This window comes from Variovorax sp. OK212 (assembly GCF_900112425.1).
Classification (GTDB): Bacteria; Pseudomonadota; Gammaproteobacteria; order Burkholderiales; family Burkholderiaceae_C; genus Variovorax.
In genome coordinates this window covers 111,371-201,046 of sequence record NZ_FOLP01000013.1, presented here as the reverse complement: position 1 = coordinate 201,046, position 89,676 = coordinate 111,371, and the positions used below count along the sequence as shown (strand labels likewise).

The 89,676-nt window shown below is 69.0% G+C and carries 84 protein-coding genes, 5 tRNA genes and 1 pseudogene (1 of these 90 running past the window's edge); 35 read left to right on the top strand and 55 right to left on the bottom strand.

Features of this window, described 5'->3' with window-relative positions; all coding sequences use genetic code 11:
* Positions 1-284, bottom strand: a pseudogene (locus tag BM004_RS29110) (ABC transporter permease); the annotation flags it as partial.
* A gap of 103 nt (positions 285-387) precedes the next feature.
* On the opposite strand from BM004_RS29110, the gene BM004_RS29105 reads away from it, so the two are divergent.
* Positions 388-663: a YfhL family 4Fe-4S dicluster ferredoxin gene (locus BM004_RS29105; RefSeq protein ID WP_093132499.1), complete on the top strand. Its 276-nt coding sequence runs from the start codon at positions 388-390 to the stop codon at positions 661-663.
* 34 nt (positions 664-697) lie between these two features.
* On the opposite strand, the gene BM004_RS29100 is transcribed toward BM004_RS29105, so the two are convergent.
* The 8 genes from BM004_RS29100 to BM004_RS29065 form a co-directional block, all read right to left on the bottom strand.
* The gene (locus tag BM004_RS29100) at positions 698-1,204 is read right to left on the bottom strand and encodes a hypothetical protein (RefSeq protein ID WP_177206633.1); all 507 of its coding nucleotides are present in this window, start codon (positions 1,202-1,204) and stop codon (positions 698-700) included.
* Between the two features lie 36 nt (positions 1,205-1,240).
* Complete coding sequence (pth, locus tag BM004_RS29095) at positions 1,241-1,873, bottom strand: aminoacyl-tRNA hydrolase (RefSeq protein ID WP_093132503.1); 633 nt, start codon at positions 1,871-1,873, stop codon at positions 1,241-1,243.
* A gap of 80 nt (positions 1,874-1,953) precedes the next feature.
* On the bottom strand, positions 1,954-2,634 hold the full coding sequence (locus BM004_RS29090; protein ID WP_093218666.1) for a 50S ribosomal protein L25/general stress protein Ctc: 681 nt from the start codon (positions 2,632-2,634) through the stop codon (positions 1,954-1,956).
* 95 nt (positions 2,635-2,729) lie between these two features.
* Positions 2,730-3,704, bottom strand: coding sequence for a ribose-phosphate pyrophosphokinase (locus BM004_RS29085; protein ID WP_093132507.1), 975 nt, complete (start codon positions 3,702-3,704; stop codon positions 2,730-2,732).
* Positions 3,705-3,843: 139 nt separating this feature from the next.
* A tRNA-Gln gene (locus BM004_RS29080) sits at positions 3,844-3,920 on the bottom strand.
* A gap of 70 nt (positions 3,921-3,990) precedes the next feature.
* Entirely contained in the window at positions 3,991-4,887 is an 897-nt protein-coding gene (ispE, locus tag BM004_RS29075) for a 4-(cytidine 5'-diphospho)-2-C-methyl-D-erythritol kinase (protein ID WP_093218665.1), read from the bottom strand.
* Entirely contained in the window at positions 4,884-5,420 is a 537-nt protein-coding gene (locus BM004_RS29070) for a lipoprotein insertase outer membrane protein LolB (RefSeq protein WP_256220094.1), read from the bottom strand. Before BM004_RS29070 ends, ispE begins: the two co-directional genes overlap by 4 nt.
* Position 5,421: 1 nt before the next feature.
* Positions 5,422-7,278: a tetratricopeptide repeat protein gene (locus tag BM004_RS29065; RefSeq protein ID WP_093132511.1), complete on the bottom strand. Its 1,857-nt coding sequence runs from the start codon at positions 7,276-7,278 to the stop codon at positions 5,422-5,424.
* 83 nt (positions 7,279-7,361) lie between these two features.
* Here BM004_RS29065 and mutM point away from each other — a divergent pair, with 83 nt between their 5' ends.
* The 3 genes from mutM to mutY all read left to right on the top strand — a co-directional run bounded on the left by mutM (position 7,362) and on the right by mutY (position 11,305).
* On the top strand, positions 7,362-8,174 hold the full coding sequence (gene mutM / locus BM004_RS29060) for a bifunctional DNA-formamidopyrimidine glycosylase/DNA-(apurinic or apyrimidinic site) lyase (RefSeq protein WP_093218663.1): 813 nt from the start codon (positions 7,362-7,364) through the stop codon (positions 8,172-8,174).
* Between the two features lie 100 nt (positions 8,175-8,274).
* Positions 8,275-10,236, top strand: coding sequence for a dynamin family protein (locus tag BM004_RS29055; protein WP_093218662.1), 1,962 nt, complete (start codon positions 8,275-8,277; stop codon positions 10,234-10,236).
* 34 nt (positions 10,237-10,270) lie between these two features.
* Positions 10,271-11,305 (top strand): A/G-specific adenine glycosylase, encoded by a 1,035-nt coding sequence (gene mutY, locus BM004_RS29050; protein WP_093218660.1) that lies wholly within the window; start codon positions 10,271-10,273, stop codon positions 11,303-11,305.
* Positions 11,306-11,332: 27 nt separating this feature from the next.
* On the opposite strand, the gene rapZ is transcribed toward mutY, so the two are convergent.
* Genes rapZ through BM004_RS29035 form a run of 3 tightly spaced genes read right to left on the bottom strand, consistent with a single transcriptional unit; the run spans position 11,333 to position 14,809 of the window.
* Positions 11,333-12,211, bottom strand: coding sequence for an RNase adapter RapZ (gene rapZ / locus BM004_RS29045; RefSeq protein WP_093132519.1), 879 nt, complete (start codon positions 12,209-12,211; stop codon positions 11,333-11,335).
* A complete protein-coding gene (gene recN / locus BM004_RS29040; RefSeq protein WP_093132521.1) occupies positions 12,208-13,890 on the bottom strand; it encodes a DNA repair protein RecN in 1,683 nt (560 codons plus the stop codon). Before recN ends, rapZ begins: the two co-directional genes overlap by 4 nt.
* 1 nt (position 13,891) lies before the next feature.
* Positions 13,892-14,809: an NAD kinase gene (locus tag BM004_RS29035; RefSeq protein WP_093132523.1), complete on the bottom strand. Its 918-nt coding sequence runs from the start codon at positions 14,807-14,809 to the stop codon at positions 13,892-13,894.
* Positions 14,810-14,840: 31 nt separating this feature from the next.
* On the opposite strand from BM004_RS29035, the gene hrcA reads away from it, so the two are divergent.
* The 5 genes from hrcA to greB all read left to right on the top strand — a co-directional run bounded on the left by hrcA (position 14,841) and on the right by greB (position 16,942).
* The gene (gene hrcA / locus BM004_RS29030; RefSeq protein WP_093132541.1) at positions 14,841-15,848 is read left to right on the top strand and encodes a heat-inducible transcriptional repressor HrcA; all 1,008 of its coding nucleotides are present in this window, start codon (positions 14,841-14,843) and stop codon (positions 15,846-15,848) included.
* A gap of 31 nt (positions 15,849-15,879) precedes the next feature.
* A tRNA-Ile gene (locus BM004_RS29025) sits at positions 15,880-15,956 on the top strand.
* Between the two features lie 83 nt (positions 15,957-16,039).
* Positions 16,040-16,116: transfer RNA gene (locus BM004_RS29020), tRNA-Arg, on the top strand.
* Between the two features lie 116 nt (positions 16,117-16,232).
* Positions 16,233-16,309 (top strand) — tRNA-Arg (locus BM004_RS29015).
* Positions 16,310-16,366: 57 nt separating this feature from the next.
* Positions 16,367-16,942, top strand: a complete 576-nt coding sequence (gene greB / locus BM004_RS29010) for a transcription elongation factor GreB (protein ID WP_093132543.1) — start codon at positions 16,367-16,369, stop codon at positions 16,940-16,942.
* A gap of 13 nt (positions 16,943-16,955) precedes the next feature.
* On the opposite strand, the gene BM004_RS29005 is transcribed toward greB, so the two are convergent.
* The 4 genes from BM004_RS29005 to BM004_RS28990 all read right to left on the bottom strand — a co-directional run bounded on the left by BM004_RS29005 (position 16,956) and on the right by BM004_RS28990 (position 21,103).
* Positions 16,956-19,211, bottom strand: coding sequence for a RelA/SpoT family protein (locus BM004_RS29005; protein ID WP_093218659.1), 2,256 nt, complete (start codon positions 19,209-19,211; stop codon positions 16,956-16,958).
* A 93-nt stretch (positions 19,212-19,304) separates the two neighbouring features.
* Positions 19,305-19,508 (bottom strand): DNA-directed RNA polymerase subunit omega, encoded by a 204-nt coding sequence (rpoZ, locus tag BM004_RS29000; protein WP_007835875.1) that lies wholly within the window; start codon positions 19,506-19,508, stop codon positions 19,305-19,307.
* A gap of 39 nt (positions 19,509-19,547) precedes the next feature.
* Positions 19,548-20,168 carry a guanylate kinase gene (gene gmk, locus BM004_RS28995; RefSeq protein ID WP_093132547.1) on the bottom strand — a complete coding sequence of 207 codons (621 nt, stop codon included), beginning with the start codon at positions 20,166-20,168 and terminating at the stop codon, positions 19,548-19,550.
* Positions 20,169-20,179: 11 nt separating this feature from the next.
* Entirely contained in the window at positions 20,180-21,103 is a 924-nt protein-coding gene (locus BM004_RS28990; protein ID WP_093132549.1) for a YicC/YloC family endoribonuclease, read from the bottom strand.
* A gap of 91 nt (positions 21,104-21,194) precedes the next feature.
* Here BM004_RS28990 and BM004_RS28985 point away from each other — a divergent pair, with 91 nt between their 5' ends.
* The 8 genes from BM004_RS28985 (at position 21,195) to BM004_RS28950 (ending at position 26,969) form a co-directional block, all read left to right on the top strand.
* Positions 21,195-22,202 carry a serine/threonine protein kinase gene (locus BM004_RS28985; protein ID WP_093132551.1) on the top strand — a complete coding sequence of 336 codons (1,008 nt, stop codon included), beginning with the start codon at positions 21,195-21,197 and terminating at the stop codon, positions 22,200-22,202.
* A gap of 4 nt (positions 22,203-22,206) precedes the next feature.
* Positions 22,207-23,112 carry a PP2C family protein-serine/threonine phosphatase gene (locus BM004_RS28980; protein ID WP_093132552.1) on the top strand — a complete coding sequence of 302 codons (906 nt, stop codon included), beginning with the start codon at positions 22,207-22,209 and terminating at the stop codon, positions 23,110-23,112.
* 56 nt (positions 23,113-23,168) lie between these two features.
* Positions 23,169-23,900 carry a ribonuclease PH gene (gene rph / locus BM004_RS28975; RefSeq protein ID WP_093218657.1) on the top strand — a complete coding sequence of 244 codons (732 nt, stop codon included), beginning with the start codon at positions 23,169-23,171 and terminating at the stop codon, positions 23,898-23,900.
* A 48-nt stretch (positions 23,901-23,948) separates the two neighbouring features.
* Positions 23,949-24,548 (top strand): RdgB/HAM1 family non-canonical purine NTP pyrophosphatase, encoded by a 600-nt coding sequence (gene rdgB / locus BM004_RS28970; RefSeq protein WP_093132555.1) that lies wholly within the window; start codon positions 23,949-23,951, stop codon positions 24,546-24,548.
* Complete coding sequence (gene hemW / locus BM004_RS28965) at positions 24,548-25,810, top strand: radical SAM family heme chaperone HemW (RefSeq protein ID WP_093218655.1); 1,263 nt, start codon at positions 24,548-24,550, stop codon at positions 25,808-25,810. The genes rdgB and hemW overlap by 1 nt, the downstream gene beginning before the upstream one ends.
* Before the next feature lie 43 nt (positions 25,811-25,853).
* Positions 25,854-25,938 (top strand) — tRNA-Ser (locus BM004_RS28960).
* A gap of 236 nt (positions 25,939-26,174) precedes the next feature.
* Positions 26,175-26,534, top strand: a complete 360-nt coding sequence (locus BM004_RS28955; RefSeq protein WP_143072546.1) for a hypothetical protein — start codon at positions 26,175-26,177, stop codon at positions 26,532-26,534.
* Positions 26,535-26,609: 75 nt separating this feature from the next.
* A complete protein-coding gene (locus tag BM004_RS28950; RefSeq protein WP_093218651.1) occupies positions 26,610-26,969 on the top strand; it encodes a FlxA-like family protein in 360 nt (119 codons plus the stop codon).
* Between the two features lie 38 nt (positions 26,970-27,007).
* Here BM004_RS28950 and BM004_RS28945 read toward each other — a convergent pair whose 3' ends face one another.
* Entirely contained in the window at positions 27,008-27,550 is a 543-nt protein-coding gene (locus tag BM004_RS28945) for a MarR family winged helix-turn-helix transcriptional regulator (RefSeq protein WP_093218649.1), read from the bottom strand.
* Positions 27,551-27,753: 203 nt separating this feature from the next.
* On the opposite strand from BM004_RS28945, the gene BM004_RS28940 reads away from it, so the two are divergent.
* Complete coding sequence (locus tag BM004_RS28940; RefSeq protein ID WP_093132573.1) at positions 27,754-28,740, top strand: tripartite tricarboxylate transporter substrate-binding protein; 987 nt, start codon at positions 27,754-27,756, stop codon at positions 28,738-28,740.
* 200 nt (positions 28,741-28,940) lie between these two features.
* On the opposite strand, the gene BM004_RS28935 is transcribed toward BM004_RS28940, so the two are convergent.
* The 4 genes from BM004_RS28935 to BM004_RS28920 form a co-directional block, all read right to left on the bottom strand.
* A complete protein-coding gene (locus BM004_RS28935; RefSeq protein ID WP_093132575.1) occupies positions 28,941-30,107 on the bottom strand; it encodes a mandelate racemase/muconate lactonizing enzyme family protein in 1,167 nt (388 codons plus the stop codon).
* Positions 30,108-30,152: 45 nt separating this feature from the next.
* Positions 30,153-30,854: an SDR family NAD(P)-dependent oxidoreductase gene (locus BM004_RS28930; protein ID WP_093218647.1), complete on the bottom strand. Its 702-nt coding sequence runs from the start codon at positions 30,852-30,854 to the stop codon at positions 30,153-30,155.
* A complete protein-coding gene (locus BM004_RS28925) occupies positions 30,844-31,812 on the bottom strand; it encodes a Bug family tripartite tricarboxylate transporter substrate binding protein (RefSeq protein ID WP_093218645.1) in 969 nt (322 codons plus the stop codon). Before BM004_RS28925 ends, BM004_RS28930 begins: the two co-directional genes overlap by 11 nt.
* A gap of 64 nt (positions 31,813-31,876) precedes the next feature.
* A complete protein-coding gene (locus BM004_RS28920) occupies positions 31,877-32,815 on the bottom strand; it encodes a dihydrodipicolinate synthase family protein (protein WP_093218643.1) in 939 nt (312 codons plus the stop codon).
* Between the two features lie 107 nt (positions 32,816-32,922).
* Between BM004_RS28920 and BM004_RS28915 the strand changes: the two genes are divergently transcribed.
* The gene (locus tag BM004_RS28915) at positions 32,923-33,864 is read left to right on the top strand and encodes a LysR family transcriptional regulator (protein WP_093218641.1); all 942 of its coding nucleotides are present in this window, start codon (positions 32,923-32,925) and stop codon (positions 33,862-33,864) included.
* Between the two features lie 33 nt (positions 33,865-33,897).
* Here the strand turns inward: BM004_RS28915 and BM004_RS28910 are convergent, their stop codons facing one another.
* The 4 genes from BM004_RS28910 to BM004_RS28895 all read right to left on the bottom strand — a co-directional run bounded on the left by BM004_RS28910 (position 33,898) and on the right by BM004_RS28895 (position 39,003).
* A complete protein-coding gene (locus BM004_RS28910) occupies positions 33,898-36,282 on the bottom strand; it encodes an LPS-assembly protein LptD (protein ID WP_093218639.1) in 2,385 nt (794 codons plus the stop codon).
* 110 nt (positions 36,283-36,392) lie between these two features.
* Positions 36,393-37,082 (bottom strand): response regulator transcription factor, encoded by a 690-nt coding sequence (locus tag BM004_RS28905; protein ID WP_093218637.1) that lies wholly within the window; start codon positions 37,080-37,082, stop codon positions 36,393-36,395.
* 4 nt (positions 37,083-37,086) lie between these two features.
* Positions 37,087-37,872, bottom strand: a complete 786-nt coding sequence (locus BM004_RS28900) for a nuclease-related domain-containing protein (RefSeq protein ID WP_093218636.1) — start codon at positions 37,870-37,872, stop codon at positions 37,087-37,089.
* A gap of 18 nt (positions 37,873-37,890) precedes the next feature.
* Positions 37,891-39,003: a hypothetical protein gene (locus BM004_RS28895; RefSeq protein WP_143072545.1), complete on the bottom strand. Its 1,113-nt coding sequence runs from the start codon at positions 39,001-39,003 to the stop codon at positions 37,891-37,893.
* A gap of 231 nt (positions 39,004-39,234) precedes the next feature.
* Here BM004_RS28895 and BM004_RS28890 point away from each other — a divergent pair, with 231 nt between their 5' ends.
* Entirely contained in the window at positions 39,235-40,392 is a 1,158-nt protein-coding gene (locus tag BM004_RS28890) for a porin (protein WP_093218556.1), read from the top strand.
* 144 nt (positions 40,393-40,536) lie between these two features.
* On the top strand, positions 40,537-42,699 hold the full coding sequence (pilQ, locus tag BM004_RS28885; protein WP_093218632.1) for a type IV pilus secretin PilQ: 2,163 nt from the start codon (positions 40,537-40,539) through the stop codon (positions 42,697-42,699).
* Between the two features lie 90 nt (positions 42,700-42,789).
* Here the strand turns inward: pilQ and BM004_RS28880 are convergent, their stop codons facing one another.
* From BM004_RS28880 to BM004_RS28845, 8 genes are all read right to left on the bottom strand, one after another.
* The gene (locus tag BM004_RS28880) at positions 42,790-42,972 is read right to left on the bottom strand and encodes a hypothetical protein (protein ID WP_093218630.1); all 183 of its coding nucleotides are present in this window, start codon (positions 42,970-42,972) and stop codon (positions 42,790-42,792) included.
* Between the two features lie 168 nt (positions 42,973-43,140).
* Positions 43,141-46,923: a pilus assembly protein gene (locus BM004_RS28875; protein WP_093218626.1), complete on the bottom strand. Its 3,783-nt coding sequence runs from the start codon at positions 46,921-46,923 to the stop codon at positions 43,141-43,143.
* A gap of 5 nt (positions 46,924-46,928) precedes the next feature.
* Positions 46,929-47,588: a pilus assembly PilX family protein gene (locus tag BM004_RS28870; RefSeq protein WP_093218623.1), complete on the bottom strand. Its 660-nt coding sequence runs from the start codon at positions 47,586-47,588 to the stop codon at positions 46,929-46,931.
* The gene (locus BM004_RS28865; RefSeq protein WP_177238193.1) at positions 47,585-48,784 is read right to left on the bottom strand and encodes a PilW family protein; all 1,200 of its coding nucleotides are present in this window, start codon (positions 48,782-48,784) and stop codon (positions 47,585-47,587) included. The genes BM004_RS28870 and BM004_RS28865 overlap by 4 nt, the downstream gene beginning before the upstream one ends.
* A gap of 14 nt (positions 48,785-48,798) precedes the next feature.
* On the bottom strand, positions 48,799-49,224 hold the full coding sequence (locus tag BM004_RS28860; protein ID WP_093218621.1) for a type IV pilus modification PilV family protein: 426 nt from the start codon (positions 49,222-49,224) through the stop codon (positions 48,799-48,801).
* A 2-nt stretch (positions 49,225-49,226) separates the two neighbouring features.
* A complete protein-coding gene (locus tag BM004_RS28855) occupies positions 49,227-49,826 on the bottom strand; it encodes a GspH/FimT family pseudopilin (RefSeq protein WP_256220093.1) in 600 nt (199 codons plus the stop codon).
* Between the two features lie 11 nt (positions 49,827-49,837).
* Positions 49,838-50,308, bottom strand: a complete 471-nt coding sequence (locus BM004_RS28850) for a type IV pilin protein (RefSeq protein ID WP_093218620.1) — start codon at positions 50,306-50,308, stop codon at positions 49,838-49,840.
* Between the two features lie 93 nt (positions 50,309-50,401).
* Positions 50,402-52,690: an ATP-binding protein gene (locus BM004_RS28845; protein ID WP_093218619.1), complete on the bottom strand. Its 2,289-nt coding sequence runs from the start codon at positions 52,688-52,690 to the stop codon at positions 50,402-50,404.
* Between the two features lie 194 nt (positions 52,691-52,884).
* On the opposite strand from BM004_RS28845, the gene BM004_RS28840 reads away from it, so the two are divergent.
* Together BM004_RS28840 and BM004_RS28835 are read left to right on the top strand one after the other, a co-directional pair.
* A complete protein-coding gene (locus tag BM004_RS28840; protein ID WP_093218617.1) occupies positions 52,885-53,679 on the top strand; it encodes a response regulator in 795 nt (264 codons plus the stop codon).
* A 111-nt stretch (positions 53,680-53,790) separates the two neighbouring features.
* Positions 53,791-53,985 (top strand): hypothetical protein, encoded by a 195-nt coding sequence (locus BM004_RS28835; protein WP_093218616.1) that lies wholly within the window; start codon positions 53,791-53,793, stop codon positions 53,983-53,985.
* 36 nt (positions 53,986-54,021) lie between these two features.
* Here BM004_RS28835 and BM004_RS28830 read toward each other — a convergent pair whose 3' ends face one another.
* The 4 genes from BM004_RS28830 to BM004_RS28815 form a co-directional block, all read right to left on the bottom strand.
* A complete protein-coding gene (locus BM004_RS28830) occupies positions 54,022-54,330 on the bottom strand; it encodes a hypothetical protein (RefSeq protein ID WP_143072544.1) in 309 nt (102 codons plus the stop codon).
* 159 nt (positions 54,331-54,489) lie between these two features.
* Entirely contained in the window at positions 54,490-54,930 is a 441-nt protein-coding gene (locus BM004_RS28825; RefSeq protein WP_143072543.1) for a hypothetical protein, read from the bottom strand.
* A gap of 9 nt (positions 54,931-54,939) precedes the next feature.
* Complete coding sequence (locus tag BM004_RS28820) at positions 54,940-57,033, bottom strand: TonB-dependent siderophore receptor (RefSeq protein WP_371270938.1); 2,094 nt, start codon at positions 57,031-57,033, stop codon at positions 54,940-54,942.
* 247 nt (positions 57,034-57,280) lie between these two features.
* On the bottom strand, positions 57,281-57,553 hold the full coding sequence (locus tag BM004_RS28815) for a hypothetical protein (protein ID WP_093135867.1): 273 nt from the start codon (positions 57,551-57,553) through the stop codon (positions 57,281-57,283).
* Between the two features lie 29 nt (positions 57,554-57,582).
* Between BM004_RS28815 and BM004_RS41580 the strand changes: the two genes are divergently transcribed.
* Positions 57,583-57,738, top strand: coding sequence for a hypothetical protein (locus BM004_RS41580; RefSeq protein WP_177206631.1), 156 nt, complete (start codon positions 57,583-57,585; stop codon positions 57,736-57,738).
* Here BM004_RS41580 and tam read toward each other — a convergent pair.
* Positions 57,719-58,489 (bottom strand): trans-aconitate 2-methyltransferase, encoded by a 771-nt coding sequence (gene tam, locus BM004_RS28810; protein WP_093218613.1) that lies wholly within the window; start codon positions 58,487-58,489, stop codon positions 57,719-57,721. The genes BM004_RS41580 and tam overlap by 20 nt on opposite strands.
* A gap of 103 nt (positions 58,490-58,592) precedes the next feature.
* On the opposite strand from tam, the gene BM004_RS28805 reads away from it, so the two are divergent.
* A complete protein-coding gene (locus tag BM004_RS28805) occupies positions 58,593-59,543 on the top strand; it encodes a LysR family transcriptional regulator (protein ID WP_093218612.1) in 951 nt (316 codons plus the stop codon).
* Here the strand turns inward: BM004_RS28805 and BM004_RS28800 are convergent, their stop codons facing one another.
* From BM004_RS28800 to BM004_RS28755, 10 genes are all read right to left on the bottom strand, one after another.
* Entirely contained in the window at positions 59,544-60,974 is a 1,431-nt protein-coding gene (locus BM004_RS28800) for an amidase (RefSeq protein ID WP_093218689.1), read from the bottom strand.
* Positions 60,975-60,997: 23 nt separating this feature from the next.
* Positions 60,998-62,002, bottom strand: coding sequence for a Bug family tripartite tricarboxylate transporter substrate binding protein (locus BM004_RS28795; RefSeq protein WP_093218611.1), 1,005 nt, complete (start codon positions 62,000-62,002; stop codon positions 60,998-61,000).
* Positions 62,003-62,083: 81 nt separating this feature from the next.
* The gene (locus BM004_RS28790; protein WP_093218609.1) at positions 62,084-63,460 is read right to left on the bottom strand and encodes an amidase; all 1,377 of its coding nucleotides are present in this window, start codon (positions 63,458-63,460) and stop codon (positions 62,084-62,086) included.
* Between the two features lie 39 nt (positions 63,461-63,499).
* Positions 63,500-64,252, bottom strand: coding sequence for an SDR family NAD(P)-dependent oxidoreductase (locus BM004_RS28785; protein ID WP_093218607.1), 753 nt, complete (start codon positions 64,250-64,252; stop codon positions 63,500-63,502).
* Positions 64,253-64,263: 11 nt separating this feature from the next.
* A complete protein-coding gene (locus tag BM004_RS28780) occupies positions 64,264-65,025 on the bottom strand; it encodes an SDR family NAD(P)-dependent oxidoreductase (protein WP_093218606.1) in 762 nt (253 codons plus the stop codon).
* Positions 65,022-65,852, bottom strand: a complete 831-nt coding sequence (locus BM004_RS28775; protein WP_093218605.1) for a polysaccharide deacetylase family protein — start codon at positions 65,850-65,852, stop codon at positions 65,022-65,024. The genes BM004_RS28780 and BM004_RS28775 overlap by 4 nt, the downstream gene beginning before the upstream one ends.
* Positions 65,853-65,914: 62 nt before the next feature.
* Entirely contained in the window at positions 65,915-66,706 is a 792-nt protein-coding gene (locus BM004_RS28770) for an ABC transporter permease (RefSeq protein ID WP_093135890.1), read from the bottom strand.
* Positions 66,703-67,554, bottom strand: a complete 852-nt coding sequence (locus tag BM004_RS28765) for an ABC transporter permease (protein WP_093218604.1) — start codon at positions 67,552-67,554, stop codon at positions 66,703-66,705. Before BM004_RS28765 ends, BM004_RS28770 begins: the two co-directional genes overlap by 4 nt.
* On the bottom strand, positions 67,551-68,657 hold the full coding sequence (locus BM004_RS28760; protein ID WP_093218603.1) for an ABC transporter ATP-binding protein: 1,107 nt from the start codon (positions 68,655-68,657) through the stop codon (positions 67,551-67,553). Before BM004_RS28760 ends, BM004_RS28765 begins: the two co-directional genes overlap by 4 nt.
* A 59-nt stretch (positions 68,658-68,716) precedes the next feature.
* The gene (locus BM004_RS28755; protein WP_093218602.1) at positions 68,717-69,742 is read right to left on the bottom strand and encodes an ABC transporter substrate-binding protein; all 1,026 of its coding nucleotides are present in this window, start codon (positions 69,740-69,742) and stop codon (positions 68,717-68,719) included.
* Positions 69,743-69,913: 171 nt separating this feature from the next.
* Between BM004_RS28755 and BM004_RS28750 the strand changes: the two genes are divergently transcribed.
* Positions 69,914-70,576, top strand: coding sequence for a MarR family winged helix-turn-helix transcriptional regulator (locus BM004_RS28750; protein ID WP_093135899.1), 663 nt, complete (start codon positions 69,914-69,916; stop codon positions 70,574-70,576).
* A gap of 103 nt (positions 70,577-70,679) precedes the next feature.
* On the opposite strand, the gene BM004_RS28745 is transcribed toward BM004_RS28750, so the two are convergent.
* The gene (locus tag BM004_RS28745; protein ID WP_093218601.1) at positions 70,680-71,534 is read right to left on the bottom strand and encodes an alpha/beta fold hydrolase; all 855 of its coding nucleotides are present in this window, start codon (positions 71,532-71,534) and stop codon (positions 70,680-70,682) included.
* A gap of 161 nt (positions 71,535-71,695) precedes the next feature.
* Between BM004_RS28745 and BM004_RS28740 the strand changes: the two genes are divergently transcribed.
* The 8 genes from BM004_RS28740 to BM004_RS28705 all read left to right on the top strand — a co-directional run bounded on the left by BM004_RS28740 (position 71,696) and on the right by BM004_RS28705 (position 79,890).
* Positions 71,696-72,598, top strand: a complete 903-nt coding sequence (locus tag BM004_RS28740; protein WP_093218600.1) for a DMT family transporter — start codon at positions 71,696-71,698, stop codon at positions 72,596-72,598.
* Between the two features lie 46 nt (positions 72,599-72,644).
* Complete coding sequence (locus tag BM004_RS28735) at positions 72,645-73,151, top strand: sigma-70 family RNA polymerase sigma factor (RefSeq protein WP_093135907.1); 507 nt, start codon at positions 72,645-72,647, stop codon at positions 73,149-73,151.
* Positions 73,152-73,169: 18 nt separating this feature from the next.
* Complete coding sequence (locus BM004_RS28730) at positions 73,170-74,210, top strand: FecR domain-containing protein (RefSeq protein WP_218152740.1); 1,041 nt, start codon at positions 73,170-73,172, stop codon at positions 74,208-74,210.
* Between the two features lie 70 nt (positions 74,211-74,280).
* The gene (fhuE, locus tag BM004_RS28725; protein WP_093218598.1) at positions 74,281-76,767 is read left to right on the top strand and encodes a ferric-rhodotorulic acid/ferric-coprogen receptor FhuE; all 2,487 of its coding nucleotides are present in this window, start codon (positions 74,281-74,283) and stop codon (positions 76,765-76,767) included.
* 130 nt (positions 76,768-76,897) lie between these two features.
* The gene (locus tag BM004_RS28720; RefSeq protein WP_093218591.1) at positions 76,898-77,194 is read left to right on the top strand and encodes a DUF3649 domain-containing protein; all 297 of its coding nucleotides are present in this window, start codon (positions 76,898-76,900) and stop codon (positions 77,192-77,194) included.
* 2 nt (positions 77,195-77,196) lie between these two features.
* A complete protein-coding gene (locus tag BM004_RS28715; RefSeq protein ID WP_093218590.1) occupies positions 77,197-78,834 on the top strand; it encodes a PepSY-associated TM helix domain-containing protein in 1,638 nt (545 codons plus the stop codon).
* Complete coding sequence (locus BM004_RS28710; RefSeq protein ID WP_093218586.1) at positions 78,831-79,193, top strand: DUF3325 domain-containing protein; 363 nt, start codon at positions 78,831-78,833, stop codon at positions 79,191-79,193. Before BM004_RS28715 ends, BM004_RS28710 begins: the two co-directional genes overlap by 4 nt.
* A 55-nt stretch (positions 79,194-79,248) precedes the next feature.
* Positions 79,249-79,890, top strand: a complete 642-nt coding sequence (locus tag BM004_RS28705) for a hypothetical protein (protein ID WP_093218584.1) — start codon at positions 79,249-79,251, stop codon at positions 79,888-79,890.
* Between the two features lie 30 nt (positions 79,891-79,920).
* On the opposite strand, the gene BM004_RS28700 is transcribed toward BM004_RS28705, so the two are convergent.
* The 6 genes from BM004_RS28700 to yccS all read right to left on the bottom strand — a co-directional run bounded on the left by BM004_RS28700 (position 79,921) and on the right by yccS (position 88,676).
* Entirely contained in the window at positions 79,921-83,058 is a 3,138-nt protein-coding gene (locus tag BM004_RS28700) for an efflux RND transporter permease subunit (protein WP_093218583.1), read from the bottom strand.
* A 10-nt stretch (positions 83,059-83,068) separates the two neighbouring features.
* The gene (locus BM004_RS28695; RefSeq protein ID WP_093218582.1) at positions 83,069-84,217 is read right to left on the bottom strand and encodes an efflux RND transporter periplasmic adaptor subunit; all 1,149 of its coding nucleotides are present in this window, start codon (positions 84,215-84,217) and stop codon (positions 83,069-83,071) included.
* A 269-nt stretch (positions 84,218-84,486) separates the two neighbouring features.
* Entirely contained in the window at positions 84,487-85,026 is a 540-nt protein-coding gene (locus BM004_RS28690) for an Rrf2 family transcriptional regulator (protein WP_093135929.1), read from the bottom strand.
* Positions 85,027-85,047: 21 nt separating this feature from the next.
* A complete protein-coding gene (locus tag BM004_RS28685; RefSeq protein ID WP_093135931.1) occupies positions 85,048-85,746 on the bottom strand; it encodes a Bax inhibitor-1/YccA family protein in 699 nt (232 codons plus the stop codon).
* A 189-nt stretch (positions 85,747-85,935) separates the two neighbouring features.
* The gene (locus tag BM004_RS28680) at positions 85,936-86,301 is read right to left on the bottom strand and encodes a hypothetical protein (RefSeq protein WP_093218580.1); all 366 of its coding nucleotides are present in this window, start codon (positions 86,299-86,301) and stop codon (positions 85,936-85,938) included.
* A gap of 128 nt (positions 86,302-86,429) precedes the next feature.
* Complete coding sequence (yccS, locus tag BM004_RS28675) at positions 86,430-88,676, bottom strand: YccS family putative transporter (protein WP_093218687.1); 2,247 nt, start codon at positions 88,674-88,676, stop codon at positions 86,430-86,432.
* 124 nt (positions 88,677-88,800) lie between these two features.
* On the opposite strand from yccS, the gene BM004_RS28670 reads away from it, so the two are divergent.
* Positions 88,801-89,676, top strand: the 5' portion of a protein-coding gene (locus BM004_RS28670; protein WP_093135934.1) for an acyl-CoA dehydrogenase family protein. Its footprint extends 342 nt past the window's final position; only the first 876 of its 1,218 coding nucleotides appear in the window; its start codon is at positions 88,801-88,803; its stop codon lies beyond the right edge, outside the window.

Sequence of the window (89,676 nt, the reverse complement as noted above, 5' to 3'; positions counted from 1 at the left end):
AGGCGCTCCAGGATCAGGTCGAGCACCGGCGAGCTGTAGGCGTAGCTGTCGCCGAGGTTGCCGGTGAGCAGGCCGCCGATCCAGTGCCAGTAGCGCGTCCACGCCGGCAGGTCGAGGCCGAGCTTGGTGGCCAGGGCCGCGACAGCCTCGGGCGATGCGTCGGGGCCCATGAGCATCTGCGCGGCGTTGCCGGGCAGGATCTCGAGGACGAGGAAGACGATGACCGAGGCGCCGATCAAGGTGCCGATCAGCGTGGCAAGGCGCTTTAGTAGGAACAGACTCATGGGGCGGGGCGCAGCATAACTGACTCGTGCAACAAGTGTGCCGTGAATGTGGCCTTTGTCATTCACGGGCTGCCCGTGTGTCCGGCCCCGCGATAATCGGGGGATGGCCCTCATGATCACCGACGAATGCATCAACTGCGATGTCTGCGAGCCCGAGTGCCCGAACGATGCGATCTACATGGGCGAGGCGTTCTACGAGATCGACCCGCACAAGTGCACCGAATGCGTGGGCCACTTCGATGAGCCGCAGTGCGTGCAGATCTGCCCGGTGGCGTGCATTCCGCTGAACCCCGAACACGTGGAAAGCCGCGAGACGCTCATGCAGAAGTACGAGCGTCTCACGGCGATCAAGGTGACGACGGCTTCGACCGGCGCCTAGTTCGCGTTCTTTGCGCTCCTGGCGCTCTTCGCATTCACTCGGCCGACTTCCGCTTCTTTTTCTTGCGCTCCGGCGCGTCGCCCCCGGCCGCCTTCGCGCCCGGGCCGCCGCTGAAACTCATGCTGGACTTGCGCGGCTCGCTGGCCGCCTTGCGTGCGCGCTCCCGCTCCTTCTGCTCCGACATGGCGAGCCGCCGCTCGGCCATTGCGGCGCTCCTGCCTTCCCGCGCGGCCCGCTGGTCGCGGTCGTGGGCGGCCTTTTCCTGGGTCAGCCTCGTGCGCTCCAGATGGTCGGCGTGGGTTTGCGCGCTGCGGGTTCCGGCGTCGGCCGCCCGGCGGTCCTGGTCGCTGCGCTGGTCTTCCACCTTCACCGTCTTGCCGCCGTCGCAGGGCCGGTCGGCATAGGTATTGCCACAGCGCCAGGTTTGCGCGGCACTTTGGGCTGACACGCCCATGGACCAGGCGCATGCCGCTATCAAAAATATAGCGATTCGGCTTCTTCTCCCCGCCGCCGTGCTTCCTGTTCTCTTCTTCTTGCTCATTTTTATTTCTCTCCCTCCCTGCACTCCGGTGGCCGGCTAGGTGGCGGCAGGCGTGCCCCCTTCGCCGGGCTCCCGCCGCGGCGGTTTGGGCCGGGGCGGTTTGCTCGTGTGAATCAGCAGCGTCGCCTTCTCCATCTCGCCCGCGATCAGCGCGGGCACCGCGTGGAGGGTGCGCACGATGGCGTCGTCGATGGCTTCACGTTGTTCCTTGAGCGGCTTCTTCAGCACCCAGTTGACGACCTCCGACTTCACGCCGGGGTGCCCGATGCCCAGGCGCAGGCGCCAGTAGTCGCCGGTGCCCAGTTGCGCATGGATGTCGCGCAGGCCGTTGTGGCCCGCATGGCTGCCGCCGAACTTGAGCTTGACCTGGCCCGGCACCACGTCGAGCTCGTCGTGCACCACGAGGATTTCCTCGGGCGCGATCTTGAAGAAGCGGGCGAGGGCGCCGACCGACTTGCCCGACAGGTTCATGAAGGTCTGTGGCTCCAGCAGCCAGATGCTCTGGCCGCCGATGCTGGTGCGCGCCGCGAGGCCGTGGTAGCTCCGCTCGGGCACGAGGTTGAGCTTCCAGTCGCGCGCGAGGGCGTCGATCCACCAGAAGCCCGCGTTGTGGCGCGTGGCTTCGTACTCAGGGCCCGGGTTTCCGAGGCCGACGAACAGCTTGATCATGGTCGTGGATTATCCCGTCCGCCAAAAGCAGAAGGCCCGCACGGGGCGGGCCTTCATACCGACAGACGCGAGGAAGTTGATTACTTCTTGGCGGTCTTGGCAGCGGGGGTCTTGGCGGCGGGAGCAGCCTTGCCACCCTTGCCTGCGGGAGCTGCTGCATCTGCAGCGGCTGCGCCTTCGGCGGGAGCTTCGACTTCTTCGGCGGCCGGAGCGACGGCCGAAGCCAGCACCGGGTTCACCTTGCCGTGGCTGACCCACTTCACGCCGCGGGGCAGCTTGATGTCTTTCAGCGTGACGGTGCCGTTCTTCTTCAGACCCGACAGGTCCACTTCGATGAACTCAGGCAGTTCTGCGGGCAGGCAGTTCACTTCCAGTTCGGTCGTGACGTGGTTGACCAGGTTTTGCTCGAGCTTGACGGCATCGGACTCTTCCTCGCCCTTGAAGTGCAGCGGCACCTTCATGGTCATGCGGGTCTTGGCATCGACGCGTTGGAAGTCGATGTGTTGCACCAGCTGGCGGAACGGGTGGTATTGCACGTCGCGCAGCAGAACCTTGCTGACGCTGCCGTCCATTTCCATTTCGAGCACGGTTGCGTGGAAGGCTTCCTTCTTCAGGGCGTGCCACAGCGCGTTGTGATCGATTTCGATCAGTTGCGGCTGGGTGTCGCCACCGTAGACGATGCCAGGGGTCTTGCCCGAGATGCGGAGACGGCGGCTCGCACCCGTGCCCTGCTTTGCGCGCTCAAAAGCGACGAATTTCATAACTAGCTCCTGTAAGAGTCCACCGCGACCAGTGCGACTCCGGTTCAACAAGGGCGCCGGTCCGGAATGGGAGGGGCGCCCGCTTTTTGCTCAGATCAGAACAGGTTGTCCTGGTCCGAGAACAAACTCATCACCGACTCGCCCTTGGCAATGCGCTGGATCGTTTCGGCGATCAGCGGTGCCACGGAGAGCTGGCGGATCTTTCCGCAGCCCAGGGCCGCGTCGGAAAGGGGAATGGTGTTGGTCACGACCACTTCGTCGAGGGCCGAGCCCTGCGTGATGCGCTCGATGGCCGGGCCCGAGAAGATCGGGTGCGTGCAATAGGCGTAGACGCTCTTGGCGCCGCGTTCCTTCAGCACTTCGGCCGCTTTGACCAGCGTGCCGGCCGTGTCGATCATGTCGTCCATGATCACGCAGTTGCGCCCGTCGATCTCGCCGATCACGTTCATGACTTCGCTGACGTTGGCCTTCGGGCGGCGCTTGTCGATGATGGCGAGGTCGCAGTTCAGTTGCTTGGCCAGTGCACGGGCACGGACCACGCCGCCGACGTCGGGCGAGACCACGATCAGGTCTTCGTAGTTCTTGGCGCGCAGGTCGCCCAGCAGCACGGGCGAGGCGTAGATGTTGTCGACGGGAATGTCGAAGAACCCCTGGATCTGGTCGGCGTGCAGGTCCATCGTGAGCACGCGCTCGACACCGACGGTTTCCAGCAGGTTGGCCACGACCTTGGCCGAGATCGGCACGCGGCTCGAGCGCGGGCGGCGGTCCTGGCGGGCATAGCCGAAATAGGGGATCACGGCGCTGATGCGTTCGGCCGAGGCGCGCTTGAGCGCATCGACCATGATCAGCAGTTCCATCAGGTTTTCGTTGGTCGGCGCGCAGGTCGACTGCACCACGAACACATCGCGCGCCCGGACGTTCTGGTTGATCTCGACGGTGACTTCACCGTCGGAGAAGCGACCGACGCGAGCGGCACCCAGCGAAGTGCCGAGGTTGTGCGCGATTTCTGCAGCAAGGCCAGGATTGGCGTTGCCGGTGAAAACCATGAAGTCAGGGTGATTAGCCTGCATGAGCGCGTCCCGGCAGTGCAAGTTGGCTTAGGAAGCCGCCAAAGGTTTGTGATGCATGGCGACCGGTAGGCCGCCGATTATTGCAGCGGGTGGGCTGCAAATGAAGACTGCGGCCGTTGGGCCGCAGTCTTTGAAGATTTGGCAGGGGAGAAAGGATTCGAACCTTTGCATGCTGGAATCAAAATCCAGTGCCTTAACCAGCTTGGCGACTCCCCTACACGGGTCGATGGTTTTCACCACCAACCGATATATGTCGCATCGAATCGAATGAACGATCCGATCATCTTCAGGTTGCCCAACCGCACAGCGGATGAACTTCCAGGTTGCTGCATTGACGAACCTGCCAGCCCTTGGGGGCCTTCAGCAGTTCCGCTTCCTGCGGCGCTTGCGGCAACTTCGCGAATACCGAACTTCCGGAGCCGGTCATTCGGGCCTTCAATCCTTGGGCGCCGAGCCATTCGATGGCGTCGGTGACCGCGGGACAAAGTCGCTGTGCAACCGGCTGCAGGTCGTTGTGACCGAAGTCGAAAACCGAAGCACTCAGAACCGAGTTTTTCAGGTTTGTCGCTTCGAGCGATTCGCTCTCTGCAGCAAAGCCTGTGATTATAGCAACAGGAGTTGAACGTTCAAGATCTGTTGCTGAAAAAATTAATCGGGTATCGAGTCCTTCGGGAGGTTTGACCACCGCGAAGTGCGCGGGAAGGAGTGTAACCGGAGTCAGTTGCTCTCCGACGCCCTCGACCCACGCATTGCGGCCGCCCAGAAAAAAAGGCACGTCGGCGCCCAGCTTCAGCCCGATATGGGCAAGGCGCGAAAGCGGCAGGTTCAGACCCCACAGGCGGTTCAGCGCGAGCAGGCAGGTGGCCGCGTCCGAGGAGCCGCCGCCCATGCCCGCCTGTGCCGGCACGTGCTTGGCCACGCCGATGTGCGCGCCCTGGCCGGGCGCGGCGAAGATCTGCAGGGCGCGCGCGGCGCGCAGGACGAGGTCGTCGGGCGGCAATTCCGTCGTGAGGTCTTCACGGCTCAGCTGGCCATCGCGGCGCAGCTCGACGTGCAGCGTGTCGCACCAGTCGATCAGCATGAACACCGACTGCAACAGGTGGTAGCCGTCGTCGCGCCGGCCGGTGATGTGAAGGAAGAGGTTGAGCTTGGCCGGCGCGGGAAGGTCGTAGATCGCCTTCATGACCGTTCGAACACGATGCGCAGGTCCGCGCGCGGGCTTGGCGATTCGCGCACGGCCTGCAGGCGGCCGTTGGCGAGTTGCCCCAGGTCGGGCTTCCAGCCGGGCACCGGGTCGTTGCGGCCCGCGAGCCAGCCGAACAGCGCGCCGACCGGAATCACCGCGCCCGTGGCCGCTTCGATCAGCGCATCGACCGAATCGAAGCGCCGCGTGCGGCTGCCGTCCTTCAGCAGCGCTTCGCCGGGCGCCCAATGCAGTTGCGCGAGCGTGCTGCCGATCGGTGTCGTCAGCGTGAGGTCGCCGGCTTCGGCCGAGCCGCGGAGTTCGAACAGCGCCGCGAAGGTCTGCACCGGTTCGCTCTCGATGCGCAGCGACATGCGCCCGCTCCAGCTGTCCGAGCGCGTGGGTGCCGAGGAGCCGCCCGACAGCTGGGCGCAGCCCGCCATCAGGAGAATGGCCGCGCCGCCCGCCGCGAGCAGGGTGCGGCGGCCGCGCTCGACGGAGGTGGCTGGCGCCGATGCGCTCACTTGCACCACGTCAGGGCTTCACCCGCAGGCGCTTGAGGGTTTCCTGCAGCGTCTCGTTCTCGGCGTCGCTCAGCAGCGCTTCCTTCCAGATCGTGACCGCGCGGTCCTTCTGGCCGGTCGCCCACAGCACTTCGCCGTAATGCGCGCCGATTTCCGGATCAGGACGCGTCTTGTACGCGGCCTCGAGGATGCGGATCGCCTCGTCGGTGTTGCCGAGCCGGAACTCGACCCAGCCCAGGCTGTCGGCGATGAATGGATCGTCCGGCGCCAGTTGCACGGCCTTCTTGATCAGCGTGTGCGCTTCGTCGAGGCGGATCTTGCGATCGGCGAACGAATAGCCGAGCGCGTTGTAGGCGTTCTGGCTCTCGGGCTTCAGCTCGATCAGGCGGCGCAGCAGCCGCTCCATGTCGTCCAGGCGGTTGAGCTTCTCGGCGACCATGGCCTGGTCGTAGACGAGGTCGCTGTCCTCGGGCGATGCCACGGAGGCCTGGGCCAGCATGTCGTAGGCGGCCTGGTACTGCTTGGCGTCGCGCAGCAGCTGCACTTCGGCGAGGAACTTCTGCTTCTTGTCTTCCGCGGTGCGCTCGGGCAGGGCGCGAATCACTTCGCGTGCCTGCGGCAGCTTGCCCTGGCGGGCCAGCAGCGCGGCGCGGCGGGTCTGCGCGGCCACGATCTCCTCGGCGCCGCCGTCGATGCGCGAGAGCCAGCGCTCGGCGCCCGCGTAGTCCTTGCGCCGCTCCGCCAGCTGCGACAGCGCGAAGTACGCCTGCGACACGCCGCGCTTGCGGTCGGAGGCGTCGGTGTCCTTGTTGCTCGGGCTGTTCGACAGCTCGATGAAGCGCTTGATCGAGGTCTCGGCGGCGGCGTCCTGCTTGGCCTGCATCTGCAGGCTGCCGAGCAGCAGCCACGGCTCGGCGAGCTCGGGGCGCGACGAGGTGACGGCCTGCAGCTGCGTGGTGGCGTCGCTGTAGCGGCGGTTCTCGACCAGCACGCGGCCGTAGGCGATGCGCAGGTCGGGCGCGGCCTTGGGGTTGTTGCTCAGGTAGCGCGTGACGATCGGCTCGGCAAGCGGCTGGCCGGGATCGATCATCTCCAGCGCCAGCACGGCCGGCGCATCGGAGGCCGGGTCGATCTCCTGGCCCTTGCGGGCGGCTTCCAGCGCGCCGGACGCATCGCCCGCGTTGAGGCGCAGGCGCCCGACGGTGGCCCAGGCCAGCCCGCCGGTGGCCGGGTTCTTGAGTTCGTCGGACAGTGCCTGCTCGACCACCGAGGCCGCGAGCTTCTTGTCGGTGGCGCGCGAGTAGTTGCGCGCAATCACGGCCATCAATAGCGGACGCTCGATCTGCGAGGTGGCCGCCACTTCGGCGCGCAGCGGCTCGACGGTTTCGCTGATGCGGTTCAGCGCGATGAGGATCTGCAGCTCGATGCGCCGCGCTTCGCGCGACGCCGGCAGCGTTTCCTGCCAGGCCCGTGCCGCGGCAAGCGCCGCGTCGCCGGAGCGCGATTGCAGTGCGATCTCGACCGCGCGCTGGAACAGCTTGCCGTCGCGCAGGCGGCGCGCCGCGTCGAGCACGAGCGCATAGCCGGAGCCGGGGTCGCCGGAGCGGGTCGTCAACTCGCCCATCAGGATTTCGTAGAACAGGTCGGCCGTGAGCGCGGACGGTTCCACAACCACGGCTTCGGCAGCCGGCTTGGCCGCGGCCACCACGCGGGGCCTTGCCGGCGGCTTCGCCGGCGCGGAGCGCTCGATGACCGGCGCGGGGCTGGCGGGGGCTGCGGGATCGGACGTTTGTGCGTGGACCGCACAAGCCATCAAGGCGAGAGACGCGGCCGCCGCAAGGCGGTGTCGGCGGGGCGAAAAGTTCATCTGGCCATAATAATCCAGGCTTTTGAACGAGCACCGCGTGGGGCTTCGTCGCCGCAGGCGTTTGCCGGAGATTTACTTTTTTCATGCCCGAACTACCCGAAGTCGAAGTCACCCGGCGCGGTTTTGCCGACCGCATCGCCGGTGCGCGCATCGACGCGGTGCGCATCGGCAAGCCTTTGCGCTGGGCGCTCATGGTGGTGCCCGAGGCGTTGGTCGGACGCCGGGTGCTCCAGGTGCGCCGCCGCGGCAAGTACCTGCTGATCGACCTGGATCACGGCATCCTGCTGCTGCACCTGGGCATGTCGGGCAGCCTGCGTTTCGACGCGGCGCTGCCACCCGCCGGCACGCACGATCACTTCGACCTGGTGACCGACCGCGGCACGCTGCGGCTGAACGATCCGCGCCGCTTCGGTGCCGTGGTCTACGTCGAGCACGAAGACGCCCCGTGGGCCGTCAAGCTGCTCGGCGGCCTGGGCATGGAGCCGCTGGGCGACGCGTTCGACCTCGATGCCTTCCATGCCGGCCTGAAGAAGCGCAAGACGGCCGTCAAGCAGGTGCTGCTGGCGGGCGACGTGGTGGTGGGCGTGGGCAATATCTATGCGTCCGAGGCGCTGTTCCAGGCGGGCATCCGGCCGACGCTGTCGGCGGCGCGCATCAGCCGTCCGCGCGCGGCCAGGCTGCATGCGGCGGTGCGCGAGATCCTGGCGCGGGCGGTGGAGAAGGGCGGCAGCACGCTGCGCGATTTCTCCAACGTGGACGGCCAGAACGGGTATTTCCAGCTCGAGGCGACCGTCTACGGCAGGGCCGGCGAGCCATGTCGGGTTTGCGCAACGCCGATCCGGCTGCTGCGCCAAGGGCAGCGCTCCACCTATTACTGTCCCAATTGCCAGAAGTAAGCATGACCGAGGCCTGCGAAGACCGTGATGGAATGCACAAGAAACGGTTGCTGAACGCTTCCCGATGCTATATTTGTAAGCTCTTTCTTACATATCTCCCTTGAGCCGCTCCTTCAACCAACAACTCGATCAGCACGGTGCGTGGCGGAGCAACTTCGCGCGCCGGCTGCAGTGGCTGTCCCGCTGGCTGAGCGAGAACGAGCTGCTCGACCAGGCGGTGGCCGAGCGGCTGCGCGGGCTCGAGACGCAGATCCGCACCAGCAAGGTCATGGTCGCCTTCGTGGCGGAGTTCTCGCGCGGCAAGTCGGAGCTGATCAACGCCATCTTCTTCGCCAGCTACGGGCGCCGCATCATGCCGGCGAGCGCGGGCCGCACGACGATGTGCCCGACGGAGCTGGGCTACGACCCCGCGCAGGCGCCCAAGCTGCGCCTGCTGCCGATCGAGACCCGCCTGGAGCCGCATTCGCTCGTGCACTGGCGCGACAAGCCGACGCGCTGGACCGAGATCGCCATCGACGTGGGCAACGCCGAGCAACTCGCGCTGGCCATGGGCAAGGTGGCCGAGGTGCGCTGGGTCAGCAAGGAAGAAGCGCGCACGCTGGGCTTCTGGAACGACGAGACACCCGACGACAACCCGGTGCAGGACGCCGAAGGCCGCGTCGAAATCCCGCGCTGGCGCCATGCGGTGCTGAACATGCCGCATCCGCTGCTGGAGCAGGGGCTGGTGATTCTCGACACGCCAGGCCTGAACGCGATCGGCGCGGAGCCCGAGCTCACGGTGAGCCTGATCCCGCAGGCGCATGCGGTGGTCTTCATCCTGGGCGCGGAGACCGGCGTCACGCGCTCCGACCTGTCGATCTGGCGCGAACACCTGATCACCGAGGACGAAGGCAGCGACACGCGCTTCGTGGTGCTCAACAAGATCGACACGATGTGGGACACGCTGAGCACGCCCGCGCACATCGAACAGCAGATCGAACGCCAGCGCGAAGGCGCGGCCCGCCTGCTCGAAGTGCCGCTTGCGCAGGTGCTGCCGGTGTCCGCCCAGAAGGGGCTGCAGGCCAAGATCCAGCACGACGCGCAGCTGCTGCAGGCCAGCCGCCTGCCGGCGCTCGAAACGCTGCTGGCCGAAGGTGTGCTCGGCAAGCGCGAGACCATGCTGCGCCTGGCGGTGGATGCGGGCATGACCGCGCTGCGCGCTGAAGCCGAACGCATCCTGAAGGTGCGCCAGCGCGACCTGTCGGAGCAGGCGCTCGAGCTGCAGGGACTGCGCGGCAAGAACGTCTCGGTGATCCGCCACATGCGTGCGCGCATCGACCAGGAACACGCCGAATTCGAAGGCAGCAACACGCGCATCCTGGCGCTGCGCTCGGTGCAGGGCAAGCTGCTGCGCGAGGTGTACGCCGTGCTCGGGCGCACCGCGCTGAAGGCCGACATGGTGCGGCTGTCGGCCGCGCTGAAGCGCCCCGGCGTCAAGCTCAACGTGCGCAAGGTGTACGGCGAGACTTTCGATTCGCTGCGCAACAACCTGCGCGAAGTGCAGGCGACCACGGCCGAGATCCAGTCGATGCTGCACGCCACCTTCCGCCAGCTCAACGCCGAGCAGGGCTTCACGCTGCAGGCGCCGGCCGAGCCCGACCTCACGGGCTTCGAGCAGGAGCTCAGCCAGATCGAGCGCAGCCACGTCCACTACCTGGGCGTGGGCAACCTGCTGAAGCTCGCGCAGGCCGACTTCTGCGACAAGCTGGTTCGTGCGCTGGCCAGCCGGCTGCGCCTCGTCAACGAGGCTGCGATGACCGAGGTCGAGCGCTGGAGCAAGGGTGCCAGCGCGCAGATCGATGCGCAGCTCAAGGAGCGCCGCCGCAACTTCAGCAAGCGCATCGAGGCGATCGAGCGCATCCAGAGCGCGGCGGGCAACCTCGATGAACGGCTGCTCGAACTCGCTGCGCAGGAACGCGACCTGGCCGAGCTGCACGTGCGGCTGCGCGAGTTCACGTCGCTGATCGCGCAGCCGGGCAAGCCGCCTGCCACGGCGACCGTCGGCGAGCTGCGTGCGGCCTGAGTCTTCCGCCTCCACGGCGGCTGCGACATTGCAATTGCCCCCCGATTTCGCCGCGCAGGTCGTGGCCTGGCAGCGCAGCCACGGCCGCAGCCAACTGCCGTGGCAGAACACCCGCGACCCGTACCGCGTGTGGCTGTCGGAGGTGATGCTGCAGCAGACGCAGGTCTCGACGGTGCTTGGCTATTTCGCGCGTTTTCTCGAACGCTTTCCCGACGTGAAGGCACTGGCCGCCGGCACCGAAGACGAAGTGTTCGGCCTCTGGAGCGGCTTGGGCTACTACAGCCGCGCGCGTAACATGCACCGCTGCGCGCAGGACGTCGTCGCGCGTTTCGGCGGCGAGTTTCCGCGCACCGCCGCCGAGCTCGTCACCTTGCCCGGCATCGGCCGTTCGACCTCCGCCGCCATTGCCGCGTTCTGCTTCGGCGAGCGCGTGGCGATCCTCGACGGCAACGTGAAGCGCGTGCTGACGCGCGTGCTGGGCTTTGCGGGCGACATGTCGTCGACCGCGCAGGAGCGCGCGCTGTGGGACCTTGCAACACAGCTGCTGCCGCCCGCCGAACAGCGCGAGGCGATCGCGCACTACACGCAGGGGCTGATGGACCTGGGCGCCACCGTGTGCCTGCCGCGCAAGCCCAGCTGCATGATCTGCCCGGTCAACACGCCCTGCGTGGCGCGGCGCGAAGGCGCGCCCGAGCGCTATCCGGTGAAGACCCGCAAGCTCAAGCGCAGCGCCCAGTCGCTCTGGGTGCTGCTGGCGCGCGATGCGCAGGACCGCGTGTGGCTGGAGAAGCGGCCGGCCAAGGGCATCTGGGCCGGGCTGTATTGCCTGCCCGTGTTCGAAAGCCGCGACGAGCTTCTGGCCGTCTTGCCCGCGGCCGCGCAGCGCGGCGTGAAAGACCTGCCGGCCTTCACCCACGTGCTGACCCACAAGGACCTGCACCTGCACCCCGTGCTGCTGCAAGGCAGCCAGCCGCAGGGCGAGGGTGCGCGTTGGGTCGAGGCGCAAGAATGGGCCCGGCTGGGCCTGCCTGCGCCGATGCGCAAGCTGCTGGAGAGCGGCGAGACCTGATGAACAGCTGACCGGCTGTTCGGCAGATCAGCTAGCGTCGAGCTCGCGGTGCCGCTTCAGCGCACCCCAGCGGGCGCCGAACGAGCGCGCCAGCTGCTCGACCAGGAACACCGAGCGGTGCTGCCCGCCGGTGCAGCCGATGGCCACCGTGACGTAGCTGCGGTGGTCGCGCGCCAGTGCGTCGAGCCAGTGCGACAGGAACTGCTCGATGTCGTCGTACATGCGCGCCACGTCGTCGTGCTCGCGCAGCCATTCGATCACCGGCTCGTCGCGGCCCGTGAGCGGGCGCAGCGCCGGCACGTAGTGCGGGTTGGGCAGCATGCGCACGTCGAACACGTAGTCCGCGTCCAGCGGCACGCCGCGCTTGAAGGCGAACGATTCGAACACCAGCGTCAGCGCGCTCTGCGGTGCCGAGATCAGCGACTTGATGTAGCTCTGCAGCTGCGCCGGCCGGATCAGGCTGGTGTCGATCACGTCGGCGCCGTCGCGCAGGTCGGCCAGCAGCTCGCGCTCGAGTTCGATGGCCTGCATCAGCACGCGGTGCTGCTCGGGCACGTCGGTGCGGCCTTCCTGGCGCGACAGCGGGTGGCGGCGGCGGGTTTCCGAATACCGGCGCAGCAGCGCGTCGGTGGTCGCGTCGAGGAACAGCGAGCGCAACGAGATGCCGCCGTCGCGCCGCAGCGCTTCGAGCTGCTGGGGAACGATCGGCAGCGACACGCCGCTGCGCACGTCCATGGCGATGGCGACGCGCGGCGTTTCCTGCTCGTGCTGCAGCGCGATGAACGGCGTGAGCAGCTCGGGCGGCAGGTTGTCGACGCAGTAGTAGCCCGCGTCTTCCAGCGCATGCAGGGCGACCGACTTGCCGGAGCCCGACATGCCCGTGATGAGCACGAGGTCGAGGTTCATGGCGCGATCGCCGAGGCCTGGTGCCCCAGCATTTCCCGTGCGTGCGCGAGCGAGGTCTGCGAGACCTTCTCGCCGCCGAGCATGCGGGCGATTTCCTTGGCGCGGTGGTCGTCGTCGAGGCGCGACACGCCGCTCTCGGTGCGCGGGCCTTCCTTGCCGGCCGCCGCCGTCTGGCGCTTGGCGACCACGAGATGGTGGTCGGCGCAGGCCGCAACCTGGGGCAGGTGGGTCACGGCGAGCACCTGCCGGTCGCGCCCGAGCTGCTTCATGAGGCGGCCGACCGTCTCGGCCACCGCACCGCCGACGCCGGCGTCGACCTCGTCGAAGATCAGCGTCTGCGCGGCGCCGAGCTGGCTGGTGGTGACGGCAATGGCCAATGCAATGCGCGACAGTTCGCCGCCCGAGGCCACCTTGCCGATGGCGCGCGGCGTGCTGCCGGTGTGGCCGGCCACGAGGAAGGCCACGTCTTCGAGGCCTGCGCGGCCGGGCTGTGCCAGCGGCTGCAGCTCGACCTCGAAGCGCCCGCCCTGCATGCCGAGGCCCTGCATGGCGTCGGTCACGGCCTGACCCAGGCGCGGCGCCGCCTGCTTGCGGGCCTTGCCGAGCGACTTGGCTTCCTTCATGTAGACCTGCTGGGCGGCCTGCTCGGCACGCTCGAGGCCGTCGAGATCGCTTTGCGCATCGAGCGCCTGCAGTTCGGCCTGCCAGCCGGCCAGCAGCGCCGGCAGGTCGGCCGGCGTGCGCTTGTAGCGGCGCGCGAGCGACATCCACAGCCCCATGCGTTCGTCCAGGTCTGCCAGGCCGCGTGGGTCGGCGTCGGTATCGCGCAGGTAGCCGTGCAGCGAATGGGCCGCGTCGGAGGCCTGTGCCACGCAGGAGGCGAGCACCTCGCCCAGGTTGCGGAACTCGGGCTCGATGTGTTCGCAGTTCTGCAGCAGCGTGGCCGCGCGCGTGAGGGCGGCGAGCGCGCCGTTGTCGTCGTCTTCCAGTGCCTGGCTGGCGCCCTGGGCCGCGTCGATCAGCGCCTGTGCGTTGGAGATGCGTGAATGGTTGGTCGACAGCTCTTCCCACTCGTCCACGCCCGGTGCGAGCTTGGCGACTTCGGAGATCTGCCACTGTAGCCGTTCGCGCTCGCGTTGCAGCGAGTCTTGCGCCGAGCGCGCATGTTCGAGCGCGGAAAGCGCTTGGCGCCAGCCTTGCCAGGCGGCGTCGAGCGCGTCGGTGCGCACGCCGGCGTAGGCGTCGAGCAGGCCGCGCACGGCTTCGGGCCGCGTCAGGCTCTGCCAGGCGTGCTGGCCGTGGATGTCGAGCAGGCGGTCGCCAAGCTCGCGCAACTGCGTGGCCGTGGCCGGGCTGCCGTTGATCCAGCCGCGGCTGCGGCCCTGCAGGTCGACGGTGCGGCGCAGCAGCAGGGCGTCGCCGGCTTCGAAACCGCCGTCGTCGAGCCACGCGGCCAGCGCCGGGTCGGCGTCGAACTCGGCGCTCACGTCGAGCCGTTCGGCGCCTTCGCGCACCGCGCCGGCATCGGCCCGGTTGCCGAGCGCCAGCTGCAGCGCGTCGATCAGGATGGATTTGCCCGCGCCGGTTTCACCGGTCAATACCGTGAAGCCGCCGGACAGGTCGAGTTCGAGTGATCGCACGATCACGAAGTCGCGCAGTGCGATGCGTCGCAGCGCCATGTCAGGAGCCCCCTTCGTTCCAATGAAGTTTCTTGCGCAATGTGTCGAAGTAGCTCCAGCCGCGCGGGTGCAGGAAGCGCACGCGGAAGTCGGAGCGGCGCACCACCACGCGATCGCCGATCGCGAGCGAGGCCAGCGACTGCATGTCGAAATTGGCGCTGGCGTCGCGCCCGCCGACCAGCTCGATGACGATCTCGTCGGCATCGGGCAGCAGCACCGGGCGGTTCGAGAGCGTGTGCGGCGCGATCGGCACCAGCACCCAGCCCGGCACCGCCGGATGAAGCAGCGGCCCGCCGGCCGACAGCGCGTAGGCGGTCGAGCCGGTGGGCGTGGCGATGATCAGGCCGTCGGCGCGCTGGTTGGCCACGAAGTGGCGGCCCACGGAGACGCGCAACTCGACCATGCCCGAGGTGGCGCCGCGGTTGACGACCACGTCGTTCATCGCGAGCGCGTCGAACACGCAGGCACCGTCGCGCATGACCTGCGCATGCATCAGGCTGCGGTGGTCTTCCTCGTATTCGCCGGCCAGCATGGGAATCAGCGTGGCCTGGTAGTTGTCCAGCGGGATGTCGGTGATGAAGCCGAGGCGGCCGCGGTTGATGCCGATCAGCGGAATGCCGTAGCTGGCGAGCTGCCGGCCGATGCCGAGCATGGTGCCGTCGCCGCCGACCACCAGGCCGAGGTCGCAGCGCTGGCCGATTTCCTCGACCGACAGCGCTTCATAGCGCGGATGGGCGGGAGCGCCTTCGTCTTCCTCTTCTTCCTTGCAGGTCGAGCGTTCGACGAAAACCGTGCAGCCTTGCGATTCCAGGAAGGCGCCGATGCCCTCCATCACGCCGTCGCGCGCATCCGCCTGCGCTCGGGCGCCGGAAGCCTGGTATTTGCCGATCAGGGCGACGTGGCGAAAGCGAGAGGTCATATCTCACAAATTACAACACTAAAATCTTGCAATGCTGGACGACCGTGCCAAGTTGCTGCTCAAGACGCTCGTCGAGCGCTACATCGCCGACGGGCAACCCGTCGGCTCGCGCACGCTCTCGCGTTCGGCGGGGCTCGACCTGTCGCCCGCGACCATCCGCAACGTCATGTCCGACCTCGAGGCGCTGGGGCTGATCGCCAGTCCGCACACCTCGGCCGGACGCATCCCGACGCACCGCGGCTACCGCCTTTTCGTGGACACCATGCTGACCGCGCAGCGCGAGCAGATGAGCGCGCCGAGCCTCGCGCCCGACCAGCCGCAGAAGGTGATCGCCAATGCGGCGCACCTGCTGTCGAACATGTCGCAGTTCGTGGGCGTGGTGATGGCGCCGCGGCGCGCGTCGGTGTTCAAGCAGATCGAGTTCCTGCGGCTGTCCGAGAAGCGGCTGCTGGTGATCATCGTGTCGCCCGACGGCGATGTGCAGAACCGGGTGATCTTTCCGGAGGCCGAGTACTCGCAGTCGCAGCTGGTCGAGGCCTCGAACTACATCAATGCGAACTATGCGGGCCTGACGATCGAGCAGGTGCGCGACAAGCTCCAGTCCGAAATCGAGAAGCTGCGCGGCGAAATCGCCACGCTGATGCAGGCGGCGGTGCAGGTCAGCTCCGAAGTGCTGACCGAGGCGCAGGAAGACGACGTGGTGATCTCCGGGGAGCGCAACCTGCTCGCAGTGAGCGACTTCTCCAGCGACATGGGACAACTGCGCCGCGCCTTCGAACTCTTCGAGCAGAAGGCGCAGCTGATGCGGCTGCTCGATGTCTCGAGCAAGGCCGAGGGCGTGCGCATCTTCATCGGCGGTGAGAGCCAGGTGGTGCCGTTCGAGGAGCTCTCCATCGTCAGCGCCAACTACGAGGTCGATGGGCAGGTCGTGGGCACGCTCGGCGTGATCGGGCCGACGCGCATGCCTTACGAGCGGATGATCCAGATCGTCGACATCACGTCGCGCCTGGTGAGCAACGCGCTGAGCCATCGCAAGTAGGCGGCCGCGGCGAATAGAATCCGTGCCGCGTGGGCCGTTAGCTCAGTTGGTTAGAGCAGCGGACTCATAATCCGTTGGTCGATGGTTCAAGCCCATCACGGCCTACCACTGCCTCTTGTTGTCGTCATCCGGCAATGTTTGTGCATCACTTCGATGGATGAGTCAAAAAACGGGCTATAATCGAAGGCTCAGCGGCTGTAGCTCAGTTGGATAGAGTACTTGGCTACGAACCAAGGGGTCGTGGGTTCAATTCCTGCCAGCCGCACCAACTATGAATAAGCCCGAAAGATTCGTCTTTCGGGCTTTTTCCTTTTCAGGCTTTCACGTCGATCGGCCTGATGATTCCAGAAAGACCGAGAAAATCGGGCTATAATTGCAAGCTGTGCGGCTGTAGCTCAGTTGGATAGAGTACTTGGCTACGAACCAAGGGGTCGTGGGTTCAATTCCTGCCAGCCGCACCACTACATAAAAAGCCCGCAACGAAAGTTGCGGGCTTTTTTCTTTTTGGAGGAGTTTGCGTGAGCAAGGCATTCACCAAGGAATCAGACACCGACGGAGATGACGACGGCGCCGATGGCGGGTTGCCGCCGTTGCCCGCCGGCGGCAAGAACTACATCACCCCCGAGGGTTACGCGCGCCTGCGCGACGAGCTGCTGCACCTGATGGACGAGGAGCGGCCGAAGATCGTCGAGACCGTGCACTGGGCCGCCAAGAACGGCGACCGCTCCGAAAACGGCGACTACCTCTACGGCAAGAAGCGGCTGCGCGAAATCGATCGCCGCATCCGCTTCCTCACCAAGCGGCTCGAGATCGCGGAGATCACCGATCCTTCCGTGCATCACGGCCGGGACCAGGTCTTCTTCGGCGCCACGGTGCTTTACGCCGACGAATCGGGCGACGAACGCTCGGTCACCATCCTCGGCATCGACGAGGCGGAGAGCGCGAAGTCGCAGGTCAGCTGGATCTCGCCGATCGCGCGGGCCTTGCTCAAGGCGCGCGAAGGTGATGTGGTGAAGCTCGTGACGCCGGGCGGCGCGCACGAGGTCGAGATTCTGTCGGTGAGCTACCCCGCGCCAGGCCCGGCCGCGGCGTAGTCCTCGGGCTGCGTCAGGGCGCTGGAACCGTCCGGGAGGCGGTCAGCACCGATGACGTTCGCCGCGCGGCGCGCAGCACGGCATCGAGGTGCGTGCGGTCGCGCACGGCGATCACGAAGCGCAGGTCGGTCGAGTCCTGCGGTGTTTCGTCGGCCATTTCCACATGCGTGATGTCGGCCTCTGCGTCGGCCAATGTGGCGGCGACGCGTGCCAGCACGCCCTTGTCGTTGCGCACGGTGATGACCACGCCGGTTTCGAAAGGCCGCGTCGGCTCGTCCGCCCATTCGACCGCGAAGAAGCGCTCGCTGTCCTTGTGGCGCAGCCGCTGGCCGACGCCGCAATCTTCCGTGTGCACCACCAGGCCTTCCCCATGCCCGAGGTAGCCGACGATCTGGTCGCCGGGAATCGGGCGGCAGCACAGCGCGAACCGCACCGACGAGTTCTCGCTGCCGTCGAGCGTGACCGCGCCCTGCGACACGGTTTCGTGCGAGATGAAGCGCTCGCGGCTCAGCAGCAACGCGTCGGGGCGTTCGCCCAACTCCGACAGCATCGACACGAGCCGCTTCGCCACGATGCTGGCGATGCGCTTGCCCAGGCCGATGTCGGTCAGCAGCTCGGAGCGCGTGCGGTTGCCGGTGAAGCGCAACAGCTTTTCCCAAAGCGGCTGATGCTCCTCGTCGTTCTCGGGCAGCTTGCTCAGGCCTTCGGCGCGCAGCGCCTGCGCCAGCAGCTTTTCGCCCAGGCCTTCGGACTCGGCATGCGCCAGGGTCTTGAGGTAATGGCGGATCTTGGAGCGTGCCCGGCCGGTTCGAACGAACCCGAGCCAGGCCGGGTTGGGTGTGGACACCGGCGCAGTGATCACCTCGACCACGTCGCCGTTCTTGAGTTCGGTGCGCAGCGGCACCTGGTCGCCGTTGATGCGGGCGGCCGAAGTGTGGTCGCCGATGTTGCTGTGAATGGCGTACGCAAAGTCGACCACCGTGGCGCCGCGCGGCAGCGCCATGATCTGGCTCTTCGGCGTGAAGACGTACACCGCATCCGGGAACAGGTCGACCTTGACGTGGTCCCAGAACTCCGCGGCGTCGCGTGTCTCATCCTGGATGTCGAGCAGCGACTGCAGCCACTTGGTGCCCAGCCGGTCGTTGCCGGCCGCATTCTGCTCGGCCGCCTTGTACAGCCAGTGCGCCGCCACGCCGGATTCGGCCACCACGTGCATCGCCTCGGTCCGCAGCTGGAACTCCACGCTCACGCCGGCCGGGCCCACCAGGGTGGTGTGCAGCGACTGGTAGCCGTTGAGCTTGGCAATGGCGATGTGGTCCTTGAACTTGCCCGGCAGCGGCTTGTACATCTGGTGCAGGATGCCGAGCCCGGTGTAGCAGGCGATCACGTTCGGCACGATCAGCCGGAAACCGTAGATGTCGGTGACCTGGGCGAAGCTCAGGTGCTTTTCTTCCATCTTGCGGTAGATGGAGTACAGCGTCTTTTCGCGTCCCGCGATGCGCAGCGTCATGCTAGCGGCCGAGAACGCGGTCTCGACCTCTTTCTGCACCTTCTGGATCAGGTCGCGCCGGCGGCCGCGCGCCTTGGCCACGGCCTTCGACAGCGTGGCGTAGCGCCAAGGCTTCAGATGCCGGAACGACAGTTCCTGCAGTTCGCGATAGGTCTGGTTCAGTCCGAGCCGGTGTGCGATGGGCGCATAGATGTCGAGCGTCTCGCGCGAGATGCGGGCCCACTTTTCGCGCGGCGCATCGGCCAGCGTGCGCATGTTGTGCGTGCGGTCCGCCAGCTTGACCAGGATGACGCGCACGTCGCGCGCCATGGCCAGCAGCATCTTGCGGAACGACTCGGCCTGGTTCTCTTCGCGGGTGTTGAACTGCAGCTTGTCGAGCTTGGTGAGCCCGTCGACCAGTTCGGCGACCGGGGCACCGAAGCGCTCGATGAGTTCGGGCTTGGTGACGCCGCAGTCCTCGATAGCGTCGTGGAGCAGGGCGGCCATCAGCGCCTGCGCGTCGAGCTTCCACTCGGCGCATTGCGCAGCCACCGCGATCGGATGCGTGATGTACGGCTCGCCGCTGTTGCGCAGCTGGCCGAGGTGGGCCTCGTCGGCGAAACGGTACGCGCGGCGCACCTGTTCGGTGTCTTCGGCGCTCAGGTAATCGAGGCGCGCCGTCAACGCAGCGAAGCTGGCGGCGGCCGCATTCAGCGCCGCCGGGCTGGGCTTGGGCGCGCCTTTGGGGGCGTGGGACTGAGATTTGGCTACCGCGCTCATGTCTATCACTTTAGCGTGACCGCTGTATGGACGCGTCCGGACATAAAAAAAGCACCGCTTTGCGGTGCCTTTTCGTTGCAGGGCTGCGTCAGATCAGCCCGGCACCTTCTTGAGCATTTCGAGGCCGATCTTGCCTTCGGCGATTTCGCGCAGGGCGGTCACGGCGGGCTTGTTCTTGCTCTCGATCTTCGGCGCATGACCTTGGCTCAGCATGCGCGCACGGTACGTGGCGGCCAGGACGAGCTGGAAACGGTTCGGGATGTTGACGAGACAATCTTCGACGGTGATGCGGGCCATGATGAGAATCTTTCTGTCGGTGAGCGGTGAACTCGGATATCAGGGGATGTTCAGTGCGGCAAATGTGTCGGCACGCGCACGGCGTTGCGCGGAATACCGGAGCCGCTGAGCGTGGACGATCACCTTCAGATCGAAAAGCGCGCGCTCAAATACCTCGTTGATTATAACGAAGTCGAATTCCCCCGCCCGGGCCATCTCTTCGGCGGCGTTCTTCAGGCGCAGTTCGATCACCGAGGCGCTGTCTTCGCCGCGCCGCTCGAGCCGCGAGCGCAGCTCTTCCCAGCTCGGCGGCAGGATGAAGATCATCACCGCGTTGGCGAAGGTCTTGCGGATCTGCAGCGCGCCCTGGAAGTCGATTTCGAGAATCACGTCCGCCCCCTGGGCGATGCGCTCTTCGACGGCCCGCTTCGACGTGCCGTAGCGGTGCCCGTGCACATGGGCCCATTCCACGAAGCCGTCGGCCGCGATCATGGCGTCGAACTCCGACGGCGAGGCGAAGAAGTACTCGCGGCCGTGCTTTTCCTGGCCGCGCGGCGACCGGGTCGTGTGCGACACCGAAGGCTGCACAGCCGAATCGAGCTCCATCAGCGCCTTGACCAGGCTCGATTTGCCGGCGCCGCTGGGCGCCGCCACCACGAAGATATTGCCGGGGTAGTCCATTCTTTCGCTCGTCATTCGATGTTCTGCACCTGCTCGCGCATCTGCTCGATCAGGACCTTCATGTCCACGCCGATGCGCGTGAGCTCTAGCGCCGCCGACTTCGAGCCCAGGGTGTTGGCCTCGCGGTGCAGTTCCTGGATCAGGAAATCGAGGCGCTTGCCGATCTCGCCGCCCTTCTTGAGCAGCCGCTCGATCTCGTCCAGATGCGAGTTCAGCCGGGTCAGTTCCTCGGCCACGTCGATGCGAATGGCAAAGGCGGTGGCTTCGGTCAGGGCACGGTCCTGGGCGGCCTCGGGCAGGGTGCCGCCGGTGCCGGCGGTCAGGCCCATGGCCTCCTGCCAGCGCTCCAGGAAGCGGGTGCGCTGCTGCTCGACCAGCTGGGGGACCAGCGGGCCGGCCTGCTGCACCAGGGTGCGCAGCTGGGCCAGGTGGGCCTCGAGCATCTTGGCCAGCCGGGCGCCTTCGCGCTGGCGGGCAGACATCAGGCCGTCGAGCGCCTTGCCGGCAACCTCGAGCAGGTCGGCGCTCCAGTCGCCGCGGGCGGCGCTGTCGCCGCCGGCCAGGCGCAGCACATCGGCCACGCTCAGCTCGCGGGCGCTGGGCAACCAGGCCTTGATGCTGTCCTGCACCCCGTTGAGCCGCTGGAGCAGCTTGACGGAGGGCTCGACAACGCCGGCCTGCGCCGTGGTCTCGATGGCCGCCCTGACTTCGACCTTGCCCCGTTTGAGCTTGCCCGTGAGCAGCTCGCGCAGGGCGGTTTCATGCTGGCGGAGTTCTTCCGGCAGCTTGAAGGTCAGGTCGAGGAAGCGGCTGTTGACCGAGCGGATTTCGACCCCGAGTCGACCTGCGGCGGCAGGCCGTGCCTCGGCTTCGGAGTGGCTGCCTGCGGACCCGTTCTGGCCGCTGGCGTAGCCGGTCATGCTGTAAACTGGCATTGCGCCTCACTGTGGTTTTGCTTGCATGCACCGAGGCGTCGGCACGGCGTTCGCTTGCCGCACCATCGCCTTCGGGCGAAACTCCCGGATTATGTCAAAGGTCAAGCCTACGCCCCTGTTGCCCGATACGGTCATCGGCGGATACCGCGTCATACGCCGGCTTTCAGCGGGTGGTTTCGGCGTCGTGTATCTCGCCATCGACTCCAATGGGCAGCAAGTTGCCATCAAGGAATATCTGCCCTCGTCGCTCGCCACGCGCGGGCCGGGCGAGCTCGCACCGCAGGTGCCGCCCGAGAAGCTGTCGCTCTACCGGCTCGGCCTGAAGAGCTTCTTCGAGGAAGGCCGCTCGCTCGCGCAGATCTCGCACGCCTCGGTGGTCAGCGTGCTCAATTTCTTTCGCGAGAACGAGACCGTCTACATGGTCATGAACTACCTGGAGGGCGCGACCCTGCAGGATTTCGTGGTCACGGCGCGCGACCTCAAGAAGCAGAAGGTGTTCCGCGAATCGACCATCCGCTCGTTGTTCGACGAAATCCTTCGCGGCCTGCGCATCGTCCACCAGTACAAGATGCTGCACCTGGACATCAAGCCGGCCAACATCTTCGTCACCGACGACGACCGCGCCGTGCTGATCGACTTCGGCGCCGCGCGCGAAGTGCTCAGCAAGGAAGGCATCTTCATCCGCCCGATGTACACCCCCGGCTTTGCCGCCCCCGAGATGTACCGGCGCGATTCGTCCATGGGCCCGTGGACCGACATCTACGCCATCGGCGCCTGCATCTACGCCTGCATGCAGGGCTACCCGCCCAACGACGCGCCGCGGCGCATCGAGAAAGACCGGCTCAGCCTGTCGCTGTCGCGCCTGCGCGGCGTGTACTCCGACAACCTCATCGAAGTGGTCGAGTGGTGCATGTCGCTCGACCCGCTGTCGCGCCCGCAATCGGTCTTCGCGCTGCAGAAGGAGCTCAGCCGCGAGGGCGAGCGGCGCTACACCAAGCTCACGGTGGGCGAGAAAGTGCGCCTGTCGTTCGACAACATCCGCTCTTTCGACAAGAAGAGCCTGCCCAAGGCTGCTGCGCCCACCACGCGCCCTGCATGACATCATGAAATTCTCCGTCTTCCAGGTCAGCCGCAAGGGCGGTCGTGTCAAGAACGAAGACCGCATGGGCTATTGCTACACGCGGGAGTCGGGCCTGTTCGTGCTGGCCGACGGCATGGGCGGACACCCGGAAGGCGAAGTGGCGGCGCAGCTCGCGCTGCAGACCATCGCCGCGCTCTACCAGCGCGAGGCGCGCCCGACCGTGAAGGACGTGAAGGCGTTCCTGGCCGAATCGGCCATGGCCGCGCACCAGCAGATCATGCGGTACGCCAGCCACAAGGCCATGCTCGACACGCCGCGCACCACCGTCGTCGCGGCCGTGCTGCAGAACGCCACCGCAACCTGGATGCACTGCGGCGACTCGCGCCTGTACGTCGTGCGCGACGGCCGCCTGCTGGTGCGCACGCGCGACCACTCGCACGCCGAGCGCCCCAAGCCCACCGGCTCCGACGCGCCCGTCAACCGCAACCTGCTGCTGACCTGCCTGGGCTCGCCCACCACCCCGCTGTTCGACGTGGCGCCCCCGCTCACGCTGCAGCGCGGCGACCGCATCATGCTGTGCTCCGACGGCGTCTGGGGCGTGCTCGACGACGAGCTCATCGTCCACACGCTGTCCTCCGGCAAGCCCGTGTCCGACGCCGCGCCCGACCTCGCCGAGATGGCGCTGCGCAAGGGCGGCGCCCACAGCGACAACGTCACGCTCATCGCGCTCGAATGGGAAATGCCCGACAGCGCCGACGACCGCAGCGGCGTGTCCACCGAAACCATCGAAGACGGCGTGTTCGCCTCGACCATCCAGGCCGGCATGCCCTCCGACAGCGAGATCGACGACCTCGACGAAGACGCCATCGAGCGCTCCATTGCCGAAATCAACGAAGCCATTCGCCGCTCCGCCGCCCGCAAGACCTGAGCCTCACCGGGCTTGAGCGCGCGGCTTTTACTTTTTCCTTTTCCGGTTCCCAAACAATGACCGTTTTCACACGAAGCGGCGGCCGTGCCGCCGACCAGCTGCGCCCCGTGCGCATCACCCGCGGCTTCACCATCCACGCCGAGGGCTCGGTGCTCATCGAATTCGGCGACACGCGCGTGCTGTGCACTGCCTCCGTCGAAGAGAAGGTGCCGCCGCACAAGAAAGGCAGCGGCGAAGGCTGGGTCACGGCCGAATACGGCATGCTGCCGCGCGCCACCCACACCCGCAGCAGCCGCGAAGCCGCCAAGGGCAAGCAGACCGGCCGCACGCAGGAAATCCAGCGCCTCATCGGCCGCTCGATGCGCGCCGTGTTCGACCTGGCCGCCCTGGGCGAACGCACCATCCACCTCGACTGCGACGTGCTCCAGGCCGACGGCGGCACGCGCACCGCGGCCATCACCGGCGCCTTCGTGGCCGCGCAGGACGCCGTCAACAAGCTGCTCGCCGCCGGCACGCTGAAGGCCTCGCCCATCAAGGGCCACGTGGCCGCCATCTCGGTGGGCATCGTCGACGGCACGCCGCTGCTCGACCTCGAATACATCGAAGACTCGGCCTGCGACACCGACATGAACGTCGTCATGACCGGCGCCGGCCATTTCGTCGAAGTGCAGGGCACGGCCGAAGGCGTGGCCTTCACGCGCGAGGAAATGAACATCCTGCTCGGCCTGGCCGAAAAGGGCATCGGCGAACTCGTGACCCTGCAGCAGCAGGCGCTGCTATCGAACTAATAGCTACTGGCGCACGTCGAACGTGCGTCACAGCCACTTTGACTGTTTATGAAACTGGTTCTGGCCTCCAACAACGCGGGCAAGCTCGCCGAACTCCAGCAGCTGTTTGCCGGGCTGTCCGTCACCCTGGTGCCGCAGTCGGCGCTGGGCGTGGGCGAGGCTGAAGAACCCTTTCGCACCTTCGTGGAAAACGCGCTGGCCAAGGCGCGCCACGCCAGCGCCGCCACCGGCCTGCCGGCCATTGCCGACGATGCCGGCCTGTGCGTCGATGCCTTCGGCGGCCTGCCGGGCGTCGACACCGCCTTCTACGCCACGCAATTCGGCTACGCCAAGGGCGACGCCAACAACGTGAAGGCGCTGCTCGAGCAGCTCGACGGCGTGGTCAACCGCCGCGCCGCGCTCGTGAGCACGCTGGTGGCGCTGCGCAGCCACGACGACCCCGAGCCGCTCATTGCCGTGGGCCGCGTGGTCGGCGAGATCGCGGCCGAACCCGTCGGCGACAACGGCTTCGGCTTCGACCCCGTCATGTACCTGCCGGACTTCGGCAAGACCTTTGCGCAACTGACGAGCGAAGTGAAGAACGCCAACAGCCACCGCGGCCGCGCCGCGCAGGCCATGCTGGCGCTGATGCGCGAACGCTGGCTGTAATGGCAACCGTCTTCCCGATCCAGCCGGCGCAGCCCACGGGCGCGCCGCAGGCCAACGACGTGCTGCACTGGATGCGGCCCGGCCCGCTGCAGCTGTCCGCGCTGCCGCCGCTGTCGCTGTACATCCACCTGCCGTGGTGCCTGCGCAAGTGCCCGTACTGCGACTTCAACTCGCACGAATGGCGCGCCGCCAGCGAGGCCGACATCGACGGCATTCCCGAGCAGGCCTACATCGATTCGCTGATTGCCGACCTCGACGCCGCGCTGCCGCTCATCTGGGGCCGCAGCGTGCACACCATCTTCATCGGCGGCGGCACGCCCAGCCTGTTCTCGCCGCAAGCCATCGACCGCCTGCTGGGCGACGTGCGCGCGCGCCTGAAGCTCACGCCCGACTGCGAGATCACCCTCGAGGCCAACCCTGGCACCTTCGAGCGCAACCGCTTCCGTGCCTACCGCGCGGCGGGCGTCACGCGGCTGTCGGTGGGCGTGCAGAGCTTCAACGACGAGCACCTGAAGGCCCTGGGCCGCGTGCACGACCGCGCGCAGGCCATCGCCGCGCTCGAAGAGGCCGCGCACGCGTTCGACACCTTCAACCTCGACCTGATGTACGCGCTGCCGGGCCAGACCATGGAAGGCCTCGACGCCGACCTGACCCAGGCCCTGGCGCTTGCGCCGCCGCACATCTCGATCTATCACCTGACCATCGAGCCCAACACCTGGTTCGCCAAGTTCCCGCCCGTGCTGCCCGAGGACGACATCGCCTACGCCATGCTCGACCGCATCACCGAGCGCACCGGCGTTGCCGGCATGTCGCGCTACGAGGTGTCGGCCTATGCGCGCGAGGGGCACCAGTGTGCGCACAACCTCAACTACTGGCAGTTCGGCGACTACCTGGGCATTGGCGCCGGCGCGCACAGCAAGCTGAGCTTTGCGCACCGCATCGTGCGCCAGGTGCGCTATCGCGAGCCGCGCCTGTACATGGACAACGCGCGCGCGGGCGCCGCCGTGTCGCAGAGCGACGAAGTGGCGCTGGCCGACCTGCCGTTCGAATTCATGCTCAACGCGTTGCGGCTGAAGCAGGGCTTCACGCTGCCGCAGTTCAGCGAACGCACCGGGCTGGCCATGACGTCGATCCAGCGCGGGCTCGAAGAAGCCGAGCGCAAGGGGCTCGTGGCGCGCGACCTGTTTCGCGTGTGGCCGACCGAGCGCGGGCTGGATTTTTTGAGTGACTTGCAGGCGATGTTCTTGCCTGACGGGGACTGAGGGCGAATGAGGTTGTCGCCGGCGGCTTAGAATCGCCGGCTCCGGAGAGTTGGGTGAGTGGTTTAAACCAGCAGTCTTGAAAACTGCCGACGTGAAAGCGTCCGTGAGTTCGAATCTCACACTCTCCGCACCCCAGCGTCCCGCAATGGTTCGCGAAGTCTCGAAACCTTCCCTTTTTCTCTGTGCGCACCGGAGCAACGATTCCAGCGGCGTCATGCCGTCTCGCACAAAGGCTTTGTTTTTGCTGGCCGGCGAGCAGATCCGCCGACGCACCTGTCCAGGGTGATCGATCGGGCAGTTCGGCCTCACGGCGGTAGGGCTCAGTCAGCAGCCGACGCAGAAGCGGTTCGTTACGATGCCGCCCATGAAGCGCCTCGCCTGCGCCACCACGTTCATTCTTGTCGCCTTTGGCACCGCCGGCTGGTGGTTCTACTGGCCCATCCACCAGGTGCAGACCCAGGTGAAGCGCGGCCTGAACGATCCCGACTCGGCGCAGTTCAGCAACGTCACCTTTTCCCGCTCGACCAAGGCCGGCTGTGGCCTCGTCAACGCAAGAAATCGGATGGGCGGTGACGTGGGTGCCACGGCCTTCGTTCTCACGCCCGCGGGCGATGTGTCGTTCGAACCGCGCGAAGGGGTGAGTCTCAGCCTTGAAGACAAGCTCGCGTCTCTGAAGGAGCAGCTTGCGTTTTTCGAGCTCGCAGCGAAGCACTGCCTCAACTAGCAGAGCGCGCCACCCCTTCACTTTTCCTCCCCCCTGCCGATAGTCCTCTATCCACCACACAACAAGAGGATTCACATGCTGACTGCCATCGGTGCTTCGAGCACCTCCGCGAGCGGAAGCGGCACGGCCGCGGAGGTCGCGAAGATCACGCGCCAGATCACCGCGACGCAAAAGCAGATCACGGCCACGCAGAAGACGCTGGTCGAAACGCCCGAGGGCGATGCGCGCAAGGCGGTCGAGCAGCAGCTGCAATCGCTCACGACCCAGCTCGCCATGCTGCAGGCACAGCTGAAGGCCGTGCAGGCCGCGGCCCTGCAGAAAAGCGCGGAGGCCAAGGAGGTCAAGGCGGTGGAACAGGGCGCTTCGCCCTCGAACGCCTTCCGCACCAACGCCAACGGCGTGCCCATCGGCGGCACGCTGAACGTCGAGGCCTGAGCCCGGCGCGGCCTTGCCGCGTCAGCGTCGTCGGCGCCTCAGCTGCGTTCGGGCCACCGGTGCCGGGTACCGCCCGAGCGCCGGTCGGCCTTCTCGGCGATCGCGCCCTGCGCGATCAGTTCGTCCCCGCGCTGCTCCAGGTGGCGCAGGCACTGCAGAAGAATGTCCAGGTGCGCCGGCTCGATGCCTTCGAGCAGGCCGGTGTTCAGCCCCGCAATGCGCGGAAACAGCTGGCCGAAGAGCTGCAGGCCCGAGTCGCTCAGGCGCACGTGCACCTCGCGCCGGTCCTCGGCGTCCTGGCGCCGTTCCACCAGCTTCTTCTCGACCAGGCTGCGCAGCCCGCGCGAAGTGCGCACGCGGTCGAGGTTGAGGTGCGTGGCCAGCGTGGACGACGTCATCTCGCCCTCCTGCGCGAGCGTGGCGATCATTCCCCACTCGCGGCGCGTGATGCCGAAACCTCCTTCGACCAGTCGCGTCGCCATGCCGCTGCCCGCGCGCATGGCGCGCGCAAGGCGGTAAAGAAGCAGGTCGGTCAGTGCGCTTGGCGCGCGCAACGCGGCGGCGTCGGGGAAGGCTTGCATACGGATGGATTAATGAAGGCGGCGAATGTGGTCGGTTCGCCTCGGCGCACAAGTGATGGATTAGATCAACTGTTTGCTGCGTACGTATAACTCCGTCACAAATTTGCACGAACAGCAACAACTTGGCGGTGGTCGATTCTCGCCGCGAAGACGCCGCGCAACTCGCGCGTGCCCACCCACTACAACTGCCCGCAGGAGACTCCATGCCCGCATTCTTTTCACGGCGAAAGCTCATGGCATGGGGCGTTGCCCTGTCCGCCTGCGCACCGCTGATGCACACCGCCCACGCGCAGACGCCCGCGCTCGACGGACCGCTGGCCCTCGTGGTCGGCTACGCGCCCGGCGGCAGCACCGACCGCATGGCGCGCCTGATCGCCGAACGCCTCGCCCCCAAGCTCGGCGTGAAGGTGACGGTCGAAAACCGCCCCGGTGAAGGCGGCCGGCTCGCGGCCAAGGAAGTGAAGCGCACGCCCGCGGGCCAGAACGCGCTGATGCTGGGCAACCCCGCCGTGATGGTGGTGGCGCCGCTGGTGTTCAAGGACGCGGGCTACGACCCCGACAAGGACTTCGTGCCCGTCTCGCAGGTCAGCAGCTACGACTTCGCGCTGGCCGTGGGCACCAAGCTGCAGCTCGACCGCGCGATGTTCCTCGTGGGCCGGCTCTGGGCGCACCCGGAAGAGGCCGTGTTCGGCGTGCCCGCCACCGGCAGCCTGCCTCACTTCTTCGGCCTGATGGTGGGCGACGCACTGAGCGTGCAGCCGCAGATCAAGGGCTACGGCGGCTCGGCGCCGCTGACGGCCGACCTGATCGGCGGCAACCTGCCGATCGCCATCGACACGCTCGATTCGGTCTATCCGCAGCACGTGGCCGGCAAGATCCGCATCCTGGCGGTGTCGGGCAAGAAGCGCGCGAGCTTCGCGCCCAACATCCCGACCTTCCGCGAAGCCGGCATGAAGATCGATGCCGACGGCTGGAACACCTTCTTCGCGCCCAGCACCATGGCACCCGCGAAGGTGCAGCTGCTGTCCAGCGCGATCCACGACGTCATGAAGGACCCGGGCCTGCAGAAGGCGGCCGACGCGCTCTACATCACGCCGGTGGTCAGCACCGCGGCCGAAACCGCGCAGATGCTCAAGACCTACCGCCAGCAATGGGAGCCGGTGGTGCGCCGCTCGGGCTTCCAGCCATAGCTCAGACTCGCCCCCAGGCTCCAGGCTCCAGGCTCCAGGCTTCGCGCGCTTCGCGTCGCTTCTCCAACCCCCGCTGGGGGCAACACCGGCGGCCCGGCAAAGCCGGTTCCGCGGTGTTCCTGGCCTTTGCCGTGCCGGTTTCATGCGCCGCGCCTCTAGCGTCTAGCGAAGCACGGTGGGCGCATCGAGGTTTTCCTGCCTCAGCCGGCAAGCGCCCGCATCTCCGAAATGAGATCGGCCTTGCCCTCGAAGCCGATGCCCGGCAGCGGCGGCAGCGTGACGTAGCCGTTGTCGACCTTCACGCCGTCGGGGAAGCCGCCGTAGGGCTGGAACAGGTCGGGGTAGCTCTCGTTGCCGCCCAGGCCCAGGCCCGCCGCAATGGCCAGCGACATCTGGTGGCCGCCGTGCGGAATGCAGCGCGAGGGCGACCAGCCGTTCTCCTTCAGCATGTCGAGCGTGCGCAGGTATTCCACCAGGCCGTAGCTCAGCGCGCAGTCGAACTGCAGCCAGTCGCGGTCGGGCCGCATGCCGCCGTGGCGGATGAGGTTGCGCGCGTCCTGCATCGAGAACAGGTTCTCGCCCGTGGCCATGGAGCCGGCGTACACCTCGCCCAGCTTCGCCTGCAGTTCGTAGTCGAGCGGGTCGCCGGCTTCCTCGTACCAGAACAGCGGGTACTGCGACAGCGCGCGGCCGTAGTCGACGGCCGTCTGCAGGTCGAAGCGGCCGTTGGCGTCCACCGCCAGCTGCTGGCCCGGACCGAGGATCTTCAGCACCGACTCGATGCGCTCGCAGTCCTCGGCCAGCGTGGCGCCGCCGATCTTCATCTTCACCACCGAGTAGCCGCGCTCCAGGTAGCTGGTCATCTCGCGCTGCAGGCCTTCCACGCCCTTGCCGGGGTAGTAGTAGCCGCCCGCGGCGTACACGAACACGCGCGGGTTCGGCGTGCCGGTGCCGTAGCGCTCGGCCAGCAGCTGGTACAGCGGTTGGCCCGCGATCTTGGCGGTGGCGTCCCACACGGCCATGTCGATGGTCCCCACGGCCACCGAGCGCTCGCCGTGGCCGCCGGGCTTCTCGTTGATCATCATGCGCGCCCAGATCTTGTGGGGGTCGAGGTTCTCGCCCGTCTCGTCGAGCAGCGACGCGGGCTCGGCCTCGAGCAGGCGCGGCAGGAAGCGCTCGCGGATCAGCCCGCCCTGGCCGTAGCGGCCGTTGGAGTTGAAGCCGTAGCCGATGACCGGCTTGCCGTCGCGGATCACGTCGGTGACCACGGCCACCAGGCTCAGGGTCATCTTCGAGAAGTCGATGTAGGCGTTGCGGATGTCCGACTTGATGGGACGCGTGGACTCGAGGATGTTGACGATTTTCATGGTCGGATTCAGGTGGAAAGGAAAAGGGGAAAAGCGTTCAGCGGTTCAGCGGTTCAGCGACGAGCCGCCGCAGATGGCGACGTCCTGCCCCGTGATGGCCGCGGCCGGCGGCGACAGCAGGAAGCCCACGAGCGCGGCAATTTCCTCGGGCTGGATCAGCCGGCCGATGGGCGGCAGGCGCGGTGCGCTGCCCGCGCGCGCCGGGTCCCGCAGCATCGAGGTCTGCGTGGCGCCCGGCGACACCACGTTGACGGTCACGCCCTGGGCCGCCACCTCGGCCGCCCAGCTGCGCGCGAGCGCGATCAGCGCGGCCTTGGTCGCGGCGTACTGGCCGCGCCCGGGCAGGCCCTGCGCGACGCGGCTGCCGACGAACACCACGCGCCCGTGGCCGCGCGCGGCCATGGCGGGCACGAGCGCGTCGGCCAGCCGCGTGGCGGCATCCACATGCAGGCGCCACATCAGCGCGCCGCCCGCATGGTCGAGCGCGCCCAGCGGGCCCACGCGCAGCACGCCGGCCGCATGCACCAGCGCCTGCGCGTCCTGCAGGCCGGCTGCCGCGCGCGCGATGGCATCGGCATCGCACAGGTCCACCGCCACATGCGCGAAGGCTTCGTGGGCCAGCGTGGGCGCGGCCAGGTCGAGCCCGCTCACGCGCCAGCCTTGCGCGAGCAGCCGCGACGCGATGGCGCGGCCGATGCCGCCGCTGCTGCCGGTCACCACGGCATGCGGGGCGGACTCATTCGACATGGATGTTGCCCTCCACGATGATCTTGCGCGAGCGCTCCATGTCGGCCTGCTGGAACTTGACGAACTCGTCCACGCTGCCCGGCGTGAGCAGCAGGCCCTGCGCGTTCAGCGTCTCGCGCATGTCGGTGCCCAGTGCCTTGTTGACCTCGGCGTTCAGCCGCTGCGTGACGGCCGGCGGCAGCTTCGCCGGACCCCACAGGCCGTACCAGCTGTAGAACTCGTAGCCCGGAATGCTCTCGGCCACCGTGGGCACGTTCGGCAGGCTGGTGGCGCGCGCGGCCGAGGTGACCGCGATCACCTTCACCATGCCGCTCTTGTGGTACTGCAGCGACCCGAGGATGGGGTCGATGAAGCCGTCGATCTGCCCGCCGATCAGGTCCTGGAACGCGGGCGCCGTGCCCTTGTACGGCACGATCAGGTAGTCCAGCCCGCCGCCCGCGCGCTTGAGCAGCTCGGTCGACAGGTGGCCCGCCGAGCCGATGGAGCCCACCGCGAAGGTCATCTTGCCGGGGTGCGCCTTGGCATATGCGATGAGCGACTTCACGTCGGTCACCGGCAGGTTCTTGTTCACCGCCACCGACAGCGGCGCCTTGGCCACCAGCGCCACCGGCGTGAAGTCTTTCACCACGTCGTACGGCACCGACTTCATGGTCATCGGCGCGGTGGTGAAGGTGGAGGCGTTGAACAGCAGCGTGTAGCCGTCGGCGGGCGCCTTCGACACCACGTCGGCGCCGATGATGCCGTTGCCGCCGGCGCGGTTCTCCACGATGAAGGTCTGGCCCGTCTGCTCGCCGAGCTTCTGCGCCAGCAGGCGGCCGATGGTGTCGAGCGTGCCGCCGGGCGGAAACGGAATCACCATGCGCACCGGCCGGCTGGGCCAGGTCTGGGCGAAGCCGGTGGACGCCGCGGCCAGCGCAAGGGCGGCCAGCGTGGCCCGCAGGAAATGGATGCGTTGCATGTCTCTTGTCTCCTTGTGTTTTTTTGGGCGGCGCCGCTGGGGTGTGCAGCGCCGCCCCGTGGGCTCAGCGCTTCGACAGCCCGGCCTGCTCGACCGCGGCGCGCAGCGCGTCCATCTCGCGCGCGTTCGGCGCCTCGGTCGGCGGGCGCACGGTGGCGTTGTCGAGCACGCCGGCCAGGAACATGCCGCCCTTCATGCGCGCATGCGCCTCGCCGGTCGGCTCGCCGCCGCCGTACACCGCGTCCTTCAGCGGCGTGATGAGGGCCTGCACCGCCATCGCCTTCTTCAGGTCGCCGGCCTTCACGGCGTTCCACAGGTCGATGATCAGTTGCGGAATGAAGGTGGCGAAGCCGACCAGCGCGCCGTCCACGCCCTGCACCATCGAGGCCAGCAGGTACTCGTCGTGGCAGGTCAGGATGGCCTTGGACGCGTCGGCCTCGCGGATCGCCTGGATGTCGCGGGCGTACTTGTTCATGTCGCGCTGGCCGACCTTGAAGGCCTGCAGGTAGGGCAGGCGGGCCAGTTCGGCCAGCAGCTGTGACGAGTACGAGGCGCGCGTCCATGCGGGGTACACGTGGCAGACCAGGTCGAGCTCGGGCGCGGCGCGGTGGATGGCCTCGAAGTACTGCAGCGCATGGCCGGGCGTGAAGCCGAAGCGCAGCCAGTGGTGCGGCGGCATCACGTCCAGCGCCACGGCGCCCGCGGCCTGCGCGGCGCGGGCGTGCTCGGCGGCTTCGGCCAGGCCTTCGCAGACGATCGACGAGATCACCGGCATGCGCCCGCGCAGCTCGTCGGCCACGATGCGCGTCACCTCGGCGCGCTCCGACGGCGTGAGCGAGAACACCTCGCCGGTGTGGCCGTTGGTCATGACGGCCACCACGCCGTCATGGCCGGCGAGCCAGGAGGCCAGCTTGCGCAGGGCCGGCTCGTCGATGCGGTGGTCGGGCGTGAAGGGGCAGGAAATGGCGGGAATGATCCCGCGATAATTCGCGATGGAAGGCATGCTGTGTCTCCGTTGTGGTTCAAGGTGCAGGAATGGGTGCATCTTTTGCCGCCGGGGCCGAGCCGTCCAATACTCGAATCGCATACAACTATTCAACCGCGCTGCGCATGGGCCCTGGCAACCGACCGCTCGACCTGGAATGGCTGGAAGATTTCCTGGCCCTGGCCGAGAGCGGCAATTTCTCGCGCGCCGCGCAGGCCCGCTCCATCGCCCAGCCCGCGTTCAGCCGGCACATCCGCTCGCTCGAGGAGTGGGTGGGCGTCGACCTGTTCGACCGCAGCGCCCACCCCACCGCGCTGACCGCGGCCGGCAAGCGCTTCCAGCCGCTGCTGCAGGAGGTGCTGGCCGGCCTGGAGGCCGCGCGCATCAAGGCCCGCGCCGCGCACGACCTCGACGCCGCCAGCCTGAGCTTCGCGGCCACGCACGTGCTGTCGCTGACCTTCTTTCCGCGCTGGCTGGGCAGCGTGGAGGCCCGGCTGAGCACGGGCCCGATCCAGACCGTGTCCGACAGCTCGTACGCCTGCGAAGACCTGATGCTGCAGCGCCGCGTGCAGTTCGTGCTGTGCCACGGCCATGCGGGCGCGCCGGGCCGTCTCGACGAGGCGCAGTACCCGGTGCGGCGCCTGAGCGAAGACGTGCTGGTGCCGGTGTCCGCGGCCGGCGCCGGTGGCGCGCCGCTGCATGCGCTCGGCACGGCCGCGGCACCCGCCGTGCTGGCCTACAGCGAGGCCTCGGGGCTGGGGCGGATCATGCGCGCCATCCAGGACAAGGACAGCGAGTTCGGCAAGGACTTCGCCGCGTCGCTGCCGGTCGTCTTCACGGCCCACCATGCCGCGCTGCTGCGCACCATGGCGCTAGAAGGCCGCGGCCTCGCGTGGCTGCCGATGAGCCTGGTGGCCGACGACCTGCGCAGCGGCGCGCTGGTGGACGCCGGCGCGGGCGGCTGGCGCGTGCCGGTGGACATCCGCCTCTATCGCCAGCAGGCCCGGATGGCGCCGGTGGCCGAGGCGCTGTGGGCGCTGGTCAGCGAAGATGCTGACCAGCGCTGATCAGCCCTGACCGGCGTTGACCGGCGCTGGTCCTCAGTCGTAGTTGGTGAACCGGCTCGGCGAGGCCGTCGGCTGGTTCAACGGCTGGTAGCCCTGGATGTTCTGCAGCAGCGTGCTCGTCGGGTTCGAGCCGATGTTGCCGAAGCCGTTGAACTGGAGCTGGAACATCAGCCGCGTGTCGGGCGTGGCGCGGCCCGACACCAGCCGCTCCAGCACGATGCGCCCGACCCAGCAGCAGGCGTTGTACTCCGCGCCGATCAGGCTGTCGGACATCGCGCGGTCGTGCAGGCTGTAGCTCAGCCGGCCCACCGCATACCAGCGCCCCGGGTCGTTGGGCGACTTGCCGCCGAACACCCCGCGCGTGAGTTCGCTCAGCGGCCACTGCCAGTTGAAGTCGACCGTTTCGGTGCCGTCGTTCGCGGTGGTGCTGCTGTCCGCCTGGTAGCGCAAGGCCGCAGTGAGCGTGTGGTAGCGCTCGGGCGTGTAGCGCAGCGTGAGCGCGTCGCGCGTGGTCTTGCCGCTGTCCATGTTGTATTGCGCCAGGCCGTCGACGCTCCACTTCGGGCTCCAGTGCACCTGCCCGCCGAAGATGAAGTCGCCCGAGCGGTCGGTCACGGCGGTGCCGCCGGGCAGCGTCACGTTCTGGTCGCTGAAGCGAAAGCGCTGCGCGATGCCGAAGCGCGCCGACTCGGCGCCCGTCACGGGGTCGATCAGCCGCGTCGTCACGCCGGTGGTCAGCGTGTTCGTGTCCGACACGCGGTCGTTGCCCGAGAACGCGTTCTCGGTGTAGAGCGTGGCAAAGCTCACGTCGTTGGCGGCCGAGTCGTACACCGGCAGCTGGCTCTGGTCGCGGTAGGGCGTGTGCACGTAGAAGGCGCGCGGCTCCAGCGTCTGGCGCCAGGCGCGGCCGAACAGGCTGGCGTCGCGCTCGAACACCAGGCCGCTGTCCAGGCTCACGGTCGGCACCGCGCTGGTGACGCTGGTGCGCCCGTCGGCCAGCGGCGACGCGAGCTGGTAGGAGGCGGTGTGCAGCAGCAGCTTGGGAATGACGTAGCCGCCCGGCGAAGCCCACGGCCGGCTGATCTGCAGGTTGCCCACCAGCCGCTCGCCGTCGGGCTGCTTGACGCCGTTGAGCGTGGGCGCGTAGGCCGAGTCGACCTGGAAGCGCGTGTAGTCCAGCGTGCCCGACACGTCGAAGCCGTGCCAGTCGTAGGTGTTGTAGTTGGCCGTGACCTGCGGCACGCGGTTGTACGACGGCGTGATCGGCGAGGCCGCGTACTGCAGCGTCTGGTAGGACAGCGTGCGCGCCTGCCCGCTCCAGTCGCCCTTGGTCCAGTTGAGGTCGGCCTCGTTGGAGAGCTGGCGAGAGGTCATCGTGGGCGTGTGCGAGAAGTCGCGCCAGTAGTCGTCGTCGCTCACGCGGTTGATGTTGAACGCGGTGGTGAGCGAGTCGAGCCCGAAGGGCTTGGGGTCGAGCTGCTGGCTGTGCGAGGCCCACAGGCCCCAGCGGCTGCGCTCGCGCAGCGCGTCGCTGGGCATGGTGTCGACGCGCACCTGGCCGCTGTAGCCCTTCTCGAGGTAGCGGAACTCGGTGCCCAGGTTCACGCCGCGGTTGCTCATGATCTCCGGGTACAGCGTGGCGTCGCGGTTGGGCGCGATGTTCCAGTAGTAGGGCTGCAGGTACTCGAAGCCGTTGGTGCTGTCGAAGCCGAACACCGGCGGCAGCAGGCCGCTCTGGCGCGCGTTGGTGAGCGGAAAGCTCACCGACGGCAGCGCGGGCGTGGTCAGTCCCAGGAAGCTGATCTGCGCGTCGGTGGCGGTGGCCAGGTTGGTGCCGGTGTCGGTGGTCATGGTCACGGCGCTGAGCATCCACGCGGGCACCCAGCCGGCGTAGTTCTCGCGCAGGCAGGTGGTGTAGGTGACGTGCCGCGCCACCGACACCTGCGGGTCGACGAAGTCGATGCGCTCGGCCTCGCCGTGCGCGCCGGTGGCCAGCAGCGTGTAGCGCACGTGGGTGAAGAAGCCCTCGAAGCTCTCGAGCTTCAGGTGCAGCTCGGGCCCTTCGTACACGTTGCCGGCCTGGTTCAGGTGCACGCTGCCGGTGGCCGTGGCGAGGTCGCCCGGCGGCTGGTACTCGAGCCGGTCGGCGGTGATGCGCGTGTCGCCGCGCCGCAGCGACGCATCGCCCTCGACCACCACCTCGAGGTCGGGCCGGCCGGAGAGCTTGCTGCCGTCGACCAGGCTGGGCCGCGTGCCGCGCTCGGCGGGAGCGATGGCCTCGGGCAGCTGCGGCGAGCGTTGCAGCACCAGCGGCGCCTCGACCCAGGCTTCCTGCGCGGGCGCGGTGCGCGCATGCAGCAGCAGCCACAGCGACAGCGCGATCGACGGCAGCGGCCAACCGCGCCAGCGTGATTTCATGAGAGGGAGGTTTCCAGGAGGGGACCGACGGACCGGTGGATCGGCAAGGGTCGACTGTGGGCGACTGTGGGCGACAGTGAGCGGCGGTGAGCGGCAGTGAGCGGCGCGGATCAGGATTCCTGCCGGGCCTGCGATTCCCACGCAAAGCCGACGCCGTACACGGAGCGGATCCAGTCGTGCGCCGCCGAGACGGTGGCGAGCTTCTTGCGCAGGTTCTTGATGTGCGTGTCGACCGCGCGCTCGTTCACGTCCAGCGCTTCCGGAAACGCCGCCTCCAGCAGCTTCGATCGCGTGAGCACGCGCCCCGGCTCCTGCGACAGCGCGCGCAGCAGCAGCGACTCGCGGCGCGTGAGCGGCAGGTGGTGCCCGTCGAGCACCGCGCAGCCGCGCACCGCGCCGAAGGTGACCGGCGCCTGCGGGCGCGCCACGCGCGTGCGCTGCGCATAGCGGCGCAGCACCACCTGGATGCGCACCGCCACTTCCTTCGGCGAGCAGGGCTTGCACACGTAGTCGTCCGCGCCCAGCTCGAAGCCGCGCAACCGGTCGGCCTCGCCGGCACGCGCGGTCAGCATGATGATCGGGTGGTCGCTGCGCGCGCGGATCTTCTCGAGGATCTGCAGGCCGCTGACGTGCGGCAGCTCCACGTCGAGCAGCGTGAGCGCCGGCGGCGCGGTGAGGATGCGTTGCAGCGCCACCGCGCCGTCGTCGATGCGCTCGATCTCGTGGCCGGCGCGCCGCAGCTCGTCATGCAATGCCGGCGCGGCCTCGCGCTCTTCCTCCACCAACAGGATCCGGCTCATCGGCTCATTGCAGCTTCAGCAGGCCCGGGTGCGTCGGCCTGGCCTGCGCATGGGCACGCGCCGGCATCGGTGCGCCGCGCTCGCTGCGGTCCCGGCTGTTGCGCAGGTGGTCGTCCACCGTGAGCTCGCCCTGGAGGCCGGACAGCAGCTGCAGCGTGCGGTCGATGGCCGCGTCGTCGAGCATCGGGTAGCCCTGTTCGGTGCGGCCGTTGTTGCGCGCCACGCGCGCGATGTAGGGCAGGTCCTGCGGCGTGATCACGACGGTGGGCATCACGCCTTCGAGCTCGACGCCCTCGAACGGCAGCAGCACGAAGTACTGCACGCGCAGGTCGGACGGCAACAGGCTGCGCAGGTGCGTGGTCTTGCGGCCGCATTGCCAGGCGGGGTCTTTCACCTCGCGTGCCAGCGAATTCCCGCGCTGGCGCAGGAACCAGCGCGGCACCGTGTGCGCCGATGTCTTGCGGTACACCACCGCGTTGCGCCAGCCCTTCACCTCGAACAGGTACACGCCGGCTTCGCACACCAGCGCCACGTCGAAGCGGGCCGTGGGCACGGCGCTGCCGTCGTACATCGGGATCACCAGGTCCTTGAGCACGTGCATGCGGCCGAAGGCGGGCTGGAAGGCGGCGGCGAGCTGCTGGATGCCCAGCGCGGTGGCCGTGGTGTTCGCCTGCTCGCTGTCGATGGCGCACACGCGGCGCGCGAGCGCGCCGGTGTCCGGCTTCGGGTGTCCCTGGCCGGGCAGCGTGAGCACGGGGCGGACGGGGACTTTGTGCAAGGCAGTGGTCATGTAAGGCTCCTTCGAGCTTCAAGGATTGCGCAACTTTCGGGAGACTTTGTGCAGAAACGGCAACGGCGTGTTCGATGAGTTCGCCACCGCATCGACGGAGGTGTCGTTGCCGATGCTTCCCATGAAGACGACCCACGCCAGCGCGAGCTCGCCGTTGGCCGCCGCCAGCACGTGCAGGTCGAGCAGCAGGCCCTGGAAGTCTTCCATCAGCTGCACTTCGGAAATCTGCGCGCGGTCGCGGCGCGACTTCGACTGTTCGAATTCGGCGCGCGCGTTCATCACGCGCGCATACGCGATGTTGGCGATCTCGCTCTGCGCCTGCAGGCGCTGCAGCGCGGTGGCGACCTGGTCGCGCGCCTGCGCCACGGCCTGCGCGTAGAGCGGCTTGCCGGGCATGTCGATGGCCTGCTGCTCGCCGGCCGCATCGGCCGCATCGGTTGCAGCGGCCGCATCGATCACGCCGGCGGGCATGGCCTCGGAGTCCGCGTCGTACAGCGCCGCGGCCAGGTGGATGTCGCTGCGGTTCGACAGCACCGCCATCGGCAGCTCGCGCGGCACGTCGGCGGCGAAGCGGGGCAAGGACTTGTCCTGCAGCGCATCGGCCAGCAGCTCGTTCATGGCCGCTTCGCTCATGTGGCATTGCGCGGCAAGGTAGCCGATGTAGCTCGCGCGCTGTGCCTTCAGCTTGCCGATGTTGGCGCTCGCGGCGGCCCGCCGCGCGGCGAGCTGCTTTGCGAAGTCGTCGTGCGGCAGCGTGCTGCCTTGCAGGAGGGCGGTTTGCCGCTGCACCGCGGCGCGCGTGTTCTCCAGGTAGAGGAGCTCGAGCGTCTTCACCTTGAGCGCGATGTAGGCGGCGGCCACGCCCGACCCGGCGCTGCCTTGCGATGCGGCCATCAGCCGGTTCATCGCAACGTCCTCGAAGCCGGACCACCAGGGCTGCGTGTTCGATGCGTGGGCATTCGCGCCTGTCTGCGATGGCGTGTGCGATGGCGTCTGTGCACGCGCCTTGTAGTCCACGAACATGCCCGCCGCCAGCACCGACGTGGAGTGAACCATCGCCATGCTCGTGCTGGCGCATGCGATGGCCAACGCACCGCACATCGCCGCCATCAGTGTTCTCGAACGCTTCACCTTGGAGTCTCCAGCTTCGTCATGCCCGGATCTTTTCAGCTGAATTGGGAGAAATTTGAAGGACCGATGAATGGGGCTTCTGCATGCGATGCGAACGCGTTTGACGTGCGCGCACAACAGTCGATGGCGCAGAAAACGGATCTACCAAATTCCTCCAGATTTGGACGAAACCATGCGTACAGCCGGTCGATACCGAGCGGCCGCATCAGACCTGAAACTGGAGAAACCTGAATGAAGAAAACCCTCACGGCATTCGCTGCCCTGGCCGTCTGCGGCCTGGCTTCTGCCCAATCGTCCGTCACGCTGTTCGGTGTCGTCGACGCCGGCGTGACCTACCAGTCGGCCACCTCGCGCGACGCGACCACGGGCGCGTCGATCAAGCAAAGCAAGACGAGCCTGAGCAACTCCGGCTACAACTCCAGCCGCATCGGCTTTCGCGGCACCGAAGACTTGGGCGGCGGCCTGGCTGCGAGCTTCTGGCTCGAAGCCCCCATCACCAACGACGACGGCGCCACCGGCATCAGCACCTTCAGCCGCCGCTCCACCGTGAGCCTGTCGGGCAACTTCGGCGAACTGCGCCTGGGCCGCGACTACACCGCCACCTTCTGGAACGACACCGTGTTCGACCCGTTCGGCACCAACGGTTCGGGCTCCAGCGTGATCAATACCGTCAGCGGCAGCACCGGCCTGAACAACGCCAACTACGTGCGCGCCAGCAACGCGGTGGGCTACTTCCTGCCGCCGAACCTGGGCGGCTTCTACGGCCAGCTGCAGTACAGCTTCCACGAGAACACCAGCACCGACGCGACCAGCACCACGGCGGCCACCAGCAGCAGCGCGGGCCGCTACGTCGGCGGGCGCTTCGGCTACGCCAACGGCCCACTGGACGTGGCGCTGGCCGTGGGCCAGAACGTGGCGGCGGACACCACCACGCTGGAGCGCAAGGTGCAGACCATCAACCTCGGTGCGTCGTACGACTTCGGCCCGGTCAAGCTGTTCGGTGAACTGTCGAACGTGAAGAACAAGTTCAACACGGCGCTGAGCAACACGCACGACAGCTACAACGGCTACCTGTTCGGCGCAACGGTGCCGGTGGGCGCGGGCCTGATCCGTGCGTCGTACTCGGTGGTTCGCTACAACGAAGGCGCGGCCGGCATCACGGGCGAAGACCCGCGCGCGCAGAAGCTGGCCATCGGCTACGTGCACAACCTGTCCAAGCGCACGGCGCTGTACGCCACGGTGGCGCGCGTGAACAACCGCAACGACGCCAACTACACGGGCAGCCTGGTGTCGGCCAGCACCACCGGCTACGGCAGCGCGGGCGTGGGCTACACCGGCCTGCCGCGCTCGTCCACGGGCTACGACTTCGGCATTCGCCACGCGTTCTGACGAAGTGATGCGGCAGCGCGGCTGAGGGGCCGCGCTGCTTGCTGGCCCCGGCACCGTGCCTTGCGCGGTGCCGGGGTTCGCGCTGCGCTCATGAGGGGGCTCGAAGCAGCGAGGAGGTGAAGCCGCAGTTTCAAGGCAGGTGAAATGAACCAACAGACATTCGCGGTCCCGCGCTGGTTGCGCGCGGCCGCTTTCCGGGCAGCGTTCCTGCTCGCAGCCGTCGGGCCGCTCGCGGCCGCACACGCACAGACACCGGCACAGGTACCCGCACAGAACCGCATCGAGTCGGTCACGGGCACGGTGCAATCGGGCACCGAGGTGCTGCGCATCGATTTCTCCGAACCGCTGGCCGCCGCGCCCGGCGGCTTCGTCGTCCAGTCGCCCGCGCGCATCGCGCTCGACTTTCCCGGCACGACCAGCAACCTGGGCCGTGCCGCCATCGAAATGAACCAGGGCAACCTGCGCTCGGTGAACGTCGTGCAGGCGGGCGAGCGCACGCGGCTCGTGCTGAACCTGAAGCAGGCCGCCGCCTACCGCACCGAGATGCGCGGCAAGTCGCTGCTGGTGTCGCTGCAGCCCGCGCCGGGCGCGCCGCTCGCGGCGGCCCAGCCGTCGGAGTTCGCGGAGAACCGCAACCGCGACGTGCTGCCGCTGCGCGACGTCGACTTCCGCCTGGGCACCGACGGCGCCGGCCGCGTGATCGTCGCGCTGCCCAACGACCAGGTGGGTGTGGACATCCGCCAGCAGGGCAAGGGGCTCGTGGTGGAGTTCACCAAGTCGTCGCTGCCCGAGGGCCTGAACCGCCGGCTCGACGTGTCCGACTTCGGCACGCCCGTGCAGACGGTGTCCATGCAGCAGGCCGGCGACCGCGTGCGCATGCTGATCGAGCCGCGCGGCGACTGGGAGCACAGCGCCTACCAGAGCAACAGCCAGTTCGTGGTGGAGCTTCGCCCGCGCAAGGACAACCCCGGCAAGCTCACGCCGGGCGTGGGCTACAACGGCGAGAAGCTGTCGCTCAACTTCCAGAACATCGAGATCCGCTCGCTGCTGCAGGTGATCGCGGACTTCACCAACTTCAACATCGTCACCTCCGACTCGGTCAGCGGCACGCTCACGCTGCGGCTGAAGGACGTGCCGTGGGACCAGGCGCTGGACATCATCCTGGAGGCGAAGAACCTCGGCATGCGCAAGAGCGGCAGCGTGCTGCGCATCGCGCCGGAGGACGAGCTCAACGCCAAGGAAAAGCTCAGGTACGAGGCGCAGGCCGCGCTGCAGGGGCTGGAGCAGCTGCGCACGCAGTCGTTCCAGCTCAACTACGCGAAGGCGGCCACGGTGGCCGCGGGCCTCACCGGCAGCGGTGCCGGTTCGGGCGGTGGCGGTGGCGGATCGGGCGGCAGCACCACGCGCCTGTTGAGCGCGCGCGGCAGCGTGCTGGCCGAGGTGCGCACCAACCAGCTGTTCGTGACCGACATTCCCTCGCGCCTCACGCAGGTGGCCGAGCTGCTCCAGAAGCTCGACGTGCCGGTGCGGCAGGTGCTGATCGAGGCGCGCTTCGTCGAGGCCAGCGACACCTTCAGCAAGTCGCTGGGCGCCAAGCTGGGCGGCGGCTTCGTCAACAGCAACTCGGCGGTGGGCGTGACGCCCAGCGTGAGCTCGTCGACCAGCGGCGGCGTCACCACCGTCACCGGCAGCAACACCTACTCGAACACCAGCTTCGTGAACCTGCCGGCCACCAGCACCACCGGCGACGCGGTGGGCACCTTCGCACTGTCGCTGTTCAACTCCGGCCTGACGAAGATGCTCAACCTCGAGATCTCCGCGCTGGAGGCCGACGGCAAGGGCAAGGTGGTGTCGAGCCCGCGCGTGGTGACGGCCGACCAGACCAAGGCGCTGATCGAGCAGGGCACCGAGCTGCCCTACCAGGTGGCGACCTCGAGCGGCGCCACCTCCATCGCGTTTCGCAAGGCCAACCTCAAGCTCGAGGTGACGCCGCAGATCACGCCCGAGGGCAACATCATCCTGTCGCTGGACGTCAACAAGGACACGGTGGGCCAGTCGACCACCGCGGGCTACGCCATCAACACCAAGCACATCCAGACCGAGGTGCTGGTGGAGAACGGCGGCACGGTGGTCATCGGCGGCGTGTTCGAGCTGACGGACACGAGCTCCGAGTCGCGCGTGCCGGTGCTGGGCGAACTGCCGGTGGTGGGCGCGGTGTTCCGCACGCGCAGCCGGGTCAACAACAAGACCGAGATGCTGATCTTCATCAGCCCGAAGATGATCGGCGACCGCAACGCGGCGCGCTGAGCGCGGGCCGCGCGGGCGGTCATCCGGGGTCTTCACCAAAGCCGGCGGGTCTCGCCGGCTTTTTGTCGTGTGCGTTTCTTGCTGCCGGTCTCAGCGCGCCGCGCGACCTTCATGGCTCTCCTCGATCCAGTGCGTGCCCGGGCCATGCGCGCGGTTGCCCGCGTCCACCGCGGCCTGAAAGGCATTGCGCACGGCAGGCGAGTCGGGCTCCCAGAGCCAGTGGCCTTCGGCGACGCCGCTCAGCAGGCCGGTGCGGGGCAGGCGCCAGCGCACCCGGATCCGGAGGCGTGGAGCGGATGAAGGCGGCGAAGGAGATGTGGGCGGTGTGGGCGATCTGGGCGACGCGGGCGATGAAGGCGCGAACATGCCGCGCAGTCTGCGCGGCGATCGGGGAGAAACCTGGGCGGCGCGGCGCGCGGCGCAGGCCGCGTTGCCGCGCGCTTACTGCACCACCGGCACTTCGCGCCAGTTCAACAGCCGCAGGCTGAGGCTGGAAGACAGCGACACCTTCAGGTTGTCCACCGTGCCGGTGCTGGAGCCCACCGACAGCGTGGTGCCGCCGCTGGTGCTGCTGGTGAAGCGCAGGTCGGTCACCGCGTAGGCCTTGGCGATGTAGGCGGCACTGTCCTGCAGCGCCGACTGCCCGGTGCCGAAGTTGATCGCATAGACCCGGCTGGTGCCCGAGGGGCTGCACGCATCGGTCGTGGTGAGCGTCGAGGCGAAGGCGACCACGCCGCTGGTGGTGGTCGGGTTGGTGATCATTCGCCACGCGATCGCGCTGCCGCTGTCGGTGCCCAGGTCCACGTACCAGCCCATCGAGCTGCTGGCGAAGCTCGCGCCGGTGGTGAGGTCGGTCAGCGCCGTGAGGTTGCCGCGCGCGAGCGGAAAGCCCACGCCCGCGGGCAGCGAGGCCGCTGTGTTGAAGGCCGATGCGCTGCCATCGATCAGCGCGTAGAAGCCCTGGCCCAGCGACGTGCTCACGTCGCTCGACGCCAGCAGCCGCCCCGTGCCCAGCATCACGTAGCGCTTCTTCGTGCCCGGCTGGATCTCGATCAGCGGCTGCGTGGTGACCGGTTGCGCGTTGCCGCTGGCGTCCGTGAGGCTGGCCAGCAGCAGCGGCGCGCTGTAGGCCGCGGTGCCGGTGAGGTCGAAGCGCCAGACCTGGCCGTCGAGGTCACCGGCGTAGATGGCGTCGGCGGTGCCGTCGGTGAAGTCGCGCACGTAGGCCGCGGCATGCGCCAGGCCCGGTGCGCTGCTGCCGGTCTTGAGCTTCTCGAGCAGCGCGCCGGTCTTGGGGTTCACGAGGTAGATGTAGCCGTAGCCGTCGCTGTTGTCGTAGCCCGAGGTCAGCACCGCCACCCAGCCGTACCTGGCGGTCTTGACCACCGTCGGCTCGCCGTAGCTGTAGCCCATGGTGGCGTCGGTGAACTCCCACAGCACCTTGGCCGCCACGACCGATTCGGAGCCCATGCCCGCGGGGTCGGTCACGTCGATCGCGTAGTAGCTCTTGCCGCCCTTGCCCAGGCCGCCGATCAGCACGCTGCGCCAGTCGGAGGTGGCGGCGGAACTGGTGGTGAGCGAGCCGCCCGCGTAGTTGAAGTCGATGTCGAAGGCCAGCGGCGTGGCGTCCACGAAGTAGCGGTGGCTGTAGCCCGGGTTGCCCAGGGCCGTGAGGCCGTCGGAGGCCGCGGTGTTGGGCGTGCCGCTCGGCCCCTGGAACAGCGCGCCGGGCACATAGGAAAAAATCTCGGTGCCGGCGTCGGTGCCGGTGAGCGATCCGTTGAACGCATGCAGCATGCCGTCGTTGGCGCCCACGTACACCACGGTCGGCCGGCTCGCCCAGGTGCTCTTGAAGGCCGCGTAGCCGGGGTTGATCGAGTCGGAATAGGTGAGGCTGGGCGCGGCCACCGGCGTCACCTTGGAGCCGACGATGTCGCCCAGCAGCACGGCGCGCGCGCGGTAGGCCTGGCTGCTGCCGCTGGCGGTGGAACCGGCTTCCTGGGTCGGGTCGCCGCGCAGGTAGTTGAGGTAGTCCGATGCGTCGCTGCCGCGGTAGGAGGTGACCAGCGCGGCCTTCTGGCTGGTCGTGAGGTTCGCGTAGCGAAACGGCTGGCCGCTGCTGCCGTTCCAGGTCGCGATGCGCCGCGCCGTGTTCCAGCCCGTGCCGGCGAGCTGCGCGGCCAGCTTGGCGGTGGAGGTCCACATCACGGTGGCGGTGGTGCTCAGGTCGGTGCCGATGGTCACGCTGCTGGCGGTCAGCACGCCGGTCCAGGTCTTGGAGGCGTACTGCGCGGCATAGGAGGCGCTGCCCGAATCGCTCACCTGCGCGGACGACAGCGACAGCGAGGTGGTGTACGCGCTCACGGCCGAGGCGATGGACGAGAAGGCCTTGGTGAGGCCCGCGACCATCTGGCTCGCGTTGCCCGCCAGGAAGTAGTTGTCGGGCCGCAGCGCGGTGGTGCTGCCCATGGTGATGGTGTCGCCGGCCGTGTTCCACCAGCTCTGCGTGAGCGCGGTCTTCGTTTGCGCGGGGTCGTAGCCGGTGGGCACCGTGAAGCCGCCGTACTTGGCCGCAAGCCAGTAGGGGTTGCTGGCGGCGGCCGTCTGGTACTCCATCACGTCCATCCAGTAGGTCGAGACGGTCTGCGTGCCGCTCAGGTCGGCGCGGATGTCGTTGGTGTGCGCGCCGTAGGCCAGGCCCGCGATGTAGTAGGTGGCGTACGAGCTGTTCCACCAGGCGTCGGTCTTCGAGCTCAGGCCTTCGAGCGTGAGCAGGTTGTTGGTGTAGGTGCGCGCGTTGTTCAGCGTGTCGCTGCTCACGGCGGCGGGCTTGGCACGGGTGCCGGTGAGGTAGCCGCCGCCCACGTTGTAGTCGTAGTGGGTGTTGGTGTCGCCGATGCCCAGGATGAAGTTCTTCTGGCACGCGTAGGCGATGGGGTCGCTCCAGCTGGTGACGGCCGGGAAGCCGTCGAGCAGCGTGGTGCGCGTGGCGGACGAAGACGTGGTGGCCGGCGTGATGTAGCTGGTCCACGTCGACACGTTGCCCAGGTTCTGGAAGTAGCGCAGCGCCGCGTAGTAGAGCTCGCTGACGTTGTCGTCCGTCATGTACGAGGAGGCGGTGGTGCCGAACTTGTTGAGGTAGTTCATCACGCCGCTGTTGCCGATGGTGATGCCGCTGGTGCTGGTGGTGGCGCTGGCGGTGGCGCTGTCGGGGTTGGTCACCATGACGCCGGTGCTCGCGCTCCACTCGGCCTTGGTGTTGCCGGTGACGGCGCTCGACAGCGGCGACGGGTAGGTCGGCCCGATGAAGCCCATGGGCGCGCGCAGCACCGCGCCCTGCACGGTGGCGCCGTCGCCGTTCAGGTACGAGAAGGCGCCGTAGCGGATCTTGTTGGCGTAGCTCTGCATCAGCCCTTCGGGCTTGTACTGGCCGTTGGGGTACAGCACGCAGTTCGACTCCACGCCGCCGGCCGAGGTGCCGGGGTCGCAGACCTTCACTCGCACATAGACGCGGTAGGTGCTCGCGGCGGTGTTCGAGGTGGAGGCGTTCACCCAGTCGGTGCCCGCCACGCTGGTGTTGCTGTAGCTGGTGCCGGTGCCGCTGAACACCATGGTGTTGCCGCGCTTCCAGATACTGGTGTTGAAGCTGCTCCAGCCCAGCGGCGTGGCCGAGGAGATCAGCGCGCTCGCGAAGTTGTGGCCGGTGGACGTGGCCTGGCCGGTGCCGCGCAGCGGGAAGTTGGTCTGCGAGCCCTGGCTGGAACCCCAGGCCTTTTCCAGGATGGTCTGGCTCTCCGTGTCGACGTTGCGGTAGCCCCCGGTGAGCGCCCAGCGGAACGGGTCGATGGTCTGCATCGTCGCCCAGTTCATGAAGTTGCCGCTCCACTTGCCCGAGCAGGTGTGCAGGTTGCTGCCTGTGGACAGGCCCGCGGGCTGGAAGTAGCTGCTGGCCGGCGTGGTGCTGTTCAGCGTGTACGTGTAGCACTTCAGCGGATCGAAGTAGCCGAGGTAGGTCGAGCTGTCGGCGTAGTTGCCGAGGTTGGCCACGCTGATGGCGGTGGGGTATTCCACCGACAGCGTGAGCGCGAGGTTGCCGGGCACGTCGGCGCTGGCGAACACGGGCTGGTCGGCCAGCGACACGGCCAGCGACGCGGCCGGCGAGGGTTGCGCGGCCAGCAACAAGGTTGCGGTCAGCGCGAAGGAAGCGGCGCGGAAGCGGTTCATCTGGGTTACTCGGGCCGGGTGAACGAGGTTTGAAGGAACACCTGCGTGGCGCGCGCGCCGGTCACGCGCACGCTCAGGCGGTAGACCGGCGAGATGCCGGAGGCCGGCCGCTGGCTCGCGGGCAGCTGGCTGCTGCCGCCGGTGACGGTGTTGCTCGACGGTGCGTAGACGCAGGTGCCGGTGGTCGCGGTGCCGGCGGCGCGGCACAGGCGGTCGATGACGTAGCGGATGCTGATGTCCGCCGTGGCGCCCGCCAGGTCCGCCGCGCCCGGGCTGAAGGCGGCGCCGGTGAAGTCGGCGCCGCTGGGCGTGCTGCCGCCGGCCAGCAGCACCAGCGGGATGCCCTGCGTGTCGGCCACCAGCTCCACCGCGCTGTAGTTGGCTGCGGGCACGCTGGCCGCGGAGAGCGTCGCGGTCTTCAGGGTGCCGCTCTTGAAGGCCGACAGCACGTTGGACGCGGCCTGCTCGCCCTGGCTCGCGAGGTCGCGCCGGAACGCGAGGTTGCCGGCACCGGCCAGCGAGGTGTGCATCGACCGCACGAGCGCCACGCCGCCGATCAGCAGGATGACCAGCACGATGAGGCAGAACAGCAGCACGACGCCGCGCTGGCGCCGGGCACCGGCGGCTGGGGCGGTGGCCGTGGCTTGAAGAAAGGCAGGTGTCATGACGTCGGCAGCAGCAGCACGTTGCGAAGAGGGACCGTGGTTTCGACCACGCGATGGCGAAAGTGCTGTTCGTCGGTGCTGAAGCTCACCGTCTGGCGCAGCGACGCGGCGAGGTCGTTGAACAGCGTGAGCGAGGCCGGCGAGGGCAGCTCGCCGTTGGCGTTCGCCTTCTCGTAGCCGGCGCTGCGCAGCACCAGCGCGATGCGCACGGCGACCACCTGGCGCGCGGTGGCCGGCGTGGCCATCAGCGTGGCGATGTCGTAGCCGGCCGCGCCCGGGTCCACCCAGGTGTCGAGCACGCCGTCTGCGTTGGTGTCCAGGCCGTAGAGCGCATGCATCTCGGCCACGCCGTCGGCAATGGCCTGCGAGGCGTCGGTGGCGTTGCCCATCAGCAGGTCGTAGCTGTAGAGCGTGTGGTTGCTGCCCACGCCGAACATCTGGAACTGCGTGTTGCCCGCGCCGACATTGCCCAGCGGCGTGAAGTAGGCCGTGCCGCTCGCGGCCAGCGTGCCCAGGGTGGTGGCCTTGCCCGACGCCGTGTAGTAGGTGCTGCCCAGCGGCAGCGCGTCGTTGCCGGTGGTGTCGGCGAAGGCCGAGCCGGCGTGCACCTGCTCCAGCAGGCAGTCGGTGGTGCCGTTGGCGCTCACCAGGCCGAGGTCGCCTTCGGCCAGGCCCACGGTGCTGTCCAGCCGAAGGATCTCGGCCGACTTTCCGGCCGAGAGAATCAGCCGAGGCACGTCGCCCGACGCGGCGGTACCGCCCATGACCACCAGCACGTCGGAGCCCGCGTCCGACTGGTTCTTGCCGATCAGCACCGGTGCCACGCGCAGGTTGGCGCTGCCGCTCGCGCCGCCGAGGAAGCTGCTCGCAAAGGGCGCCGGGAACGCGCTGCCGCGCGGCAGGTTGGGGCTGGCCGGCAGCGTGGCGTTGAGCCGGCAGCCGAAGGCGCCCGCCAGGCTCCACGACTGCGTGAAGCCCGAGCCCGCGGCGCGCACCGCGCGGTCGAGCACGTAGGCGGCGTAGGCGCCGGTCTGACTCATGTCGTTGGTGGCGGTGGTGGTGCGCTTGTTCGACTCGCTGAAGATCAGCAGGTTGGTCACGGCCAGCGTCACCACCAGGCCGATGACGATCGCCACCATCAGCTCGATGAGGGTGACGCCGCGCTGCATGCGGTTCGCACGGTTCATGCGTTGCATGCGTTGCACGTGCTTCATGGCAGCACCACCCGCGTGACGAGCCGGCTGCCGGCGTTGGCCGCCGAGGCTTCGCGCGTCACGGCGCGCCAGGCGATCGCGATGTCGGCCGCGTTGGCCGCGCCCGCGCTGTTGGTGGCGCCCGAGACGGCCGTCACGGTCAGCGTGGCGTTGGGCAGGCCGCCGTTGGCCAGGTCGCTCACGCGCGCCTGCCAGGCCGCGGTGTCGACGGTGATGGCGTTCTTCAGCCACATGGTGCTGGCGATCTCGTTGGCCAGCAGCGCGGCGCGGTTGCGGTCTTCGGCGTCGACCGACACGGTGACCGCGCGCGTCAGCAGGCCGGCCATGCCGAGCAGGCCGAAGGAGAAGAGCAGCAGCGACACCAGCACTTCGATGAGCGCGATGCCCGACTGCGGCGGTGAGGGTTGGTGTGCGGCTTTCATGGTCAGCTCGGGCAGCCGTCGGGTGTGCTCGACGACTGCGCCTTGGCCGGGTCGCACAGGTGCACCTGCCCGCCCAGGCTCACGACCACGCGCAGCGGTCGGTCGGCCGAGGTCATCGATACGTCGTAGGTGGGCGCCGCGCTGAGGCTGCAGGTGGCGCCCGTGACGCCGGTGGCGCTGTTGGCCACCAGCCGGCCCAGCGGGTTGAAGCAGATCGCCGCGGGCCCGCCGATGCGCACGCCGCTGCCCGCGTTGGTCAGCACGCCGGCCTCGACGAAGGTGGCCACGCCGGCGGTGTCGAGCGTGGAAGAGGCGACGAAGTTGATCGACCAGTTGCCGCCGTTGGCCGCGGCCGTGAGGCTCGTCTTGGGCGCGCTGTCATTGGTCAGCGAGAACACGGCGGTGCGGCTGCGGCGCACGGCCTCGGCCTGCGCCTGGCGCAGGCCGTTCTGCAGCGCGTCGCTCACGGTGCGAACGCGGGTGTTGGCGATCCACGCGAATACCGAGGGCATCGCCAGCGCCATCAGCACGGCCATCACCGCCAGCGTCACCGCGAGTTCGATCAGCGTGAACCCGCGAGGCGCGCGCGCCGCTTTCCGCACGGGCGCGGCCTTCAGCACGACCCGCGCCTCGAGACCCAGTCGCTGGCGCAGGTGGTCCAGCCCGAGCCCACGGCCACGGTGGCGCGGTTGTTGGCCTGGTCGACCGTGAAGACGAAGCCCGCGGTGCCGCCGCTGCCCGTGGCCACCAGCGTGTAGGTGGTGGCGGTGAGCGCCCCGTAGGTGCCGTCGCACGACAGCGTGAAGGTGCCCGACATGCGCAGCGTGGAGGCCACCATGCACGGCGAGGTGTAGCTGCCCGTGGACAGGTAGGTGCGGTTGTCCTGGAAGTAGCGCTCCATGTTCGCGCGCATGACCGACAGCCCGTTGCTGGCGTCCACGATGCGCCCGCGCAGCACGTAGTCGCGGTACGACGGGTAGGCGATGGCGGCCAGGATGGCGACGATGGCGACGGTCACCATGAGTTCGATCAATGTGAAGCCGCGCGCCCGCGATGGGCGCGGCTTCGTCTGCAGCCGTGGCATGGGGGTTCTTCTCCTCGTGTGCGGGCGGCGATCAGCCGCTGCCCGAGCGCGGAGTCGAACACGCAAGGTGGGAGGAATCTGGCAGAGGCGTTGTCAGGTGTGCGCGGCGGGCGACATCGACGCGGGCATCGACATCGACATCGATGCCGGCGGCGCAGGCCGCCTGTCCTGCGCGTCGAGCGCCAGCGGCACGCGCACCTGCGCCAGCAGCCCGTGCGGGCCCGACTTGAGCACCACGTCGCCGCCGTGCGCGCGCGCGATCGAGCGGCACACGGCCAGGCCCAGGCCGCTGCCCGCCGCGCGCGAGGTGCGGGCCTGCGCCGTGCGGTAGAACGGTTTGAACACGCGCTCGAGCTCGTCCGCGGGCAGGCCCGGGCCGCGGTCGCTGATCTCGACCACGGCGTCGTGCCCGTCGGTGAACAGGCGCACGCGGGCCTGGTTGCCGTACTTGACGGCGTTCTCCACCAGGTTGTCGAGCACGCGGCGCATGCCGATCGCGTCGAGCTCCACCTGCGCATGCTCGGTGCGCTGCAGCTGCACGTCCTTGCCGACGAAGACGGCCTGCTCGACCACGTCTTCCACCAGGCTCGCCAGGTCCATGCGCTCTCGCGCGCTCACCACCGAGGCGTCGCGGATGAAGTCGAGCACCGAGCCGATCATGTGCTCCATCTCCTCGACGTCGCCGAGCATGCCGGCGCGCACGTCGTCGGGCACGTCCTCGATGCGAAAGCGCAGCCGCGTGAGCGGCGTGCGCAGGTCGTGGCTGATGGCGCCGATCATCACCGTGCGGTCGTCCACGAAGCTGCGCAGCCGCGCCTGCATGCGGTTGAAGGCCTGGGCGGCGCGGCCGATCTCGGCGGGGCCTTCGAGCGCGAGCACCGGCGCCGCGGGGTCGCGCCCCAGTTGGTCGGCCGCGCGCGCGAAGCCGGCGATGGGCCGCACGAGCCGGCGCGAGAACAGCCAGCCCGCGGGGATGACGATGGCCGCCGCAATCAGGAACCACAGCAGCACGCGCCGCTGCCATGCGTTGGGAAACGATTCGGGAATGGGCTGCACCACCGCCCAGCTGCCTTCGCGCGTGTAGACGGCGGCGATGAAGTCGCCTTCGACGAACGGCGCCGGCGCCAGGCCGAAGAGGCCGCGCGCGGCGGGGCGCTCGGCCACGGTGTCGGTGTCGGTGTCGTCGGGTGCCGGTGCGCGCGGCTGGCGTGGCGCTTCGGCGGTGCGCGGCGGTGCGGGCGCGGGTGTTTCAGGGGCTGCGCGTGGAACGGGTTCGGCGCGCTTCGAAGGCGGCTCTGGCGTGCGCATGGCCGGTGCCTCTGTTGCGGCGGGCGCCTTGCGGGACGCGGGCTTCTCGGTGACCGGCGGCGGGACCGGTGCCGGCTCGGGCAACCGCACGGGCGGCGAGGACGCGAACGGGGAGGGGATCGCGGGCTGGCCTTGCATCGCGGGCGGCTGGCCCATGGGGGAAGGGCCTGCCGGTTGTGCCGCGGTGCCGGGTGCTGTCGCGGCGGGTGCCCCAAGTGTTCCGGGTGTGCCGGGTGCGCCGGGTGCAATGACTGCACTGGGCGCGATCGATGTGGCCGGCGCACCCGTCGACGCGGCGGGCGTCTGCGCGGCCAGTCCGGGTGACTGCGTTGCACCTGCGGTCGCCGAAGGTTGCGTCGCGGGCGCCGACGGGCTCGCCGTTGCGTTGCCCGCGGCGGGTGCGCCCGTGCCGCCCGGCTGCTGTGGCTGTGACTGTTGCGGCGACTGTTGCTGTGGCGATCCGGCGATGCTGCCGCCGCTGCCACGTCCCGCGCCGAAGCCGCCGTTCAGGTTGCCGATGCCACCGGGGAACCCGCTGCCCGGCGCGGCCAGCCCTCCGGGCGCTCCAGGCCCCCCGAACCCGCCAGGAGACGAAGGCATCGCGGGCATGCCGCCGGCCTGCACCCGGATGAAGCCGCCTTCATGGAACGCACCGGACGCATGGCGCACCATGGCGCGCGTGTCGCCGTCCGTCGATGCGACCGCACCCGCGGTGCCCGCGAACGGCAGCGGGGTGAAGAAGTACAGCCGCACCTCGCTCTCGTCGCGCGCGAGCAGCTGTGCCAGGTCGCGCCGCGAGCGTTCGGAGGTGAGCCAGCCCTGGCCCTTGGGCTCGGGCGCGCGGGCCTGCAGCGAGCGTTGCAGCAGGCCGGCATTGCGGCCCTCGGCGGCCTGGCCCGAGAGCACGCGCGCGATGTCGCCCAGTTGCCACTGGCGCTGCGGCTCGGGCGGCAGCAGCATGGTGAGCGCGAGCGTCACGCCCTGCGCCACCACCAGGCCGGCGAGCAGCAGGGCCATGATCTGCAGCGCCAGCGGCGGGCCCGGCCAGCGGCGCGCGTTGCCTTGGGGAGTCATGGCGCGATGCTGGCACGGACGGCAGGCGATGTCACGCCGGGGCGGCTGCGGGTCTGCGTGTCCATCTGGGTGCTACGTTCGGGCTGTGCGCGCGAGTGTGTGAAGCGGATGTTGCGGCCGGATTTCAGCGCATTGCAATTCATTGCATCGCCCGAGCGCCCTCGGGGTCTTCGGACCGGCGAGGGGCCCGGCCTATGATCCGCTACCCGATCCGCCGCAACGTGAACCTGTCCACCCGCATCCTCATCGTCGACGACGACGCCGGCATCCGCAGCCTGGTGGCGTCCTTCCTGGAGAAGCACGGCTTCCAGGTCGACGCGGCCGGCCATCCCGCCGAGATGCGCGAGCGGCTCGCGCAGGCCGACTACGCGCTCATCGTGCTCGACGTGATGATGCCCGGCGAAGACGGGCTGAGCGCGCTGCGCGAGCTGCAGCGCGTGGGCGGGCCGCCGGTGATCATGCTGTCGGCCGTGGGCACCGACATCGACCGCATCGTGGGCCTGGAGATCGGCGCGGAAGACTACCTGGCCAAGCCCTGCAACCCGCGCGAGCTGCTGGCGCGCATCCGCACGGTGCTGCGCCGCACGGCCCATGCGCCCGCCGCTGCCGGCGCCGTCGCCGTCGCAACCCCCGCTCCCGCGGCAACGGCCGGGGCCGATGCCGCGGTGCTGTACTTCGCGGGCTGGCGCATCGACCTGGAGACCCGGCTGCTGCACGACCCGCAGGACCAGCCCGTGGACCTGTCCGACGGCGAGTTCCGCCTGCTGCGCGCGCTGGTGCAGCACCCGCGCCGCGTGCTCACGCGCGACCAGCTCGTGCAGTACGCCATGGGCGCGGAAAGCGATTCGTACGACCGCGCGATCGACGTGCAGGTCAGCCGCCTGCGCCGCAAGCTGGCCTCGGGAGAGGCGCGTGCCGACCTGATCCGCACGGTGCGCAACGAGGGCTACATGTTCGTGCCCGCCGTCACGCGCACGCGCGACGCCTGAGCCCGGCACCGCGTCCGGCCGGCGCGGCAAAGAAGCCGCAACACGCTGAAATTCGCGGGCAATGCGCCGGCGGCAAGCTCGAGGTCCTGAATTCATCACCTCGAACGACCCATGACACCCTTCGACTGGCTGTGGGACTGGCGCACCCTGATCGCGCTGGCCTTGGGCGACGCCGTGCTGCTCGCGATGTTCTTCGCGTGGGACGCGAAGCACCTGGCGTTTCTCACCGTGCTGACGCGGCAGCAGCGCACCGGCGCTGAAGAGCGCGGCGCATTCCCGCGCGGGATGCCCGGCTCCGGGACCTGAGCTTTCCTTTTTTTTCCTGTTCGTTCAACGGCGCTGTCAGAGCGCCGTTTTCGCATGCGCGAAACGGTTGGCCTTGCGCTTGTGCCTGCAACCGCCGGCACGCCGTGCGGCGGGCGCCGCACCGGCGCTCGCGTCGGTGAGGGCCGCGAGCGTCGACAGGCTGTAGTTGCCCGCGTTGGCGCTTTCATGCGCGTCGCAGGTGTCGCTGCCGGCCACGAACACACCGAGCGCCAGCGCGCAGAAGGCCAGCACGCCCGCGATGCGCGGCAGCCACGAGGTCACGGGCTTGCGCGTGCCCGCGCGGGCGAAGGGGGAGGCCGGCGAATGGTTCCATCGAGCTTGCATGGTGAGCCCCGGCCGTTGGCCTTGTGCGGTGGCCGTGGCGAGCAGGCCGTTGAAGCGAAGCGCTTGCGAGGCGCCGTGTGTGTGGCGATGCCAGGGGCTTTTCATGGCCACGATGGTGAACTTCAAAACGGGAGGAAATTTGGACGAAGACCGTGGTCTTCAACGGTTGATGCGATGCGTGCCGCGCGGCCAGCCGTCGCCGAGCAGCAACCCCAGTCCGGTGGCGCGCAACGCGGCCGAGAGGGGGTCGACGAAGAAGCCGCCGACGTAGGTCTGCGAGGTGGGGAAGGGGTCGGCGGGCGGCACCACGGGCACCACGGGCACCACGGGCGCCGGCGGCGGACGCGGTGCGGGCCGTGCCGCGTTCGCTTCCATGGTGTCGGGCACCGTGATCCAGGCGCCGGGCGGGTCCGCCGCGAGGCTCATGTATTCGGCCCCTTCGAACTCGTAGACCAGCGCGTACTTGCCGCCGGGCAGCCAGGTGCTCGACACCACGCGCGCCTGCGCGGCGGCGTTCGCCATGCCGCAGGAAAGGCACAGGCACAACGCGCCTGCGGCCAGGCGCATCCGGCGAGTCTGGCGCAGCAGCGGGGTGGTCACGGCGCGCGCCTAGAAGTCCAGCTTCGCGCTCAGGCTGAAGGTGCGCGGGTCGCCGGGCTTGATGTAGTTGTCGTACTGGTACTCCCAGTAGCGCCGGTTGGCCACGTTGTTGATGGCCGCGCGGAAGGTGGTGGCATGGCCGCCGAGGCGCGTGGTGTAGCTCGCGCCGATGTTGGCGACCGTGTAGCCGGGCAGGCCGAGCTGGTTCGACGCGTTGAGCATCGTGCCGCCCGTGTACTTCATGTCGGCCGACAACCGGAGGCCGGGCACCTGCAGCACGTCGTACAACACCTGCGCGGTGGCCACCATCTTCGGTGCGCCGGCCACGCGGTTGCCCACGTAGCTGCTGCCGCGCCGGTAGGAGGAGTCGAGCAGCATCAGGTTGCCGCCCACCTGCCATTGCGAGCCCAGCCGCGTGGACGCGCCCAGCTCCAGCCCCTGGTAGATCGACTGGCCGTCCTGCACCAGCACGTTGGCGCTGTTGGCGTACTCGGCGCCGCGCTCGATGCGGAACAGCGCGGCCGTGGCGCTCCAGCGGTCGCGCTCGGTCTTCAGGCCCAGCTCGTACTGGCGGCTCTTCAGCGGGTCGAGCAGGGCGCCGTCGTTCGCATAGAGGTTGCTCACGGTGCTGCCGGGTTCCAGCGACTCGACGTAGCTGGTGTACAGCGTGGTGTCGGGCGCGGGCTTGAACATCAGCGCGAGCGTGGGCGTGACCACGCCGTTCTTGCGGTAGGTGGCGCTCTGCACGCCGGTGGTGTCGTAGCTGTTCTGCTCGTAGTCGGTGCTGCGCAGGCCGGCCAGCACCGACCACTTCTCGGACAGCTTCAGGGTGTCGCTCGCGAACATCGCGCGCTGCGTGATGTCGCTCGGGCGGTAGCGCGTGAAGGCCGTGGCGCTCTCGTAGCCGTTGGTGTTCTGGCCGAAGATGCTGCCGGAGCCGATGCGCTCGTAGATGCTGTTGGCGCTGTAGTCGTTCACCTGCTTCTGCCACGACGCGCCCAGCGTCACCTGGTGCTCGAAGGCGCCGGTGCGCAGCTTGCCGGTGGCCATGGCCTGCCACTGGTTGAAGCGGTGGCCCTCGGTGCCGTCGTAGCGGTAGTCGTCGTAGCCGCCGCTCGCGTCCTGCAGGGAGGCGATGCTTTCGTTGCGGCTGCGCGTGGCGCTGCTGTGGCTGTAGCCGGTGCTCAGTGTCCAGTCGGGCGACAGCTGGTACTGCAGGCCGGTGGAGAACAGCCTGAAGTCGGTGGCCAGGTGCTGCCCTGCGCCCACCAGGTTCGCGTTGTCCGCGCTGATGGTCGAGGGCAGGCGGGTGCCCGTGTAGCCGCCGGTGTAGATCGACGGCGTCTGGCCCGTGGCCATGCGCTTCTGGTCGAGCGAGTCGAAGGTCCAGGTGAGCTTGTCGGTGAGCCTGGCATCGAGCCCGAGCGAGACCGAATTGCGGCGGATGTTGCCGTCGTTGTAGGTCTTGCCTTCCTCGTGCGTGGCGTTGAGCCGGTAGCCGAAGCGGTCGTCCGCGCCGAAGCGCCCGCCCAGGTCGACGTGCTCGCTCCACACGCCGGCCGTCTTGTAGCCGACCTCGATGCTGCGCACCGGCGTGTCGGTCGGCTTCCTGGTCACGTAGTTGACGATACCGCCCGGCGTGCCGAAGCCGTACATGAAGCCCGACGAACCCTTGAGCAGCTCGATCTGCTCGAACTGTTCGTAGGGCAGCGTGATGGCGTAGCTGAGAAAGGGCTGGCCGTTGATGCGGTAGCCGTTCTGCCAGTCCAGCGGCAGGCCGCGCACCGAGATGTAGCTGGCCCAGCTGCTGTAGGCGCCGCTGTTGTCGGAGACCGAGGCGTCGAGCGCGAACACGTCGCCGAGCTTCGTGACCTGGCGCTCGGCCATGTCCTCGCTGCGCACCACGGTCGTGGAGAAGGGCGTGTCGAGTTGCGAGCGTGCGCCCAGCGCGCCGCTGCTCACCTTGGCGTCGAGGTGCTGCGGCGTCTCGGCGGGCGTGTCGGCCGTGACGGTGACGGTCGGCAGCGAACTGCCGCTGGCCGCGGTGTCCTGGGTTTGCGCCTGCGCGCGGCCGCCCTGGGTGGCGACCCAGAGCACCAGCAGCGTGGCGCGCGCGGGCGGGCCGAAGGCGCTGCGGCGGAAGGAAACCGGCGAGGCAGCGGCGGCGACGCGGGTGATGGGGGTGGCGGTGTCCGGGCGGTCCGCACGGTTCAGGCGGTTGGAGGGGTTCGGATTCAACACAGACTCACTCTGAAGATAAGAATGGCTCTCATCTTCAAGGTGGATCTCGTAGAAATTTTGGACGCCGGCCCGTGACCCTGTGCGGTTTTTATGTGCTCAGTGGCCGTGCTCAGTGGCCGTTCCCCGGCGACGGCGCCAGGCCGCGCTGCTTCAGGAAGTCGTAGAGGCTGACCGCGAGCACCTGCGCAATGGGAATCGGCAACGTGAGCCGCAGCGCCGGCACACGGTTGACGGGGCAGCGCTCGGAGCTGTGGTCGACGCGGCTGGCATCCAGGGTGATGTGGACGCAGCCCGCGTTGACCCAATAGCCCGAAACTTCGTCCGCGAACACCTGCGGGGCGTGCAGGTCGTCGACGTAGGTGGCTTTGGGAGGCTGGGACATGGTGGGGCTCTGGAAATGCAGGGGCCCCGATGATCGGCACCAATCTGGTAGAAAAAATCAGCAAACCGGGCAAGGCATTCGATGCGCAGGCCCATGCATCCCCCGCACCCGTCCCCGGTTCGTCGCACTTCGAGGTCGACCGCGGCCGCGATGCGACGGCGCCGTTCAGCGCGTCGCGACGATGAACAGCCGCGGAAACGGCAGCAGCACGCTGCCGTCCGCCAGCGCCGGGTAGGCCCCGGCAATCGCTTCCTGGTAGCGCGCCAGGAAGCCGGCCTGCTGCGCCGCATCGAGCAGCGCCAGGTACGGCCGCAGCGCCGAGCCCTTGAACCACTCGACCACCGCCGCCGCACCGCCCGCCAGCGGGTGGTGGTACGTGGTGCGCCACACGTCGACGCGGCTGCTGTGCGGGCGCAGCATGGTGTAGTAGTCGACGGCGTCGTGCCGCGCCGGGTGCCGCACCTCGCCGATGCGGTCGGCCCAGGGGCCTTGCGCCGCCACCTCGCGTGCCAGCCGGTGCGCGGGCTCCTGCAGGTTGTCGGGCGTCTGGACGGCCAGGTGGCCGCCGGGTGCGAGCTGGTTCACGAGTCGCGGGTACAGCGTGGCGTGGTCCGGCAGCCATTGCAGCGACGCATTCGCGAGGATCACGTCCATCGGCTGCGCGGCCTGCCAGGTCGCGATGTCGGCCACGTCGAAAGGAGTCTCGGGCATGCGCTTCTTCGCGGCTTCGATCATGTCGTCGGAGCTGTCGATGCCGCTCACCTGCGCATCCGGAAAGCGCTGCGCCAGCACCTCGGTGGAGTTGCCGGGGCCGCAGCCCAGGTCGATGGCGAAGCGCACTGGGCGCTGTGTGGCCGGCACGGCCGCGACCAGGTCGCGAACCGGTCGTGTGCGTTCTTCTTCGAAGGCCGAGTATTGCTTGGCGGACCAGGTCATCGTGGATTCCTTGGGGGGTGTTTCTTGCTGTGGTGGCCGCAGTTTGCCGAGCACGAGCGCCTTCGTAAAATGAATTTATTCTGGCCATTGATTCATAAATCTGATGAAGATCGACATCCTCGGAATCCAGGCCTTCGTGGCCATTGCCGACGAGGGCAGCTTCCAGGCCGCGGCCGGTGCGCTCAACGTCACGCAGACCGCCATCACGCAGCGGCTGCGCAAGCTCGAGGAATTCCTGGGCGTGGCGCTGGTGGAGCGCACCACGCGTTCGGTGGCGCTCACCACCATCGGCCGCGACTTCGTGCCGCGCGCGCGGCGCCTGCTGGTGGAGCTGGCCGATTCGCTGCTGGAGATCCGCGAGACCGGCAAGGCCGAGCGCGGCGACGTGTCGATGGCCTGCGTGCCGACCGCGGGCGTGCAGTTTCTGCCGCGCATCATGCAGGCCTACTCGGCGAAGCATCCGCACAACCGCATCAAGATCCTCGACCACTCGTCCTCCGCGGTGGCGCATGCGGTGCTGCACCGCGAGGTGGAGTTCGGCATCGGCATGGCCGGCGCGCACTCGCCCGAGCTCACGAGCGTGCCGCTGATCGAGGACGAGTACGTGCTGGTCTGCCACGCCTCGCATCCGCTGGCCGGCCGCCGGCGCGTGGCCTGGCGGCAGTTGCAGGCGCATCCGCTGATCTTCGCGGGCCAGGCCAGCGAGAACCGTCCGCTGCTCGACGTGGCCCTGGGCGCCGCCGCCGCGAGCCTGCAGCCTTTCTACGAAGTGCAGCGCAGCTCGACGGCGGTCGGGTTGGTGGCCGAGCGCGTGGCGGCCGCGGTGGTGCCGCGGCTGGCGTTGCAGAAGGGCGCATACCCGGCGCTGAAGACCGTCGAGCTCGTCGAGCCGCGCGTGTCGCGCACGCTGGTGCTCATGACGCGGCGCACCGCGCGGCTCTCGCCAGCGGCGCAGGCGCTGTACGACCTGATCGCGGCGCAGGCCTCGCACCAGTCTGGCCAATCAGGCCAATCGCGCCAATCACGCGAAGCACGCGAAGCACCCCGGCGCTGATCAGAGCCCGGGCCGCCGCGCGCTGAAGTTCGCCGCCGCCTCGAACTGGCTCGCCACCTGCAGCAGCTCGGCATCGCCCTGGAAGCGGCCGACCAGCTGCAGGCCGAGCGGCATCGCGTCGCGGCCGAAGCCGGCGGGCACGCTCACGGCCGGGTGCCCTGTCATGTTGAACAGCATGGTCCACGGGTACCAGTGCGCGCGCACGTTGTCGAACTGCTGGCCGTCGATGTCGATGGGGCCGAACAGGTCCTGCGCGAGCGGCAGGGCCGAGCGCGTGAGCGTGGGCATCGCCAGCACGTCGGCCTTCTCGAACAGGCCCTGCACCCGCTTGAACAAGGCGGAGCGCGCGAACATCGCTTCCTGGTACTCGACGCCGCTCACGCTGGCCGCGGACGCGATCTGCCGCTTGAAGGTGTCGCTGAAGCTGTCGGGGTTCTTCTCGACCAGCGGTGCGAAGCGCGCGCGCCACACCGTGTGGTTGATGGCGCGCCAGATGGGCTCGACGTCGAAGCCGCTGCTGGCGTCGAAGGGCTCCAGCGTGGCGCCCAGCGCCGCGAGCGTCTGCAGCGCGGCGGAGAAGCTCTCCGTGACGTCCCTCGACACCGGCCGGCCCGGCGGCGAGAGGCAGTACAGCACGCGCTTGCCGCGCAGGTCGCCCTGGGGCCTGGCCTGCTCGACGTAGTCGTGCGCGCGCAGACCGAGCGACCACGGATCGGCGGCAGAAGGCCCGGCCATCACCTGCAGCATCAGCGCGGTGTCGGCCACGGTGCGCGTCATCGGCGTCACGTAGGTCTGGTTGCCGAACAGGTCCTGCGCCTGGCTGTGCGGGATCACGCCGTTCGATTGCTTCAGGCCCACCACGCCGTTGCAGGCGGCCGGAATGCGCGTGGAGCCGCCGCCGTCGGTGGCGATGGCCAGCGGCGCAATGCCCGCCGCGGTGGCGGCTGCCGCGCCGCCGCTGGAGCCGCCGCTGGTGCGCGACAGGTCCCACGGGTTGCGCGTGCTGCCGAAGAGCGGCGAGTGGGTCATCGGGCCCGAGCCGAACTCGGGCGTGGTCGTCTTGCCGATCAGGATGGCGCCTTCGGCGCGCAGCCGCGCCACGCTCACGGCGTCCTCGGCGGGCACGTTGTCGCGGTGCACGACCGCGCCGAAGGTGGTGGCCACGCCTTCGGTGTTGACCAGGTCCTTCACCGTGAAGGGAATGCCGTGCAGCTTGCCCAGCGGGCGGCCCGCGGCCATGTCGGCCTCGGCGCGGCGCGCCTCGGCCAGCGCGCGTTCGGGCGTCAGCGTGATGAAGCAGTTCAGCACCGGCTGCAGGCGCTCGGCGCGCGCGAGCACGGCCGTCACCAGTTCGACGGGCGAGAGCTGGCGCGAGCGCATCAGGCCGATGAGCTCGGTCGCGGGTGTGAAGAAGAGCGATTCGTCGGACATGGGGGCCTTGCCTTCTCGCGCGTTCATTCGTCCACCACGATGCCGGCCGCCTTGACGATCGGCTCCCAGTTCCTGCGCTCGCGTTGCGCGCGCTGCGCCAGCTCGGCGCGGCCTTGCGCATGCGCCACGAGACCGGCAGCCTCCAGGCTGCGCGCGAGCTCGGGCTTGGCGGCGGCGGCGAGGAAGCTGCGCTCCAGCGCGGCCAATGCGGCGGGCGGCGTGCCGGCGGGCGCGTACACGGCGTACCAGCTCGTGGCCGCCACGAATTCGGGGAAGCCCTGTTCCTTCGCGGTTGGCACGTCGGGCAAGGCCGGCAGCCGCTTGTCGCCGCTCATGCCGAGGAACTTGATCTTGCCGCCCTTGTAGAGCGGCATCATGCTGGCCGCGGCGTCCCAGCCCATCGACAGTTCGCCGCCGACCACGTCGATGAGCATCGGCGACGCGCCGCGGTAGGCCACGGGCGTGACCTCGAAGCCCTGCGCCTTGGCCAGCGCGAAGGCGCCCAGGTGGCCCGAACTGCCGATGGTCGCGAGGCCGAGCGTGGCCTTGGTCGGGTTCTTCTTCGCCCACTCGACGTACTGCTTCATGCTGCTGTACGGCTGCGAGGCGCCGGTGACGACGGCGGTCGGAATCTCCACCAGCAGCGCGACCGGTGTCAGGTCTTTCTCGGCGTCGTAGCCGGGGGTCTTGTAGGTCAGCGGCAGGATGGTGAGCAGCGGCGAGGGCGCGAGATACAGCGTGAGCCCGTCGGCCTTCGACTTCTTCACCACGTCCCACGCGAGCCGGGCCGAGGCGCCGGGCTTGTTGTCGACCAGGATGCTGCCGAAGCCCGCGTCCTTGAGTTGCTCGGCGTACAGGCGCGCCACGGTGTCGGCCGCGCCGCCGGCCGCGTAGCCCACGACGATCTTCAGGTTGCCGCCCGCGAGGCCCGGCGGCAGATCGGCCGCGGCGGCGTGGACGGCATGGACGGCCTGGAGTGCGGTCAGCGTGAAAGCTGCGGCAAGGGTGTGGCGGGCGAACGGACGCATGGATAAAAACCTCGTGAATCTCGTGGGGAAGAGAAGAAAGATCAGTCGAGCAAGATCAGCCGAGAAGATCAGCCGAGAAGATCAGCGGAGCGTGTGCTCGACCAGCCGCGCAATGGCCAGCAGGTAGTCGTCGTCGTACCAGCGGCCCGCCAGCTGCAGCCCGATGGGCAGGCCTTTCGCGCTCTTGCCGCAGGGCATCGAGAGCGCGGGATGGCCGGTGAGGTTCATCGGGTAGGTGTACGGGTACCAGGCGCCGCGGATGGTGCCCGCGGGCTTGCCGCCGATCTCGACCTCGCCGCTCACGTCCATGTCGATGGGCAGCGGCGGCGCCGAGACGGTGGGCGACACCAGCACGTCGAAGCGACCGAACAGCGCCTGCAGCTCGGCGAAGCAGCGGGTCTTGGCGAAGGTGGCCTCGTGCAGGTCGACCGCGCTGTGGCCGCGGCCCTTGCGCACGGCGTCGATCAGCGTGGCGTCGAGCCGGTCGCCGAAGCGCTCCAGGTTGGCGCCGACGCGCGCGGCCAGCATCGACTGCAGCACCACGAGGAAATGGCGCTCGAGCGAAACGAAATCGAGCTGCACCGTCTCGACGACGGCGCCTTCGCGTTCCATGGCGCGCACGGCGGCGGTGGTGAAGACCTCGACCTCGGGGTCGACGGGGTTGCCGGCGGTGGGCAGCCACGCCACGCGCAAGCCGCGAAGCGAAGCCGGCACGGCGCGTTGCGGCATCGGCCCGCCCAGTCCGTACGGATCGCGCGCGTCGAAGCCCTTGATGGCATCGAACAGCAGTTGCGTGTCGGCCACGTCGCGCGCCATCGGGCCGGTGAACGAGTTGGCCGAGTAGAGGTCGGGCGCCTGCAGGTGGGGCACCACGCCCAGCGTGGCCTTGAGCCCGACGATGCCGCAGCACGACGCCGGAATGCGGATGGAGCCGCCGCCGTCGGTGCCCAGCGCGAGCGAACCCAGGCCCGCCGCCACCGCCACGGCCGCGCCGCTGCTCGACGCACCGGGCGTGTAGCGCGCGTCGATCGGGTTGAGCGTGCGGCCGAAGAGGGGCGCGGTCGCCACCTGTTTGTGGCCGAACTCGGGCGTGGTCGTCTTGCCGATGAGGATCGCGCCCGCGGCCTTGGCGCGCGCCACGGCCACCGCATCGCTCGTCGGCACGAAGTCTTCGTAGATGGCCGAGCCCATGGTGGTGCGCACGCCGGCCGTCAGCGTGAGGTCTTTCACCGAGTACGGCACGCCATGCAGCGGGCCGAGCGCCTCGCCGGCCATCACGGCGGCTTCGGCGCGGCGCGCGGCGTCTAGCGCCTGTTCGCCCGTGACGGTGATGAAGGCATTGAGCTCGCGCCGCGCCTCGATGCGGGCGAGCGCCGCTTGCACGGCTTCCACCGGGGAGGCTTCCTTGCGGCGGATCAGTGCGGCGAGCTCGCGTGCGCTGTGGTCCATCAGGTCCATGGTCGGGTCCTTGAAAGGAGAAGGAGAGAGGCAGGCGCTTCAGAGCATCCAGCGGCCGCCGTCGATCAGCAGCGTCTGGCCGGTGATGAAGCGCGCCTCGTCGCTGGCCAGGAAGCGCACCGTGGCGGCCACGTCTTCGGGCGCGCCGATGAAGCCGGCGGGCGTGTCCGCGACGATCTTTTGCAGCACCTCGGGGCGAAGCTTGTCGTGCGCGCGCGTGCGGATGGCGCCGGGGCACACCGCATTCACCGTGACGCCGTGCGGTGCGAGCTCGCGCGCCAGCGAGCGCGTGAAGCCGATGACGCCCATCTTGGCGGCGGCGTAGTCCGCCAGGCCCACGTCGCCGGCAAAGGCCGCGTCGGTGCTCATGTTGACGATGCGCCCGAAGCCGCGCGCCTTCATGCCGGGCGCGATGCGGCGCGACGCGCGCATGGCGGTCAGCAGCGACACCTCGAGCACGAAGCGCCACACGGCCTCGTCGGATTCGGTGAACAGGCTGCCGCGTTCGCGCGCGCTCTGGCCCACGTTGTTGAACAGGATGTCGACCGGGCCCATCTGGTCTTCCACGCGGTCGAAGAAGGCGTGGACCACGGCGGCATCGGTGCAGTCGCCCGGCATGCACAGGCACCGCGCGGCGGCGGCGGGCCGTGCGGCGAGCTGCTGCGCGAGCGGTGCGCAGTCGAGGTCGAGCACGGCCACGCGCGCGCCCTGCCCGAGAAAGTCGAGCACCGTGGCGGCGCCGATGCCCTGGCCGCCCCCGGTGACGACGGCAACGCGTTGGTCGAAGCCCATGGCGGTGTCCTTCAGTGGAAGGTGCGCCCGCCGTCGACGGCGAGCGCGGTGCCGGTGATGTAGCTGGCACCGGGGCCGCTCAGGTAGAGCACGGCCTCGGCCACCTCTTCGGGCGCGGCGACGCGGCCCAGTGCGTAGCGCTGGCGGATCTCGCCCAGCGTGCGCTCCGGGTCGTCGCTGTGTTCATAACTGGTGCGAAACAGCGGCGTGTCGATGGCGCCGGGGCACACCGCGTTCACACGGATGCCGTCTGCCGCCGCCTCGATCGACAGCGCCTTGCCGAACATGATCACGGCCGCCTTGGTGGCGCAGTACGCGGTGCGGTTGGGCAGCGGCCGCAGCCCCGCGCCCGACGAGATGTTGACGATGCTGCCGCCGCCGGCCGCGCGCAGGTGCGGCATGGCGGCGCGGCACATCAGCATCGGCCCCGTGAGGTTGACGGCCAGCGTGTGGGCCCATTCGGCGTCGTCGGTTTGCTCGAGCGGCTTGAGCGAATCGACGCCCGCCGAATTGACCAGCGCGTCGAGGCCGCCGAGCCACTCGGCGGCGTGGTTCACCGCGGCCTTCACGGCCGCTGCGTCGGTGACGTCGCACACCAGCGGCAGCGCCGCGTCGCCCAGCACACCCGCGCTGTACTGCAGCCGCTTCGCGTCGCGGTCGAGCAGCACGACGCGCGCGCCGCGCTCCACCGCCAGTCGCGCCACCGCGAAGCCGATGCCGCTGGCGCCGCCGCTCACCACGAAGCGCAGGGCCGTCGAAGGCGCGGTGGTCATGCCGCCACGGCCGAGGCCGCCTTCAGGCGCGGGCGCATGTCGTCGGAGATGCGGTCGCAGCGGTCGATCCACACGTTGGAGTGGGCCAGCGCGTGTTCGATGAGCCCTTCGAGCACCTTGAGCCGCGAGGGCTGGCCGATGATCTGCGGGTGCATGCCGACCATCATCATGCGGTCTTCGGCGTAGAGCACGTCGAACTCGCTGGTCCATGCCTCGAGCGCGGCCGACGGCGCCTGCAGCGTGCGCCCGGGCAGGGTGATCGAGTACTGGAAGAAGGGCGCGTCGTCGAGCACCCAGCGAAACGGCAGCTCGACGATGTCGGTGCGCTGGCCGCCGATCTCCAGCAGATAGGGCGAGTCGTCGTCGAAGAAGTTCGACGAGTAGTCGAAGCCGTATTCCTTGAGCAGGTCGAGCGTGATGCTGCTGAACTCCGCCGCCGGCGAACGCCAGCCACGCGGCCGCGTGCCGGCCAGGCGCGTGAGCGCTTCCATGCCGCGGTCCATCTCGTCGCGCTCTTCGGCGGGGCTCAGGTTGACGATCCAGCGGTGGCTGTAGCTGTGGTGCGCCACCTCGTGGCCCTTGTCTACCACCTCGCGCACCAGGTCCGGGTGCTTGTCGGCCACTTCGCCGGGAATGAAGAAGGTGGCGCTGATGCCGTAGCGCGCCAGCAGCGCGAGGATGCGCGGCATGCCGACCTTCCAGCCGTAGGCGCCCTGCGACATGAGAATGGGGCGCTGCGCGTTGGCCGGGTCGCGGCCGGTCCACATGGTTTCCGCGTCGAGGTCGAAGGTCAGCATGAGCGGGAAGCCTTTGCTCGTGGTCGGCATCAGAGAACTCCTTGGCGAATGAGGTGGCGAAGAGGTAGCGAAGAGGTGGGGCCCGCGGCGGATCAGACGTGCTTGTGGAAGCCCGTCCATCGCTCGGCCAGCAGCAGCACGACGCCGGTGGTCACGATGAGCAAGGTGGAGACGGCGGCCACGCTCGGGTCCACGCCCTGCTCGACCGAGGTGAAGATCTTCACGGGCAGCGTGGTCTGGCTGGCCGACAGCAGGAACACCGACACCGGCACGTTGTCCAGCGAGGTGATGAAGGCGAAGAGGCCGCCCGCCACGAGGCCGGGCTTCACCAGCGGCAGCGTGACCAGGCGAAAGCTCGTGAAGCCGCCCGCGCCCAGCACGCGCGCCGCGTCTTCGAGCGACTCGTCGACCGCCGACAGGCTGCCCAGGCTGGCGCGCACCACGTAGGGCACGGTGATGACCACGTGCGCCAGCCACAGGCCCAGCGAGTTGCCGCGCAGGCCGGTCATGGTGTAGTACTGCAGCAGCGCCACGCCGAGCACCACCGAAGGCAGGATCAGCGGCGCCATGAAGAGCGAAGTGAGCGCGCCCGCGCCGGGCACCATGCGGCGATGGATCGCATAGGCCGCGATCAGGCCCAGCACCAGCGCGGCGGCGGTCGATGCGGCGGCGAGCCACAGGCTGGTCCAGGCGGCGCTCAGGTACTCGGGGTCGCGCAGCACCACCTCGAACCAGTGCAAGGTCAGGCCCTTCGGCGGGATCGTGAGGTAGGCCGTCTTGCTGAAGGCCGCCAGCACCACCACCAGCACCGGAATCTGCAGGAACACCACCACCGCGATGGCCGTGGCCGCGAGGAACGGCGTCTTCTTGCCGTCGGTGCTCATGCGTTGCCTCCCCAGCGCTTGAGCACGCGGCTCGACAGCCCGATGACCAGCAGCGTGAGCGCGGTGAGCGCGAAGGACATGGCCGCACCGGCGGGCCAGTCGAGCGTCTGCAGGAAGTCGTCGTAGATCAGCGTGGCCATCACCTTGTAGGTGGGGCCGCCCAGCATGCGCGGCGTGACCAGCGCGCTGATGGTCAGCACGAACACCAGGATGGAGCCCGACAGGATGCCCGGCGCGCTCATCGGCAGCGTGATCGACCAGAACACGCGCAGCCGGCTCGCGGCCAGCGTGTACGCGGCGGCCTGCACGTCCTTGGAGATCGCCTGGATGGCCGGCACCAGCATCAGCACCATGAACGGCAGGAAGATGTGCGACATGCCGACCAGCAGGCCGAACAGGTTGAACATCATCTTGATGGGCCGCTCGATCAGGCCGATGTCCATCAGCAGGTTGTTCACCAGGCCGCGGTTGGCCAGCAGCGCGATCCAGCCGAAGGAGCGCACGACCAGGTTCAGCAGCATCGGGAAGATGACCAGCATGGTGAGCGTGAGCCGCATCTTCGGACCCGCGTTGGCGATGTAGCAAGCCAGCGGGTAGCCCATGAGCAGGCAGATGGCCGTGACGCCGAAGCCCAGCACCAGCGTGCGAACCACCACCTCGCGGTAGTACTCGTCGGTGACGATGCTGGTGTAGTTGGCGAGCGTCCAGTCGGCGGAGATGCCGGTGCCGGGCTCGTAGGGGTGCAGGCTCAGCGGCACCATCAGCAGCACTGGCGCCGCGAAGGCCAGCAGCAGGAGCAGCAACAGCGGCGACGCCAGCAGCGCGCCGGTCATCTTGCGCGGGGTCATGCGCTTGCCTGCCGCGCGGAAGGGGTCACGTAGATGTGCTGCGGCTCGACCGTCACGCGCACCGGCGCATCGACCTCGAGGCCTGCGTGCGGGCCGTTGGTGAGGGCCTCGGCAATGAGCTCGGTGCCGCCGAAGGCCAGCAGGTACTGCACGCGCGAGCCGACGAAGGAGCGCATGGCGACGCGGCCCGCGAGCGTGGCGGCGCGGGGCGTCATTGCGTCGGCGAAGCGGATGTCTTCCTGGCGGACCACGACGTCGACGGCCGCGCCGTGCGCCATGCCTTCGGCGCCGGTGGCGGTCAGCACGGGGCCGTTGTTCAGGTGGACCGCCGCCGCGCCTTCGGGCGAACGCACCACGCGGCCCGCGAGGCGGTTGGGCCGGCCGATGAAGCTTGCGACGAAGCCGGTGGCGGGGCGGTGGTAGATGGCTTCGGGCGTGTCGAACTGCTGCACCACGCCGTGCGCGAGCACGCACACGCGGTCGGACATCGACATGGCCTCGCCCTGGTCGTGCGTGACGAACAGCGTGGTGATGCCGACCTCGCGCTGCAGGCGCTTGAGCTCGATCTGCATCTCGTCGCGCAGCGAGGCGTCGAGGTTGGACAGCGGCTCGTCGAACAGCAGGATGCTGGGACGCGGCGCGATGGAGCGTGCCACCGCCACGCGCTGCTGCTGGCCGCCCGAGAGCTGGCGCGGCATGCGCTCGCCGAGCGTGGACAGTCGCACGCTGGCCAGCGCCTGGTCGACGCGCTGCTTCAGGTCGTTGCCCTGCACGCCCTGGCGGCGCAGGCCGAAGGCGACGTTCTCGAACACGCTCATGTGCGGGAACAGCGCGTACGACTGGAACACGAGGCCGATGTTGCGCTTGTTGGTGGGCAGCGCCGTCACGTCGCGGCCGTCCACGAAGATGTGGCCGCTGGTCGGCTCGATCAGGCCGGCCACCATGCGCAGCACGGTGGTCTTGCCGCAACCCGAGGGGCCGAGCAGCGAGATGAATTCACCGTCGTGCACCGACAGCGAGACCGACTGCGCGGCGACATGACCGGGCTGGCCGGACGGGCCGGGGTAGCGTTTCTCGAGACGGTCGAGCGTGAGTGCCGGCATGTCGTCGGTCCTGGAGGTTGCGGTGCGGGGGTGGAGCGCGGCGGGTGGCTGGCGCCGGGTCAGCGGGCCACTTCGCGCTGCCAGCGCTTGGTCCAGTCGGGCAGCGACCTGGCGACGGCTTCGGGCTCGGGCAGCCAGAGGTTGTCGAAGGTCTCCTTGTAGGGAACGATCTTCGCGGCCTTGTCGCTGAGCTTGACCTGCGTGTTGACGGGGCCGGCGTACTTGCGCTCGGCGAAGCAGGTCTGGCCTTCCCTGGACAGCACCTCGTCGATGTACTTGAGCGCGAGCGCCGGTGACTTCGCGCCCTTCGGGATCACCAGCGCCGGCAGGATGCCCACCGCGCCTTCCTTCGGATAGACGATGGCCAGCGGCAGGCCCTTGTCGATGGCGGAGCCGGCGCGGTCGGGGTACCACACGGCCGCGGCGATCTCCTGGCGTTCGAACAGCGAGACGATCTGGTCGGCCTGCGTGTACAGCGTGACGGACGACTTGGCGATCGGCTTGATGGCCGCGAAGCCCGCGTCCATGTTGGCGAGCGTGCCGCCCTTCATGCGGTTGAGCGCCATCAGGAACTGCGAACCCGAGGTGCCGCTGATGTCGCCGATGGCGAGCTTGCCGTCGTACTCGGGCTTGGCGAGGTCGGCCCACGAGGTGGGCGGCGTCTTGACCTGCCGGGTGTCGTAGACGATGACGGTGGCGCCGGTCATGAACACGACGTACTGGCCGTCCTTGTCGAGCGCGCGCGGCGACACCTCCGATGTGTGCGTGAGCTTGCTCTTGTCGATGGTCTCGAGCAGCTTCTCGTTCTTGAGCTGCGCGGCCAGCGAGTTGTCGATGTAGACCACGTCGAAGTCCGACTTGCCGCCGGTCGCTCGGATCGAGGCCGCGAACTGCGAGGAGCTGCCGAGCTTGAGCGCCACCTTGGCCCCGGTCTTCTTCTCGAACGATGCGATGTGGCAGGTCTTGGAGTCTTCGGCGAAGGAGCCGCCGAAGATGCCGACCACCAGCTCCTCGGCCTGCGCGGCGCCCGACAGCAGCGCGGCAACGAGGCCCGAAACGAGACAGCGCGAGAACATGGTTTTCATGAAGAGCTCCTGTGGGGAAAACCCGGAACAAAGGGCCGGGTGGCTGCGTTGGAATTCACTTTATCTTTCGTAAAAGATAAATGCAAGGCATTTAAGATAGGGACCAACCCGCGCCGCGGCGCTGCACCACAATGGCGGCGCAAAGGCCTCCTCTTTGATGGAAAGCACGTCATGCCGCACAAGAAAGAAGCATCGAACCGGCGTTCGCCCCAAGGCGATGCGAAGAAACGCGGCGACGTTGCCGAGTCCGTGTTGCCGCTCGAAGACGCGCCGGCAGAGGTGGGCGCCGACCTGGTCGAGCGCGGCATCCAGCAATGGAAACGCGAGCGGCCCGACATCGACAGCAGCGGCAAGGCCGTGGTCGGCCGGCTGCTGCGGCTCGAGGAAGTGGTGCTGCGCACGCTCAACCAGGTGCTGGAGCCGTTCGGCATGAAGTACCAGGAGTACGCCGTGCTCGCCACCTTGCGCGTGGCGGGGGCGCCCTACCGGCTCTCGCCTTCGCGCCTGCAGAGCACGCTGCTGTTCACTTCGGGCGGTTTGTCGAACCTGCTGAAGCGGCTCGAGAAGGAAGGCTGGGTCAAGCGCTCGATCGATCCGAACGACGGGCGCGGCGTGCTGGTCAAGCTCACGGCCAAGGGCATCCGCCTGGCCGACGAAGCGATGCCGCGCCACGCGGCGGCCGAGCTGCACCTGCTGCGCATGTTCGACGCGTCGCAGCGCGACGTGCTTTCAGGCCTGCTGAGCCAGATGATGACGGGCAACGCGCCCGAGACCGGCCCCGAGCCCGGCGCACGCCATGCGAGCCGGGTGGCCGAGCCGCCAGCCGAAGAGTGAGCGCGATATAGCGATATGGCGATATAGCGATACGGCGATACGGCGACAAAGCGCCACGGCGATCAGGGTCGCCTGTGGCCCCGAGGCTCCGGCGCCGTTCCTCTCATCGCTGGCAGTCCTGCACGAAGGCATCGAGCAGCAGCTCGAACGCCGCGCGCTGTTCCCACTGCAGCGCATGCCCCGCGTTGTCGACCACCTGCACCTCGCCGCGCCACAGCGTGGGCATCGACGGCGCCATCGCCTGCAGGTAGGGCAGGCCGACGATCTGTTCCTGGGCGCCATGAAGAATGGCCAGCGGGCGCGTCAGGGCCGCGACGATGCCGGGCTCGTCGCGGTAGCCCACGCCGCCGATGCTCGCGCCCAGCGATGCGCGCGCATGGCCGTCGGTGCGCACGGCGTCTTCCATCAGGAAGGCGGGGCCGTGCGTGCCGGGCACGAGGAAGTCGGCCACGTATTCACGTGCCTGTTCTTCGTTCCAGTCCTTCTCGAAGCCGAGTCCGAGCTTGAGGAACGCGCCGTCGAGCTCGGCCGGCAGCGGGAAGGGCAGCGGCGGCGTGCCGAAGATCATGAAGCCCGCGGCCTGCGGCAGGTGCGCGCTGGCCTCCAGCGCGGCGTGGCCGCCAAGGCTCCAGCCGACGACCACGGCCTTGTGCAGCGACAGCTGCTCCACCACCTGGCGGATCGCATCGGCGTAGCCGGGGATGCTGTAGGTTGCGGCGCGTTCGGCTTCGCCCGCATCGCTCGACTGGCCGTGGCCCGGCAGGTCGACGGCGACGATGCGGTACTTGCGCCCGAGCTCGCCTTCCAGCGTCTGCTGCCATACGCGAGACGACGACGAGTTGCCGTGCACCAGCAGGATGGCGGGGCCCTGGCCCGCGCTTTCGCGCACGGCGATGCGCTGGGCGCCGAGGCTCAGTGTGCGGGTCGATACGGTCGATGCGGTCGGGTGGTCTGCCATGGAAGGTCTTTCGTTTCCCGGATGCGGGAGGTGGATGGAATCCTATAGGACCGTGTCTTTTACGCCGCGCCACAGCGGCGGGCGTCCGGCGATTCGCGCCTTGCTGGCACCGCACTCCCGTGGCACCCTCGCGGGCTACCCGTCCTTCGAACACCGACCCCATGCAGAAGCAGTTTCGCGGCGCGCTGGAGATGAGCGCGGCCATGGCCATTTCCGGCACCATCGGCTGGTTTGCCGTGCGCTTCGGCCAGCCGCTGGTCGACCTGCTGTTCTGGCGCTGCGTGTTCGGCGCGGCCACGCTGCTCATCGTGTGCCTCGCGCTCGGGCTGCTGAGGCGCGGGCTGCCGCTTCGCAGCCTCGCGCTCGCGGCGCTCGGCGGCGTGGCGCTGGTCACCAACTGGCTGCTGATCTTCGCGGCCTTTCCGCGCGCCTCGATCTCGATCGCCACGGCGGTCTACAACACGCAGCCCTTCATGCTGGTGGTGCTGGGCGCGCTGCTGCTGTCCGAACGCATGACGGCCACGAAGGTGGGCTGGCTGTGCATCGCCTTCGCCGGCGTGGTGCTGGTGGCGCAGGCCAAGGGCGGCGGCGCGGCCGGGGGCTCGTCGTACGGCGTAGGCGTGCTGATGGCATTGGGCGCGGCCTTCTGCTACGCGGTGGCCGCGATCATCGCGAAAAAGCTCGACGGCATTGCGCCGCACCTCATCGCGCTGATCCAGGTGTGCGTGGGCATCGTCATGCTGGCGCCGTTCGCGCACCTGCGGCCGCTGCCCACCGACGCGGGCACGTGGGTCACGCACGCGATCATGGGCGTGGTCTACACGGGGCTGGTGTTCGTGCTGCTGTACGGCGCGCTGCAGAAGCTCTCGACGCCGGTGGCGGGCGCGCTGTCGTTCATCTATCCGCTGGTGGCCATCGGCGTCGACTACGTCGCCTTCGGCCAGCGGCTGGGCGCGCTGCAACTGCTGGGCGCGGCGGCGATCCTGATCGCGGCGGCCGGCATGACCTTCGGATGGGCCTTGCCCGGCGTGCCGCGGCGGTCGGACGCCATGCCTCTAAAATGAGAACAATTCTTATTTAAGACGGCATGGCCGTCGCGCAACGTCCGCCATGGCCGCCGATTCCGTTCTTCACCATCCGCACATCCACACCCTCTACAGCGACCACCACGGCTGGCTGCAGGGCTGGCTGCGCAAGAAGCTGGGCAACTCGTTCGACGCGGCGGACCTGGCGCAGGACACCTTCGCGCGGCTGCTCACCGCGCGCAACCCCGAGGTCATTGCGCAGCCGCGCGCCTACCTCACGAGCGTGGCCAAGAACATCCTCGTGAACTGGTACCAGCGCCAGGCATTGGAGCGCGCCTACCTCGAGGCGCTGGCCGTCATGCCCGAGCCCGAGGCGCCGTCGCCCGAGCAGCGCCTGGTCATCCTGCAGACGCTGCACGAGATCGACGCCATGCTCGACGCGCTCAAGCCGCCCGCGCGGCGCGCGTTCCTGCTGTCGCAGATCGAGGGCTGGAAGTACGAGGACATCGCGCGTGAACTCGGCGTGTCGCTGGTCACGGTCAAGCGCTACATGCAGCAGGGCTTTCGCGGCTGCCTGGCATTGATGGAGTGAATGTGGAATGAGTGCGGAATGAGTGCGACGACATCCATGGGCGGCACCGCGCCGACGGCCGCGCTCGCGCCTCGCGTGCTCGACGAGGCCGCCGAGTGGCTCATGCGGCTGAGCGACAGCGCCGTGACCGACGACAACCGCCGCGCCTGCGAGCGCTGGCGCCAGAGCCACCCCGACCATGCCCGCGCGTGGGCGCGCGCCGAGCTGCTGATGAACAAGCTCGGCGGCCTGCCGTCGGCGCTGGCGATGCCATCGCTCGCGCGGCCCGCGCCGTCGGTACGCAACGGGGGGCGCCGCGCCGCCGTCGGCCGCCTGGCCGCGCTGCTCGCGGCCGTGCCCGCCGGCTGGCTGGGCTGGCAAGGGTGGCAAGAGGCCAGCGAGCGCGGCTGGACCGCCGACCACCGCACCGCCACCGGCGAACGCCGCGAGCTGCGCCTGGCCGACGGCACCCGCCTCACGCTCGGCACCGCGAGCGCGATCGACGTGCGCTTCGACGCCGCGCAGCGCCTGGTGGTGCTGCGCGCCGGCGAGATCCTGGTCACCACCGCGCCCGACACCGCGGCCACGCACCGGCCGTTTCGCGTCGCGACCGGCAGCGGCGTCATGGAGGCGCTGGGCACCCGCTTCAGCGTGCGCGCAGGGGAGGGCCGCACCGATGTCACGCACATCGCGGTGCTCGAAGGCGCGGTGCGCATCGCGCCGCGCTCGGCCGCATCGCGGGTGCTGCCGGCGGGGCAGCAGGCGAGCTTCACGGCCGGCGGCATCGGCGCCTTCACGCGGGCCGACGAAGCCGACGTGGCCTGGGCGCAAGGCATGCTGCTGGCCGACGGCATGCGCCTGGCCGACTTCGCGGCCGAGCTGTCGCGCTACCGGCCCGGTGCGCTGCACTGCGCCGGCGCCATTGCCGGCCTGCGCATCTCGGGCGCGTTCCCGGTCGACGACACCGACCGCGTGCTGCGCATGCTGGTGTCGACCTACCCGGTGGACGCGGTGAGCCGCCTGCGCGGCTACTGGATCACGCTGGTGCCGGGCGGCAGAAATATTTCCGGCAAGGGGTGAGACTTTTTTTCGTTTCGGCTGGCAAGGAAGGTGAAGAACTCACCGTTGCCCAACCGAAAGGCCTGTTTCCATGTCCGCACCCCGCCCCAGCGTCCAGCGCCCGCACGCCGAACGCCGCCTGAACACTGCCATTCGCCATGCCTTGCTGGTGCTCGCCTTCGGCGGGCTGGCCGGTGCGGGTGCGTCCGCCTCCGCTGCCGATGTTGCCGATGCGGCCGATGTGGCCGACGTGGCTGTTTCCGCGCCCCGCGCCTATGACATTCCCGCCGGACCGCTCGGCCGCACGCTGGCCACCTTCGCCACCGCCAACGGCATGGCGCTGTCGTTCGACCCCGCGCTGACGCAGGGCCGCAGCAGCCCCCCCGTGTCGGGCCGCTACACCGCGCGCGAAGCCATCGACCGGCTGCTCGCCGGCAGCGGGCTGCAGCTGGTGGCCCGCACCGACGGCAACTACACGCTGGTCCGCCGCGATGCGACGAACACCGGCGCAGCGGGCGTCGACACGCTCGCGGCCGTCACGGTCACGGCCGAGGCCGACCGCAGCGGCACCACCGAAGGCACCGGCGCGTACACCACGCGCGCCACGGCCGCGGCCACGGGGCTGGCGCTGTCGCCGCGCGACACGCCGCAGTCGGTCACGGTGGTCACGCGCCAGCAGATCGACGACCAGAACCTGCTGTCGCTGGGCCAGGCCATGCAGAGCGTTCCGGGCGTGTTCGCCGTGAGCTCCGACAGCGACCGCACCGACCTCTACGCGCGCGGCTTCTACATCGACAACTACCAGTACGACGGCGTGCCCACCACCGTCACCACCGACTTCTTCGGTGCCTCCACCAACGACCCGGTGCTGTACGACCGCATCGAGGTCGTGCGCGGTTCCACCGGGCTGCTCACGGGCGCGGGCAACCCGTCGGCCTCGGTGAACCTGGTGCGCAAGCACGCCGACAGCAAGGTGTTCGCCGGCAGCGCGTCGCTGGCGCTGGGTTCGTGGAACCTGCGCCGCGCCACGGTCGACCTGTCGACGCCGGTCACTGCGGACGGCCGCGTGCGCGCGCGCGTCATCGGCATGACGGAAGACCGCGACTCGTTCATCGACATGTACCACGGCCGCAAGCACGTGCTGTACGGCGTGGTCGACGCCGACCTCACGCCCGACACCACGCTGAGCGTGGGCATCGACTCGCAGGCCAACCGGCCCACCTCGTCGACCTGGGGCGGCCTGCCGCTGACCTTCAGCGACGGCGGCGCCACGAACTGGGAGAGCTCCAAGACCATCGGCACGCCGTGGACCCACTGGGACACCACCAGCACCACGGGCTTCGCGAACCTCACGCACCGCTTCGACAACGGCTGGAAGCTCAAGGCCAACGCCTCGCACCGCGAGAGCAGGCAGAACGCCAAGCTGCTGTACCTCTACGGCGGCCTCGACCGCCCGACCGGCACGGGGCTGGGCTCGCTGCCCGGCTACTTCGAGCACGAGTTCCGCCAGAACAGCCTCGACCTGCAGGCGACCGGGCCCTTCGAGCTGCTGGGCCGCAAGCACGAGCTGGTGGTGGGCATCACCAACAGCCAGTCGCGCTACGTGGAGGCCAACCATGCGCGCACCAGCGCGCTGCCCGCAACCGGCAATTTCTACGAATGGAATGGTTCCTACGCCGAGCCGACCTGGGGCGCGCTGAACGTCTCGGGCATCACCAAGACGCGCCAGACCGGCTACTACGGCGCCGCGCGGCTGTCGCTGGCCGACTCGCTCAAGCTCATCGTGGGCGGCCGCCAGAACAGCTGGCGCTCGACCCGCCTCACGGCCGACGACCGCACCACGCGCCGCCACGAGGTGTTCACGCCCTACGCGGGGCTGGTGTACGACCTGAGCGAAAACTACTCCCTGTACGCGAGCTACACCGACATCTTCCAGCCGCAGAACTACCGCGACGCGAGCGGCGCCTACCTCGACCCCGTGACCGGCAAGAGCTACGAGGTCGGCATCAAGGGCGAGCACCTGAACGGCAAGCTCAACACCTCCATTGCCGTCTTCCGCGCCGAACAGGAGAACGTGGCGCAGCGCGACGGCTCCAGGCTCGTGCCCAACTCCACCGAAGGGGCCTACTACGGCGCGCGCGGCGTGACCAGCAAGGGCGTCGAGCTGCAGGTGTCGGGCGAGCTGGCCGAGGGCTGGCAGATGAGCGCGGGCATTGCGCGCACGCTGGGCCGCGAAGGCAACGGCGATCGCATCAACCCCGCCATGCCGACCACGCAGGCCACGCTGTTCACCACCTACCGGCTGCAGGGCAGCTGGCAGCAGCTCACCATCGGCGGCGGCGTGAACTGGCAAAACCGCGTGTACCACCCATACAGCGTGGGCGACGTCGACCTGCGCTACACGCAGGGCTCGCGCGCGGTCGTGAGCCTGATGGCGCGCTACGCGTTCTCGCCGAAGCTGTCGCTGCAGCTGAACATCGAGAACCTCTTCAACAAGAAGTACTACAGCAACATCGACGGGCAGGCCTTCTTCGGCACGCCGCGCAATGCGGTGGCGACGCTGAACTACAAGTTCTGACAAAAAAGGGGCGAAAGCGGCGTGGGAAAGGGCGAATTTCAGCGCCCGGCATGACCCTTTTTCCGTTCTCGTTGGTCATGTAGGGGAGGGGTGCGTTTTTGCGCCCCATTTTTCGCTTTTATCCCCCCCGATGAACTCCCGTCCTTCCTCCCTGCCCGCGGGCTTGCTGCTGCCGGGCCGTGTCCTGGCCGCCGTCTTGGGCGGCTACGCGCTGGCCGCCGCCGTGGCCGTCTTCCTTGCCGCCGTGCTGCCGGCCGGCCGCGCGGAGGCCGCCGTCGGCGGCATGCAGCTGGGCTTCGTGGTCTACCCCGCGGCGGTGATCTGGGCTTTCTCGCCTGTGTCGCTGCTGCGCGCGTGGGTCGGGCTGCTGCTGCCGGCCGTGGCGCTCGGCGGGTTGGGCTGGGCCTTGCGCGGGGCGGGCGGCTGACGATGGCAACGACAGAAAAGAAAACGAAGGCCACGGCCGAAGGACAGGGCGGCTTCCGCCAGGCGCAGGCCTGGCTTCACACCTGGTGTGGACTGTGGTTCTCGTGGCTGCTGTTCGCGGTGTTCCTCACCGGCACGCTCGCGGTGTTCGACGACCCGATCACCCACTGGATGACGCCGGAGCACCATGCCGAGGAGGAGGCCGCCGCGGCGCTGGCCGCAAGGGGCGTGCCCGCGGCCGACCGCGCGCAGCGACTGGCCTGGGGCATGGCCTACATGGCCGAGCACCACCCCCGCGCGCAGATGTGGGAGCTGTGGCCGTCCGATGCCAACGGCGGAGGCGAGCTCAAGGTGTACTGGTTCGACGCCAACAACCAGTACGCTTCGGCCGCGCTCGACCCGTCCAGCGGCAAGCCCTTGGCGCCAGCCGCCGGCCACGCGGTGCGCGCCACGCTGGGCGGCCATCATTTCGTCGACTTCCACTACGAGCTGCATGCCGGCACGGTCGGCCTGTGGATCGTCGGCATCGCCGCCATGGCGATGCTGGTGGCGCTGGTGTCGGGCGTGATCACGCACAAGCGCATCTTCAAGGACTTCTTCACCTTTCGCCCGAAGAAAGGCCAGCGCAGCTGGCTCGACGCGCACAACGCGGTGGCGGTGCTCACGCTGCCCTTTCAATTCATGATCGCCTACACCGGCATCGTGATTTCGGGCACCACCTTCATGCCGGCCGGCAAGATCCTCCACTACGGCACGGGCAATGCCGCGCAGGTGCAGTTCGCGTCGGAGCTGAGCGACGGCGTGAAGCCGGCGCGCACCGGCCGCGCCATGGACGTGCCTGCGCTGGAACCTTTCGCCGCGCGCGGCCAGGCGCTCATGGGGCAGGCGGTGCGGGCCGTGGTCATCGACCATCCGGGCGACGCGGGCGCGCGCATCGGCGTGTACGGCTGGAACAGCGAGGACGAGTCGATGCGCCGCCTCAGCGGCACCACCGGCATGGCGATGTTCTCCGCCGCCACCGGCGAGGTGCAGCGCGTGCGCATGCCGGGCGCCGCGGACGGCGGCACCGCCATGCTCGCGCAGTCGGCCATGAGCGGGCTGCACATGGTCACTTACGGCGGCTGGGGCATGAAGTGGCTGTACTTTCTGTGCGGGCTCGCGGGCACCGCGATGATGGGTTCGGGCGCGGTGCTGTTCATCGTCAAGCGGCGGCACAAGCACCTGGGCGAATTCGGCGCTGCGACGGCGCGCGTCTACCGGCTGGTGGAAGCGCTGAACGTCGCCGCCATCGCGGGGCTGGCCGTGGCCTGCGTGGGCTACCTGTGGGCCAACCGGCTGCTGCCGGTGGCGCTCGAGCATCGCGCGGACCGGGAGCTGCATGTCTTCTTCGCGCTGTGGGCGCTGGCGTTGCTGCACGCCTTCATGCGTTCACCGGCACGGGCCTGGCGTGAGCAGCTGGGCGCACTGGCCGCGCTGTGCCTGCTGCTGCCGGTGCTCAACGTGCTGACCACCGGCGACCACCTGCCGGCGCAGCTGCTGCGCGGCGATTGGGAGAGCGCGGGTGTCGAGTTCGGTACGCTGGCCTTCGGGCTCGCGGCCCTCGGTGCGCTGCGCCATCTGCCGAAGAGGGCCGTCAGATGACGGCGGCGTGTGCAGCCTGGCTCGGCGTTGCGCTGGCCTATGCGGGCATGGCGGCGTTGAGCCTTGCCATGGACCGCCACTGTGAACAACTCACCGGCCTGCGCGAGGTGCCGGTGCGCCTGCGCATGTCGTTGCGCCTCGCCGGCACTGCGCTGCTGGCGGCGGCCCTCGTGCCTTGCGTGATGGCCTGGGGCGCCAGCGTGGGAACGGTCGCGTGGCTGGGCCTGTTGTCGGCCGGCGCGTTGCCGGTCGCGCTGCTGTTACCGTACCGCCCGCGCGGCGCGGCAGGGCTCGCGGTCTTGTCCGCCGTGGCGGGTTGCGCGGGGCTCGCTCTGGCGTTCGCCGGCCTGCCGCGCTGAGCGGCAGCCGTCTTTCATTTCATTCATCTCAACGATCTTCGATCCGTCGCCGCACATGCTTTGTTCTCTTCGCCTCCGCTCGCTGTCCTTCGCTGCCGCCTGCCTTGCCGCCGCCGGTGGCGCCCAGGCCGATTACCTCTGGCTGTCGCGTGACGGCGCCAATGCGGGCTCGGCCGTCGCGCGCGTGGGCGAGCTCGACAAGGCGTCGCTGCCGATGGCCAGCGTCGCCGCGCCACGCGCCTTCCTGGCCGACGGCAAGGACCTGCCGCTGGCCAGCGAGGCCGATCGCTCGGTGATTCCCGCGGTGGCCGGCACCGACCTGCGCGCCGTGGCCAGCCGCCCCGGCACGGAGGGCGACAAGGCCACGCTGACGCAGTTCCAGGCACGCTTCGGCCGCAACGAGACCCAGGCGGTGAACGACCTCGAGCTGGTGCCCACCGAGCCCGACGGCAACACCTTCAAGCTGGTGTGGAAGGGCAATGCCGTGCCCGCCACGCAGGTCAACGTCGACACCTCGGAAGGCTGGCGCCGCGTGCTCAAGCCCGCGAAGGACGGCACCGTGTCGCTGGCCACGCCGTTCCCCGGCCTCTACGTGCTGGAGGTGACGGCCCGCGTCAACGGTGCGGTGACCGTCGACGGGAAGAAGTACGACGAAGTGCGCCACACGGCGACGCTGAGCTTCGAAGTGCCGCGCTGAGACCGAGGCCCCGCGGCCCCGCGGTGCCATTCAGCCTCGCGCGGCGGGCAGCTGCGCCTGCGGCCGTCGCCCACCCCAGCGCGTGGCCAGCCGCTTCACCCCCAGGTAGAACAGCGGCACGAAGAAGATCCCCAGCGCCGTCGCGGCCAGCACGCCGCCGAACACGCCGGTGCCGATGGCCACCTGGCTGGCCGAGCCCGCGCCGGTGGCCAGCGCCAGCGGCACCACGCCGGCCAGGAAGGCCAGCGAGGTCATCAGGATGGGCCGCAGCCGCAGGCGCGCGCCTTCTGTCACTGCGTCCAGCAGCGGCACGCCGCGGCGCAGCGCGGCCTCGGCGAACTCGATGATCAGGATCGCGTTCTTCGCCGACAGTCCGATGGTCGCGAGCAGGCCCACCTGGAAGTAGATGTCGTTCGACAGCCCGCGCAGCGCCGCGGCAATCACCGCGCCCAGCACGCCCAGCGGAATCACCAGCATCACCGAGAACGGCACCGACCAGCTCTCGTACAGCGCGGCCAGGCACAGGAACACCACCAGGATCGACAGCGCGAACAGCAGCGGCGCCTGGCCGCCCGACAGGCGCTCCTGGTAAGACAGCCCGCTCCACGCATAGCCCGTGCCGCTCTGCTTCTTCGCAATGGTCTCGATCGCCGACATGGCCGTGCCCGAGCTCACGCCGTGCGCGGCCGTGCCCTGGATCTGCACCGCGGGCACGCCGTTGTACCGCTCCAGCTGCGAGGCGCCCTGCGACCAGCGCGTGCTGGCGAAGGCCGAGAACGGTGTCATGGCGCCGGTGCTGCCGCGCACCGACCATTGCCGCATGTCGTCGGGCGCGGCGCGGTAGGGCGCGTCGGCCTGCACGTACACGCGCTTCACGCGGCCGCGGTCGATGAAGTCGTTCACGTAGCTGCCGCCCCAGGCAATGCCCAGCGTGGTGTTCACGTCGTCCAGCGACAGCCGCAATGCGGAGGCCTTCACCTGGTCGATGTCGATCTGCAGCTGCGGCGTGTTGGCGATGCTGTTGGCGCGCACGGACTGCAGGCGCGCGTCCTTGTTGGCGTCGCGCACCAGCGCCTCGCGTGTGCGCACCAGCTTGTCGGCGCCCATGCCGGAGGTGTCCTGCAGCCAGAACTCGAAACCGTTGGACTGGCCCAGGCCTTCGATGGGCGGCGGCACCATGCCGTAGACCTCGGCGTCGCGCTGCTGCTTCGAGAGGGCCGCGCTCGCGCGCTCGACGATGGCCTGCGCGCGCTTCGATGGGTCCTTGCGCTCGGACCAGTCCTTCAGCGAGACAAAGGCCATGCCGGTGTTCTGCCCCGAGCCGCTGTAGCTCCAGCCCGACAGCGTGAAGATGGTGTCGGTGGTGTCGCGCTCGGTCTCCAGAAAGTGCTTTTCCACGGCCAGGTTCACCGCGTCGGTGCGGGCTTGCGTGGCGCCCGCCGGCAGCGTGACCTGCACCATCACGCTGCCCTGGTCTTCCTCGGGCAGGAAGCCGCCGGGCAGGCCCAGGTACAGCAGGCCCATGCCCGCGACGATGGCCAGGTACACGGCCGTGAAGCGCAGCGGTTTGCGCAGCATGCGGCCCAGCAGGCCCGCGTAGCGGTCCTGCGCGGCGTCGAAGCGGCGGTTGAAGGCGCCGAGAAAACCGCGCGTGCGCGGCGGCACGCCCGGCTTCAGGAAGCGCGCGCACAGCGCCGGAATCAGCACGATGGCCACCACCACCGACAGCGCCATCGACGCAATGATGGTCACCGAGAACTGCCGGTAGATCACGCCCACCGAGCCGCCGAAGAAGGTCATCGGCAGGAACACCGCCGACACCACCACCGCAATGCCGACCAGCGCGCCGGTGATTTCCTTCATCGACTTGATGGTGGCGGCCTTCGCGTCGAGCCCCTCTTCGTGCATGACGCGCTCGACGTTCTCCACCACCACGATGGCGTCGTCCACCAGCAGGCCGATGGCCAGCACCATGGCGAACAGCGTGAGCACGTTGATCGAATAACCGAAGGCCGCGAGCACGCCGAAGGTGCCCAGCAGCACCACCGGCACGGTGATGGCCGGGATCACCGTGGCGCGCCAGTTCTGCAGGAACAGGAACATCACGACCACCACCAGCGCAATGGCCTCCAGCAGCGTCTGCACGACCGACTTGATGGAGATCTTCACGAAACGCGTGGTGTCTTCCGCGTAGGCCACGCGCAGGCCGGCCGGCAGCGAAGGCTCCATCTCGGCAATGCGCGCCTTCACCGCGTTGGCGGTGGTCAGCGCATTGGCGCCCGGCGCCAGCATGATGGCCGCGCCGGCGGCGGGGTGGCCGTTCAGGCGCGTGGCCTCGGCATACGACTCGCTGCCCATCTCCACGCGCGCCACGTCGCCCAGGCGCACCACGGCGCCGTCGGCCTGCGTCTTGAGGACGATGTCGCGGAACTGCTCGGGCGTCTGCAGCCGCGACAGCGCGGTCACGGTGGCGGTGAGCTGCTGCCTGGCGGGCGAGGGCCGCGCGCCGATCTCGCCGACCGACACCTGCGTGTTCTGCGCGGCAATGGCGGCGGTCACGTCCGAGGGCATCAGCTGGTAGCTCGCCAGGCGGTGCGGGTCGAGCCATACGCGCATGGCGTACGCCGCGCCAAAGGCCTGCACCGAGCCCACGCCGTCGACCCGGCTCACCGGGTCGCGCAGGTTGCTGGCCATCCAGTCGGCCACGTCGGTGTCGGTGCGGCGGTCGGTCTGGTCGTAGAGCGCCACGATCAGCAGGAAGTTGTTCTGCGACTTGGCCACCGTCACGCCCTGCTGCTGCACTGCCTGCGGCAGGCGGCTCGCGGCCTGGCTGACCTTGTTCTGCACCTGCACCTGGGCGGTGTCGGGGTCGATGCCCTGGCGGAAGGTGACGCTGATCTCGGCGTAGCCGGCCGAGCTGCTCGTCGACTTGAAGTACATCAGGCCGTCGATGCCCTTCAGTTGCTGCTCCAGCACCTGCGTGACGCTGGTCTCCACCGACTGCGCCGAGGCGCCCGGGTAGTTGGCGGACACGACCACGGTGGGCGGCGCGATGTCCGGGTACTGCGACACCGGCAGCGTGCGAATGGCCACGCCGCCGGCCAGCATGATGAGGATGGCAATGACCCAGGCGAAGACGGGCCGCTGGATGAAGAAGTTGGCGATCACCGGGCGGGCCTCAGTCTGCGGAGGCGTTGGGGGCGCTCACCGTCGCCGTCACCGCCACCGGCTTGACCTTCTCGCCCGGGTGCGCGCGCTGCAGGCCGTCGACCACCAGGCGATCGCCGTCGCGCAGGCCACGGGTCACGACCCATTGGTCGTCCACCGCGCTGCGCACTTCGAGCGCGCGCAGCTCGACCTTGTCGTCGGCGCCGACCACCAGCGCGGTGGGCTCGCCCTTCTCGTTGCGCGCCACCCCGCGCTGCGGTGCCAGGACGGCCTGGCGCTCCACGCCGGCCTCGACCTGCGCGCGCACATACATGCCGGGCAGCAGCAGGCCCTGCGGGTTGGGAAACTCCGCGCGCAGCGTGACCGAGCCGGTGGCGGCATCGACCCCCACCTCGGTGAACTTCAGCGTGCCCGCGTGCGGGTAGGGCAGGCCGTCTTCCAGGCGCAGGCCCACGCGCGTGCTCGCGGGGGCCATGTCGCCCGCGAGAAAGCGGCGCTTGAGCCGCGTGAGCTCCAGGCTCGACTGCACCACGTCCACGTAGATCGGGTCGATGCGCTGGATGGTCGCCAGCGCCGCGGCCTGGCCCGGCGCCACCAGCGCGCCTTCGGTCACGCTGGAGCGGCCGATGCGGCCCGCGATGGGCGCGGTGATGCGCGTGAATTCGAGGTTGATGCGCGCCGCCTTCACCACCGCCTGCGCGGCCTTCACACCGGCCTGGGCCTGCACCAGCGCGGCCTGGGCCTCTTCATGCTCCTGCTGGCTCACGGCGTTGGCCTTGACCAGTTCGCCGAAGCGCTCGGCCTTGCCGCGCAGGCTCGCGATGCCGGCCTGCGAGGTGGCGAGCGTGGCCTGTGCCTGCTCGTGCGCGGCCTCGAACGGGCCGGGCTCGATCTCGTACAGCACCTGGCCCGCGCGCACCGTGCTGCCTTCTTCGAACAGGCGCTTGCGCACGATGCCGTTGACCTGCGGCCGCACCTCCGACACGCGGAAGGCGGCCGTGCGGCCCGATAGCTCGGTGTGCACCGGCACGTCGCTCGCGCGCAGCGCCAGCACGCCCACCTCGGGCGGTGCGGCGGCGGCGGTGTCGGGGGCCTGCTTGGCGCCGCAGGCGGCGAGCACGAACAGGGAAACGGGGAGGAGCGAAAGCTTGAGAGTCATGGCTGTCCGAAGGCAGGCGCGCCGTGATGGCATGTCACCTGATGCACCTTGGTGGTGCATTCTGCCGTGGGTGTTGCAACGCAACATGAAGAATTCCTGTGGCGCCGAAGGGGAAAGCACCGGCCGCGCGGCAACGAAAAAGCCCATGCAGGCACGGGTTCACGGCCACGTCGTCGCGTGGCTGCAGACCCGGCCGCATGGGCTGGCGGGTGGCGCGGGCGGTGCGCTGGCCGGCGTCGTGAAACGACGCGGCAGCGCCGCCGCCGTACCTAGCTGGCGCCTTGCTGGTGGCGCCGGCCGAGCGCGAACACCGAGTTCGGCGCGTCGACGATGAACGGCTTGCGCACCGGCGCGCCGGCCGCGGCGCGGCGCGGCTCGGGCCGCGTGGCGGCCTGCACGCCCTTGGCCTTCTGCTCGTCGACCAGGCTCTGCAGCGAGATCGACTTCAGGAACTCGACCGCGCGCAGGTTCACGGTGGCCCACAGGTCGTCGATCTGGCAGCGGCCGGTGTCGCCCGGCTCGCCGGCGTCGCGGCGGCGCGCGTCGGTGTCGTGCTCCTCGATCGACAGCACGATGTCGGCCACGGAAATGTCGCCCGCCTTGCGGCTGAGCGAGTAGCCGCCGCCCGGGCCGCGGGTCGATTCGACCAGGTCGGCGCGGCGCAGCTTGCCGAACAGCAGTTCGAGGTACGACAGCGACACGCGCTGGCGCAGGCTGATCGAGGCCAGCGTGACGGGGCCCGAACGGCCATGCAGGGCGATGTCGATCATCGCGGTGACCGCGAAGCGGCCTTTGGTGGTGAGTCGCATGGAAATATTCCTTCGTGGGGATTACTCGTCGCGGCCGCCGGCAAGGCCCAGCAGGGCCAGCAGCGACTGGAAGACGTTGTAGATGCTGAGGTACACGCCCAGCGTGGCGGAGATGTAGTTGGTCTCCAGGCCGTCCTTCACGCGCTTCAGGTCATGAAGGATGAAGGCAGAGAAGATGCCGATGGCCGCGACCGACAGCGTCATCATCAGCGCGCTCGACTGGATGAAGAAGTTGGCGATGCCCGCCACCAGCAGCAGGATGGCGCCGATGAACAGCCACTTGCCCATGGCCGACAGGTCGCGCTTGATGACCGACGACAGCGTGGCCATGCCGAAGAAGATCGCGCCGGTGCCGGCGAACGCCGTCATCACCAGGCTGGCGCCGTTGGCCAGGCCGAGCACGGTGCCCACCAGGCGCGACAGCATCAGGCCCATGAAGAAGGTGAAGGCCAGCAGCACCGGCACGCCGGCGGCCGATTCCTTGGTCTTCTCGATGGCGTACATGAAGCCGAAGGCGCCGCCGAGGAAGACCATGAGGCCGATGCCGGGCGACATGGCGCGCGAGAAGCCGGTCGCCACGCCGATCCAGGCGCCCAGCACGGTGGGCACCATCGACAGCGCGAGCAGCCAGTAGGTGTTGCGCAGGACGCGGTTGCGTTCCTCGACCGAGGCGAGCGGTGCCTCGAAACTGGGGTGGTAAGCGGTAGGGCTGTTGTTCATTGTGATGTTTCCTTGAGGGTTGGCCGGTGCCGCACGGGACGGATTGACGCGTTCAGATCGCGAAGGGCGCCCGAAACGGCCCGGAAAAAAGAGGTGTCGTCGTGCCGATGCGGGATGCGGCCGGATGGCCGGTGCCCGGATCGGAAAGGCGGGAGCCGTGGCGGCTCCCGGTCGCGCAGGCGCTGAGACCTACGCGACGCGCGCGGCGCGAGGAGGGCGCTTGGGCCGCTCGAGGAACGGCGAGACCGTGGTGGTCAGGCCGAGTTTGGGCGGCTGCTCGGTGAAGCGCAGCAGCGCGGGCGCGCCGTTGCGCGCGTCGACCAGCTCGGCATGTTCGGAGCCGGCTTCATCGACGGAAAGGGAGTCGTCGGAGGCGGAATCGGAGGCCGAAGCCTCGGATTCATGGGGTGCCGAGGCGTCGGAGAGTGCGACGCTGGCCACCAGGACATCGGTGGCCTGCACGGTCTGCATGGCCTGCACATCGCCGTGGTGGGCCGCATGGCCGCCACCGATCATGCTGTGTGCAAGCACGGCAAAGCCGTAGCACGACAACATGAGGGCAAGGACAGTAGCGGTAAACCAGCGGGACATGTAGGGTTAATTTTAGCCGGTACGGGCCGGTCCGTCCGGCACGCGCCCCAACAACCTTTTTCTGCCGACCGGATCGTGCGCGCAGATCCCGCTCAGGCCGGCGCGGTCGGGGTGTCGCCGGCGGCGGGCTGCAGCCACTCGCGTGCGTGGGTGCGCAACGCGTCGATCTGCAGCCATATCAGACCGAGTTCGGTATGAAAAGTTCGCGCCTGCGCGTCGCCGTCGCCGCCCATGCCGTTGCCGGCCACCGCCTGCAGCAGGGCGGCGCGGGCGGCCGATTCGGCGGCGAGGTCGCCCGCGTCGGCCACCACACCCTTCTCCAGCCCCGCCGCCAGGCCTTCCAGCGCGGCAATCGCGCCCTCGGCCGCCGTGCGCAGCACGGCCATCTGTGCCGAGTCGGGCAGCGCCGAGCGGTGCGCGCCCAGTGCCGAGAGGTAGCTCAGCAGCGTGTGCGAACGGATCAGGAAGCGCAGCGCCACGCCCGCGCGCGGGCGCACATAGCCCGGCTCGCGGAACATGTCCGACACCGCGGTGGACAGCGCCGCGTCGGCGTTGTGGTCGTTGCGCCGCGCCAGCCGATAGTCGAGGTGGTCGCGCGCGCCGCTGCGGTATTGCTCCACGATCTGCCGCAGGTAGCCCGCGTGACCGCGCATGGCCGTCGCGGCCAGTTCGTTGATGCGCCGCGCTTGCCAGTGCGGCAGCACCAGCAGCACGGCCAGCCCGGCGATGGCGCTGCCGATGGCGGTGTCGACCAGCCGCGGCACCAGCAGCACGCCGCTGTCGCCGACCTGGTTGAAGCACATCAGCACCAGCAGCGTCATCGACGCGGTGGCCAGCAGGTAGCGCGTGGTGCGCGTGGCGAAGAACAGCACGCCGGCCGCCACCGCGATGACCGACTGCACCAGCGGCTGCGGAAACAGCTGCAGCAGCGCCCAGCCCGCCACCACGCCGAGCGCGGTGCCGGCGATGCGCTGGCCCATGCGCGCGATGGTTTCGCCGTAGCTCTGCTGGCACACGAACAGCGTGGTCAGCAGGATCCAGTAGCCCTGCGCCGGATGAATCGCCTGCATCACGCCGTAGCCCGCCACCAGCGCGATCGACAGCCGCAGCGCATGCCGGAACAGCGGCGAGCGCACCGTGAACTGGCGCCGCACGCGCTCCACCGCGTCGCGCCACGAGCGCGGCGAGCGGTCGAACAGGCCCATCTCCGTGCGCCCGGCGCGTGCCGACGGCTGGCTCGCGCCCACCAGTTGCCCGTCGAGCAGCGCCAGGTTGCGCGCCAGCGCCTCGACCGAGGCGAGCAGCAGCAGCCGCTCGGGCGTGGTGGCCCGCGCGCGCTCGTGCGCGATGGCGCTGCGCAGGTCGGCCAGCGCCTGCACGGTCTCCGTGCCCGCGTCGAAGGGCTCGCGCCGCGCGATCGAATCGGCCAACCGCTGGCAGGCCAGGCCCTGCAGGCCGAGCACGCGCTGGCAGCGGTACAGCAAGTCGCTGTGGAAGAAGGCGTCGGCCAGCGCGTTGTAGTCGTCGTGCGAGGAGCTGGCGCGCTCGTGCACGTCCTGCGCGATCAGGTAGAGGCCGCGGTAGCGCGAGATGCGGCCCGTGGGCGCCCGTGCGCCGATGCGCCGGAAGATGCTTTCCTTGGCCGCGTTCAGCTCCGTCACCACCTCGGCGTTGAGCTGCGCCAGCGCGAGCCGCTTGCGCTCGATGTCGATGCCGCGCAGCGGCTCGAACAGCGAGGCCTTGTAGCGCACGAAGTTGCCCAGCACCGTGAACAGCGTCACCAGCCGCGCCTGCACCGGCTGCGCCGGGAAGACGGCGCACCACAGCACCGAGAACACGCCGTACCACGCGGCGCCCGCCACCAGCAGCAGCGGCTCGCGGCCGCGCGCCGCTGCACTCCCCTGGACGCCGTGGGCGCCGTGGGCGCTCATGTTCTCGATGCCCAGCGTGGCATACATCGCGAGGATCAGCGTCGCATAGGCGATGGCCTTGTAGCGCGCCTCGACCGCGCCCAGCATCGTGAGCGCGAAGGCCGCGAGCGCCAGCCCCGCGATGAACAGCAGCGGCACGCCGAAAGCCGCCTCCACCGTGAACGCGATGGCCGCGAAGCACGCGAGCGTGACCGCCTGCGCGCGCAGCCGGCCGCGCCAGCTGTCATCGGTCTCGGCGAGCGCGCTGGCAATGGCGCCGAGGAACAGCGGAATCACCGCGTCGGGGTGGTCGGTGGCGCTGCACAGCGCCATCAGGCTGCCGAGCGTGAGAAGAATGCGCACGGGTTGCGCGCGGGAAGCGAAGGACCGCAGCCGCTGGCGCAGCGCGTCGGGAGACAGGGGAAGCATGGCGCGATCTTGCACGATGCGTGCCACGGCCGGAAGAAAAGCGCCTGTCGCGCGAACGACCGTCGCCGAACGCATCGCGACGTATCTTCGACAGCACATTGGAAGCAGAAGGACGAGACACAGCATGCATTTCGAATTCACACCCAAGGTGATCGCGCTGCGCGACGAGTTGCTCAAGTTCATGGACGAACACGTCTATCCGAACGAGAAGCGCCGCGAGGAAGAGCTGGCCGCCAACGCGCGCGCCGGCCGCCCCTACGCCGAGCTGCCGATGATGGCCGGCCTGAAGGCCAAGGCGCGCGAGCGCGGCCTGTGGAACCTGTTCCTGCCCGAGGCCGAGCACGGCCCCGGCCTCACCAACGTCGAGTACGCGCCGCTGTGCGAGATCATGGGCCGGCGCTACTGGTGCGCCGAAATCTTCAACTGCTCCGCGCCCGACACCGGCAACATGGAAGTGCTTGCGCGCTACGGCACCAAGGCGCAGCAGGAGCGCTGGCTCACGCCGCTGCTGGCGGGCGAGATCCGCTCCTCCTTCGCCATGACCGAGCCCGAGGTGGCGTCCAGCGACGCCACCAACATCCGCTGCAGCATCCGCCGCGAGGGCAACGAGTACGTCATCAACGGTCGCAAGTGGTACATCACCGGCGCGATGCACGAGCGCTGCGAGATCTTCATTCTCATGGGCAAGACCGACCCCGACAACGCCGACCGCCACAAGCAGCAGTCGATGGTGCTGGTGCCCAAGAACACGCCCGGCGTGACCATCGTGCGCGACATGCAGCTGCTGGGCATGTACGACCCGCCGTTCGGCCACCCCGAGATCGTGTTCGACAACGTGCGCGTGCCGGTCGAGAACATCCTGCTGGGCGAAGGCCGTGGCTTCGAGATTGCGCAGGGCCGCCTCGGCCCGGGGCGCATCCACCACTGCATGCGCGCCATCGGCATGGCCGAGTCGGCACTGGAAATGATGTGCCAGCGCCTGGTGTCTCGCACCGCGTTC

Bases quoted from the DNA above. Each gene is read 5' to 3' on its own strand.
- BM004_RS28865 (WP_177238193.1), bottom strand. From the start codon at position 48,784: ATGCAACGCATGAACCGTGCGAACCGCATGCAGCGCGGCGTCACCCTC.
- BM004_RS28730 (WP_218152740.1), top strand. From the start codon at position 73,170: ATGAGTGCGACGACATCCATGGGCGGCACCGCGCCGACGGCCGCGCTC.
- BM004_RS29065 (WP_093132511.1), bottom strand. From the start codon at position 7,278: ATGAACTTTTCGCCCCGCCGACACCGCCTTGCGGCGGCCGCGTCTCTC.
- BM004_RS28710 (WP_093218586.1), top strand. From the start codon at position 78,831: ATGACGGCGGCGTGTGCAGCCTGGCTCGGCGTTGCGCTGGCCTATGCG.
- fhuE (WP_093218598.1), top strand. From the start codon at position 74,281: ATGTCCGCACCCCGCCCCAGCGTCCAGCGCCCGCACGCCGAACGCCGC.
- BM004_RS28990 (WP_093132549.1), bottom strand. From the start codon at position 21,103: ATGCCAGTTTACAGCATGACCGGCTACGCCAGCGGCCAGAACGGGTCC.
- BM004_RS28740 (WP_093218600.1), top strand. From the start codon at position 71,696: ATGCAGAAGCAGTTTCGCGGCGCGCTGGAGATGAGCGCGGCCATGGCC.
- BM004_RS29105 (WP_093132499.1), top strand. From the start codon at position 388: ATGGCCCTCATGATCACCGACGAATGCATCAACTGCGATGTCTGCGAG.
- BM004_RS28805 (WP_093218612.1), top strand. From the start codon at position 58,593: ATGAAGATCGACATCCTCGGAATCCAGGCCTTCGTGGCCATTGCCGAC.
- BM004_RS28860 (WP_093218621.1), bottom strand. From the start codon at position 49,224: ATGAAAGCCGCACACCAACCCTCACCGCCGCAGTCGGGCATCGCGCTC.
- BM004_RS28840 (WP_093218617.1), top strand. From the start codon at position 52,885: ATGATCCGCTACCCGATCCGCCGCAACGTGAACCTGTCCACCCGCATC.
- tam (WP_093218613.1), bottom strand. From the start codon at position 58,489: ATGACCTGGTCCGCCAAGCAATACTCGGCCTTCGAAGAAGAACGCACA.
- BM004_RS28950 (WP_093218651.1), top strand. From the start codon at position 26,610: ATGCTGACTGCCATCGGTGCTTCGAGCACCTCCGCGAGCGGAAGCGGC.
- BM004_RS28745 (WP_093218601.1), bottom strand. From the start codon at position 71,534: ATGGCAGACCACCCGACCGCATCGACCGTATCGACCCGCACACTGAGC.
- gmk (WP_093132547.1), bottom strand. From the start codon at position 20,168: ATGGACTACCCCGGCAATATCTTCGTGGTGGCGGCGCCCAGCGGCGCC.
- BM004_RS28775 (WP_093218605.1), bottom strand. From the start codon at position 65,852: ATGCCGACCACGAGCAAAGGCTTCCCGCTCATGCTGACCTTCGACCTC.
- BM004_RS28770 (WP_093135890.1), bottom strand. From the start codon at position 66,706: ATGAGCACCGACGGCAAGAAGACGCCGTTCCTCGCGGCCACGGCCATC.
- BM004_RS28905 (WP_093218637.1), bottom strand. From the start codon at position 37,082: ATGAGCCGGATCCTGTTGGTGGAGGAAGAGCGCGAGGCCGCGCCGGCA.
- BM004_RS41580 (WP_177206631.1), top strand. From the start codon at position 57,583: ATGATCGGCACCAATCTGGTAGAAAAAATCAGCAAACCGGGCAAGGCA.
- BM004_RS28830 (WP_143072544.1), bottom strand. From the start codon at position 54,330: ATGCAAGCTCGATGGAACCATTCGCCGGCCTCCCCCTTCGCCCGCGCG.
- BM004_RS28695 (WP_093218582.1), bottom strand. From the start codon at position 84,217: ATGACTCTCAAGCTTTCGCTCCTCCCCGTTTCCCTGTTCGTGCTCGCC.
- rapZ (WP_093132519.1), bottom strand. From the start codon at position 12,211: ATGAACCTCGACCTCGTGCTCATCACGGGCATGTCGGGCTCCGGCAAG.
- BM004_RS28790 (WP_093218609.1), bottom strand. From the start codon at position 63,460: ATGGACCTGATGGACCACAGCGCACGCGAGCTCGCCGCACTGATCCGC.
- BM004_RS28780 (WP_093218606.1), bottom strand. From the start codon at position 65,025: ATGACCACCGCGCCTTCGACGGCCCTGCGCTTCGTGGTGAGCGGCGGC.
- BM004_RS29035 (WP_093132523.1), bottom strand. From the start codon at position 14,809: ATGACCTCTCGCTTTCGCCACGTCGCCCTGATCGGCAAATACCAGGCT.
- BM004_RS28720 (WP_093218591.1), top strand. From the start codon at position 76,898: ATGAACTCCCGTCCTTCCTCCCTGCCCGCGGGCTTGCTGCTGCCGGGC.
- BM004_RS28930 (WP_093218647.1), bottom strand. From the start codon at position 30,854: ATGTCGAATGAGTCCGCCCCGCATGCCGTGGTGACCGGCAGCAGCGGC.
- BM004_RS28685 (WP_093135931.1), bottom strand. From the start codon at position 85,746: ATGAACAACAGCCCTACCGCTTACCACCCCAGTTTCGAGGCACCGCTC.
- BM004_RS29085 (WP_093132507.1), bottom strand. From the start codon at position 3,704: ATGCAGGCTAATCACCCTGACTTCATGGTTTTCACCGGCAACGCCAAT.
- BM004_RS28875 (WP_093218626.1), bottom strand. From the start codon at position 46,923: ATGAACCGCTTCCGCGCCGCTTCCTTCGCGCTGACCGCAACCTTGTTG.
- BM004_RS28955 (WP_143072546.1), top strand. From the start codon at position 26,175: ATGAAGCGCCTCGCCTGCGCCACCACGTTCATTCTTGTCGCCTTTGGC.
- BM004_RS28735 (WP_093135907.1), top strand. From the start codon at position 72,645: ATGGCCGCCGATTCCGTTCTTCACCATCCGCACATCCACACCCTCTAC.
- BM004_RS28870 (WP_093218623.1), bottom strand. From the start codon at position 47,588: ATGACACCTGCCTTTCTTCAAGCCACGGCCACCGCCCCAGCCGCCGGT.
- BM004_RS28920 (WP_093218643.1), bottom strand. From the start codon at position 32,815: ATGCCTTCCATCGCGAATTATCGCGGGATCATTCCCGCCATTTCCTGC.
- ispE (WP_093218665.1), bottom strand. From the start codon at position 4,887: ATGAAGGCGATCTACGACCTTCCCGCGCCGGCCAAGCTCAACCTCTTC.
- BM004_RS28890 (WP_093218556.1), top strand. From the start codon at position 39,235: ATGAAGAAAACCCTCACGGCATTCGCTGCCCTGGCCGTCTGCGGCCTG.
- BM004_RS29005 (WP_093218659.1), bottom strand. From the start codon at position 19,211: ATGAGCGCGGTAGCCAAATCTCAGTCCCACGCCCCCAAAGGCGCGCCC.
- BM004_RS28835 (WP_093218616.1), top strand. From the start codon at position 53,791: ATGACACCCTTCGACTGGCTGTGGGACTGGCGCACCCTGATCGCGCTG.
- BM004_RS28795 (WP_093218611.1), bottom strand. From the start codon at position 62,002: ATGCGTCCGTTCGCCCGCCACACCCTTGCCGCAGCTTTCACGCTGACC.
- BM004_RS28980 (WP_093132552.1), top strand. From the start codon at position 22,207: ATGAAATTCTCCGTCTTCCAGGTCAGCCGCAAGGGCGGTCGTGTCAAG.
- BM004_RS28750 (WP_093135899.1), top strand. From the start codon at position 69,914: ATGCCGCACAAGAAAGAAGCATCGAACCGGCGTTCGCCCCAAGGCGAT.
- rph (WP_093218657.1), top strand. From the start codon at position 23,169: ATGACCGTTTTCACACGAAGCGGCGGCCGTGCCGCCGACCAGCTGCGC.
- BM004_RS28925 (WP_093218645.1), bottom strand. From the start codon at position 31,812: ATGCAACGCATCCATTTCCTGCGGGCCACGCTGGCCGCCCTTGCGCTG.
- BM004_RS28850 (WP_093218620.1), bottom strand. From the start codon at position 50,308: ATGCCACGGCTGCAGACGAAGCCGCGCCCATCGCGGGCGCGCGGCTTC.
- BM004_RS28900 (WP_093218636.1), bottom strand. From the start codon at position 37,872: ATGACCACTGCCTTGCACAAAGTCCCCGTCCGCCCCGTGCTCACGCTG.
- BM004_RS28815 (WP_093135867.1), bottom strand. From the start codon at position 57,553: ATGTCCCAGCCTCCCAAAGCCACCTACGTCGACGACCTGCACGCCCCG.
- hemW (WP_093218655.1), top strand. From the start codon at position 24,548: ATGGCAACCGTCTTCCCGATCCAGCCGGCGCAGCCCACGGGCGCGCCG.
- BM004_RS29100 (WP_177206633.1), bottom strand. From the start codon at position 1,204: ATGAGCAAGAAGAAGAGAACAGGAAGCACGGCGGCGGGGAGAAGAAGC.
- BM004_RS28715 (WP_093218590.1), top strand. From the start codon at position 77,197: ATGGCAACGACAGAAAAGAAAACGAAGGCCACGGCCGAAGGACAGGGC.
- BM004_RS28755 (WP_093218602.1), bottom strand. From the start codon at position 69,742: ATGAAAACCATGTTCTCGCGCTGTCTCGTTTCGGGCCTCGTTGCCGCG.
- pilQ (WP_093218632.1), top strand. From the start codon at position 40,537: ATGAACCAACAGACATTCGCGGTCCCGCGCTGGTTGCGCGCGGCCGCT.
- rpoZ (WP_007835875.1), bottom strand. From the start codon at position 19,508: ATGGCCCGCATCACCGTCGAAGATTGTCTCGTCAACATCCCGAACCGT.
- BM004_RS28910 (WP_093218639.1), bottom strand. From the start codon at position 36,282: ATGAAATCACGCTGGCGCGGTTGGCCGCTGCCGTCGATCGCGCTGTCG.
- BM004_RS28765 (WP_093218604.1), bottom strand. From the start codon at position 67,554: ATGACCCCGCGCAAGATGACCGGCGCGCTGCTGGCGTCGCCGCTGTTG.
- BM004_RS28760 (WP_093218603.1), bottom strand. From the start codon at position 68,657: ATGCCGGCACTCACGCTCGACCGTCTCGAGAAACGCTACCCCGGCCCG.
- mutM (WP_093218663.1), top strand. From the start codon at position 7,362: ATGCCCGAACTACCCGAAGTCGAAGTCACCCGGCGCGGTTTTGCCGAC.
- BM004_RS28935 (WP_093132575.1), bottom strand. From the start codon at position 30,107: ATGAAAATCGTCAACATCCTCGAGTCCACGCGTCCCATCAAGTCGGAC.
- hrcA (WP_093132541.1), top strand. From the start codon at position 14,841: ATGCTGGACGACCGTGCCAAGTTGCTGCTCAAGACGCTCGTCGAGCGC.
- rdgB (WP_093132555.1), top strand. From the start codon at position 23,949: ATGAAACTGGTTCTGGCCTCCAACAACGCGGGCAAGCTCGCCGAACTC.
- BM004_RS28945 (WP_093218649.1), bottom strand. From the start codon at position 27,550: ATGCAAGCCTTCCCCGACGCCGCCGCGTTGCGCGCGCCAAGCGCACTG.
- BM004_RS28940 (WP_093132573.1), top strand. From the start codon at position 27,754: ATGCCCGCATTCTTTTCACGGCGAAAGCTCATGGCATGGGGCGTTGCC.
- BM004_RS28705 (WP_093218584.1), top strand. From the start codon at position 79,249: ATGCTTTGTTCTCTTCGCCTCCGCTCGCTGTCCTTCGCTGCCGCCTGC.
- yccS (WP_093218687.1), bottom strand. From the start codon at position 88,676: ATGCTTCCCCTGTCTCCCGACGCGCTGCGCCAGCGGCTGCGGTCCTTC.
- BM004_RS28845 (WP_093218619.1), bottom strand. From the start codon at position 52,690: ATGACTCCCCAAGGCAACGCGCGCCGCTGGCCGGGCCCGCCGCTGGCG.
- BM004_RS28680 (WP_093218580.1), bottom strand. From the start codon at position 86,301: ATGTTGTCGTGCTACGGCTTTGCCGTGCTTGCACACAGCATGATCGGT.
- BM004_RS28785 (WP_093218607.1), bottom strand. From the start codon at position 64,252: ATGGGCTTCGACCAACGCGTTGCCGTCGTCACCGGGGGCGGCCAGGGC.
- recN (WP_093132521.1), bottom strand. From the start codon at position 13,890: ATGGCGCTGCGACGCATCGCACTGCGCGACTTCGTGATCGTGCGATCA.
- BM004_RS28690 (WP_093135929.1), bottom strand. From the start codon at position 85,026: ATGCGACTCACCACCAAAGGCCGCTTCGCGGTCACCGCGATGATCGAC.
- BM004_RS28985 (WP_093132551.1), top strand. From the start codon at position 21,195: ATGTCAAAGGTCAAGCCTACGCCCCTGTTGCCCGATACGGTCATCGGC.
- BM004_RS28800 (WP_093218689.1), bottom strand. From the start codon at position 60,974: ATGTCCGACGAATCGCTCTTCTTCACACCCGCGACCGAGCTCATCGGC.
- pth (WP_093132503.1), bottom strand. From the start codon at position 1,873: ATGATCAAGCTGTTCGTCGGCCTCGGAAACCCGGGCCCTGAGTACGAA.
- BM004_RS28915 (WP_093218641.1), top strand. From the start codon at position 32,923: ATGGGCCCTGGCAACCGACCGCTCGACCTGGAATGGCTGGAAGATTTC.
- BM004_RS29090 (WP_093218666.1), bottom strand. From the start codon at position 2,634: ATGAAATTCGTCGCTTTTGAGCGCGCAAAGCAGGGCACGGGTGCGAGC.